Origin of the sequence: Streptococcus moroccensis, assembly GCF_030812835.1 — a bacterium.
Lineage (GTDB): Bacteria > Bacillota > Bacilli > Lactobacillales > Streptococcaceae > Streptococcus > Streptococcus moroccensis.
Genome location: NZ_JAUSTM010000004.1, coordinates 55,788 through 143,513 on the forward strand (window position 1 = coordinate 55,788; position 87,726 = coordinate 143,513).

Below are 87,726 nucleotides of genomic sequence, written 5' to 3' on the forward strand. Positions count from 1 at the left end.
CCCTACTATTTTAGCATTTTATCTGACGCTTGACAAGCTATTGGAACAGACTCTTCACGGTTTCCCATAAATTTTGCGCTTTTTCAGGGATATTAGCCTCCTCTATCGCTTTTTGTGCTTGATCTAAAATCTGTCCTGCTTGTTCTCTAACCGTATCTAATATCTCACCAGCAGGATTTGAGGTCTGGCCTGTTTCATTAACTGGCGCAATACCATTTTCAGCATAGGTATTTTCCTGTGTAAAGGCAGTACCCGCTGTATAAGGTAGTATGCTGTTGGCAACTGTTTGGAAAATCGCTGATGCTTGGTTAGAAGATGTCCCTTCCAGATAATGGGTTTCATCGGTTTTGGAAAAGCCTAACCAGTGACTAATAACAACATCTGGCGTGTAGCCAATCACCCATTGATCACTAGCTACATTAGGATCAAAACTGGTTTCTGTTGTCCCTGTTTTTCCTGCCATATCATAACCATAAGGTGCCGCATAGACCCCTGTTCCATTCGAAAACGTTCCTAGCATCATACTAGTCATTTTATTGGCTACAGTGCTATCCATAACCCTTGTTTTCTTTGACTGATGGGTTTTTAAAACCTTACCATTAGCTGTTTCGATGCGTGTGATCAAATGAGCGTCCGGCATGACCCCACCATTGGCGAAGGCCGAATAGGCTTGTGCCATTTGGAGTGGATTAGTGACGACACCCCCTCCAAGAGCAACTCCTAATTCTTGGGGAACCTTAGTCATGTTAAGGCCAAATTTTTTCCCATAGCTAAAGGCTGTCTCAATGCCTAACTCATTAACTGTTGCGACAGCTGGTAGATTGAGGGACTGAGCCAGGGCTTGATACATGGGAACTGTACCCGTTTCTGTTCTGGACCCCATGTAATTGTCCAAGGTATAGGTGCCATAGGTGGTTGTGGTGTTGTCCAACTCCCGGTCTGTTTCCCAGCCTGCAGCAATAGCTGGCGTATAGGCAACTAAGGGTTTGATGGTTGATCCTGGGCTTCGTTCCGATTGAGTGGCATAGTTAAAACTACGGTAGCTATAATTCTCACTGGAATTAACGCGACCGACAAGGGCACGCACCCCTCCTGTTGAGGGGTCCAAGGCAACTGAAGCAGACTGAGCCATCTCACCGTCACTATAGGCAACCGGAAAGAGACTATCTTCATTATAGACCGCTTGAACATTGGCCTGATAATTTTGGTCTAGCTCCGTGTAGATGCGAAGCCCATTGTTAACAATCTCATTTTCAGACAAGCCGTATTTGCTAATGGCTTCTTCAATGACGGCGTCAAAGTAAGACGGATACGCATACTTACTGCTCCGGCCCGTATAGGTATCAGAAAGTTGGGCTGCCATATCCACGGCAGAAGACTCATCGGCTGTGGTTTGATCAATGTAGCCCGCGTCCACCATCACTTGGATAACCGTATTGCGGCGGTTGGTTGCATTTTCGAGCGAATAATAGGGATTATAAATCTCAGGACCCTTTAACATTCCAGCCAAGGTCGCTGCTTGTGAGAGACTCAGTTGACTGGCCCAAATTCCAAAGTACTTTTGACTAGCATCCTCTACCCCCCAGACCCCGTTGCCAAAATAAGCATTGTTGAGGTACATGGCTAAGATCTCTTCTTTTTCGTAAGTCTTGGTTAATTCTAAAGCTAAAAAGAACTCCTTCGCCTTTCGGGTTACGGTTTGTTCTTGGGTCAAATAAGCATTTTTAGCCAACTGCTGGGTAATGGTCGAGCCACCTCCAGAACGCCCAAGGGTTAGTATTGCTAAGGCAAAGCGTCCATAGTTAATCCCTGAATTTTCATAAAAGGTACGGTCCTCTGTTGCAACAACTGCCTGCTCCATATAATCTGAAATGACATCCAGCTGAACATAGGTCCCTTTCTGACCAGAAAGGCTACCCGCTTCAACAGCATCCTTATCGTAGATAATGGTCTCTGCTTGGAGAGCAGCTTGCAAATCTTCGACATTAGCTGTTTTGGCTAAAAAGAAGAGCCAACCACCGACAGCTACCCCAGCAGTTGCCATCAGGATTAAGAGAATTTTGGTGAGATGGTATCTTCTCCAGAAACGTCGAAAAGTCGATTGCCCTTTTTTAGAGCCTGAGGCTTGACCAGAATGCCGTCTTCGACGCTGATGGTCAGTTGTTTCCACAGCATCCGCGTCTTGAGCTAATGACGACTCCTCAGTGACTTGGTCTTGGTCTAGTGATTGGCCTCTTTCTGACTCGTTTATCTCGTCTGATAAGAAATATTTTTTCATAACGTCTTCAAAAAATTGTTTAGGTTTCATCACTGTCTCCTTTCTTGAAAACTGCTTCTATTATACTACATCGCGACCTATTCGTCTCAATTGGGCCGTTCCGCCAGCTTCTAGACCTGTCTTATCAAGCTTTTTATGATAGAATAAAAAGAGATTGTCATTATTAGAAAAGGAACAACCATGTCAGAAATTTATGATATCACCATTATTGGAGGCGGTCCCGTTGGGCTATTTGCCGCCTTCTATGCTCATTTACGCCATGCCAAAGTCAAGCTCATTGACTCTCTCCCTCAACTCGGTGGCCAGCCAGCTATTCTCTACCCTGAAAAAACGATTTTAGATGTCGCTGGCTTTCCGAACATCACTGGTGAGGGCCTGACCGACAGTCTCCTCAAACAATTAGCGCTCTTTGATACGACCATTTGCCTCAATGAGACTGTTCTGGACATCGAAAAAACTGAAGACATCTTTACCCTTAGGACTAATCAAGCAGAGCACCTGACGAAAGCAGTTCTCATTGCCATGGGTGGTGGTGCCTTTAAACCACGTGGCTTAGAGTTAGAAGGGGCTGATGATTTTGATAATATCCACTACCATGTAGCTAACATTAACCAATACAAAGGACAAAACGTGACTGTTTTAGGTGGTGGCGACTCCGCTGTTGACTGGTCTCTAGCCTTTGAAAAAGTTGGCGCCAAAACGACCATTATCCACCGCAGAGACAATTTCCGTGCCTTGGAACACAGTGTTGAGGACCTGAAAAACTCGAGTGTGACCATCAAGACTCCTTATGTTCCAACTGGTCTCATTACAAAAGATGGCAAAGTGGAGTCGCTTGAAATCACCAAGGTCAAATCAGACGAAATGGAAGTCTTGCCTCTTGACCACCTCTTCGTCAATTATGGCTTTAAGTCTTCTGTCGGTAATCTCAAAAAGTGGGGACTGGAACTTAATCGCCACAAAATCATGGTTGATAGCAAGCAAGCCACCTCTATCCCAGGTATATACGCGGCGGGTGATTGTTGCTATTACGATGGAAAAATCGATCTGATCGCCACTGGTTTTGGTGAAGCTCCAACAGCTATCAATAATGCTATCAACTACATCAATCCGGCTGAAAAAGTACAGCCCAAGCATTCAACCAGCCTTTAAAGGAAGAAAGGATTTTTATGAAAACAAGACACGAACTTAAAGACCGCGCTCTCGAGCTTTTAGCAGAACGCGGCGTGACCATGGATGATTTGGCCGAGTTGGTCATGTATCTCCAAAACAAATACATTCCTGACCTCAGTAAAGAAGTGTGTTTGGAGCACATCACATCTGTCTTAGAAAAAAGAGAAGTTCACAATACGATTATCACTGGTATCGAAATTGACAAGTTGGCTGAAGAGGGCAAACTGTCACAACCCCTTAGCGACATTTTGATGAGCGACGAAGGGCTTTACGGTATCGATGAAATCATGGCACTCTCCATCGTCAATGTATACGGTTCTATTGGGTTTACCAACTATGGCTATATTGACAAGGTCAAGCCTGGCATTATTCAGAAACTAGACACCAAAGAAGGCGGCAAATGCCATACCTTCTTAGATGATATTGTTGGGGCGATTGCAGCAGCTGCAGCCAGCCGATTAGCACACTCAGACCCAAGTAAGAGTGCCATCACCAATAAAAACTAACTGCTTTTTAAAGCCAGACCCGTCAATCACTTTTGCTTGGTCTGGCTTTTATCTTGTGTTACAATAATCAGTATGGATAAAATCATCAAAACCATATCTAGCAATGGTGCTTTTCGCGCTTATGTGCTAGATAGTACAGAAACCGTTAAGCAGGCTCAAGCTTTTCATAAAACCCAAAGTTCATCAACTGTTGCCCTCGGACGAACCTTGATTGCCAACCAGATTTTAGCAGGCAATGAAAAAGGGGATACTAAGGTCACTGTCAAAGTGCTTGGAAACAGTTCTCTTGGCGCTATTATCTCGGTCGCAGACACCTCTGGTAAGGTTAAAGGCTATGTTCAAAACACTGGCGTAGACATCAAAAAGACCGCAACGGGGGAAGTTGTTGTTGGTCCCTTCGTCGGACAAGGCCAATTTTTGGTCATCGTTGACTACGGTACAGGGCAACCTTACACTTCTATGACACCTATCGTGACCGGGGAAATCGGGGAAGACCTTGCTTATTTCTTAACCGATAGCCAACAAACACCGTCTGCTGTCGGGCTCAATGTCCTTTTAGATAATGAGGATCAGGTACAGGTCGCAGGCGGCTTTTTGGTGCAGGTCTTGCCAGATGCTAAGGAAGCTGATATTGCCCGCTTTGAAAAACGCCTCCAAAATATGCCTGCTATCTCGACCCTACTGGCCTCTGAAGACCATATCGAAGCGCTCCTCTCTGCTATTTATGGCGAAGACGACTACAAGCGTCTGGAAGAGAGCCCCCTCAGCTTTAGTTGTGATTGCAGTCGCGAGCGGTTCTTAGGAGCCTTGGCAAGCCTGCCTAAAGCAGACCTTGAAAGCATGCGAGACGAGGATCAGGGTGCCGAAATCATTTGCCAATTCTGCCAGACGGCTTACCAGTTTAATTCAGAAGATTTGGAGGGACTCATCCTTGAAAAACCTTAATACGCCTTTTATGATTGGCGATGTTGAAATCCCCAATCGTACTGTCCTAGCTCCCATGGCTGGGGTCACTAATTCTGCCTTTCGAACCATCGCTAAGGAGATGGGAGCTGGTCTTGTGGTCATGGAAATGATCTCAGAAAAAGGGATTCTTTACAACAATGAAAAGACTCTTCACATGCTCCATATCGACGAAAACGAAGCCCCTATGTCGATCCAACTGTTTGGAGGCGACGCTGATTCGCTCGCACGCGCAGCGGTCTTCATCCAGGAAAATACCCGCGCTAATATCCTTGATATCAATATGGGTTGTCCTGTCAACAAGGTCGTTAAAAACGAAGCTGGTGCCAAATGGCTCCGCGATCCAGATAAAATCTACCACATTGTAAAAACGGTCACGTCTCACCTCGACATTCCCCTAACCGTTAAAATGCGGACCGGTTGGTCAGATAGCAACCTAGCTGTCGAAAACGCCCTAGCCGCTGAATCAGCAGGCGTCTCAGCGCTTGCCATGCACGGGCGGACCCGTGAGCAGATGTATACGGGGCACTGTGACCACGAAACAATTGCTCGCGTTGCCAAAGCTATCACTAAGATTCCTTTCATCGGAAACGGTGATATCAAAACCGTCCAAGATGCCCGTTCCATGATCGAAGAACTCGGTACAGATGCGGTGATGATTGGACGGACTGCCATGGCTAATCCTTATATCTTTACGCAGATTAACCATTACCTAGAAACTGGGGAAGAGTTACCTGATTTGGCCTTTGAAGATAAGATGAAGATTGCTTATGAGCATTTAAACCGTCTTATCGCCCTCAAGGGCGAACATGTAGCGGTGCGGGAATTCCGTGGCCTTGCCCCTCATTATCTTCGTGGCACATCTGGCGCCGCCAAGCTCCGCGGTAAAATAGCCAAAGCAGAAACCTTGGCAGAAGTTGATGACATTCTCGGGTACACTCCCAAAACAATCGAATTTTCTTAATCTCAACTTTTCTTAACTTTTTTAAGGAAACTTTAAGCAAGCTCCGTTATACTTTATGTATCCTAAAATTTTTCATATTCTCCCTAATACAAGAGCTGATTTGTTTCAGCTACCTATTAACCACAAAACCCTCGGAACTACTTCCGAGGGTTTTGTGGTTCTTTTAGATTTAGACAAAGAGCAACAAGCTAATCGCCATCACTCCCATACCAGCAATGAGGCCATAGATAGCCAAATGGTGCTCACCGTACTTTTCAGCTGCCGGTAAGAGCTCGTCGAGCGAAATGAAAACCATAATCCCAGCAATTCCCGCAAATACAACACCATAAACAACTGGAGTCATAAAGGGCATCAGAATTAACCAACCGACCAAAGCACCTACCGGCTCTGCTAAACCAGATAAAAAGGAATAGGCAAATGCTTTTTTTCGAGATCCAGTGGCCTGATATATAGGGACAGAAACAGCGATTCCCTCTGGGATATTGTGAATCGCAATGGCAACGACGATTGGGATAGCAACCTCCGGAGATTGCAGAGCTGACACAAAGGTGGCTAAACCCTCTGGAAAATTATGGAGGGCTAAGGCTAAGGCTGTCATCAACCCCATACGCATCAAATCTCCTTTTTTAGCAACCGGTGCCGCCTCTGCTTCAACCCGTCTGACTTCATGCGGGTTTTCGGTTGACGGAATCAAACGATCGATAATCGCAATCAAACCTATTCCACCAAAAAAAGCCAGAACGGTCACCCAAGTACCAGAGCGTTCTCCCAGTTCCTCTCCTAAAAACTCCAATCCTTTAGGTAAAATTTCCATAAAGGACACATAAATCATGACGCCTGCTGAAAAACCAAGACTAACCGCTAAGAACCTTGTATTCGTCGCCTTAGCCACAAAGGCAATCAAACTTCCTATTCCCGTACTAAGTCCAGCTATTAAGGTCATTAAAAAAGCTATTACTATGTTATTCATGATTCTATTTTACCATGTTTATCAAAAGTTAGAAATATTTTTGATAGTCTTTGCATGCTTTTAGTAGAATATGATATAATAACTTGAAAGGAGACGTTCTCATGTCACAACAGCGTGTGCTACCCTATATTATTTTGGGAATGTTGGCCAATGAAGATAACCTGACAGGCCGACAAATCACTGAGTTATTTGAAACAGAAATCGGCAATTTTTGGAAAGCTGCTCACAGTCAAGTCTACCCGGAGCTTAAGCGAATGGTCAAAGAACAGTGGGTTACTGTCCACGATCGTCCTACCAATGCCAAAGAGCGCTACTACAAAATCACGTCTCTAGGCCAAGATCACTTAAATCAGTGGATCAGTGAACCCAATGACACCCCCCAACAAAAGGATCTCTTCTCTCTGAAAATGTTCTTTATCAAAGACAGTCGTGATCCTAGGATCCCACTCCTTATTGAAGCCCAAATCGACATCTTAAAAGAACAATTAGCTGGCTTTTTGGCCCGCAAAAGTCTGCTCTTTGATGACCGAGAAAAAATTCAAGAAAACTACGGGCATTATTTAATTTTAACCAGAGCTATTGCCCGCTGTCAGGGGCAAATACAGTGGTTAGAACAATCTCTTATCTATATAGAACACTAGAAGGAAGCGTATTCTTTCAGATTTCCCTAGCATTTTTATCAGATTGTGCTATAATCATCTATGTATTCTAAACAAGGAGAAAATCATGCCAAGCATACACGCTCATTCCCATTCAACCACCAACTCTGAATTGATTAGCAATCTCGCGAAATCCATTGAAAAAAAAGAAGACCTATCGCGACACAGTTTTGCTAAATATGCTGTCCGCTCAATGCTAGCGACACTTTTCTTAACATTAGGAAGCGGGATTGCTTTTTACATTTCAAGTCACGCTGACAGTATTGTTCCTCATTCCGGAAAATTCTTTTATGCCTTTATGTTTAGTTGGTCCTTGGTCATGATTGTCTATATGAACGCTGAACTTGGAACCTCTAACATGATGTACATGACCAGTGCCGTGTACAGTAAGAAGCTACGCGTCATGACAGCCCTTAAAATTCTAGGAACCTGTATCCTCTTTAACTTTATCGGCGCCATTATCTTCTCTTACTTACTCTCTTTGACAACTCCCTTTAGCCATCTGGAGCCTGACAACTATCTCTTTGAAGCTGTTTCTCTCAAGTTAGCTAAGTCACCAATGACTCAATTTATCGAAGGGATTTTTGCCAACATTGTTGTTAACACCGCCGTCTTTGTCACTTTACGTATGAAAGATGATTCAGCCAAAGTATGGGCCATGATTTTTATCATCTATATTTTCGCCTTTCTCGGATTCGAACACGTTATCGCTAACTTCGTCTCCTTCCCACTAGCCTTTTTTGCTAACGGTGGGCCTGTTGAAAACATGACAATCCTAAGTGTCTTATCCAACTTCTTCTTTGCAGCCTTAGGGAACTATGTTGGAGGCGGTCTCCTAATCGGTCTGACCTACTCTTGGCTCAATAAAAAATCTGACGTCTACGTCGACTAATCGTAAAAATCCTCTGAAAATCTTCAGAGGATTTTTGGTTACACATAAATAATTTCCAGACTGCTAAAGACCAAATCACCAGTCACTTGTAAGTTTTTTTCAGGCTGAATATCACTCGGTTGATTGTTGACCGTGCTAAAGACCCTATCTCCCGTTAAAACAACGCGCCAAGTCGATGGGACGTAGAGTTTTACACTGGAGAAAACCGTATCCCCTGCATAGATGGCTTGATCCCCTTTCATTGTCGCCTGATCAAAAAAGAGGGTTGCACTGGAGAAGACCACGTCGCCTTTTATGGACACAAAGTCTGTATCATGGATATAGCGTATCGCTGAACTAAACACAGTGTCTTTGTCACCATGCGAGTTGCCTTTTTCCCAGTGCGACCCCTTTGCATGGTCAATAATGTCTCCATTAATGATTTTAAAAGATGACGATTGGCGATTGACCAGTATCCTTAACCCCAAGTATGCCATAAGCCCGGCAATGAGCAACAAACCTGTGCCAACCTTAAGCCAAGTATAATGCCCATTTAAAATAAGAAAGATAATAAAACTACCTATGAAAAAAGATTTAAAATCCTTGCGAAACACGTTTTGCAGGGCATCAATACCTAGAAAGGTAACAATCACCAGCTTCCACATGGGTATATCCAATTGGGGAATAGTGAGCGCATCCTTGAACACAAGGACAATCGCTAGAACAATCAATCCAATGCCTAATAGTTTTTGTTTCATCAATCTTACCTCAATTCGCGTAATGTTTCTTTTAAGAGTTGGTAATAGTGCCGTGACACATGTACCTGCTTGTGGGTTTTGTAAAAACGGATGGTGCTGGTGCCTGAAAATGATCGATCCAGCGAATAAATACTTTTCACATTGACTATGGTTGATTTGGCCACGCGGCTAAAATAGCCAGGCAAATAGTCTTCCAATTCATAGAGCTTGAGCCTGACCTCATAGGCATTGTCTCGACTATGGGCAAAAATCTTAGATCCTTCCGTTTCGAAAAAAAGTATCTCTGCGACATTTAAGAAAAACTTACTCGTTCCTTTGTAGAAGACCAAAGGAGGCTTAGTAAGTTGCGAAAGTGCCCGTTGAATGTCTTCTACCTGATCAGATAGCTCTGGTGTTCGTATCACAATTTCGATCTCATCGCATTGACTGTCTAGTTCAATCTTAACCTTCATCAGCGCCTCCTTTCTTTGTTATTTATTGTATCAGACTTTTCCAAAGATACAAGGCCTTTTCAGTAAGTGGTTGAAAAACAGAACTAAGTGGTTGTTTGGGGATATCAAAAAACGCTAGTCTATAAGCTAGCGTTTTAGTTTACCCAAATACTTTTTTCAGGACTTCTCCCAGGGTCATGACCCCGACTACTTCAATCCCTTTTGGAACTTTGAGGCCTGTCAGAGAGTTTTTCGGGGCATAGATCTTAGTAAAGCCCAGTTTTGCGGCTTCGTTAATCCGTTGCTCGATGCGGTTGACCCGGCGGATTTCACCGGTCAGGCCGATTTCACCGACAAAACAATCTTGCGGATTAGTCGGCTTGTCCTTGTAGCTGGACGCAATGGCTACCGCAACAGCCAAGTCAATGGCGGGCTCATCCAGCTTGACCCCGCCAGCTGACTTGAGGTAGGCGTCTTGATTCTGCAGGAGTAGGCCCGCCCGTTTTTCCAAGACCGCCATAATCAGGCTGGCCCGGTTAAAATCAAGACCGGTTGTGGTCCGTTTGGCATTGCCAAAGACGGTCGGTGTCACTAAAGCCTGGACTTCCGCCAGAATCGGCCTGGTCCCTTCCATGGTCACCACGATGGCAGAGCCTGTCGCCCCGTCTAAACGCCCCTCCAAGAAGACTTGACTCGGGTTGAGTACTTCGACTAGTCCTTGGGACTGCATTTCAAAAATCCCGATTTCATTGGTCGAGCCAAAGCGGTTCTTGACCGCCCGCAAGATACGGAAAGTATGCTGGCGCTCTCCCTCAAAGTAGAGCACCGTGTCCACCATGTGTTCCAGCATGCGAGGGCCAGCCAGGGTACCTTCCTTGGTCACATGGCCAACGATAAAGGTAGCCATGTTGTTGGTCTTAGCTAGCTGCATGAGCTCGCCCGTCACCTCGCGGACCTGGCTGACAGAGCCTTGAACACTGGTGATATCTGGCGACATAACGGTCTGAATGGAGTCGACAATCAGGAAATCCGGCTGTAATTTTTCAATCTCTGCCCGAATCCGCTGCATGTTGGTCTCGGCAAAGAGGTAAAATTCATTGTTGATGTCACCCAGGCGTTCTGCCCGTAGCTTGATTTGCTCGGCAGATTCCTCCCCGCTGACATAAAGGACCGTACCGATATTGGCCAGTTGGGTCGACACCTGAAGGAGCAAGGTCGATTTCCCAATCCCTGGGTCTCCCCCGATGAGGATCAGGCTACCTGGCACCACACCTCCACCAAGCACACGGTTGAACTCGTCCATATCGGTCTGGGTTCTTGCCACAGAGCTGGATTGGACTTCGTTGAGTTTGACGGGTTTGGCCTGCTCGCCTGTTAGGCTGACGCGGGCATTTTTGATTTCTGCCACTTCGACTTCTTCGACAAAGGAAGACCAGGCCCCACAGTTGGGACAGCGTCCCAAATATTTGGGCGAATGGTAGTCGCAATTTTGGCAGACAAAGGTTGTTTTTTTCTTAGCGATAGCTCTCGTCCTCGATTTCTATGGTTTCTAGGTCAATGCTATAGGGAATCATTTGGCAATAATCGATGGTTTCCATTGGGACAAACTGGCGAATCAACATGCCGTGGGCCACGATGGCGACCTTGTCATAGGCCTTGTATTTTTGCAGAGCCTTTAGAGTACGGGTCTTGATTGCCTGACCTGTTTCGTATCGGACAGGGCTATTTTCGACCAAAGCGCCGTCATTTTCCATAAACAGCCGATAGGCTAATCCTAGCTCAACTTCCGTGTAATTGAGTCCATCTAGGTCTGGGCGCCATTCATGAAAGAAGGGCTCTACCAAGAGGTCCAGCTGTCGATTGCAAATCAGATAGGTCGCTGTCTGAAGAGCCCGCGTAATGGAAGACGAAATCACGGTATCGACATCATCTAGCAAGGGGCTTTGGGCCGCCTGCTGTGCCAAGGTGCGGCCTCTTGCCGTTAAAGGGACTAAATCCCGTCCAAAACCAGTGTAGGCTTCCGGATGAGTCGCCTTGTCCAACATGCTGTAATCTGGCTCGCTGTGGCGGATAAATAAAATCTCCATGAGAGTGTTAATCCCCAGTGCTACCAAAGCCACCGGTCCGCTCACCAGTCGCATCATCGCCATCGACCACTAAAAAGGGCATAAAGACGCCTTGGACAATGCGCTCGCCTGCTTCAACTGTCACGGTCTCGTCCGAAATGTTTTTCATCTGGGCAAAGATATGGCCTTCATTGTTGGGATTATTGTAGTAATCCCCGTCAATGACGCCTACTGAGTTAATCAGGACCAAACCTTTTTTACGAGGGTTGGACGAGCGATCAAAAAGGTAGAGCACCTCGCGGTCTTGCATGTAGGCTTTGACCCCTGTTGGTACAAGCTTGATTTCTCCAGGCGCTAAAACAGTAGTCTCTGCAGCGCTCAAATCGTAACCTGCCGCATGGGCAGTTTCCCGTTTTGGCAATAGGTTTTCGTCGGTATAGGTCGATACGAGTTCAAATCCTCTGATTTTCATGATGGCTCTCCTTGATTTTTTCTTGTTCTATTATACTATATTATTCGGAAATATCGGCTAATCATCGAAGCTAAATGTGATTGATGAGATAGATTTTTCCATCCATTTGGCATAATCCCGAAACCGTCGCCTAATGGTCGCTTGATGCTTCTGGGATATCTTTTGCTTGCCTTGGACCTTAAAGGCAATAGTGTTTCCTCTCATTTGAAACGTCCATGTCGCTCTAAGGCGGCCTTTGATGAGAATCAGTGCTGAAATCTGCCCAGCCTTTTTCCAGATACTCGAGTAATCTACGGGGTCAATCAACAAATCCTTATGTTTATAGGAAACTAAGAGGGGGTCAAATTTTCCTAAGGCCAAAACGTCAGGAATGGTAACATCTTCTTTCCATGTTTTAAAATAGTAGCACCGTCCTTCAAAAGTTAGCCGGTTCAGGTGAGATAAATCAGTTTCAGCAATTTTAGACTGTTTAACCCCAAAGAAATGAGCAGCATCTGCCAAAGTCGCAGGACCATAGAAGGAAAAATAAGCCGTTACCAGCTCTCTAGAAACCAATTGGGAGGTAGGAAGACCATTGTCCTCCCAAATCACGAGACGGTCATCTGTCAACCACCTCTGGTAGAGACGCCCTCGTTTGGAATTGTAGATAAAAAGAGCAGACCAACGAAATAAGTCTGACCAAGCATCCCCATAAGAATCTGGGAGTTGCTTACGTGAAGGATTTTCAGCAATCAGCTGGCATAACCGCTGACTTTCCTTTTCTCCATCAATTCCTTTCTCAGCAAAGTAAGCATCCGGCCACCGAGGAGTGTCCGCAAGATAAGCTGTCATGGTAAACCAAGCATCGTGGTCATAAAAATGGTAGGTCTGCCGTTGTCCCCACGCTAAAATAGCATCGTCCATAGTCTCTACTACCGGCTTTTCAACTGCCAACCGTGTCAAAATATTAAAGAGACCATGATTCACATATTGGGACTGAATACCCAAGGAATCCCTGAGAAGTTGGTTGATATCCCTATAAGGTTCAATAAGGCCCTGGTTCCAAAATCGCTGGGCTAAGAGTTGTTCTTTACTAATCATACCTTCATTATACCATAGTCCTTGGGACAAGAAGCCTTAATCAAAGCATGCAAAAACCACCCGAAGGTGGTTGGAAACTTCAATAGACTTGATATGATTTAGCTCTATTTCGCAATCTTAGCTGAAGCAGTTATCCGCTTTACATTTGGATAAATACTTCGGAATTGGTCATAAGCTTGTTGGTAAATAGAGACATTTTCATCGACGGGAAATACAACATCTGTATATGCAACAAAGGTGTCCGCACATTCTTGAATGGTCTTAAACCAACCTGATCCTAAAGCAGCTAACATGGCTGCACCTAACCCTGGCCCCTGTTCTGCCGTAAGAGAGACAATCTCAACATTAAAGATGTCCGCTTGCATTTGGAGCCAGTCTTTATTTTTGGCACCACCACCAACAGAGACAATCCGCTTAAAGGACTTCCCAGCAACGTCAGTCATTAACTGTTGGGAATCTTTTAAGGAAAAAGTGATCCCCTCTAGTACTGCTCTCGTAAAATGTGCTAAGGTATGATTGGTATCAATGCCGATAAAGCTCCCGCGAATTTGACTATCAACGTGTGGGGTGCGTTCTCCCACGATGTAAGGGGTAAAGAGCAAACCATCACTCCCCGGAGCAATTTCTGAAATAGGAGCTAATAAGTCATTAAAGGACATTTCTTTAGCAAAGGTATCTCGGAACCAGTTTAAACTATGACCAGCTGCTAGGGTAACTCCCATCGAATAGTAATCCCCTGCAAGAGCATGGTTAAAGAAGTGGAGCTTGCCTTGATAATCTGGCGTTTCCTGACCTTCATAAGACAAGAAGACACCAGAAGTTCCAATACTTGCCATGCCAATATCGTGACTTAAAATCCCAGCTCCAACTGCAGCACAGGCATTATCGGCACCACCAGCAAAAACTGTAACCGTTTTTTCAAAACCATACTGGTTAGCGATGTCTTTACGCAGTGTCCCTATACAATCAGATGAAGCCACAACTCCTGGCAAATAGGCTAATGGAATATCAAATGCTTCTGCAATTTCGACAGACCAGTCCCCTTTTTCAATATCCAACAATAAGGTCCCAGCCGCATCCGAAAAATCTGTAAAGTAATTTCCTGTTAAATAGTACCCCAGATAATCCTTTGGCATCATGAGTTGACGAACGTCACGCCAAATATCAGGCTCATGCTCTTGGACCCACAAAATTTTCGGTAAGGTAAATCCTTCTAAAGCTAAATTGCGTGTAATGCCTAACAGTTTATCTCCAAGAACCTCTTCAATACGACGACACTGGGCAGTTGTCCGTGTATCATTCCACAAAATTGCTGGTCGTAAAACATGACTGTTCTCATCTAATAAGACTAAACTATGCATCTGTCCTGAAAAGCTGATGCCTTCTAGTTCTTTGGTAAAATCAGAGACGTCCTTCCTTAGTGCATTGAACACCTTATCACAGGCATTCAACCATTCCTGAGGGTCCTGTTCGCTATAGCCCGGCTTTTCGTGGATTAAACCGTAATCTGCTGAAGCTTGGGCAACCACTTGGCCTGCTTGGTCCACTAACAAACCTTTAAGAGAACTCGTCCCCAAATCAATTCCTAATACATATGCCATTTCTTTCCTCCATAACTAAAGACGTGCAGCACCTCTACACGTCTTTGTTTGTGATTAAACGAGGTAATCATTCAATTTTGATTTGACTAATTCGATATGACTTGATTCCAATTGTGGATTATCATTTTTAAGCGCATACTCTGTCAAACTTTCAAAGTCCTCTTTATCTGCGATAATATTTGCACCGATGCCTTCTTTGTAGCTTGCATAGCGTTTTTCTTTAAGATCTTCAAAGAATCGGTCCTCTCTTAATTTAGCCGCCGCTTTAAGGCCACGCGCAAAAGTATCCATACCGGCAATATGAGCAAGCAAGAGGTCCTCCATTGCGAATGATGAACGGCGAACCTTGGCATCAAAGTTAATACCACCTGGTGCCAAACCATCATTAGCTAAGATTTCAAGCATAGTAAAGGTTGTGTCATAGATGTTTGTAGGAAACTCATCCGTATCCCAGCCTAACAACATATCCCCTTGGTTGGCATCAATAGATCCGAGAGAATCAAAATTACGGGCAACGTTCAATTCATGTTCAAAGGTATGGCCCGCAAGAGTTGCGTGGTTTGCTTCCAAGTTCAACTTGAAGTCCCCTTCAAGACCGTGTTTCAAAATGAAGGACATTGTGGTTGCTGCATCAAAATCATATTGGTGTTTTGAAGGTTCTTTTGGTTTTGGTTCAATTAGAAATTGAGGTTTGTGGCCAATTTTTTCACCGTAAGCAATAGCCATTTTAAAGAGACGAGCGATGTTATCTTGCTCAAATTTCATATCCGTATTGAGCAATGTTTCATAACCTTCACGTCCTCCCCAAAAAACATAGTTTTCACCACCAAGTTTTTTAGAAAGATCCAAGCCTTTTTTAACCTGAGCTGCTGCATAAGCGAAAACCTCAGCATTATTGGATGACGCGGCACCATTGTTAAATCGAGGATGAGAGAACATATTAGCTGTGTTCCAAAGGAGTTTTTTACCTGTTTCATCCATTTTTTCTTTAATATGGTCTGTGATTTCATCTAAGTTAGCAAAGAATTCTTCTAATGACTCTCCAGCTGGAGCGATGTCCACATCATGGAAACAGAAATAATCCACATCTAATTTTTCAAGGATTTCAAAGAAAGCATCGACGCGGTTATGTGCCGTTTCCATCTCTGTTTCACCAAACCAAGACCGCTGGTTAACTGGAGCTCCAAATGGATCTGAGCCGTCTTGGGTCATGGTGTGCCAATAAGCAAGCGCAAAGCGAAAGTGCTCCCGCATCGTTTTGCCTTCAACGACTTCTTCAGGATTATAGTGACGGAAGGCAAAGTCATTCGTCGTATCTTTTCCTTCAAATTTGATTTTAGTGACATTTGGAAAGTAAGTCATGGTTTTCTCCTTTAAAATAATTGATTTTAGTTTGTTAGTGTGTTAAACTAACTTACATAGATAGTATAAATCTATCTTAATATTTTGTCAAGCGTTTTCACGAATAAATTTTTGATTTTTTGTAAATTTAAGGTAAACTAGAACTAAGATATGTTGGGAGGCACAAATGATAACAGATAAATACCTGATTCGAGAACAAAATGAATCCCTTGTTTTAAAAACCATTATTGAAAACCAACCTATTTCACGAGCAGACATTTCGACATGTTCACACCTCAACAAGGCCACCGTTTCATCCATCACCACAAGTCTTATGGATCAAGAATTGGTGATTGAATCTGGTATTGGACCCTCAGGAGCCACTGGTGGTCGTAAGCCTATTTTTCTGACCTTTAATGCTCAAGCCGGATTAGCCATAGCTATTGATATTGGATATAATTACATTAGTTCCATGTTATCTTATCTGGATGGAACGTCTATTTACTCACAAAAAAAGCGATTATCCATTTCTTCCGAAAACTTGCTGGATGAAATTATAGAAAGTGCCAAAAGTATTCAACGGGATTTGCCCCATACACCACATGGTATCGTTGGGATGAGTGTCGCCATCCACGGAATTGTTGTTGATAATAATATTCGCTTTTCTCCTTTCTATGATGTTACTGGAACGAGCATACATGATGCCTTGACTAGAGCCTTCTCGTTTCCGATACTTATCGAAAACGAAGCCAATCTGACTGCATTAGGGGAGTACACATTTGCTTTTGACCAAAAAAATCTCATTAGTGTTAGTATCCATAGTGGCATTGGTGTAGGTATTATCCAAGATAATAAATTACAAACTGGTGCTCATGGTCATTCTGGCGAGATAGGTCATACTATTCTCTATAAAAATGGATTAGCTTGTGCTTGTGGCAATCGCGGATGTCTCGAAAAATATGCTTCTAATAAAGCGATTTATGAAAAATATAGTGAGCATTATTCTGTCACATCTGTTAACTCTGATACTATCACTAAAGCTTTGCAAGAAAAAGACTCTTTTACAGAGGAACTTTTGGACGAAAAAATAGCTGAGTTAGCAATCGGTATCAATTCACTTGTTATGCTCTATGATCCTGAAATTATCATCATCAATAGCTCTCTATATAATAAGAATCCTAAATATATTGGAGAGATAAAAAAACAGCTAAATAGTGTCTTTGCTAGAAACGTTACTCTTTCTGCCAGCTCTTTAGATGAAGAAGCGACTCTATATGGGGGTATTTCTGCCGTAGTAACTCAATTTTTAAAAATACCATTTTTAAAATTCAAAGCCTAATATCTTAACAAAAAATCACATTATCATTTCCTACCATGAGCAATTTCAGGTAAGAATCATAATGTGACTTTTTTTAAAACTTTCTTATTCAAAGACAAATTGGTTGTGGTAGAGTTCGGCATAAAAGCCATTTTGTCTGAGGAGCTCATGATGATCTCCCTTCTCCAAGACCTTCCCATCTTTGAGGACAATGATTTCGTCCGCATTCAAAATCGTTTTGAGGCGGTGAGCAATAACAAAGCTGGTGCGACCCGCTACGATAGCTTCCATGGCTTTTTGAATCTTGCTCTCAGTGACTGTATCCACGTTTGACGTCGCTTCATCCAGAATGAGGACTTGAGGGTCTGTTAAAAGCGTTCTAGCGATTGAGATAAGTTGTTTTTGTCCTGTTGAAAAGACATTCTCATCATCCGTTACGTAAGTCTCATAGCCTTCTGGTAAACTCATGATAAAGTCATGAATATGAGTGGCACGCGCTGCAGTTTCAATCATGTGCTGATCGACATTTTCAAGGCCAAAACGAATATTTTCCGCAATAGTTCCTGAAAAGAGAACCGATTCCTGCAAAACAATTCCGACTCCTTGGCGCAAACTATCTAAATCATACTCTCGGATATCTCTCCCATCAAAGGTAATAGACCCTGCATCCACATCGTAAAAGCGATTAATCAGGTTCATGATGGTGGTTTTCCCTGAGCCCGTTGGGCCAACTACAGCAATCATTTTGCCTTTAGGGGCTGAAATGCTGACATTATCTAAAACCTTCTGACCAGGCAAATAGCCAAAGTCGATATTCTTGATGTCAACACCTTCTTTTAGTTCGGTAAAGAGTGTTGCATTGGCAGGCCGTACCTCTTCGGGTTCATCAAACATTTCTTGAATCCGATGAGCACCAGTAAAGGCTAATTGCAACTCTGCCCAGCTGGAGGCTATGTTCATCAAGGGTTGGTAATACTGCTGAGAATACTGCACAAAGGTTACAACGAGACCCAGAGCTACCGCTGTCGGCATGGTCGTATCATTGAGAAGAATAGTGGAGCCAATAAAAATCACAATAGCGGTGTTGAGCAAGCTCATCCCATTCATGACTGGAAAAAGGAGGCCCCCAAAGAGTCGTCCCTTAAAAGTCGCAATCCGGACTTCCTCATTAAGAGATAAGAAGCCATCGATTGTTTCTTCTTGAATCCCTTGGACAATGATGGCCTTTTGACCAGATATTTTTTCATCCATATAGGCGTTCAAGCGGCCGACAGCGGCCTGTTGGAGGTTGCTGTATTTACGCGCCAAGCGCACGATCACCACCAAAAAGATTAGGGCAACTGGTGTCGAAGCTATAGTCAACCAAGCAAGACGGGTATCCTGACGAAACATCATCCAAATCATCCCGATATAAAGGGCTATATTAGAAACCACCTGGGTCAAGGATTGGTTAAAAGCATTTTGAATATTATCCAGGTCACTGGTAAAGCGAGAGAGAATATCCCCGTCTTTGTGACGATCAAAAAAGCTAACTGTTAACCGCTCAAGCTTTCCAAAGAGGCCTTTACGCATCCGGTTTGTTGAGTGCCCAACGATTCGTGTAAAGAGTAAACTGTAAATCAGATTGGACACGACTGTACAAAGATAGGCCATAAAGAGCTTGAACATGACAGCGTTAAACGCAGACAAATCTGGCTTGGGATTGTTATCTCCTGCTTGCATGGCCATCATGATTTGTTGGCCCACCTTCCCCATTTCTGTCAGGGACTGACCGATTAGGACTGGCGTCTTAACTTGAAGATAGGTCGCTGCTACAACGGCAATAAAGATAACAACAAAGGATAACTTGTACCGTTTAAAATAAAACCAAAAGAAACGTGCTGTCTTCATCCTAATCCTCCTTCCCTTTTTGGGTTTCATAAATTTCGCGGTAAACCGCATTATTGGCGACCAGTTCCTCATGGGTTCCTTCACCAATTAAACGCCCTTGGTCCAACACTAAAATCTTATCAGCCTTGACAACAGATGAAATTTTTTGAGCAATAATAACTGTTGTCGTCCCTTTCAGGTCATGGTTAAGAGCTTCTTGCACTAACTTTTCAGATTTGGCATCGAGGGCTGACGTTGAGTCATCCAAAACCAAGACTTTGGGGTTGCCAATCACCCCGCGCGCAATAGACATCCGTTGTTTCTGACCACCAGAGAAGTTATTCCCCCGCTCTTCGACTTCACTCTCATAGGTTTTCTCCATACGGTCAATAAATTCCTTGGCTTGGGCAATACCTGCTGCGCGCTCTAAGGTTTCCAGACTAGCATCCGACTGCCCTTGGCGCAGATTGTCTGCAATGGTTCCGGAAAAGAGAATAGCCTTTTGGAGCACGATGGACACTGTCCGACGTAATGTTTTTTGATTGATTGTTTTTAAGTCACGTCCACCAATTGAAATGGTCCCTTCTTGAGGATCAAAGAGCCTTGGAATCAACTGAGCCAAGGTTGACTTCCCTGAACCAGTTGCTCCTACCACACCGACCATTTGTCCTGGAGCAACTGCAAAGGAAATCTCCTTGAGCGTCGGTTCAGTATCATTAGGATAAGTGAAGCTGACCTTGTCAAAAACGATGCTGGCTGAAAGTTCCTCATCCGGCACATCAGCAAAAACCATTGCAGGCTCTGTGTCCAGAATTTCCTGAATCCGTTTCAAAGAAACAGCTGCACGAGTTGCCTGCATGGCCATGAAACTGACCATGATGATGGAAAACATAATCTGCATGAGATAACTCATGAAAGAAGCAATGCCACCGACGACTTCTGGATTGGTTTTCACCATGGTTGAAGCTAGATAAATCGAAGCAAACACCGCCATAAAAGAGATAAACATCAAGACAGGTTGCATAATTGAAAACCCATAACCAACAAAGAGGTTGAGGTTTAAGAAGTCATTGGATGCTTCCTTAAATTTAAGGTATTGGTTCTTCTCCTGAACAAAGGATTTGACCACACGAACACCTCGTAAATTTTCCTTAGCAATCCCATTAATCTTATCCATCAAGATCTGAAACTTGCCAAAACGAGGTCCCATTTTACTCATGACAACCGCCATGATACTAGCGACAACAATGACCATGGCAATAATAATCCACCAGAGTTGTGGGAGGGTTTTAATGGCCATGAAAAAAGCTCCGATAAAAAGAAGCGGCACGCGCATCAAGACTGTGAAACTCATCATCACTAAGTTTTGAATTTGAGTGATATCATTGGTCATTCTAACCACGAGATTTCCAGCATTAAATTGTTCAATATTGGCATAGGAAAAACTTTGAATCTTTCGAAATGTTTTTTCCCGAATATCTGCCGATACTCCTTGAGCAATCTTTGAGGCCAGAGCAGTGTTAATCGCACCTGCTATCATCCCCACTGTTGCTATCACTAAGAGCCAGACACCTACATCTGAAATGGCCTCCTTGTCATTCGTCATGACAGCTTGTAGGACTTCTTGCAGATAACTCGGTTGCAATAGGCTACTAATCACAACGGTAGATACCATTAGAATCGATCCTAAGGCATACCATTTATAGCGTAAAATCGCTTGTTTAAGCATGTTCCCCTCCTGTATAGTTTGTAATATTTTCTTGTAGGCGTTTGACTACCTGATGGACCAGCTTCATATCATCCCAAGAAATCCCTTGAAAAAGTTGCTCAACAACTTCTTCATGAAATTCTTTTAACAGCTGGATTTTAGCAGTTCCTTTAGTCGTTAAAACAACTTGTTTACACCGTTTATCAACTTCAGAAGGAATAATGGTGATAAAGTCATTCTTCACCATGCGCTTAACCAAATTGCTGGCAACTGATTTGGAAATCTTTAGTTCTTGCTCTATATCTTTGACAAAAATAGCTTCCTCCTTGTGATGACTCAGATAAATTAAGACCCGACCTTGAGGTCCTGACAGGTGTTGTACATCTTTTTTTATAGCCAGTTCCTCACAAATACTTTCTAACTGTGTTAAAATGGCTCGCATATCTGACAAAGGATTGTCCATGATTTTACCTCTCCACAAATTCTATACGTTTACACTTACTATCTATTTTAGTTCTTATGAGAACCACTGTCAAGAGACAACACCACTTTATTTGTCTTTTTTAGAAAAATCACACAATGCAAAAAAGAATACGATAGGTCCAAAAAAGGAAAAAAAGAGGGCTTATGATATAATAGAAAAAATAGCTTTTAAGGAGTTAACATGGAAAAACAAAGGATTGCCATTTTGGGCCCAGGTTCTTGGGGAACGGCCCTTTCGCAGGTCCTCAATGATAATGGTCACGAGGTCTGTCTTTGGGGAAATATTCCTGAGCAGATCGAGGAAATCAACCATCGCCATACCAATACCCGTTATTTCAAGGATATTGTTTTAGATGATGCGATCAAGGCCACAACTGATTTAGAAGAAGCCCTCGATGGTGTTGATGCGGTCCTCTTTGTTGTCCCAACTAAGGTAACACGCTTAGTGGCAAAACAGGTCGCTCAAACCCTGAAACACAAGGTCATTGTCATGCATGCTTCAAAAGGACTAGAGCCTGGCACACATGAACGCCTCTCGACCATTCTTGAAGAGGAAATCCCAGAAAACCTCAGAAGTGAGATTGTCGTTGTTTCTGGACCTAGTCACGCAGAGGAAACGATTGTTCGAGATTTGACCCTCATCACTGCCGCTTCTAAAGACGAAGCTGCCGCTAAATACGTTCAAGGGCTTTTCAGTAACCGCTACTTCCGTCTTTATACCAATACGGATGTAATTGGAGTGGAGACAGCTGGTGCCCTTAAAAACATTATTGCGGTTGGAGCTGGTGCCCTTCATGGCATGGGCTATGGCGATAACGCTAAGGCTGCTATCATTGCCCGTGGGTTAGCAGAAATTACTCGGTTGGGTGTTAAGATGGGCGCAAATCCCTTAACCTACAGTGGCCTGTCAGGAGTCGGTGACCTGATTGTAACAGGAACATCGGTTCACTCCCGTAACTGGCGGGCTGGTGATGCGCTTGGACGCGGTGAAAAGTTAGAAGATATCGAAGCGAATATGGGCATGGTCATTGAAGGGATTTCAACAACCAAGGTTGCCTACGAACTAGCCCAGGAATTAGACGTCTACATGCCGATCACTCAAGCTATCTACAGCGTCATTTATGAAGGCAAAGACACCAAAGAAGCCATTCTCTCTACCATGACTGGAGAGCTTCGTCACGAGAATGAATGGGAAAAGGATTAGATAGATATGGAAAAGAAAGTTAGAAAAGCCGTTATTCCTGCAGCTGGCCTAGGAACCCGTTTCCTTCCTGCCACTAAGGCACTGGCTAAGGAAATGTTGCCTATCGTTGATAAACCAACGATTCAATTTATCGTCGAAGAAGCCCTGAAATCTGGAATTGAAGATATTTTAGTTGTCACTGGTAAATCCAAACGCTCTATCGAGGACCATTTTGACTCCAATTTTGAATTAGAATACAATTTGGAACAAAAGGGGAAAACGGAACTGCTCAAACTCGTTGATGAGACCACTGCCATTAATCTCCACTTTATCCGGCAAAGCCATCCGCGTGGATTAGGAGATGCAGTGCTTCAGGCTAAAGCCTTTGTTGGGAATGAGCCCTTTGTCGTCATGCTAGGTGATGATTTAATGAATATCAATGGTGAAGGGGAACTCTTAACCAAGCAGTTGATCGAAGATTTTGAGGCCACTCATGCTTCAACCATTGCTGTCATGGAAGTTCCTCATGAGGAAGTATCTGCCTACGGTGTCATCGCTCCAATCGGTGAAGGGCATAACGGCCTTTATTCTGTGGAAACATTTGTCGAAAAACCCGCTCCAGAAAAGGCACCTTCTGATTTGGCTATCATTGGCCGTTACCTCTTAACCCCTGAAATTTTTACTATTTTAGAAACTCAAGAACCCGGAGCTGGCAATGAAATCCAATTAACAGATGCCATTGACACCCTTAACAAGACACAACGTGTGTTTGCCCGTGAGTTCAAAGGAAATCGCTATGACGTTGGTGACAAATATGGTTACATGAAAACCTCCATCGAATATGGACTTAACCATCCCCAAGTCAAAGATGACCTCCGTGATTACATTATTCAGCTAGGGAAGGCCTTAGAAAACAGCTCAGGTGATCATCTAGCTGAAGATTAAGACGACTTATAGCTTTGAAAAAAACCTAGACATGCTTAAACGTGATTTGATAGTCATCCGTTCTATCTGAGTCGCCTCGTCTCAATTTCATTTTTCATAAAGTTACATTTACTGTATCTAAAAACCTCTTAGAAATGGTCTCACCTTTAGACCTTTCTAAGAGGTTTTGTTTTCGTCAAATTATAGTAAAGAAACTAACCGATTAGCTTTTTCTTTAGATTGTCCCGTTCTCCTTACAGGATTCTGATGGCAACCATCCCAATAACCAGAATCACATAGGTTACTAAGGCTAGATGGCGCTTTCCTGAGGAGAAAATTCCTTCTTCCCCCCTAATCGGAATAAACACAGCGCAAAGAGCTCCACCAATTGCTCCACCAATGTGGCCGGCATTTCCGACACCAGGCGTTAACAAACCAAAAACAAGGTTGATAAGGAGGAGCCCCATATAATTTTGACCTAGAACTCTAATATAGGGACTACGAGCTACATAGCGGAGCATGGCAAGCGAAGCAAAAAGGCCGAATATAGAGGTAGACGCTCCTGCTGAGACCGTATCAGGTGTCAGGAATAGACCTAAAGCATTGCCCATAATACCAGACAAGAGGTAAAATAGAGAAAACTTGAGAGACCCAAATAACCCTTCTAACTGTTGCCCTAAAAAATAAATAGACAGGCTGTTAAGGAGGATATGCTGCCACCCGATATGGACAAAAATAGGTGTTATCAAGCGCCATAGTTGACTAGGGTCTTGCTCGATCGCCCGTCCGTACATGCCACCAAATTCAAAAATCGTTTGGGCAGTCGTAGCCGACCCGAATCGTAACAGTTGCATGGTCAGAAAAATAATCCAAGTTAGCCCCAATATCGCTGTCGTCACCGGGTACCGTTTAGCAAATGTCCAATTCATAAATAACCTCCTGTACTGGCAGGTCGTGGGACTCTGCCTCAAATGCCTGTAATTGAAAGGCATAGCATAGACTGACTGTTTGCCCTTTAAAATCAGCTAGATAACGGTCATAATAGCCTCCCCCAAAACCAATCCGATAGCCTTCCTCATTCCAAACAAGACCAGGCACTAGAATCAAATCAATGGCATGCTTTGGAAATGCTGTCTCACTCAGTGGCTCGCGCACCCCAAAAGAGGAGAGGGTTAGCTGATTAGGATTGTAAACCACAAAAATCATTTTTCCCTGGCCAAAGGTTTTAGGCACTAGCACTTGTTTCCCATCTTTTAGGGCTTGCTCGATGATTTTATCCGTATCAATCTCAAAAGGCATGGCTAAAAAGAGAGCCAGATTTTGGCTCTGTTGATAGACTGAACTAGCCAAAAAAGCTTTTGCTAGTTGTTGATCCTTAATCACTTTTTCGTCAGGGGATAAGGCTTTTAGTTTGGTTAAAGCTTCCTGACGGAGTCGACTTTTCATGCATACTCCTTAATTCAGACGGCTGTTTAAGAACTGGCTAACCTTCTCAACTCCAAAGGGAATTGCTTCCTCTTTGGGACTCATCATAGGATGGTGAAGGGGGTAAGGCGTATCAACACCTAGCCAGAACATCACACCAGGAACTTTACTCAGTAAGTAACCGAAATCTTCCCCAGTCATGGCTGGAGCGATGTCAATTAGATTAACCTCCTTGTCAGCTTCATAGAAAGCCATCAAATTGGTAGCTAAGTCTGGCTGGTTTTCCACCGGTAAATAACCAGCTTCAATTAACTCAACATTAACAGACATGTCAAAACTTGCTGCGACGCCTTCAGCCACTGCCCGCACTCGCTCCTGGACATGGCGACTCATGTCTAAGGTCAAACTTCGAATGGTGCCATGGAGGTGTGCTGTTTCAGCAATAACATTGTTGGTCGTTCCAGCATGAAAGCTGCCAAAGGTCACAACAGCCCCTTCGATAGGATCAACGCTGCGACTGACGACCGATTGCACTTGAGTAATAAAATAACTCGCTGCCACTAAGGCGTCCTTAGCTGTATGTGGAAAGGCTGCATGTCCTCCCTGGCCTGTGAAGGTCATTTTGACTTCACAGGTTCCTGCAAACAAGGTACTGGTGTTGGTTGCGATATCCCCCACCTTCAAATCTGGTCTGACATGCAGAGCGTAGAACTCGTCAGGCATGCAATCATCAAGAGCTCCTGCTTCAAACATCAGCTTGCCACCTGCTAAATTTTCTTCAGCAGGTTGAAAGAGAACGACAAGGTTATGTTTTGGCTGTCGCTTGATTATTTCATGAATCAATCCCAGAGCAATGGTCATGTGAACATCGTGGCCACAGGCATGCATCCGTCCTTGATGTTGACTCGGAAAATCGAGGCCTGTCGCTTCATTAACAGGAAGACCATCAATATCGGTTCGCCAGCCAATTGTTTTTTCCGGAGCATAGCCAGCTAAATGGACGATAATACCCGTCTGCCAAGTTGTTACCGTCGAAAAGTCGCACCCAGCCAAAAGGTCTTCCAGTTTAGCCAGAAGATAGGCCTGCGTCTTATATTCTTCAAGGCCTATTTCAGGAATTTGGTGCAGGTCGCGTCGGGTTTGAATGAGATTAAATACCATATTAGAGATTCCGAAGCGCTTCTTCTAACGCTGTTTTTTGTTGGGTTTGAGCATCGATTTCTTTAATCACTCGCGCAGGAACACCGGCTACTACTACATTTTCAGGAACATCCTGTGTGACAATAGCTCCTGCTGCAACAACAGAGCCATTCCCGATTTGGACACCTTCGATCACCACCGCATTAGCACCGACAAGAACATTGTCTCCGACACGAACAGGCTGAGCTGAAGCAGGTTCGATAACACCTGCCAAGACTGCCCCAGCACCGATATGACTATTCTGACCCACAGTGGCACGTCCACCTAAGATAGCCCCCATATCAATCATGGTCCCTGCTCCGATCTCTGCACCGATATTAATAACAGCACCCATCATAATCACAGCATTGTCCCCGATAGCCACCTGATCACGGATAATGGCACCAGGTTCGATTCGAGCATTAATTTCCCGTTTATCTAACAGCGGTACAGCAGAGTTGCGACCATCTTGTTCAACGATATAATCCACATTTTCTGTCATTGTTGATAATAAAGGCGCGATAGCACTCCAATCTCCAAATAGGACATTTCCAAGTTTTACCACATTATCTGGCACCTGCCCAGAAAGGTCTCCTTCAAAAGTAACTTTAACAGTGGTTTTTTTTACGGCATTACCAATAAATGCGATAATTTCTTGCGCTGACATTTTCGTTGCTGACATAGGATAAGATTCCCCTTAATTTTCTAAATTTTCATATCATTATATCAGAAAATTGCCTATCTTTCAAAAAAGACAGCATGTTATATAGGTAAGTGATGGTCCAGATAACCAGATAAGAGAAAAATAGTCAAGAAGTCGTCATGCACCTGTCCTTTTGGTAGCGTTGGAGCTAAAACTATCCTAATTACTTCGAATTTAACCATCGAGGAATAGCCTTTTGAGCATACAAAAAACGAGAACCAAAAGCGTCTCCTTTGGAGCGATTCGTTCTCGTCCTTTTTAATGAACTGACTTCTACTATCCTGCTTCAGGTCCGTCATGAAGCTTATCCCAGATAACAACTGTCCCACTTGCTAGGCTTTTAGGAACATCAATAATGCGTTGATTAGAGGAGCCCCGAAATTGGAGCATGAGGTTTTTCTTAGTCCGGTCAAAGCGACCATCAACAAGAATGTCAATCAGCCCCAGCAATTCCAACTTGTCCTCTGTTTCCAGCATCAGCTCTTCCCAGGTATAGCCTGTCCAAGACCAGATGTCCTTGTCTGGCAATTCTCTTCGAATCCGTTTAACCAAGGGTAGCAAAATCCCTGTGTTCAAAAAGGGTTCTCCCCCCAAGAGAGTTAAGCCTTGGACATAGGGCTGAGCCAAGTCAGCCATGATTTGCTCCTCCAGCTCTGCTGTGTAAGGGATACCTGCCTTGAAGCTCCAAGTCGCCACATTGTAGCAACCCTCGCAGTGAAAGAGACAACCGCTGACATAGAGGCTGCAACGGACACCCTCACCATCCACAAAGTTAAAGGCCTTGTAATCGATAATCCTTCCCTGACTGAGTTCCTCAGCCTTCCATTCCTGAGGTTCTGGATTGTTCATACAAGCCTCCTTTTCATTATATCGTCGCTAGGTCTATCCAATAAAACTCATAGGGACCTTGCGTTTTCTCGTACTGACCACCATTAGCAATAATGGTCCGTCTGCTGGCTTCATTCTCTTTGAGACATGTCATTAAGACACGCTCAAAACCTTCTTCTTTGGCTTTTAAAAGTCCTAAATAGAGTTGTTTCTTAGCCAAGCCCTGACGGCGCTTAGCTGGTCGGATAGAGTAGCCAATATGCCCATGCTCTGTTAGTACAGCTTCCGTTTCTGTTGTTCTAAGTGCTAAAATACCGATTAACTCTTGCTTTTCCCAGGAGAAAAAAACCTTAAAGGGACCCATGCCACATTGGATGGCATCTTCAGATTCCTGACTGTTAAGTAAAGCGATAAACTGGTCATAGTTGTTTTCTGCCGCTCCCCAAATCGTTGAGGCTCCGCTGATCCGGGTCCCATCAGCCTGAAACTTCAAGAGCATTCCCAAAAAAGCTGACTTGTCTTCTAGTCTTGGCTGACGTAATTCCATGTTAATCCTCCAAAAGCTCAGTGCTTACCCAATACCGCTCTGTTCCTTCTCGGACATCTTCTAGCACACCGCCGTTGGCCACTATGGTGGCCCGGCTGGCTGGATTGGTCTCCGAGCAGGTAATCAGGGCTTTTTGAATATTCTTCTTGGGGCATTCTAAGAGCCCTAAGCGCAGCTGTTCCTTAGCGTATCCCTTGCCCCGCTCGCTCGGTCTGATGGAATAGCCGATATGCCCACCTTTTTGGAGCAGAGAGTCATTGAGCCGCAGGCGGAGGTGAAGAAAGCCTAGAGCCCGTCCAGAATCCTCAAAGGAGACAAATTGGATTGCAGGCACAAACGTCTCAGGAACATTAATGCCCATTTCCGCGTCCGCATTATGTTGGAGCCAGTCATCGTAGTGAAAGTTCTCAGGATTCCAGAAACCACCGTCCGCGGCAGAGCCTGTCTCGATAAATTCAGCCATCATCTCCTCGATAGCGGCTTGGTCTTCTTTTCCTGGTCGACGTAATTGCATCGCATTCTCCTTACTACGGTAGGGTGACATCGAGCGTTCCACTTGTCGTTTCGGAACAGTTGATTTGGTCACAAATCCAGTGGCTCAAAAGACTTGAGGTTGGCGAGACAGGATTGTCACCTGTTTTGATAGCTGCCAAAAAGGCGTCGACAATGCCTTCAAAGCCACGTTTTTCAAGAGTTCTTGCCCATGAGCCAAATCCTTTGAGGAATTGGTCACTTTCTTGATGAACCGTTAAATCTGTCAGGTCTTGAAGGTGGTAGCTCCCTTCTGGAGACTGCACTTCCATGACTTCCTTGCGCGAGCCCGATTGTAGGTTCATTCCAACCATGACCGTCGTTGAAGCGCTATGAAGCACGATGCTGATTTGACTCAGAAAATCCCCATCCTTGTGGTAATGAAACTGTCCAGAGACCGGTTCATCATCTAAAAGATAAAGTGCCGTATCCAGCGGATGGATAAAGAAATCAAAGAGCTTAAACTGCAGATCGCCTGGGCGGTTAACATCGTTTTTCTCGACAAAAATCTTGGTCTTGTTTGAAACAGTTTTGAGCTCCGTCACTCTAGGCGCAAAGCGACGGTTAAAGCCTGTCATCAAGAAGGTTTCGTGTTCCTCCGCCAAGTCATAGAGATGCTTAGCATCTGCATAACTCTCAGCCAAGGGTTTATCCATATAGACAGGGATGCCAGCCGTCAAAAATTGGCTGGCAATTTCCACATGGATGTGAGTCGCAGCATGGATCATGACCCCATCAAGATCAGCTGCTACAAGATCTTTGATGGTAGCATAGGATTTAACCTGAGCAAACAGACTGACCACCTGATCTTTAATCTCTGCATTTCGCGTACAGATATGCCACTCGACGTCAGTGAGCTGACGGAGGTAGGGCAAATATGCTTTTTGGGCAATACTGCCCAGACCGACTAATCCTATTTTGAGCATAGAGGCCTCATTTCTTCTTGGCTAATTTTTGAGCGAACTGAGCCTTGAGGTCTTGGGCTTTTGAAGCCTCTCCCTTAACACCTTTTGAGTGTTTCTCGTGGAAACGCTCGACCTGTTTCATGCCTTTATAATCTAATTGGTATTTTCCCATGTTATCTATCCTTTTGAGCCTTTATGCTCCCTTTCATGCTGTTTTAAGGCTCTATTTTACCATATTAGTACCCTGGTGTCTTAATGGTTGAGCCGTTCATGTGTTTGACACGCGCTGAAATCTCTTTGTGTCGGCCATTGACCATCGGTCTGGCCTGCGGGTTGCCTAAATAGCCACAAGTTCGTTTGACAACATCAACTGTTCTAGGGTCGTGATTGCCACAGTTAGGGCAGGTAAAGCCTCGCTCGGTTGGTGTAAAGTCACCCTCAAACTGACACGCGTAGCATTTGTCAATCGGGGTATTGGTCCCTAGATAGCCTACCCGATCGTAAGCATAATCCCAAACTGCCTCAAGGGCTTTAGGGTTCTGCTGAAGAACAGGGTACTCGCAGTAGTGGATAAAGCCTCCACTAGCGCCGACTTCTGGGTAAATCTTTTCGAAATCCAATTTTTCAAAAGGTGTCGGGTTCTTGCGCACATCGTAATGGAAGGAATTGGTGTAGTATTCCTTGTCCGTGATGTTTTCGACAATGCCAAATTTTTCCGTGTCGAGACGGCAAAAACGGTCGGTCAAACTTTCAGACGGTGTCGAATAAACCGAGAAATGATAGCCATAGCGATCTGACCACTCTTCTGCCAGACGCTTCATTTCACGGATAATATCAATGGTAAATTCTTTCGCTTCCGGATTGGTTTCCCAGTCGCCACCATAAAAGACGGAAGCAACTTCATAGAGGCCGATATAGCCCATTGAAACAGTAGCTCGGCGGTTTTTAAAGACCTCATCCACAGCCTCATCCTTATTGAGGCGTTGACCAAAGGCGCCATACTGATAAAGGATAGGTGCATTAGCAGGCGTCGCTTCCTTAACGCGCTCAACGCGATAAACCAAAGCATCATGAAGGATATCCATCCGCTCTGCAAAGAGTTGCCAAAATTTATCTTTGTCCCCAGTAGACTCCATAGCAATCCGTGGTAGGTTAACCGTCACCACACCGAGGTTCATCCGACCTGAATTGACCTCCACACCATTCTCATCCTTCCAACCCTGCAAGAAGGACCGACACCCCATTGGTACCTTGAAAGAACCTGTTAATTCCACAATCTTATCATAGCTGAGCATGTCAGGGTACATGCGCTTGGTTGCACAGGCAATGGCTAGCTGTTTGATGTCATAGTTAGGGGAATCAGGCTCCAAATTGAGTCCGCGCTTAACGGTAAAGATTAGCTTCGGAAAAATAGCTGTCCGCTCTTCCGCACCAAGTCCCTTGATGCGAATGTTGAGGATGGCTTTTTGGATTTCTCTGGCCAACCAAGATTCCCCTAGACCAAAGCCCAGAGACGTAAAGGGGGTTTGTCCATTAGAAGTAAAAAGGGTATTGATTTCATACTCCAAGGACTGCATGGCATCATAGATATCCTTAATGGTTTTTTCCTTGGCATAGGCTTCTCGCTTGTCAGGTAGAACCCAGTTCTCCGCATCCTTGAGGTACTTTTCATAGTTTTTTGCCGCGTAAGGTGCTAGTGTTTCATCAATACGGTCTGCCGAACAACCTCCGTACTGGCTAGAGGCCACATTGGCAATGATTTGAGAAATCTGAGCTGTCGCTGTTTGAATGGATTTAGGGGATTCTACATCCGCATTGCCAATCTTGAAGCCATCTCTCAGCATGCCTTCAAAGTCAATCAAACAGCAGTTGGTCATCGGGGTATAGGGGCTATAATCCAAATCATGGTAGTGAATATCCCCTTTTTGGTGGGCATTGGCCACATGCTGAGGTAGCATCTTGAGACCGATGGATTTGCCAACAATCCCTGCGGTTAAATCCCGCTGGGTATTAAAGACGTTACTGTCCTTGTTGGCATTTTCATTGACGACCGATTGGTCTTTTTGAATGAGCTTGTCAATGGAAAAATTAATGTCTGTTGCCTGAGCGCGCGCAAAATCACGTTCTTTACGATAAGTAATATAGGCATCGGCTAATTGATATGCCTTGTTTTCCAAGAGCTCATGTTCTACAATAGCCTGAATCTCATAAATCTTAACATCTGTCTGAAAACGACTAAAAATCTCTGCCACTACTTGATCTGTAATTTGGCCGATTTCTTGCTCCAAAAGAGGGCTCATCTCACCAATAGCCAAAGCAGCTTTAACGAGCGCCTGATAAATCTTATCTTTGTCAAAAGGAACCCTTCTACCGTCCCGTTTCAAAACAAAAAGACTTCTTACTTCACTCATTTTACGTGCCTCTTTCCTACCCTTTTTAGTCCTGAAAAAAATTAGATGTGTTTCTTCCATGTTCAAAAAGGTTTTGATAATATCTGCCATCTATTGTAGCACTAAACCAACAAAAAAACAATATCTTGTGTAAAGAAAAAAATTTTTTTCTAATAAAACACAAGATATTGATATTTTTATTTTAGCTGATAAAGCTTGAAATGATCCAGATTTAAGTCAATCTCTTCGTAAGAAGCAGCCAAGTGTGAAGCAAAGGAATCTAGCATGGGCTGGTTTTGATTAATAACAACAAAGTGCGCCTTATCGTAACCAAGGGCGAGATTAAGATCAGCCCATTTATCCTCATTCACCAAATAAGTATCTGGTGTAATGTAACTTGCGGATGACCAGCGATCACTCTCCACATAAACCATGGCGCTATTATCCCAGGCATAAATACTATCAGTCACTTCGCTTTCTTGAGAAATGTATTCTGCTACAACAGTTCGCTCTGCTTGGATACTTTCTTGACTAAACCACATCCAAATGGGATAAGCTATGATATAAGCAACTGCTATTATAGGAAGAAAGCCATTTAAGACAAGGTAAGATTTAGGTTCTGTTACGGCTAACGGTTCACCATCATCCGAAAGCTGTGTCTGAATGGTTTCCGCCATATATAGTCCTGTTAGCAATACCCCAAAAGGCACCAAAGGGATCAAATTCGATACCGAAAAAGGAGACTCTAAAATAGCTATTGCCAATGTTGCAAGAAATGAACTATACAACAGCAATGGTAATTCCTTTTTACGAGAACTGATACAAGCCATTAGGCCATAGACCAAACTGGTGAGAAGGCCTGTCACCAAAAGCAGGCCTGCTCCTATCATCAATGGCATCGTGTTCGTGCCCAGGCTCAGTCCCAAAGTTGTCAATGGGTAAAGAAAGGTCTGCTCTATGGCTGCTCCAACATTTTGATACAAAATCGTGTAATAACCAATCGTATAGACAATGAGAAGAAAGCCAAGGATCGTTGCAAGGAATTGGTATACCCCTCTGGCTTTTCGGTTCCAACGCCAATTAACAATCGTTAAAAAGACGAGACTGACTAACCAAAAGAGGCTGCTCTTAGGGTCGATTAAGAACACAAGTGCTCCATTAATGCCGTACAGAATGAAGCCTTCATCACGTGTGTCATCAGCTAGGTATCGTAAGACAAAGAACAGGCCATTTAAAAGAAATGGGAGGGCAAACAAGGAAGCATAGATTCCTCCCCAACCGAGGCAGGCCACGCCTAAATAAAAGGCTAAGAGCAACTGACGACTAATCTTCTCATGATAGGTTACTTGCCAAATGATACGGTAAAAAGTGGCCCCTGACCAAACTGTTAGGCCGAATTGAATGGCCATTAAGATCCACGGTGTCCCTAATAAGCTTCCAGCCATTGCTAACAGATAATAAACAAGACCACTTGTCCCATAAAAATCCATATATGGAACATGGCCTGCCATCATAGCAGAACCGATATATAAGGTTTGAGATTGCAAGCTATCTGCAAAGCGCATAAGGAGAGGATTGGCAACACTAAAAACAGCCAACAAGCCACTCAACCCTATAATCAATCCCCAAGGAAGGTGCGCCCGTCTTTCTCTTAAGGATAAACGAGGTGCTGACGTGTCATGCTCTTGCCATTCTCCTTGGCTGCCCCCACTTCTAATCCGACTTCTCTTAGTATGTTTTCCTCTCGGGTAGAGGTTTTCCATACGACTATACTCACTCATAGTTAACTCCTTTTCAGAACCTAACTCATAGTATATCAGAAAGTCTGTTTACTGTCATGCACTTCCTGACCTTGAAATAGATCTGTCAGAGATAGTGATTTAGCATATTGCTCTATCTCTCGAAAGCTATGAAAGCTTCCTTTCCAAAACTCCTGATCATACTTTTTCTCTTCCATCATCTCTCTTTTTTAATCTCTCTCACTGATGACCCTCAACGGCTTTATAGATTTCTGACTATGAGCCATGTTATACGGGTATACGACTGTTGACATCCCTTCATACTCTATATTGAAATTGAACAAGCCATAAAGATTGAAAAAGAGCGAAACTACTGGACGCTTCAGACGAGTCGTCTCTTTTATCCTGTTTCAGCATTTTTGACGGGACTTGGCTTCCTATTTATCTATTCGTAAAGGCTTTTAAATCTTATTAAATTCTGCTATAATCATGCTATGGAAAAACTCTATACATTTTTATCGCGTTTTGGTTTTTATTTATTTTGTGCCTTGGCCATTATTATTGAAATCTTGGCTCTCATTTTATTCTTTGTCTTTCTAGCAGACAAGGCGCCTTTCTTATGGATTCTTCTCATGCTAGTCTACCTAGGCTCTATCTTATCGATTATCAATCGAAAAACGGCGCCTGAAAATAAGGTGGCTTGGTTGATTATTGTCTTTATGTTGCCCGGTGTAGGCAGCATCTTCTATGTCATGTTCTTTGAGCGCCGCATCTCAAAAGTGGAGCGCAAGCATTACCAAAAAATTGAAAAACGGGCCCTCAGGCACGTCCTCCTCCCAGGAGAACACCCTCTGATGCAAAACATGCACCTCTCAGATCCGACCACCTATAATCATTTGCATGGCTTGATGATGGTTGATCCTACTGCCCAGCCCTATACGGATACTCAGTCTCGCTACTATGCTCTAGGGGAAGAGATGTGGGTTGATATGCTTGATGATTTGCGTCAAGCCAAGCATTTTATCTTTATGGAGTATTATATCGTTGAACTTGGGGAAATGTGGGACAGTATTCTTGACATCCTAGTTCAAAAAGCCAAAGAGGGCGTTGAGGTTCGCTTCATGTATGACGACATTGGCTGTATGGTTACCCTTCCTAATGACTACGACATACAGTTAAAAGAGCTTGGGATTAATGCAACGCCTTTTAACCGTCTAACACCTAAGGCTTCCGTGGTTTATAATAACCGCAGCCACCGTAAAATCACAGTCATCGATGGCCAAATTGGCTATACTGGTGGTATCAATCTGGCTGATGAGTATGTCAATATTAAGGAACGCTTTGGCCACTGGAAAGATGGGGGCATGCGGCTTGAAGGCATGGCTGTTCAAGCCTTAACCAAACTCTTCCTGCTCAATTGGGATATCAATAGCATTGAAGTGTCAGATTTTAACCACTATCAGAGCTTTACCCAGCCCGTGGTGGCTGACGGTGGCCTCTATGTGCCATACGGGTCTGGACCTAAGCCTATTTATCAGCGCTATGTTGGTAAGATTGTCTACTTAAATCTTCTCAAGCAAGCCCAACATTATGTCTACATCACCACCCCTTACTTGATTATCGATTACGATTTGACAGAGGATTTGAAAAATGCTGCGCTCCGTGGGGTAGAAGTCATTATTCTCATGCCTTTCATCGCAGATAAGGCACTGATTCAAATCATCAACCGCTCTGCTTATCAGGAACTACGCGATGCTGGTGTTCGTATTTTTGAATACACGCCCGGTTTTATCCACAGCAAGAACTTTGTCGTTGACGACATCTATGCCGTTATCGGCACCATTAACTTGGATTACCGTAGTCTGGTTCATCACTATGAAAATGCTGTGTTTATCCATAATTCTCCGATTATTGCGGATAGCAAACAGGACTTCCTTGAAAGCCTCGCTTTGTCACAAGAAATTCACGATGACACCCTGAAAATTAGCCTAAGACACAAGCTCATTAAAGCCCTGGTCGAAGTCTTTGCCCCAATGCTCTAAAACACAATCACTCCTAAAAATGTCATAAAAAAACAGTAGCTAAATCTCTACAGAGAAAAAGTTTAGCTACTGTTTTGCCTTCAAAACTTGTTTTTTTTCTTTAATTCGTGTATGATAGGAATAGATTTTGCGGAGGTGGTGGAACGGCAGACACGCATGCTTCAGGCGCATGTGCCCGCACGGGTGTGAGGGTTCAAATCCCTTCCTCCGCATTTAAAAAAACTCGCCCTTAGCCGAGCTGACACAAAGCAGTTTAGTTATTAGGGGTTAATAGTAGCGAGTCAGTCCGCCTGACTCGCTTTTTCAATGTTTAGTTTTCCAATGAAATTGTAATAAATGTCTATCTGAATAATTCGGTTGCGTTTCGTGCCAGTTGGCTTGTGAATTACAATCTTGTCAATCAGTTCATTTACCATTTCAACGGTTAACTCTGGAAGTTCTGTATATTTTGAAATTCTTGCCATAAACTTGGAGATGTTAAGGCTGTCTTCTTGTTGTTTGGCAAGTTTTTCGGTTAAGTTAGAAATGGAAGTTTGAAGTTGCTTCTGTTCCTCTTCATAAGTCTGGCTTAACTTCACAAAGCGTTCATCTGAAATTTTTCCAAGTAGATTGTCTTCGTAGAGTTTCTGAATAATTCGGTCAATTTCTACTGAACGGTGCTCTTCTTTTTGGAGTTGTTGGTGCTGGCGTTTGTTATCTTTTGAAAATTGCGCGTGGCTTTGCTTTTCTAGACTCTTTAGAAAATCTTCCTTATTCAAGTTAATCTCTCGAATAGTTTGGCGCAATTTATCACTTACAATCTCAATCAAGGCAGATTTTTGAATATAATGGGGATTCTCACACCCATCAATCGGCTTGCGGTAGCCAGAACATTTGTAATGGTCGTGATTTAATCCATTTTTCTCTTGCGGACAAAAGTAGTGTTTCCGCCCACAAGTTCCACAAAAGACCAGTCCCGCAAATAGATTTTCATGACCAACTCGATTTTTATACCGCTGGTTCGAACGCTTGTGGCTTCGCATTTTCTGGACAATATCGAAAGTTTCTTGGTCTATAATCGCTTCATGCGTATTCTCGAAAATCAACCAGTTTTCTTTTGGATTTTCCAACTTGCGCTTGTCTTTATAAGACTTTGAGCGTTTCCGAAGATTGACCGTATGTCCGAGATATTCTTCGCGTCCTAATAGCCTTGTGATTGTTTCACGACTCCAGTAATAAGGCGAATAGTTAGAATTTTTCACTCCAGAAAGTGGCTTCCTGCCATTCTTGATTCTATAAACATCTGGTTTTTCGATATGTTCAGTTTCAAGCAACTTACCAATTTCATTGGCTGATTTACCGCTTTTCGCCTCTTGAAAAATCCGTTTCACAACTTCGCTGGCGACTGGGTCAATTATCCAGTTTTTTGGGTTGTCTGGGTCTTTCAAGTAACCGTAAGGCGGATTAACCGTTACACGTTCGCCAGCTCGTGCTTTAGCTTGAATAACCGCTCGAATTTTCTTGCTAGTGTCCGCTGCATACATCTCGTCCATGAGGCTCTTGATTGGCAAGAAAATGGAGTTGGTTTCATTTGGCTTGTTTGAATCTATGCCGTCATTAAGGGCGATAAAGCGGACATCAAAACTTGGAAAAGTAATTTCCGTTAGTTGCCCAACCTTGATATAAGACCGCCCTAAACGGCTTAAATCCTTAACAATGAAGTTTGAAACTTGTCCATTTTCTACAAGCCGTAACGCTTCTGAAATAGCTGGTCGGTCAAAATTCGTTCCGCTAAAACCATCATCAACGAAAAGGACGGGATTTGGCAGTTTTTCTCTGATTACCACTTCAAAAAGAATATTCTTCTGATTGATAATAGAATTACTGTCTCCGTCCAGTCCGTCATCTTGACTCAAACGACAATAAACAACCGTAATATCCGACAGTTTGGAAGTATCTACTTGTTGGTAATATGGAATTGTCAAAGTTCTATTCATGTGTTTTTTCTCCTTTTGGAGTTCACACACCTTATACTTCTATTATACCATTTTTACTACTGTTAAAGTAGTGATTTATCGCTTAAAATCAGCCTTTCTAAGACATTTTCAAGCGGACGATTTCCAGTAAAATAGTGGCAGATAAAGTAAGTAGTTCGACCGATTTGCTTCTTTTCGTACTTGGTGTGCGAGCTGGTTATGGAGTCTTTATCTTGATTTTTCAAGTTCATCAATCCCTCCTTTGATATAGTTTTGGTAGTCATCCAGAGTAATCACGGTGAACAACTCCCAAAAGTTATAAAGCTCTTTTTGAATAGCTTTAGAAATAGCTAATTTGCGTTTGTCATCTGGCACAATCCAAAGCACGTAAGGAAAGACTTCTTTTTGGCGTTGCTCAATTCCAGAGCGGTAATATTCGATATACTTTTTACAAGTGTTCACGATTCGAGACAGGCTTTCCGTGCTACGGTCTATTTCTAAAAAATAGTGGTCTTCGTATTCGTGGTTAATGAGTTCTAGATAAGCATCTGGCTTTAGAGTCATACCTACACCAGAAAGTTTTTGGTAGCTTCGCCATGAATTGGGTTCAAAGGAAAAGGTTTCGAGTGTTAATTTGTTAGAACTGCGGACAGTTTCCAGCGTTTCCACGAAAATCTCCGTAATCGCCAAGGTATGTTCGACATGACCTTGACTTGGCTCATATTGGTTTTTATAGCGCAAACTAATACTGTCATCTTGGCTTTTTAACAGTTTCAAACCTTGAAAGGTAATTTGCCAAACATAGGAAGCTGAGCCTTTACGCACACCCCCGATTCGACGTTTGAGGTGCGAAACCAGACCAGCCTTTAATAGTCTTTGTGTTGTAAAGTTGGCACGGCGAACGGCTGTTTCTGGTTTGTCACTATCTGAGTAAAAGAGTCTGGCGAGTTGGCTGGTGGTGGCATATCTAGCTTGATTGAGAAAGTATAGGATTTGAATATCTTTATCTGTGAATTGATTCCATTTCATCTGTTTCGTTCTCCTTGAATAGTTAGTGGTGGTTTGTCTTGTAATATGGGGTTAGTTACGGAGTAAGTCATGTGACGGTTAACCCCTAAAAACGTTATTTACCAGTGTTAGGTAGATTTTCTTCATCTCCCCGACTAGAAGACCGATTGGAACGCTTTTTTCGTCCCAAATCTTCTAAATTGAGACTGTCTTGACTCGTTTCAAGTGTTGGTTTCTCGTAGGTATAGCTTTGAAAGTCTGCTTCAATATCTGCTATATTCTGCCCATATCTGGTAAGGCTAGAAAGATACGGCGCACGACTATCTCGCAATTTTGGACTAGGCGGATAGGTCTTGCTGATAATCCAGCGGTAGGTGTTGGGTGAAATCTCTGTGCGGATATATGCCCAAAATGGAGGTAGACTGTAAAAATCTTCTTTACTAACTTCTAGTGTGTATTTTGCCATGCTTCTTGCTTCATCTAAGTTCAAGCCAAAGACAATTTTGTTGGCAACGTTGGATTCAATACCTGCTTTTAGACTTGGCGACATCTGGGCTAAATGTTGGAAACCTATATTCCAGCCGACATTAAACTGGCGAGATTGTGACAGTGCTTCGTCCAAGTTGGCGTTAGGGATTCCAAGAAAACTTGGTGTTTCATCTATGTAGACGAAAGCAGACTGTCTTTTACTAGGTTCAACTGAGGATTGGCGCAAAATTAACATCCACAACATAGAAGTAATAAGACTACCGATGAGTTTAGCGGATTCTGAACCAATAACAGCCTTGTTTAATGGCACTAGCACAATTTTTCGGCTTTGAAAGATTTCTGCTAAGCTAAAACTAGGGGTAGTCCGCCCAAGCATTGAGCGAAGTTGTGGGCGAAGCAAGAGCTGGCGAAACTTGTTCAAGATGGGGTTTAAGATCTGGTGGCGTTGGGCTTCGCTTAACAGTTCAAACCAATTCCAGAAGCTTTCCAGACCGATTGGGTCTTTGAGATTCTTTAAGAGCTTGTTCCTAAACTGCTTATTGGTTAATAAATGCGGAAGCATAACCAAAGAGGTATGGGGAATCCGTGCTAAGGTCAAGAAAGCGTGTGATAGAATATCTAGTGAATAAATCCCGAAATGGTCTGGATACAAGCCTTTAAAGAGTTCCAGTAGATAATCTGCAATAACTTCTGGCTCAACGCCATGTTTTGTTAGCTCAAAAGGATTGATTCCAACAATTCTCTTAGCAGTCGGCGAAATAACTACGATGTCATCATCGTGTTCTTTTGGTGTCCGTTCCAAAATCTCATGAGTTAATTGACCTTTAGCGTCAATCACCACCACGCTATGATTTCTTGACTTAATATCTGACAAAATCAAGTGACTCATAGCGGTAGTTTTACCTGTGCCTGTGCTTCCGAGAAAGAAGACGTGTTTCTTGGCGGATTGGCTCGAAATCTGAATCGGTCTAGCTTCACTCTCAATAGTTGAAGCAAAACTTCTTGCCTTGTTGTGATGTAGATTATAACCAAGTGGTGGTGCGATAAGTTTTGGGTGAACATTTGGCACGCCGTCTATATTTTCTTCACCGCTAGGCAGAAGTAGAAAACACGCAAGGTCTGACGTAGCTAGACTATATGGGTAGGACCAAGACGGTATCGCTGAATTGAACTTGTGGGCAGACATTGGCTTGAAGTTAATCGTGGCACTGGTTTCGAGTAGTCTAAAACTACTAAGCAGACTTGAGAAAAACTCCTTTGTCCGCAAGATACTGCGAGAATGAACCCCAACACGAATCTCACACTTAAACGTTGATTGATTCAATTTTTGGCGCATCAGCTTCTTGGAATTTTCCGAGAGTTCAGGAATATTATTGGTAATCACTTGATACCAGCGAGCAGATAGATTGGGTAACTCTTTGGGTTGGGGTCTCGGTGGTGAACCTGCGCCGACAATCACTTGAATCGCTATTTCTTCATCTGGTTGAAGCACTTTAGAGATTGCCAGACTAGAACGAAGCATAGTTTCTAAGGAATCTGTTTTAAGGGCATAGTGGGATTGCTTGATTTGAACTAAGCGAGCAACTGCCAACTTATTCCGTTTAGGAGCTTTGGAAAACTGAATCTGTCTATGCGATTGAATTAACTGGTGAATGTGGCGTTTGTCTTGGTCTTCTGTCCCTAAGAGATACCGCACTTGATTTCTTTTCATTCGCACTTCAAAGACTAGGCTTTTTCTACGAGTCAAGCCAACTAGCTGACCAAGCAAACCCTTAACATCATCTTCAGAGAATGGGCGTTGCCAAGTCCATTCATTCCAGGATAATTCTTCGAATGAACGTTTCATCTTTACCTCCAATCTTTACGGTTAATAACTTGAAAGGCTAACCAGCCGATAAAGAGTAGTCCTCCACCTAGCGCTAGAATATGCCAGACTTCCATGATGAGCTTGACCGCTTGATTCACTGCCCAAGCACAAACTAGAAAGCCTAGAATATATGGAATGAGTTTCTTCATCTGGCTGGTCTCCTTTCTGATTTCAGTTATACAAGAAAGACGGCGAAAAGTTAAATTTCGTCTATATCAACTTTTAGAGCGATTGGAATAGATTTGAAGCAGATTAACAGTAGTTTATTTCATCATATTTTGTCCTTTTGTCTAGTCCAAGTGAGCTGTTATCTTCTTAAATGTTGTAACAATTCCTTATGGACTTGTAGGTAAAGGTCATTGATAGCTTGCTTCTTTTCCAGAAATTCTGCCAGAGCGATTTCTTCATCGGTATAGCCTGACGCTTGCTCTTTCTCTGTTTTATTGGTCTTTTTAAGTAGATAATGAATACACCAGGCAATTCCAAAGATACTGAAAAGCAATAGCAATCCGCTCATTTCTTGATTATCCATAACCTACCTCCTAGCGTAAGTGTTCGGAAGCATAGTGAGTAAAGGCACGCAAGATATAGTCTGTATAAACTTGAGCTTCAGGATTGTTTTTCAAGATTTCTTCTTGAATAAGCGACAGATTGCCCACTTTATACATCAAGTCTGTCGCCAGAAGTTCGCGAGCTTGGTTAGTAGACATCGCTTTGGCGAGTTCACGCGCCACTCGCAACTGATGAGGGCTTGCGATTTGCGCTAAAGTGGTATTGGTGTTGAGTTGTGGCAGTTGAGTCATGAGGATTCTCCTTTGTTTTTGGTATAATTGAGGTATAAGGTAGCTAACTTATGGCTCTATTATAGAAAATCAATAAAGCCAAAAGTTGCCAAAACCAGTGCCAAAATCTTGCCAGTTCGAAAGGTGTTCCTATGTTTACCATTCCAACCTTATTCTCTATCGTCCTGAAGCATTCCAATAAAGCCGTCTGGTCTGACCGCAAGAAAGCTAGTGTAGGCTTGACAAGTATCCTTAATGAAGACGCTCGAGCCTACATATCCGAAACGGATTTTAATAAATACTTTAGCGGACAAAATAAAGGACGAACACTTTATGCGGTCGTCCAAGATGAGATAACAGAAAAAGGCTTTTCAAGATATATTTTTGAAGCTGAAAAGCGCCTTATAAATACCAATTATAGAGAAAATAAGTTTTGTCTGGCTGGAACGCTGGAAGATTTTTTCGAAGCCCTCGAAGAATCTCAGAACATACCCAAGACAGTCTTACTTGGCTTGAAGCGGTCTTTTCAGCTCAATCATGCAGATAGACCGTATCTGTTTTTAGCCGAGTGCTTATATTATGCTTTAGCTTGCCAGCATAACAAAGACCAAGATTATATTTTTCCAGATTTCAGTCAAGAAACAGATATTCTTTCTTCTCCGCTAGAAGAGTTGATTTCGAAAGCTGATGGTTATTCGAAGCGGGTTAAGCAAAATCTCAATCGATTATCTAAAGATGAAATTAAACTGTTTCAGAAAGTTGCGCCGTTTCTGTTTTATGATGAATCCTATGATGAATTATCTGGGGGTTATGTTTTAGATTATTACTTGATTTCTCACGCCGATTTTGTGGATTTGTTCGAAAAATATGGCGTTTCTGGAATGGATATTTCAAGATTGAAAGAATATGGCTTAATTGATGGCGGTGGCAGACATGAGATAGTTGTCAAAAAAGGCGTATTGTCTGGCTTTCAGAATGACAATCTTGTTCTGACTTTCACAACTGAATTGGACAAACGAATAACTTTCGAATATAGCGCTTTTCATTTTACAGAAACCGCCAAGGCTCTGATTGAGATATTGGAGATTGAAACAAACGACGAATTCTTCCAGCATTTAGCAGAATATTTCAAGCAAGAACTGGATGGGTCTGGGGTTATAGCTGGTGTTTATGTAATGGAAGAGTTAGAATAGATTTTGGCTATTTCAGTTAAATATGGTTATGTGGTATAATTGTAAATAGAATAACCATAGTATTAACATTTTCAATTTTTTCAATATCTAGTTCTATGCAACCCTTAATACGTTTGATGATATGTGTAAAACTATGAGTTGTAAAAGAAAAAATTACTTGATAAAACCATGCAAAAATGTTATAGTACTAAGTAGAAATTTAAAAAAAGATAGGAGATGATAGAATGGGACTGTTTGGTTTATTTGGAGGCAAGAAAACGATTGAGTTAGATAAAGCAAAAAGCGATGAAAACAAAAATCGCATGAGAGAAATTTTTGATAATAAAGTAGATAATGGTTCGGAATATAAAATAGTTTACGCTTATTCAGAAGATATAGGCGGAGCAAATTTTGCAGTACTTCGTACTGTTTCCTATAAGTACAGAAGTTTTATACTGGGCTATAAGGAAAATGATTTAAGTTTAGTCTTTCTTGAAGTGAGCCCTGATTTAAATCAGGTTGGAGAAGCACTTTTGTATAAACCACAAGATGTAAAGAAAACCAATTTTACAAAGATGGTAGGTGCATATTATCTACAGTATGGAAGTTCATTCAAGAAAGAATTTTTCAACTTTTTTGTTCCTGAGACTATTGAGGATATAGTTAACCATGATTGGTATGACGAAGATACTTTTACCTACATTGACCAAAGAGAAGTACATGGTAGCTGGGTGGATTTTTGGAATAAATTTTGTAAATAAACGGTAATTTATTATGAATATGTTACCAAATTATATTTTGGCTTTTATACTTACAGTATTCCTAATATATAGTTTTATAAATATAAAAGTTAAGAAAGCTAAGGTTAGCAACGGCTGTCTTTATGGCATAGGTGTTTTTATTGCAATATTATTACTTGGAATGTCTATTTATGGAATAATATTTAATATTCCATTAGGACAAGTGCAACTAATGATAGAAAATAGCTTCAAATAAGGAAATATAGATTTGAGAAACAGTAGATCGAAAGGTTTACTGTTTTTTTGTTGCTTAGAATTTGAAAGGGAGGAAAACAGAAAATGAAAAATATAGATGAAAAAATTTTAATGGCAGAAGAAGAAATTAAGCAGTTACAAAACAAAAGAAAAAAAGCTCATCAGTCAGCAGAAACAGGAAGAACGAAAGAAAAGAGATAGACGGCTTTATGAAAAAGGAGCAGTCTTTGAAAGTATCTTTACCGAAAGCAAAGACTTTCCATTTATATCTGAATCGTTTATTTTAGTATCAGCAGTTTCGTTTTTTATCTATATAGTTAGAGTTATTATAAAAATTGTTATGTCTAACCATCATATAGCAGCAGAATATAGACAAAAAGCAGCCTTAACTCGCTTCTATCAAGCTTTAACCTATTCTGAGGATAGTATTGATAAGGAAGAGCGTCTAATTATTATAAATGCCTTATTCGGTAGAGTTGAGACAGGGTTAGTTAAAACAGACACATCTAATGATTCTGACGCTATAAAAGCCCTACTATCTAAGAGTATAAAATAAAAGGATAGTCATTCAACAACTATCCTTTTTATGTGTTTGAATAAGGTGTATGAACTCAGATTTTTTAGACTGCTGAGTGTCATACTTCCTTTAACGGTGAGTTTTTTGTGTTTCACGTAGAATAGTATCTCGCTCCAAACCTTACAAGCTAGTTGGTAAAAGATGAGCATAGTGTACTTCTTTGATGCCCTTAGATAATAAGATGTCTCAACTTTTGATAATCGTCGCATCTTTGAACAATGGGACTTGATCCAGAGGATATAAGTCCCCCACAAAGGCGTGTCCACTATCTAAGACCAAGGAGATACTGTCTTTTGTATGACCAGGTGTCCAGAGAATCTCTCCATCTATCCCTAAACCAGCCAAAAAGTCTCTACTATTTCTGATCGAAATAACTAAGGTAAGCTCATCAACAATGGGCTTAAAAGTCTGATTCTTCTCTTTTTCAAAGATAGCGTCAGATTGATGCAAATAATCCTTTTGTTTATCTAGCACTACTAGCCTAATCCCCAGGTCAACTAAATCTTGAGCAATCCCCATGTGGTCAGGATGATAGTGGCTAATGATAAGATGGGAAATATCAGAAACTGTCACACCCAAAGCTTTTATACCTTTGAAAAAGGCTGGCAAAGTGCCTGCCCAATCGGTATCAAAAAGCAGATACTTCGCTTTTCCTTTGATGAGTTAGGTTCTCGTATTGCCATAAAGCAACTCTTGGTAGTCCATTTTTTAGAGCCCTGCTTCCTGAAGTGCATCTGCTAGCCGGGCAAAATCTTCAAGACCGAGCGCTTCGCCTCGAACAGACGGTGCTAGGCCTGCCTGACTTAAGGCTTTTTCCAACTGGCTTTTAATCTCTTCTGATTTACCAAAATGATTGGTCAAGTTATTCCACAGGGTCTTTCTGCGGTGGACAAAACTGGCCTTGGATACGCGGAACAAAAAATCCTCATCTTTGACCTCAACCAAGGGTTGTTCCCGACGAACCATCTTCAAAATAGCCGAGTCCACATTGGGAGCAGGCACAAAAACGGTCCGTGGCACGATAAAGGCCACCTTGGCCGTCATGTAGTACTGGACTGCGATGGACAAGGAACCATAGGCCTTGGTGTTTGGCTCAGCTGAAATCCGGTCTGCCACCTCTTTTTGCATCATGACCACAAATTCTGAAAAAGGAATCTTGCTCTCAATCAGGTGCATAAGGATCGGCGTGGTAATGTAGTAGGGCAGGTTAGCCACAATCTTGATGGGCAAGTCTGGATTCTTAAAAGCCTTGATTTGGGTCTGCAAATCCGCCTTCAAAATATCCTGATTGACCACTTGGACATTGTCAAAATCGCGCAAGGTATCCGCCAAAATCGGAATCAAGCGGTCATCAATCTCAAAGGCCATGACCTCGGCTGCATTTTCAGCCAAAAATTCTGTCAAAGCCCCAATACCAGGGCCAATCTCAATGACGTTGACCGACTTGTCAATCTCAGCCGTATCCACGATTTTTTGTAAAATATTGGTATCGGTCAAAAAGTTCTGACCGAAGGATTTCTTAAAGGTGAAGCCGTGACGGTCCAAAACCGCCTTGGTCACACTGTAATCTGCAATTCTCATCTGTTTTCTTTCTATTTCGATATCTTAAAATATCATATCACATTATGTCAATAAGAACTATCCTCATACTTTCTCATCGCTTGCTCAATGTCTTCCAAGGTCAGCCCAAAGAGTTCCAAGCGTTTGAGGAGTTGTTTGCCGTTGGTATAACCTATTCGGAGCTGTTCTCCAAGGAATTCCCGGCGTTTGCGGCTATCGCTCCCCATGAGAAAACCTAATGCTATTAGATCGGAGGTCGCGATATCAAAATGATTCTCATCATCATAAGAGCCCAGTACACGAGACAGGGCTTTTTCTAAATCCTCAAAACAAGCATGCTCAACTCCTAGTGAGCGCCCCTTAGACTTGGAACCCGGTGCAGCTTCTTCACGATTTAAAAAAGCATGTTTTGCCGTTGGAGCTGCCTCCATGATTAATTTTCGGATACGTTCGCCATTGAAGTCTGGATCTGTAAAGACGATCACGCCACGCAACTCATTTAAACGGTCAATTCGCTCCAAATCCTCATCGGTGATCGCAGATCCTCTAGTTTCATAGGTGTCTACATCATAGAATCTTTTCAAGTTAGCAGTATCATCTTTTCCTTCGACCACAATCACTTCTTGGATGATCTTTTTCTCAGTCAAGTTTGAAAAACCTCTTTGCATTTTCTGTTGTGGCTTTAGCGACTTCTTCAACAGATAGACCTTTTAGGTCTGCAATTTTCTCAACCACATAGCGGGTATAGGCCGTCTTGTTTTCCCTGCCACGTTTTGGTACTGGAGCTAAGTAGGGAGCGTCTGTCTCCACCAAGAGTTTATCCAGTGGGATTTTTGTCGCGACTTCATGCAAGTCCTCAGACTTCTTAAAGGTCACCACACCAGATAGAGAAATCATCATGCCCAAGTCCATAAATCGCTCTGCCATTCCCCAAGAGCCCGAGTAAGAGTGCATAATCCCACCACGGGGCCCAACGCCCTCACTGGCAATCACGGCATAAGTATCGTCTAAAGCATCTCTTGTGTGGACCACAAAGGGCAAGTCCAGCTCTTTGGACAGCTGGATTTGACGGCGAAATACGGCTTCCTGCACATCCTGTGGATCCTCCATCCAGTAATAATCTAGACCGATTTCTCCAAGTGCAAGGACTTTTTGGTGTTGAAGTTTCTTGCGTAGATAGATCTCCGTCTCTTTTGTATAACTTCCGGCCTCCGTTGGATGCCAACCGATGGTAGCATAAACCTGTGGAAACCGCTCAGCTAGCTCAATCGCCTTCTCGATGGTTGTGTGGTCAAATCCAACCACATTGTGAAGCATCACGCCCATTTCTTGGGCTAAAGCCAACTCGTCTGCTTCTCGGCCACAAAATGTTTCTATATTTAAATGTGTGTGCGTATCAAAAATTTCCATGGTTCTATTGTAACACAAAAAAGAGAGCCGAAGCTCTCTCATTTGTTATTATTTAGCAATTTTTGCGAAGTACTCAAGCGTACGAACCAATTGCGCAGTGTATGACATTTCGTTGTCATACCAAGATACAGTTTTAACCAATTGTTTACCGTCTACAGTCAACACTTTAGTTTGAGTAGCATCAAACAATGAACCAAATGAGCTACCTACGATATCTGAAGAAACGATTTCGTCTTCAGTGTAACCGTATGAATCGTTAGCTGCTTCTTTCATCACTTTGTTGATTTCATCAACAGTAACATCTTTGTCCAAAACAGTTACCAATTCAGTTACAGAACCTGTTGGAACTGGAACACGTTGAGCAGCACCGTCAAGTTTACCGTTCAAGTCAGGAATAACAAGACCGATTGCTTTAGCAGCACCAGTTGAGTTAGGAACGATGTTAGCTGCAGCAGCACGTGCACGACGGAAGTCGCCTTTACGGTGTGGAGCATCCAAAGTCATTTGGTCACCAGTGTAACCGTGGATAGTTGTCATCAAACCTTGTTGGATACCAAATGCATCGTGAAGAGCTTTAGCCATTGGTGCCAAACAGTTAGTTGTACATGATGCACCAGAGATAACTGTTTCAGAACCATCGAGGATATCATGGTTAGTGTTAAATACAACAGTCTTAACATCGTTACCACCAGGTGCTGTGATAACAACTTTTTTAGCACCATTTTCGTGCAAGTGTTTTTCAGCGCCTTCTTTAGAAGCAAAGAAACCAGTTGCTTCCAATACGATATCTACTTCTTGAGAAGCCCAGTCAATTTTTGTTGGGTCTGGTTCAGCTGAAACAGCGATGAAGTCACCATTCACATTGAAACCACCGTCAACAACTTCAACAGTACCGTCGAAACGACCTTGAGTTGTATCATATTTCAAAAGATGTGCAAGCATTGCTGGGTCAGTCAAGTCGTTAATACGAACAACTTCAACACCTTCAACATTTTGGATACGACGGAGAGCAAGACGACCGATACGTCCGAAACCGTTAATACCAACTTTAACTACCATGTGTGATTCCCTCCTTATGAAAATCAAAAATATTTGTTCAGAGGCAAGCCTCTACGTTATTGTGAAATAAGTCACTTAGAAGTATTCCAGTAAACCTTTCAACATTTCTATTATATAACTTTTCAAGACCTTTTGCAAGATTTTTTCATATACTAGCCAATTGTTTATCACGACATAATGTTTTACGATCAGTCATCGGACTAAAAAAAGGAGACCTTACGGTCCCCCTAACAAAGCTCTTATGCTTCGCCTTTGTTTTTCTTGATAATGTCTTCTTGAACAGACTTAGGCACATCTTCGTAGTGGTCAAAGACCATCATGAAGGTACCACGACCTTGAGTCGCTGAACGAAGAACTGTTGCGTAACCAAACATTTCAGCAAGTGGTACATAGGCACGAACGACTTGAGTGTTACCACGTGCTTCCATACCATCCACACGACCACGACGAGCAGTCACGTGACCCATAACGTCACCAAGGTTATCTTCTGGTGCAGTGATGGTTACGAGCATCATTGGTTCAAGGATAGATGGTTGTGCAGTTTTCGCAGCTTCTTTAAGGGCAAGTGATGCCGCAACCTTAAAGGCAGTCTCAGATGAATCGACATCATGGTATGAACCATCGTAAAGTTTCGCTTTCACGTCAACCATTGGGTAACCAGCAAGGACACCGTTTGCCATAGATTCAATCAACCCTTTTTCAACGGCTGGTACGAATTCACGAGGAACCACACCACCGACAATAGCGTTCTCGAATTCAAATCCTTTACCTTCTTCGTTTGGAGTGAACTCAATCCAAACATCACCGAATTGACCTTTACCACCAGATTGGCGTTTGAAGAATCCACGGGCTTGCGTAGAAGCACGGAAGGTTTCACGGTAAGATACTTGAGGCGCACCAACGTTTGCTTCAACCTTGAATTCACGTTTCATACGGTCAACAAGGACATCCAAGTGCAACTCACCCATACCAGAGATAACTGTTTCACCAGTTTCTGGGTTAGTTTCAACACGGAAAGTTGGATCTTCTTCAGCCAATTTTTGAAGGGCAACACCCATCTTATCTTGGTCTGCTTTAGACTTAGGCTCAACCATCAATTGGATAACCGGTTCTGGAACATCGATTGACTCAAGGATGATTTTTGCTTTTTCATCAGTCAATGAATCACCAGTAGTGGTATCTTTCAAACCAACAGCAGCAGCAATATCACCAGCGTATACCACTTCAATTTCTTGACGGCTGTTCGCGTGCATTTGAAGGATACGTCCGATACGCTCACGTTTGCCTTTAGAAGTGTTCAAGACATATGAACCTGAGTTAAGGACACCTGAGTAGACACGGAAGAACGTCAGACGACCTACGAATGGGTCAGTCATGATCTTGAAGGCAAGGGCCGCAAATGGCTCTTCATCAGATGCAGGACGAGTTTCTTCAGCTTCTGTATCTGGGTTGATACCTTTGATTGCTGGGATATCAAGTGGGCTCGGCAAGTAGTCAATAACCGCATCAAGCATCAATTGAACACCCTTGTTTTTGAAGGCAGAACCACAAAGTACTGGGAAGAATTCAACGTTGATTGTCGCTTTACGGATACCAGCTTTCAATTCTTCGTTAGTGATTTCTTCACCTTCGAGGTATTTCATCATCAAGTCTTCATCTGTTTCAGCAACAGCTTCAACCAATTTTTCACGGTATTCTTCAGCCATTTCAAGCATATCAGCTGGAATATCTTCTTCAAGAATATCTGTACCAAGGTCGTTCGTATAGATTTCAGCTTTCATCTTGATCAAGTCGATGATACCACGGAAATCATCCTCAGAACCGATTGGCAATTGAATTGGATGAGCATTCGCTTGAAGACGGTCATGAAGGGTAGATACTGAGTAAAGGAAGTCAGCACCGATTTTGTCCATTTTGTTGGCAAATACGATACGTGGTACTTTATACTCAGTTGCTTGGCGCCAAACAGTTTCTGTTTGAGGCTCAACACCTGATTGTGAGTCAAGAACGGTCACAGCACCATCCAATACACGGAGAGAACGTTGTACTTCGATTGTGAAGTCCACGTGTCCTGGGGTATCGATGATGTTTACGCGGTGGCCATCCCATTGCGCTGTTGTCGCAGCGGATGTGATTGTAATCCCACGCTCTTGTTCTTGTTCCATCCAGTCCATTTGTGACGCACCTTCGTGTGTTTCACCGATTTTGTGGATTTTACCTGTGTAGTACAAGATACGCTCAGTAGTGGTTGTTTTACCGGCATCGACGTGGGCCATGATACCGATGTTACGAGTTTTTGCAAGTGAAAATTCGCGTGCCATGAGGTTTGTTTCTCCTATATTTTTTGTTTACAGTGTTAGTATACCATAATTGGTATAAAAACGGATAGGCAGGACCTACCCGTTCTTAAAAGATTATGGTTTTAATTGAACTCGAGCTACAAGTCACTAATAAAAAGATAAAATCTCCTAGAAGCTTATGCTTAGTCGTCGCTTTTCCTATTTTGCCTAGAACTTGTTTAACGCTCTCGTATCTTAGAATTGAGCTAGGGCTATACGCTGTGTGAAAATGATGAAGTTCCTTGTGTCTTTCAGACACTGTGTCACTTCCCTATTTTCACTTGGCGTTTTTAACACCCTCATCTTAATCTTACCAACGGAAGTGTGCGAAGGCACGGTTGGCTTCTGCCATACGGTGGGTGTCTTCACGTTTCTTAACTGCTGCACCTGTGTTATTAGATGCGTCAAGAATTTCTTTCGCCAAACGCTCAACCATAGTGTGCTCACCACGGTTACGAGCGATCGTTACCAACCAACGAAGACCTAAAGTTGTACGACGCTCTGGACGAACTTCAACCGGTACTTGGTAGTTAGAACCACCGACACGGCGGGCACGGACTTCCAAGAGTGGCATGATGTTTTCCATAGCTGTTTCAAAAACTTCAAGTGGCTCGTTGCCAGTTGCTTCTTTGATGTAGTCAAAGGCACCGTAAACGATGCTTGCTGCCGTACCACGTTTACCATCAAGCATAAGACGGTTGATCAAACGGGTAACAATTTGTGAATGATACAATGGATCTGCCAATACTTCACGTTTTGGCGCTCTATTTTTACGACTCATTAGTTACTCTCCCTTCTTAGCCTTTTGGACGTTTAGTACCGTATTTAGAACGGCCTTGTTTACGATCGTTTACACCTGCAGTATCAAGTGCACCACGAACGATATGGTAACGTACCCCTGGAAGGTCTTTTACACGTCCACCACGGATAAGAACAACACTGTGCTCTTGCAAGTTGTGGCCGATACCTGGGATGTAAGCTGTTACTTCGATCAAGTTGCTCAAACGGACACGGGCAAATTTACGAAGGGCTGAGTTAGGTTTTTTAGGTGTCATTGTCCCAACACGTGTTGCTACACCACGTTTTTGTGGTGATGAAACATTTGTTGTCACTTTGCGGTGGCTGTTATAGCCAACGTTCAAAGCTGGTGATTTAGATTTTTCTACTTTTGATTTACGCGGTTTGCGAACCAATTGGTTAATTGTAGGCATCTACATACTCCTGTGTTTTTTTAATTTTGGTTGATAGAGCGCTTGGTGACAGCCTCTATCGCGGTGTACTTTTGCAACATTTGTCAGCACGTCTCTGTACACTTTTGAGAGACCAAAAGTAAAAAGTACCGTCTTATATAGTACCACAATAGGAGATGACTGTCAAACACTTCTGCTCTCTTTTTGAGAAACTGTCATTGATTTGTTATCTGGGTTCCTCATCTTTGAAAAGGGCACTTTTTAAAATTTATGTCAGGGACAAAACAGTGGATCAGGTTACTTATTCTGAAAAATGATAGCGCGGCAATAGTTGTTACTAACGGTCTGATTAGTTCCTTCATTCAATGACCGTTAGCAGAAGATCCCCTGCCCTGACATCGCCTTCTATAGTTGGAAGAACATCAAAGTAATCGTTGGCATTGGTTACAATGATAGCGGTTGTTAAATCATAGCCTTGGACCTGGATGCGCTCACGGTCAAAATGGATAAGAGGCTGTCCAACCTCTACTTCATCACCGACAGCTACTAATCGTTCAAATCCTTCCCCATTAAGCTGAACCGTGTCAGTACCTAAATGGATGAGTAGCTCAAGACCCTTATCAGATAGAAGGGACAAGGCATGATTGGTTGGAAATATTGAGGTGACTTTCCCTTTGACAGGAGAACTCACGAAATCGTTAGTGGGCTGAATAGCTATTCCTTGCCCCATGGCACCACTAGCAAAGACTGGATCTGCAATCTCCTCGAGAAGCACAACATCACCGTCTACTGGACTTTTGAGGAGGTATTGCCCTTTTGTAACTTCATTTTTCTCAGAAGTCTTTGTCTCAAAGTCCGCAGCCAGAGTTACTGTTTCAGGAAATTTGAGTAGGGAAGTCAAGAGGAAACCTGAGACCGTTGCTAATAGAAGAGCTGTGACCGCTTTAAGCAGATTGGCCACACCTGACCCATCGGGCACGACAAATGTGGTCAAGGCAAATAGTCCTAAGCCCCCCATCTGATAAGTATGGGCTCCCGCCCAACCAATAAATGCTCCTTGGATGGCGCCACCCAAGCTGCTTAAGACGAACGGCCAGCGCATAGGGAGACTAATCCCATATATAGCAGGCTCGGTGATTCCAAAGAAAGCCGATACAGCAGACGGTAGAACCAAGCGTTTCGTTTTGGCCTCCTTGCTTTTCAAATAAATCGACAAGATAGACCCTAGTTGCGAAAAATTCACAAAGGCAACCATAGCTAGGATGGTCGAAAACCCATTGGTTTGAAGCTGAATGGTCATCAGTGGAATCAAGCCCCAATGCAATCCTAAAATAACCAAAAATTGCCATAATCCGCCTAAAACAAAGCCCATTAAGGTAGGACTAAAATCGTAAATCCATTGAAACACCTGCCCAATCATTTGAGAAAGAGTCACCATGGAGGGCCCTACAAGAAGGATGGTCAACGGAGCAACAACCAATAAGGTCACAAAAGGGACCATGAAATATTTGACAACATCTGGAATCCTTGGCTTTAGCCATTTCTCAACCTGCGCCGCTAAAGATACAGCAACAATAATAGGCAAGACGGTCTGGTAGTACCCTCCCATAGGGACAGATAAGGAAAGACCTATGGCACTTGGTAGAGCGCGGCCAGTGTTCAATGACGGGTACAAAAGGGCTGCCGCTAGCGCAAGACCTGTAAACTGGTTAAGATTGAAGTATTTTGATGCATTAACGGCCAGTATCATGGGTAAGAACTGGAAAAAACCGTCACCAGTAGCTTCTAAAAGAAGGTAAAGCCCACTATTTTCAGCATTAAAACCATAAAAAGCCATCATAGCCACGATTCCCTTAAGCATCCCAGTCGCCGCTAATACGCCCATGGTTGGCTGAAAAATGCCAGATACCATATTGATGAAGCGATCCAATACCTTAGTTGACTCTTCCCCTCCCGTACGATTTTGAAGATCTGAGATCCTAAGTAAGGTATCGTAGACATCGGCCACATGGTTACCGATAACAATCTGATACTGACCACCCGCCTCAACAATTGCCATGACATCTGGATGATTTTGAAGGCTTTCGGTGTTGACTAATGCGCGGTCTTTAAGAGTGAAGCGCAGGCGCGTCAAACAATGGGTCACACCTTTGACATTCGTTTCTCCACCGACATCATTTAATAATTGGCGTGCTAAACTTTCATAGTTTTTCATAAGAATTCCTTACTTTAAAAATTCCCCAGTCAGCTCAGCTGAAACTAGGGAATGTAGATATAATGTTTTGGTTAATCCATCTTAGTCGTTGTCCGCTGGATATGGATGGTCAGGTAGACCAATTCTTCCTGGGAGATATCAAAATGGTATTGTTTAGAAACATAGGCTCCAATCAGCTCAGCACAAGCAAACGCCTTGGGATAGTTTTGTTTCACTTGATCATAAAGGAGACTATCTCCCTCAGCATAGGCTTGACCGTCTAAAACACGCTGGGCAAAGTACTGCAGATGGGTGACAAAACGGGCGTATGAAACACTTTCCTCATCAAACTCAACGCGATAATAGCGACGGACAAGGTTGATAAGTTCCTGAATCAACTTCGTCACTTTAACCGTCTGATCCATTTCGTGGTCATTTTTCTTGGCATTAACAAAATGCAAAGCGATAGAGGCTGCTTCATCATCAGGAATCTCCAGATTGAAACTTTCATTGAGCAGTTTGACTGCCTCTAGTCCAACTTGGTATTCTTCTTGATAGAATTTTTTGATTTCAAAAGAAAGAGGATTTTTAATGAACAGTCCCTGCTGCGCTCGGTCAATGACAAAATGCAAGTGATCCGCCAAAGCTAAATAAAGGCTCTCATTGTACTGCGTCTTTAAAACTTTAGCAGCCTTAGAAATAATGGCTTGGAAGATATCAACTTCCTTGGGGGTGAGTTGCACGTAAAGCTCAGAAACAGCCTGACTAAATTGTTGATCAGATAGTTTAAAGACCTTTTCAACCAATTCTTGGTCCAGTTGATCACCAGTCTTCTTTTGAAAGCCTAGGCCACGTCCCATGACAATAGCTTCTTGGCCATCCGCATCTTGGATCATCACCACATTGTTGTTAAAAACTTTGATGACTTCCATGCTAGACCTCCCTTATTTCTCAGTTAGACTGCCTATGTGCTATCAACAACTTGGCTTTTTGTCTGTTATTACTCTTTTTATGATAGCACTTCCAGCGTAAAAATGCAATAAGCTTTCTCCTGCTATCAAAAAGGCTGGATAGCGACCCAACCTTTTCTCAGATTTCCTTTAAACCTACGATTCCGTGATTTTTCTACGGTTAATTGTAATTGTTAGTGACCGATTAAATCACTCTTCAAAGATATTGCCCAACTGCACAGCAATAGAAGCATCCTTTATATTGATATTGGTCACTGTCAGGAGTGACTTATAGCTCATTTCATCACGAACTCCTTGGACATTGTCTGCAAAGACAGCTACCCCTGCCAGGGTACTATCAAATTCCGTCAAAAGGCTAACCATCCCATTGATTGTTCCGCCGCCCTTCAAGAAGTCATCCACAATAAGGACACGGCTACCTGGTTTAAGGCTACGTTTGGAAAGAAACATTTTCTCAATACGGCCACTTGATCCTGATGCATAATTGACTGATACAGTAGATCCTTCGGTGATCTTGAGGTCACGGCGCACAATGACAAAGGGAACATTTAAGACATCGGCGACAGCATTTGCCAAAGGAACCCCTTTTGTAGCAACGGTCATAACGGCGTCAATCCGCTGTCCCTTAAAAGCTTTGGTTATAATACGGCCTATTTGTTTCAAAATTTTAGGCGTGGACAATAAATCCGATAAATAAATATAGCCTCCAGGCAAAATCCGATCGCTCTCAGACAAACGCCCACAGAGGTCCATGGCAACCTTTCGAGCTTCCTGATCTGAAATTGAAGGGGTGAAGATGACCCCACCGCTAGCTCCAGTAATCGTCTCGATATCCCCAATTTCACTGGTTTCAAAGGCGCGTTTAATGATGGAAATATCCTCAGAAATCGACGATTTGGCAGATTCATAACGTTCTGCAAAAGTGCTCAAGCTGGTCAATTCATAAGGATGGTTAATCAAGTAATTTGAAATCAGCACCATCCGTTCACTACGTCTAATCTTCATCTGTTTTCCTCGTTTTTGGTTCTTTTTTCTATTATACCACAAGAGGCAAAAAAACGAACGTTTTTTTTATTTAAAAGTTCGTTTTTCGTTTTTTAGAGATTTGGTTTATAGAAGGAACGATTATCCATAGCAAAAAGACGGTTGGTCATTTCACCTGGAGCCACTTTGTCCAAAGCTGTAATCATCATCATCATTTCAGCATCGATGTTGTCAATCATATGAAGGATTTCAGCTTCCATGATCTGCGGGCGCACGGGACTTCCATATTCTAGAAGACCATGATGGCTAAGGATGACGTGACGCAAGACCGTCACTTCTTCCTTGGTGTCATCAATGCCTAATTCGATCAAGACCTTAGTGATTTCCTCATCAATGAGTGAAATGTGACCAATCAGATTGCCCCGAACGGTATAGCTCGTATCGTCTGGCCCAGAAAGTTCAATGACCTTGGCCAGGTCATGGAGCATGATTCCCGCAAAGAGCAAACTTTTGTTGAGTTGGGGGTAAATGTCGCCAATGGCATCCGCAAGGCGGACCATGGTTGCCGTATGGTAGGACAAGCCAGCATAAAAGGCGTGATGATTGGTCTTAGCAGCCGGATAGCTGTAAAACTCTTTTTCATACTTGCCATAAAGCGCCCTAACGATACGCTGCCAGGTAGCATTCTCAATCCGGAAAATCATCTGCTGCAGGTAGTCCTTTGTATCAGAGATGTCCACTGGTGGCTTTTCCTGAAAATCTGCAGGGTTGCTTGGCTCATCGAGCTTTGGTAAGCGCAGGCTGATTTGATTGACCTGGGGTGTGTTATTATAGACCTCACGCATGCCGCGCATAAAGACAACCTTGCCAGAGGTAAATTCAGCGACATTGTAGGGCTGAGCATCCCAGAGTTTTCCTTCAATGGTACCCGTATCGTCCTGGAAGGTAAAGGCCATGTAGTCTTTCCCAGCTCTGGTCTGACGGACCTCTGCCGACTTAATCAAGTAGAAACCTTCAAAGGGCTCGTCTTTTTTCATTTGATTGATTTTCATAGTGTCCTCATTTTTTCTAATCTGACAAGGGATCGATGCGTTTAAACTCCATCTGTGCTGTCAGCGTGCTCATCTATCTCGTTTAAGGCTTCCTGATCAAAGGATAACAAGCCTGGCAGGTCACCTTCTCCACCATATTCTTCAATGGTGCGGAGAGCTCGCTCAATCGCCTGGGTTCTGGTGGTCAAAAGGCTATCGATGTTCTTAGACGCTCGGTCCAACTGTACTTGAGTCTTTTGCAATAGGCCACCAAATTTCCCGAACTCGGTCTTGACATTGCCTAAAATCTTGCTGATATCATCGGCTGACTGCTGGATGTTTAAGGTTCTAAAGCCAACTGAGAGGGAATTGAGTAGCGCAGACAGGGTCGATGGGCCAGCGATGACCACATTTTCTGTCCGTCTCAAGTCATCAAAAAAGGCCGGTTGTCTGACAATCTCCGCATAGAGCCCTTCTGTCGGCAAGAAGAGAATGCCAAACTGGGTGGTCTCCGGGGGATTGATGTACTTTTTATTGATGTCTTTGGCAAAGCCTTTAACGCTTGCTAATAAGGCTTTTCTAGCCGCCTCAACCTGAGCCTTGTCGCCAGCCTCGTAGGCATCTTCCAGACGGTAATAGGCCTCTAACGGAAACTTGGCATCAATGGGCAGATAGACTTGCTCGTCCTTGGCTTGGCCAGGGAGTTTGATAGCAAATTCCACACGGTCCGTAGACCCTGATAAGGTTGGGATTTCTCGCTCATACTGACTCGGGCTCATGATGTCCTCGATAATCTGGGCCAGTTGAATCTCGCCTAGAATTCCCCGTGTCTTAGTTCCAGACAGGACCTTGCTGAGGCTTCCGACATCCCGTGCCACTGTCTGCATCTCTCCAAGCCCCTTATTCACGGATTCCAACTGCTTGGAAACTGTCTCAAAGGAACTTTGTAACCGTGTTTGAAGGGTGCGTTCCAGCTTTTCCTCAACTGTCTGCCGCATGGCTTCCAGTTTAGTCTCGTTTGAGGCCTGCATCTGCTGAAGGCCCTGACTGAGCACCGTGCGGTTTTGGTCCAAGTTTTGGGTGATGTCTTGCCGCATCTCGGTTAGGTTTTGGTAAAGGTCCTTGCGGACATCTGTCAAGCGGTCAGAGGTTTGACTGGTCGCCTGGTGCAGGTCTCTTAGTTGGTCCTGGCCTGCGCGCTCTAATAAATAACTCATCTGGTCAGCCATACGGTCCGACTGGCTATCCAGCATATCCTCGACATCATCAAGAAGATGACCCTGGCGTTGCCAAAGCAGAAACACAGCTACCAATACCACGATGAGGAGGATAAGTATAACGATTTCCATGCTTAATCCTTACTGTAAATGACGACCAGATAACCATCAGGCACAGTGACCTGAATGGGCTGATCTCTAAATTCGTTACTGCCATAAACCTTACGGCTAAAGTAGGTCGATGGCCCCATCTCATACTTAGCACCTGCTATCGTCAGTTGCCCTTGGCCTTCTAACATAAAGGCCACATAATCATAGCCAGACAGAGGAAGAATGGTTTGCTCTCCTTGCGGGTAGTAGGTGATGGCGTTTTGGCTATCAACGACCTGAATCTGCCGCAAATAAGCCGTCAGGTCAGGGTGCGATGGGAGAAAAACGCTGGACAGGCTATGATCCAGTCGCCCTCCAAGGGCGCCGTATACGGTGACGTGGGCTTCTGGGTCCTGGTCAAAGATGGCTTTTAAGCCCATTTCCAGGTCGGTGTCGTCTTTTTCAGCCGAGGCTGCCACCACGCGCTTGGCCTGGTCTTTGACCTGGGCCAGCTGGTTATCCTCAATGGAATCAAAATCTCCAATAGCTAAGTCCAAAGTGACCCCTTGCTCCAATAGCTTAACTGCTCCGCCATCGACGCCTGCATAGGCGTCAAACATGAGCGGAAACTCCGAAGAGGGGCCACCAGCTAAGAGTCCCCATCTAGCCATTGAGGGCCTCCTTGAGGGTTGTCACGCGCTCCGTCACATCGCCCTTAAAGACATAGGAGCCCGCCACAAAGACGTTGGCACCTGCATCACGGGTCAGGGCGATGGTCTTATCATCAATGCCCCCGTCCACTTCGATGTCAAAGGTCAAACCTTTCTCCTCACGAAGGCGAACGATTTCTGCAATCTTGTCTTGCATCTCAGGGATAAAAGCTTGGCCACCAAATCCAGGATTAACGGTCATGACGAGGACTTGGTCCACCAGGTTTAGGACATGGGCAATGCTGGCAACTGGTGTCCCAGGGTTCAGAACAACTCCAGCCTTCATGCCTGCTGCCTTGATCTTTTGAAGGGCGCCGTGAATGTGAGGTGTTGCCTCAACGTGAATGGTCATGATATCTGCACCTGCTCGGGCAAAGCTCTCGATATGGGCTTCAGGATTGGAAACCATGAGGTGGCAATCAAAAACGAGCTTGCTGTGCGGGCGCATGCTAGCGACCACATCTGCACCGAAACTGATATTTGGCACAAAATGACCATCCATGATATCAATGTGAACATACTCGCTGCCTGAGGCTTCGATGCGCTTGAGTTCCGATTCAAAATTGGCATAGTCTGCTGCCAGAATAGATGGGGCGATTTTATAAGATGTCATAATAGCCTCTTTCTTTTTCATTCGTGTTTTTGGACTTATTTTGGTCCTTTTTTAGCAACTTTTTTGTAAGTTTCGCGACGATTTTCAATTTCACTCAAGAAGAGCAGGTAATTGTCATAGCGACTTTGAGCCAAGTCACTGGACGCTACTGCCGGCTTGACGGCACAGCCTGGTTCATGGGTATGGGTACAGGTCCTAAATTTACAGTCTTGGGACAGCTGTTTGATGTCAGGGAAGCAGGCATTGAGGGTCTCACTATCAGACACTTCGTAATCGAGCGACGAGAAGCCTGGTGTGTCAGCAATTTTTCCCCCATAAAGGTTGTAAAAACTGACGGCACGTGTGGTATGGCGGCCGCGGCCCAAGCTGTCTGAAATCGCCCCTGTTTCTAGCCCAAGTTCTGGCGCGATTTTATTGAGCAAGGTGGACTTGCCAACCCCTGTCTGTCCCATAAAAACGGTGATTTTCTGATCCAGCAGTTCTGGGAGCTCTGCCATGTCCCAAATAAAGTCATAACCAATCGCCTCATAAAGGTGCTTGATCTGATCAAACCCAGCCAGCTCATCAGGCCTTAACAGGTCGCGCTTGGTCAAATAGACAATGGGGTGGATTTGCTTATGTTCAAGGAGGATCAAGAAACGATCAAGGAGGTTGAGACTAAAATCAGGCTCTTTGGCTGACATAACAATGACTGCCTGATCGATATTGACAATAGGGGGACGGACGAGACTGTTTTTTCGGTCATGAATGCTGAGAATATAGCCTTCTGAATTTTCTTCAGCTGAAAAGTCGACCCAATCACCAACATAGGGGGTCTGGCCTTTCTTGCGAAAATTTCCTCTAGCCCGGGTCTGGTAGACCCGACCTTCTGATTCGACGTAATAAAAGCCCGCCAAAGCTTTAACAATAATCCCTTGCAATGAAAACTCCTTGAAATGTAGTGTCTTTATTATACCAAAAATCGCGCGCTTCTGCTCAGATAGCCTGCCAATAGATCCTATTCATTCAAATAGTTTGTTTAAGCCAAAACTCTTCTTCTCTTCTCTTTTCCTCAAAATCAAAATAGTCTTCTAATCTATAGTTATAATCCTCTAATCGAAAATAATACTGCAACACAAAAAGAAAAATCAGGCAAAAACCTGACTCTTCTCGGAGATATGAAAAAGAAAAAATTTAGGAGATCCAGTCGTTTCTTACTGGATTGTTAGTAGTTTAACGCCCGAGCCTTAAATAAAACTCAATTTTTTCTTAAGGAAATCTAAAATCACAGACCAATACGTTCAAATACTTCATCCACACGTTTGGCATAATAACTTGGGTCAAAGAGTTCGTCGATTTCTGCTTGGCTTAACTTGGCAGTGACTTTTTCATCAGCTTCCAAAAGCGGTTTGAAGTCCACTTGGTTGTCCCAAGAATGAGCCGTCTTTGGCTGCACCAAGTCATAGGCTTCCTCCCGGGTCATGCCTTTTTCAATCAACTTGAGCATAACGCGTTGGCTGTAAATGAGGCCAAAGGTCGAGTTCATGTTGCGGATCATGTTTTCTGGGAAGACCGTCAAGTTCTTGACGATATTGCCAAAGCGGTTGAGCATGTAGTTGATGAGGATGGTCGTGTCTGGCGTAATGATGCGCTCCGCGGATGAGTGGGAAATGTCCCGCTCATGCCAAAGAGGCACATTTTCATAAGCGGTCACCATGTGACCACGGATGACACGAGCCAGTCCTGTCATGTTTTCAGAGCCAATCGGGTTGCGTTTATGGGGCATGGCAGAGCTGCCCTTTTGGCCCTTGGCAAAGAATTCTTCAACTTCGCGTTGCTCTGATTTTTGCAGGCCACGGATCTCGGTCGCCATGCGCTCAATGGATGTCGCGATGCTGGCTAGTACCGCAAAGTATTCTGCGTGGAGATCACGTGGGAGGACCTGGGTCGAAATTTCTTGCGGACGAATGCCCAGTTTGTCACAGACATACTCCTCGACGAATGGAGGAATATTGGCAAAGTTCCCAACGGCTCCAGAAATTTTTCCAGCCTCAACCCCAGCAGCTGCACGCTCGAAGCGCTCTTGATTGCGCTTCATCTCGCTGTACCAGGTTGCCAGCTTGAGACCAAAGGTCGTAGGCTCCGCATGCACCCCGTGGGTCCGGCCCATCATGATAGTGTACTTATGCTCACGCGCCTTGTCGGCCACAATCTGCGTAAAATTAGACAAATCCTTGCGGATAATGTCGTTGGCCTGCTTGTAGAGGTAGCCATAAGCCGTGTCGACCACGTCGGTCGAGGTCAGGCCATAGTGGACCCACTTGCGCTCTTCGCCCAGGGTCTCAGACACCGCGCGGGTGAAGGCCACCACATCGTGACGGGTCTCCTCTTCAATCTCTAAAATCCGGTCAATGTCAAAGCCAGCCTTCTCACGAATGAGGGCCACATCTTCCTTGGGGATTTCCCCCAGCTCAGCCCAGGCCTCGTCAGCGAGGATTTCTACCTCTAGCCAAGCCTTGTACTTATTTTCTTCACTCCAAATGGCCGCCATCTCAGGGCGGGAATAACGTTGTAACATGGGTTCTCCTTATTTAATTTTCTATAAATTGCAACTATCCGGTTTATCTGTCAACACCGTCACATGTCCCATCTTGCGGTTGTCCTTTGCTTCTAGTTTACCATAAAGGTGGAGGTGGGCGCTAGGGTTTTGGGTACAAAAAGCTTGCGCTGCTGCCATGTCTTGTCCGAGAACATTGAGCATAACGGCTGGGCGAAGGAGTTCAATCTCAGGAAGGGGTGCTCCGAGCACTCCCAGGATATGGGTGTCAAACTGGGAGAAATTGCAGGCTTCAATGGAATAATGGCCTGAGTTATGGGGGCGAGGGGCGATTTCATTGACCAAGATCTCGTCACCTGCCACGAAGAGTTCCACACAGAGCGTCCCAGCTAAGTGCAACTGCTGGGCAATTTTTTGTGCCATTTCTTGGGCTTTTTGAGCCAAGGCATCTGAGATCCGAGCTGGAACAATGGTTTTCGAGAGGATGTTGTTCCGGTGCTGGTTTTCTTGGACAGGAAAAACAGTGAACTCCTGGCCATTACCTGAAATCAAGACAGAAATCTCCAAATCAAAGGCGACAAATTCTTCTAGAACACAGTTTGTGGTTTCTGCTAAGGCTTTGGCTTCTGCGAGATCCTCTGGGCCTTTAATGACAACCTGACCGTGGCCATCGTAGCCTCCGGTTGCTGTCTTTAGCACGTATTTTTTGCTAAAATCCAGACCGTCTAGGTCCTGAGCAGACGCAATCACCCGATAGGGAGCTACTGTGACCCCTGCTTCATTAGCGAGGAAGTCTTTTTCAAAAATACGGTTTTGTGAGATACGCAGGAGATCAGTCCCTTGCGGGAGTTGGCCCTCTGAGACAACTGCATCCAGACCATCCGCATCCACATTTTCAAATTCATAAGTGAGAACGTCGCAGCGTTCCGCTAGCTGGCTAAGGGCATCCACATCATCATAGGGAGCCTCAATCATCTCTGCCACGCGGGAAGCTGGGCAGTCTGCAGCTGGGTCTAGGGCAATGACCTTGTGGCCCATGTAGATGGCTGAAATAGCCATCATCTGGCCAAGTTGGCCACCGCCGATGATTCCGATGGTTTTGCTTGGGTTAGTTGAGGTCATCTGTCATGGCCTCCGCAATTTTTCCTTGCTGAACAGCAAACTCTGCCAACTGCTGGGCAATCTGCGCGTCTTCAATCGAGAGAATCCGAAGGGCAGTCAGAGCTGCATTGGTCCCTCCTGCTTCTCCAATCGCCATGGTCGCCACAGGCACGCCACCTGGCATCTGAACGATGGAGTAGAGCGAGTCTAGACCAGAAAGGGCGCGGGATTTGACGGGGACACCTATGACCGGAAGCGTCGTCTTAGCCGCCACCATACCTGGCAAGTGGGCCGCTCCGCCTGCACCTGCGATGATGACCTTGATGCCACGACCGCGAGCCTCCTCGGCATGCTGAAACATGAGGTCTGGAGTACGGTGGGCAGAGACAACTTTCTTTTCATAAGGGACACCGAAGTCATCGAGGACTTGGGCTGCTTTTTGCATGGTGGACCAGTCGGAGCTGGAGCCCATGATAATGGAAATGATTGGGTTCATAGAAATTTTCCTTTTCTTTTACCACTTTTCTTAGGTGCTTGGGACGCAAGCAACTCCCTTCGGGATTTCATTGCTAGGTTTCGAGCCTAAGGTCTCTCAACCTCCGCCCATGCGGGTATACTTCTCGCATGGTTTCACTGCGGCGAGGATTAGCGAACTACCGAGGCTACGCCTCGGTTGCTGTCGCTACTATGACTTAACCGCCTTACTGCCAATATCCTTTCGATAGAAGAGGCCTTGGGTATCTTGCTTGGCGAGTTCGGTATAGATGTTGTCCTGCGCAGCTGAGACGGTATCGGCTGTGGTGACCAACATATAGACGCGTCCACCATTTGAGAGCAGAGCTTTGCCATTTTCATCAAACTTAGCCCCTGCATAATAGGTGGTAATAGCGCCGTCTGTCTTAGCTGGCAAGGCCACACCCTTGTCGTAATCGAGGGGATAGCCGTTTGACGCCACAACCACTCCGAGGGTGACACCGTCCTCCTGCCACTGGATGTCTGGGGTCTGTTTGTTTAAGATATCAGTGATGTTTTGGGCAAAATCCGACCTTAGGCGAGGCAGGATAATCTGGGTTTCAGGGTCGCCAAAGCGGGCGTTGAACTCGATGACCTTAGGGCCTTCAGCTGTCACAATCAGACCACAGTAGAGAATGCCCAGATACGGACGCCCTTCTGCGATCATGCCTTTGAGAACAGGCTCAACAATGGTCGCAACAGCTTTATCCACAAGGCTTTGTGGCAGATGAGGAACCGGAGCGTAGGCACCCATACCACCTGTATTAGGTCCCTTGTCTCCATCATAGGCACGCTTGTGGTCCTGAGCCGTCGGCATGATATAGTATTGATCGCCATTGGCAAAGGCAAAGAGGGAGAACTCCTCCCCTTCTAGGAACTCTTCGATAACCACACGGGCACCTGCATCCCCAAAGCGGTTGTCTAGGAGCATCTCACGCGCCGCCTCGACGGCTTCTTCGACCGTTTCAGCAACCACCACGCCCTTACCAAGGGCTAGACCGTCTGCCTTGACGACAATGGGAGCCCCTTGTTCTTCGATGTAGGCTTTAGCCTCCTCAAAGTCGGCAAAAGTGCCAAAGGCTGCTGTCGGAATGCCGTATTTGACCATGATTTGCTTGGCGAAATCCTTGGACCACTCTAGCTCCGCGGCCAATTTACTTGGCCCAAAAGCCTTGAGACCAGCTTGGTTAAACTCATCAACGATGCCAGCTGCTAGGGCGTCATCTGGTCCCACAAAGGTCCATGCAATCTGATGTTCTTTTGCAAAATCAATTAAGGAAGAATGCTCGGAAATACCAATATTTACTAAAAACAAGCCATCCAAGGTCATGCCGTCATTTCCTGGTGCTACAAAGACCTGTTCCACATTTGGAGATTCCAATAACTTTTTAGCAATCGCATGTTCACGACCACCCGAACCAACAACCAAGAGTTTCATGTTCAATACCTCATTAAGCAATCAAATCAAGAACCATACTATGTTCTTTTTGCGAATTATACAAAGCTATTATATCATAAATGTTCGACTTTACAGGTCGATTTATGGAAAAGAAGACGAATGTTCGGAAAAATAACTGAATTTCATAGCACTGGATAAAGCCGAGCACCTTATCTTTAGTTATCATGACCTATGACTTCAAACAAAGCAAAAAGGATTTAATCCTATCAATAGCGAATTAAATCCTTTTCAGTAATCGTCCGACTTCTAATGGTATTGGGCTTAGGGGTTAAATGACACATGAACGTGATCATAATGATTTTCCGTCACACTGCCACGATCTGGCATGAGATTCCAAGTATAGGCTGGACCGTAGATGCTATCGTATGGCGAGTAGAAGCGTTGCTTCCAGATGATGTAAGAGATATTCTTAGCAGCCATGTTGTTAGCAGCATACTCTGCAACTTGATCACCTAGAGCTGAACTAACAGGTACCATGAAATCAACCGCTAAACCTTTCCCATGATCACCTGAATCCCCAGCACGGTAGGTGCTAAATTCTGTAATCCCGAACAGAGTTGCTACTTCCTGTTGAAAGGCTGCTGCTTGAGGTTGAAGACCAGTACTATCAACGCTAGCCACCGTTTGGCTCGTTGCTTCACTTGTCGTAGGTTGGTCAACCTGAGTTGTCGCTTCTTCCATTACCGTTGGAACTTCTGGACTAGCTTCAACGACTGGTGTTTCTGCTACTGGAGTTACTGGAACTTCAGCAGGTGTTTCAGTAACAGGGGCTTCAACGGGGGCTGGACTTGTTTTAGCAACTGTAACAGGAGCCTCAGCAGAATCTGGAAGGGTTGCAGCAACTGTAACAGGGGCTTCAGGCTCTGGAATATCAGCTCCAGTCGTCGGTTCTGTTGACACTGTAGAATCGGTCGTTGTCGCTTCAACCTCATCTAACTTCACAGTCTCATCTGCAATAACAACTTCTTGAGCCTCGAGATCTATCTTGGCTTCGATTGTTTCACCTGTTTGATCGGCTACAGGAGCTTCAATAACAACTTCTGTTGCCTGATCTTTTTTATCATAGGTTGTTGTAATACTTGTTTCTGGGAAGATAAGGTTAAGGTCCGTAATTTGATTGACCTTAGCTAATACGTCCATGTCAACTGACATCGCTTCAGCAATCGTAGACAAGGTGTCCCCATATTTGACAACGTAGGACTGACTATTTCCTTGAGCAACCAAATCAGCTTTGATGCTATCTACTGACCGTGCCACCCAAGTCTCAGCTTGCGCTTCTTTAGCGGTAAAGAGGGAAAGTAATATAGTTGATGTTAACGCAATTTTTTTATGTAATGACATATCCATACCTTTCTTTTTTCAAGATAGTCCTTATCCTACCCCAGTTCAAGCCGATAAGCAAGGATTTGGGTAGGTTTTTAAGACTTCTTAAAGAAACAAAGATGGGATTGTAACGGTCTGACTTATTTGTCATCTAACTCTAACCTAAGTCATCTAACCTTAGAATAATGGTGTTCATTGACCGATTATGATTGACAGTCCTCCCATTGGTAAAATTAGTCCAGAGACTCCTAAAAGGTAAGCGAAAAAACTAAGTTAGCGGCTCCTTTGTTTGCCTTCTGTAAAGCTAGAAGGCTCTTATTTGGGATAAATGTATTGAACTGGACCAGGTACATAACCTGAACCATTCCAGACTAAGATCGGGTTAAACCACCCACGGAAATTACTAATATACATATTTCCGGCATAATTAGATTCCAAGATTTGGATCCGTGTTGCACTTTCAACATGAGTGACCACACCGACATGGCCGTAACCACCACCATCGGTTGGCCAGACAGCTACTGCCCCGACTTTTGGAGTTGTACCAACCGTAAAACCGAGGTTACGAGCTGTAGTTGCCCAGTCTTTAGCATTTCCCCACCATTCACCAACCCAGGGAGCGACTTGTTTAGCACCCCAAGTGCATTGGCCCACTGGGTAGCTGGTGGCTTGATACGTTGTTGGAATGGTCGGTCTAGCAGAAGAACTGGTTGTTGATGGAAGGTGATTGCTAGCTACCATAAAATCACTAGCTAGAATTCCTTTTAACCCACTGCTTTCTTGCTTGTAAACGTGAAGATGGTATTTGCCGCTATCCTTATGCTTACTCAAATCCAACCGATGCGTATAGGTTCCGTTTGCCCCAGCCTTAGCAGTGTACCACAGGAGATCATCCTGACCGTTTTTATCTGACCAAACAGCAAACAAATAGGTCCCCGGAGTTGCATTATATAAGGTTAAGTCGTAACTACCAGTTTCAACAAATTTGGCCGATGTAGAGACAGAAACTTTTGAAGCAACTGCTGTCGCTCGTTTCTCTAAGGAAATCGTTGGTCCGACATAACCGGTACGACTGCCGTCAGAATAATTGATGTAAACATGGTTTTGATAATCCCCAGCCAGACCCTGATGATTTTGATTAGAGACATTGAGAGTATATGTGTTCTTTGTATTCCCAGACAAGCTGTACCATTTGATGTTGCTCTGATTTGTCGTACTCCAAACAGCAATATCGATGGAGCGAACAGCTTTTTCAGCCTGTATGTTGAGGTTGTAGGTCCCTTTTGCCTTATCCACTTGAGAACTTGTGATGTCCACCTTTGACGTTTTGACAACAGGAGTGGTCGACTCAGCTTTGCCTACCTGAACAGTCGTTGTCCCAGCACCTTCTAGAGCTGTTCCAGCTTTCGTTCGAAGGTACAAATGGACATGGTAAATTCCCGTGTCATTGTTATGATTTTTAGGGTCTACTTGCAGACGATAATCACCATTTGTTAATCGAGTCGCCTGGTACCAAACAATATCATCTTGCCCATTCTTATCGGACCAAGTTGGCAAGAGTACTTCTGCTGGTTGGCCGCTGATTCCTGTTACAGTTACCTCAATCTTCCCTGCTTGAGTATAATGAGCCTTTAAGCTGATTTGGGTTTTGTCTGCCGCTGCTGATGCTAGACTGTTAGTGGATGCGACCGATGGCTCGGTCAGTGTTCTTTGCGAAACAGCTCTTTCAGTCGTTGATTGCGTGGAACTAGATAGGGTCGTCTTCGCACTATTAGCCACTGCTGATGATAGTGTAGTTTGATCGCTTACAGATGTGGTTATGGTTTCAGTATTGCTAGCCTGTGGTTGTGGCGTTTCTGCAGAATCGGGTTTTGCCTGACTTGATGTCACTGAAGGGTTCACATCTGTTTTTTCGTCAGTTTCTAGTGACTGGTCTTCCTCTAAAATCTCAGATGCTTTTGGGTCCTGTAAAGTTGCGCCATCGTCCTCTCCGTGAAAAGTCATTGCTTTGAGTAAGATTTTCTGGTCCCCCTTTAGCTGGTAGACTTCCAAATGGAAAATGCCTTGACCTGGATGATTGTTAAGATTGATTTTTGTCTGAGGTCCCTGATAATCATAAAAAACAAGGTCGTCCTTCCCATTTTCCTCAGACCAAACCGCATATTGCAATCTTCCTTCCTGAGGCAGATCCCCATCGTAAATCAAGGTAGCACGGTTAGCATCTATCTGAATCTCACCAAAATGCTCATTGGCCAGCACAGCCTCCGTTCCGGCAAAAGCTAAATTTCCTAAAACTAAACTTGATAATAATAATTTTTTAAGCGTCATATTATCTCCTTTCAATCACTCTATTCGTTGAAAATCAGAAATAATGGCTAAAAAAAGAAAAAACTCAGCTAACGATTTTAAAATCCGAAGATTAAAACCATCTGCTGAGATAATAGTATTAGAAATAAATGCTTAAAATATCAGTATTAGTGACGGAAATGTCTCACACCGGTGAAGACCATGGTGATCCCGTGCTTGTTAGCCGCATCAATCGAGTCTTGGTCACGGACAGAGCCACCAGGCTGAATAATGGCCTTGATGCCTGCTGCTGCGATTTCTTCAATGTTATCCGCAAATGGGAAGAAGGCATCAGACGCAAGAACTGCACCGTCCAGACGGTCTTTGGCTTGCTCGACGGCAATACGAACAGAAGCAACACGGTTGGTCTGACCAGGACCGACACCAAGGGTTTGGTGGTCGTTGGAAATCAAGATGCCGTTTGACTTGACGTACTTGATGGCTTTCCAGGCAAACTCAAGAGCAACGCGTTCTTGCTCATCCGGCTGACGCTCTGTTACCACCTGCCAGTCCGCTGGGACTTCTTTGACCACGTCTTGGTTTTGCACCAACATTCCACCGACGACACCTGTATACTCGGCTTCTTTCTCGCTGGCGTCTTGGGCATCAAATGGCAATTCTAAGAGGCGCAAGTTTTTCTTTTTATTGGTCAAAATGGCTAGCGCTTCTTCTGAATAAGACGGGGCAATGATGATTTCAAGGAAAATCGGGTGCATCTTTTCAGCCGTCGCAGCATCCACCTCACGGTTTAAGACAACAATCCCACCGAAAATGGAAACCGGATCAGCATCATAGGCATAGTCCCAAGCTTGCTCAATGGTGTCTGCTTGACCGATTCCGCATGGGTTCATGTGCTTGAGGGCCACCACTGTCGGACGGTCCTTGAAGTCACGGATAATGCGGATCGCCGCATCTGCGTCACGGATATTGTTGAAAGACAATTCCTTACCGTTTAATTGCTTTGCAGAGGCAATCGAGTAATCCGTCGGAATGGCATTTTGGTAAAAATCCGCATCCTGTTGAGGGTTTTCACCGTAACGCATGGACTGATTCAAATCATAGGTCAAGGTCAATTTCTCTGGCTTGGCTTCACCGACCTGCTCTGTAAAGTAGGCAGCAATCAAGGCATCGTAGGCTGCGGTATGGCGGAATACTTTGGCTGCCAAACGTTGACGAGTCTCATAAGCCGTCTCGCCAGTTGCTTTTAGCTCATCCAGCACCACCGCATAGTCAGCTGGATCAACCACTACTGTGACACTGGCGTGGTTTTTAGCCGCAGAGCGAAGCATGGACGGTCCACCGATGTCAATGTTTTCCACCGCCAAATCATAGGTCACATCTGGACGCAAAATGGTTTCCTTAAAAGGATAAAGGTTGACCACCACCAGGTCAATCAAGCCAATCTCATGGCCTTTGGCTGCATCCAAATGGCTATCCAAGTCCCGACGAGCCAAAAGGCCACCGTGGATTTTAGGATGAAGGGTCTTGACACGGCCATCCATCATTTCTGGAAAGCCAGTCACATCATCGATAGCGATTGTCGTAACCCCTGCATTATCCAGGGCTATCTTGGTTCCACCGGTCGAGATAATCTCCCAACCCAGTTGTGTCAATTCTTGGGCAAGTTCTACAATCCCTGCCTTGTCTGATACGCTGATCAGTGCGCGTTTTGTCATGGTTTCTATTTCCTATCTATATCGTTTATCAGTGCTGTTACAATACTGTTAGCCACAAGTGCTGCAATCACTACCTGCCAAAAGCTCAGTTCCTTAAAAATGAGGAACACAATCCAAAAGACAACTATGAAAACAATGATTGCCAGTAACGGACTTATTAACTGCTTTTCATTTTGTTCTCTAAATTAATTGTTTTCATCCTAAAGTCACTCGCTAAAAACGTTTCACTAATTCTGCAATCACTTCTGGATACAGTTGATACTCCGCCTGGTGAATGCGTTCTTCAAAGGTTTCAAGCGTATCTTCTGGCAAACGTGGGACACGGACTTGTTTGATGATTTGACCCGTATCCACTCCGGAATCCACCCAATGAACAGTAACTCCAGACTCTTTAACACCGGCCTTCCAGGCGTCTTCAATGCCATGGGCACCTGGAAACTCTGGAAGATAAGCCGGGTGAATGTTGATGATTTTGCCTTCATAGGCAGCTAACAAGGTCGGACCAATAATCTTCATGTAGCCCGCCAAAATGACCAAATCAATCTGGTGTTGGTCCAGCAATTGGACCAGGGCTTCTTCATAAGTCTCTTTGTTGGCAAAATCCTTGAGCTCAAAGCTATAATGCGTTACACCCAGATTCTTGGCACGCTCGAGCACATAGGCTTCTGGTTTATCGGAGAAGAGAAATGCTACTGGAAATTGTTCAGCGATGACTTGAAAATTCGAGCCAGATCCACTGGCAAAAACAGCAAGTTTGGTCATCGAATCACCACACTAGCCTCTTCTTTAGCAATGATACGGCCAATTTCATACACCTCTTCATCCACCAAGTCTTTAACAGCTGCGACCTTATCTGGATGGACCGCCAAGACCAAGCCGATCCCCATGTTGAAGATTTCAAACATTTCGTCGTGCTTGATCTTGCCGTATGTTTCAAGGGCTTTGAAGATTGGCAGGACTGGAATCTGTTTTTCATCGATTTCAGCAGCCAACTCCTCACCAAACATCCGCGGCACATTTTCAATAAAGCCACCACCTGTAATATGGGCAATCCCATTGACCAGCCCTGCTTTTACGAGCGGAAGGACCTGTTTGACATAGATACGGGTTGGCTCCAAGAGAACATCTTTGAGGGCTCTGCCTTCTAGCTCTGGTAACAGAGCGTCGCCATCCATGTCCGCAAAGACCTTACGCACCAAGGAATAGCCGTTGGAGTGGACGCCGCTGGAAGCTAGACCGAGCAAGACATCGCCTTCTGCAACCTTGCTGCCATCGATGAGTTGGGATTTTTCAGCGATGCCGACCGCAAATCCTGCCAAATCATAATCGTCTTCACCGTACATGCCCGGCATCTCAGCTGTTTCACCGCCGATGAGGCCACAGCCTGCCTGCACACAGCCTTCTGCCACGCCAGCGACGACTTGCTCGAGCTTGGCCGGTTCATTTTTTCCGGTGGCGATATAATCGAGGAAGTAAAGGGGCTCAGCACCTGCAGCGATGATGTCGTTGACACACATGGCCACACAATCCTGGCCGATAGTATCGTGTTTGTCATACTGAATCGCCAACATGAGCTTGGTGCCGACACCATCCGTCCCTGAAACCAGGACAGGCTCTTTGACATCCAGCTGGGTCAAATCAAACATGCCACCAAAGCCACCGAGTGCCCCCATGACACCCAATCGTTCTGTTCGGGCAACGTGTTTTTTAATCCGTTCAACGACTTCATAACCCGCTTCAACATCCACACCCGATTGGGCATAGGCATTTTTCTTTTCAGACATAAGGTTTCCTTTCTTTGAAACACCACAAGATAGAGATACAATTATTTGACATTTTGAATGTAAAAACTGGTTTTTTCATTTAAACTACGGAGGTATTCTTCTTCGTAATCATAGAGTGGGGTTGGATAGTTGCCATCAAAATAAGCGACACACAAGCCCCCATTTGGTGCATCTGTTTCTAAGCCGATGGCCTCAATCATCCCATCCAAAGACAGGTAGGTCAGGCTGTCTGCACCAATAATCTCGCAGACCTCCTCTACGCTATGGTTAGCTGAAATCAACTCGCGACGGGTTTGAATATCAATCCCGTAGAAGCAAGGGTACTTGAGCTCTGGGCTCCCAATCGCCACATGGACCTCAGCCGCACCCGCTTCGCGCAACAACTGAACAATCCGACGTGAGGTTGTCCCACGGACAATCGAGTCATCAATCATGACCACGCGCTTGCCTTTCACGACACCTGATACAGCAGACAGTTTCATACGGACCCCTTGCTCGCGCAATTCTTGGGTTGGTTGAATAAAGGTCCGTTGGGTATACTGGTTTTTAACCAGACCCATTTCATTTGGCAAGCCCGATTCTTCGGCGAAGCCCATGGCTGCGCTAAGAGAGGAATTTGGCACACCGACCACAATATCGGCTTCATGTTGAAATTCCTGCGCCAGCTTTTTCCCCATATTCTTCCGAGCTGTATGGACATTGACCCCAGCAATGGTCGAATCCGGACGGGCAAAATACACATATTCCATGGAACAAATCGCCAACTGAGTATCGGTCGTGTAGGTGTCTTCTTGAATCCCCGCATCATCGATGATCAGGACTTCCCCAGGGCGAATATCTCGTATCCACTCCGCACCAATCACCTCAAAGGCACAGGTTTCAGAAGCTACTACAATAGCACCATTCTTCATCTTCCCGAGCGACAGTGGTCGGAAACCATTGGGGTCAAGAGCCGCAATCAATTTGTCTTCCACCATCAAGAGATAGGCAAAGCCCCCCTTCACCGTTGAGAGGGCTTCCTTAACCTTTCCCATAAAGCTTGGGTTGTGGCTCCGGCGAATCAAATGCATCAAAATTTCTGTGTCTGATGAGGCGTTAAAAATGGCACCTTGTTTTTCCAACTCATTACGCAAAGAGATAGCATTGGTCAGATTCCCATTGTGGCAAAGACCAAACTGCCCATCATTAAATTTATAGAGGAAGGGCTGGATATTGCGAATATCCGAAGATCCTGCGGTCGCATAGCGGACATGGCCAATAGCTGCCGAACCCGTCAATTTTTCCAAATCCTTAGGGTTTTTAAAGACCTCAGAGAGCAAGCCCATATCACGGTGTCCCTTGAGGGTTCCTTGGTCGTTAGAGACGATGCCTGCCCCTTCTTGGCCTCGGTGTTGCAAACTATGGAGCCCAAAATAAGTCAGTTGAGCAGCCTGGGGATGTCCCCAAACGCCAAAGACACCACACTCTTCATTTAGCGATTTTACTTCGTACATTGTTATTACCTTTAGTTTTGATAACTTCCTTATCAGATGGGGAAAAGGAGGGACACCATCTGGCCCACCTTAATCCCTATTTATTTCCCTGTAAAATAACGGACCGCACTGTCAAACAAAGCTTGGTCTTTTAGACCAGGGACATTTTGGAAGAGCCCCTCTTCCCAGCGTTCGCTGTGACCCATTTTCCCGATGATTTGACCGTTTCGGCTAGTAATCCCTTCAATGGCATAGAAAGAACCATTTGGATTGTAACGGCTATCCATACTTGGATTCCCTTCAAAGTCGACATACTGACTCCAAATTTGTCCATGGTCACGCAGCTCTGCAAATTCGTCTGCAGTCACCACAAACTTCCCTTCCCCGTGAGAAACTGGAATCGTATGGACATCGCCTACAGTGACACCAGCTAACCATGGTGAATTGGTATTGGCAATACGGGTCTCAACCATCTTGGCAACGTGCTGGTTGGCATCATTGTAAAAGAGGGTTGGACTGGTTTCAGATGCTGTCTCAAAGTTACCATACGGCAAGAGACCAGATTTGACAAGGGCCTGGAAACCATTACAGATACCAATAATGAGGCCACCACGCGCGATAAAGGCATCGATAGCCTTACGCACGTGCTCATTCAATAAGATATTGACGATAAATTTAGCAGAACCATCTGGCTCATCTGCCGCAGAGAAGCCACCTGCAAAGAAGAGGATTTGACTCTCACCGATTTTGGCGACCATTTCCTCAATCGACTGTTGAATAGCTTTGGCATCCAAAGTTCGAAACGGTAGCAAGTCTACACGAGCGCCAGCCTGTTCAAAAGCCTTCGCAGAATCGTACTCAGAGTTGGTTCCAGGAAAGACCGGAATATATACTAGCGGCTGGTCGATCGTTTCTTTGGCTATCTTCACCACATCCGTCACCACTTGAGGAACAGCGGCCAGAGTTGTTTCCTGGTCAAAGGTCGTTGGATAAACCGTTTCTAAAGTCCCTTCGTAGGCAGACAAAAGCTGGTCACCAGCAAGGCTCACACCGTTAACGGATAGCGTAAATGCTTCGACTGTTTGACCGATGCTTTCAACACCATCAATAGTATCTGGTGACGTGAAGACAAAGCCACCCAACTGCCCCGTCAAACTAGACGACAAATCAGCAAGCGACACCTCAGCCCCGATGCGGTTTCCAAATGTGGCCAAGGCAAGGCTTTCTAGGACACCACCATATTTCACAGCAGAAGCAGACGTCACTCTATACTTGTCTTGAATGGCCGCAAATTGCTCAAAGTTGGCTTTGATGCCATCAAAAGCAATATTTTCTGATAAAGCATAGCCTGGGATGTAGTAAATCGTTTCACCAGCAGCTTTAAATTCAGGCGAGAGAACCTTGTCAACAGATGCTGTGGTCACCCCAAAAGCCACAAGGGTTGGCGGAACCGTTAACTCTTCAAATGTCCCTGACATGGAGTCCTTCCCACCGATAGATGGCAAGCCCAACTGGATTTGCGCTTCAACAGAACCCAGCAAGGCCGCCACAGGCTGACCAAAACGCTCTGCCTGCTTGTCCATACGTTGGAAGTATTCTTGATAAGAAAAACGGGCTTGTTTCCACTGGCTCCCTACGGCTACCAAACGGCTCGTCGCTTCAATCACCGCATAGGCTGCCCCGTGATATGGAGACCATTCCGCCAAATACGGATGGTAGCCTTGGGCAATAGCTGACGCTGTTTGGGTTGTCCCGTGCTGAACTGGTAATTTTTGAACAGATGCTTCTGTTGGAGTCACTTGGTAACGGCCACCCAATGGGTGATTGACTGTGGAACGACCGACAGAGGAATCAAAAATCGTCTGCAAGCCTTTTTGACTGGTATGGTTGAGGTCTGAAAGAACAGCGAGTGTATCAGATTCAAGAGTTTCTGCCGTAGTCACGCGTGCCTCAGGAATCTCACCCTCGTGGTCCACTACCTTGGCATCTACGACCACGCGCACGCCATTGGTGTCCAAAAAGGCCCGTTCAATGTCAACGATCGTCCGACCTTTCCAGGTCATGACCAAACGTGGGTCCTCCGTAACGGTCGCCACTTCAACCGCTTGGATATTTTCCTTGGCTGCCGCTGCAATAAAGGCTGCTGCATCTTCCGGACGGACCACAACAGCCATCCGTTCCTGGCTTTCTGAAATAGCAATTTCTGTTCCATTTAAGCCTTGGTATTTGAGAGGGACCTTATCCAAGTCAATGGTCAACCCATCAGCTAACTCACCGATGGCCACACAGACCCCACCTGCACCAAAGTCATTGGATTTCTTGATCAGACGGGTCACCTCACCATCTCTAAAGAGGCGCTGAATCTTCCGCTCTTCAATGGCATTCCCTTTTTGGACCTCAGCACCAGCTGTCTCAACTGATTCAGCCGTCTGGACCTTAGACGATCCCGTTGCCCCGCCAATACCGTCACGACCGGTTTTCCCACCAAGGAGAATGACCAAATCCCCCGTTGATGGCTGTTCACGAACCACATTTTCTTTTGGAGCAGCACCGACAACGGCTCCTAACTCCATGCGTTTAGCGACAAAGCCAGGGTGGAAGTATTCTTTGACATAGGTTGTCGCAAGACCGATTTGGTTCCCATATGAAGAGTAACCATGAGCGGCTGTCTTGGAAATCACCTGCTGTGGCAATTTACCTGCACGCGTTTCTGAAATAGGCTGGGTAATGTCACCCGCTCCTGAAATCCGCATGGCTTGGTAGACATAGGAACGCCCTGATAAAGGATCCCGAATGGCTCCACCGATACAGGTTGCCGCGCCACCAAACGGTTCGATTTCAGTTGGGTGATTGTGGGTCTCGTTCTTAAACATGAGGAGCCACGGTTCTTTGACGCCATCAACATCGACTTCAATTTCCACTGAGCAGGCATTGATCTCATCCGATACTTCCAAGTCGTCCAAACGCCCATTAGCCCGCTCAAATCGTCCAAAGATTGTCGCCATATCCATGAGGGTTTGAGGTTTCTCACTACGTCCCAATTCCTCCCGCATGGCCAAGTACTTGTCATAAGTCGCCTGCAGTTGCGCCTCAAATTTAGAGGCTGAAAAATCAATCTGACGCAGCTCTGTTTCAAAGGTCGTGTGACGGCAGTGATCCGACCAGTAAGTGTCCAACACCTTTAATTCGGTCTCTGTTGGAAAGCGCCCAATCGATTGGAAATAGTCCTTGATAAAGAGCAAATCGGCCACTTCCATGGCCAAGCCATGCTTGGCCTTGTAGTCAGCAAACTCCACTTCTCCAAAATGGCCAAAAATATCCAGAACAGGAATATCTTCAGAAGACTGACTAAACTGTTCTTCCTGTAAACCCTTTTCAATAGCCTTAAAGCGAGAATCTACCGGATTGAGCAAGTACTTTTTAATAGCTTCCAATTCCGCTTGGTCAAGGTCTTTATTTAAAAGGTAAAGTTGGGCTGCTCTGACAGTCACATCTGGGTTAGCTCCTAATAGGAACAAGGCTTCTTGCGCAGATGCCGCTCGTTGGTCAAATTGACCTGGCAAGGCCTCAATCGCAAAATAAGCATGGTCAGACAAGGCAACGTCTTTTTCCGTCAAGACGGTATCTGTCACTGGCTCTGAAAAGATGTGTTTTTCAGCAGCCGCAAACAAGGCTTCTTCCAATCCAAAGACATCATAGACCTGGACCAAGCGTAAACTCTCTAAACTAGTCAACTGCAAGTTTTCACGCAATTCCTTGACCAAAGCCTCTGACTTGACCTGAAACGCCTCTTTTTTCTCAACAAAAATCCGTTTGTTCATTCCTTAGATACCTTAGCGATCAAACAAGAAAAGGTTTTATCCCTTGAATGTCTAATCGCCAGTTATTCCTTTCTTTAACCCAAAGCCTTTAATTTATCTAAAACCACTTGATAAACATCTGTCACCGACCCTAAATTACGGCGGAAAACATCCTTATCCATGTGATTCCCTTCAGCATCCCAAAGTCGACAAGTATCTGGAGACACTTCATCGGCCAAAATAATCTCTCCTGATGATGTTCGACCAAATTCTAATTTATAATCAATCAAGGTTAAGCCTATTTTAGAAAATAGATCCTTTAACACCTCATTGATGTGGCGTGCTTCAGCCTTGAGATGAGCCAATTCCTCCTCTGATGCAATCCCTAAAAACAGGATATGTTCATCATTAATAAAAGGATCATCCAAGTCATCATTCTTGTAATAAAATTCAACGATTGGCTGAGGCAAGAGCTGCCCCTCCTCAATCCCAAATCGCTTAGAGAAAGATCCAGCTGTAAAATTGCGAAGCACAACTTCCAAAGGAATAATATCGACCTTAACGTTACTCTGTTCTGTTTCAGATAATTCTTCAATAAAATGCGTCTTAATGCCTGCCGCCATTAAATGCCGAAAAATAAGAGACGAAATCTGATTATTAAGTTTCCCTTTCCCTTGAATTTCTTCTTTACGGGCACCGTTGAGCATAGTCGCTTGGTCCTTGTATTGGGCAATAATCACATTTTCGTCTGCTGTGCTGTATAAATCTTTAGCCTTCCCCGAATAAATCAATTGTTTAGACATTCTATCGTTCGCCTTTCTCTGTTTGAAACCAATTTTAGCATAGTCATCTCTAAAATTCAAGGATAATCCTGAATTTTTGGAGATATAGAAAAACAAACGTTCGCATTCCGAACGTTTGTTTTTCATCTCATTATCAAGCATCTACTCAAGAAAATTCTCTTCCTAAATGCACCTGCTAAGCAAGTCTTAAGACTCTTTCTTAAGTAAAATATAATCGACCACATCTTTTAACTGAGTAAAATGATCAGCATCTGTATCATTGATTTCTATATCAAAAGCATCTTCTAAACTAATGATGAATTCCATAAGCTGGACCGAGTCGACAAAACCATCTTGGATCGATGTGTTCTCAGTAAGAGCTATATCATCCCCCATATATTCCTTGGCAACTGCAACGACCTTATCAAAAATATCTGTTCTTGTCATAGTTTTTATTCCTCAATCCTTGAAAATTCTTGAACCGATTGGCCTACCACATCTGTTTCTAACATGGTCCTAATCTGACGAATGGTACTAACAATACTCTTGGCATCACTAGATCCATGGGCTTTAACAACAGGCGCTTTAAGGCCAAAAAGCACAGCACCGCCCGCATCTGAATAATCCAATGTCTGCTTGAGAGTCATCAGACTCGGCTTCAACAATAAAGCCCCAAGTTTAGCACGCAAACCACCAGCATTGATAGACGATTTTAACTGCCCCATAATGGAGAGGGCTGTCCCTTCAACTGTTTTCAAGACCGCATTCCCCGTAAAGCCATCAGTAACGACTACATCGGCAACTCCATTTAATAACTCACGTGCCTCAATATTACCAATAAAGTTAAGAGTTGAATCTTCTGATAAAAGCTGGTACGTTTCTTTCCGAAGCGGATCTCCTTTACTAGCCTCGGTACCATTGTTTAAGAGACCGATGCGAGGATTCGCCACACCACGGACATTTTTAGCATAGAAGGACCCAAGAATAGCATATTGATGAAGGTATTTTGCCGTACTTTCAGCATTTGCTCCTAAATCAAGCATATCAAATCCCTGACCACCCATAGAAGGTAGGGTCGACAACAAACCCGGCCGATCGATTCCCTTGATACGACCAACAACAAAGAGACCAGCAGCTAGAAGCGCCCCTGTGTTCCCAGCAGATAAAACCGCATCTGCCTCCCCATCTTTAACCGCCTTAGCGGCTAAAACCATGGAAGCTTGTTTTTTCTGACGAATAGCCTTAGCCGGTTCATCATCAGAATTGATTTTTTCATCCGTATGAACGATACTGACACGCTCAGTAGCGGTCAAATGCTCCCGAATCTTCGTTTCATCTCCATACAAAATGATCTCAATATCATTATAGCTTGCAAGGGCTTGATTGACACCTTCTACAACAGCCTTGGGCGCATGGTCCCCACCCATAGCATCAATAGCAATTCTCTTCATGTCTGTCTCCTTCATTTCTGTAGTAGTCTTATTTTACCATAATTTCAGTCAATCTCGGTGCATTAACTGTCCCCAATCTGCCATATCATCGATAAACTTCTTTGCCTTAAGGTGAATACCAACATACTCTTCATAGAGCTGATCGATAAAAGCACGGAGTTTAACCTTCATCTCAGGACCGACAGATATGGTCCTCAACTCTTCAAAACTCACCCCTTGAAACCGTGATAAAAGGTAAATGACATTAGGATCCACCTGAGCTCTATGAGCATCTTGGTGCACATGGTCTGGACACAGACAGCCAGCATACTGATAGGAAAAATCCAGCGGCATGCCAACACGGTGACAAACAACACATTCGGAAAAATTCAGACTCACCCCGAAACGACTAAGCACCTGAATCTCAAAGATGTTGGTCAACACCTCCTCATCTAAGCCTTCCTCCATCAACTCTAAGGTTTTGGTCAAAAAGGCAAACAGGCTAGGATCAGCTATATTATCCTGGATAGCAGCATCAGCTAAAGCCACAACATAAGTAGCAAAAGCTAATTTAAAGATATCCTCGTTGATCGCAACAAAGGTCTTACTATCTCGGTAATCCTCTATGAAACCTAGGCCTTCCTGGCCCAGTTTTAAGATAAAGTCTGATGTCGTTAAGGGTTGGATAACAGGAGTTAACTTCGAATCCCTGGCATGCTTGACAAAGAACATCCGCTTCCCTTCTGTCTCCGTGAATAGTTTGACCAACATATCACTTTCACGGTAAGGACGATTGTAGAGGACGATTCCCTTAGTCTCAACGCGATTCATCTGATTCCATGAAGCGTGCCAAGCGTTTCATGGCCTCCTCAATCTTTTCCATACTAGCAGCATAAGAAATGCGGACGTACCCTTCCCCAAATTGCCCAAAGGCTGCACCAGGAATAAAGGCAACTGCCTCTTTACGTGCAAAGCTTTGCAAAAACTCAAAGGAATTTTGATTGTAGCCATCAGGAATCTTAGCAAAGATATAAAAGGCACCATCCGGTCGAATAATCTCAAATCCTAAAGCAGTCATCTTCTCCAGGATAAAGTCACGGCGCTTGATATAGGCCTCTTTCATCGGAAGCGCATCGTCTTTACCGTTCTTGAAAGCTTCTAATGCCCCGTACTGGGCCATTGTAGCTGCTGCTGTCACAAGGTATTGATGGCTTTTAATAAGCTGCGCTGTTATAGCCGCAGGAGCCATAATCAGGCCGATCCGCCAGCCAGTCATAGCATGGCTTTTCGAAAGCCCCGTTACTAAAATCGTCTGCTCAGGAAGATACTCTGCAATCGAAACATGAGGCTCATCTGTATAGGTCAATTCTGCATAGACCTCATCTGAAATCACAAAGACTTCATATTTCTTCATTACCTCAGCCAAAGCCTTAATTTGCTCACGCGAATAAGTCACTCCAGTCGGATTAGCCGGATAGTTTAAGATAACGGCCTTCAACTTATCACCTTGAGCCACTATCGCTTCTTCCAGCATTTCCGGCGTCAACACAAAACTGTTTGACGTTGTGTCAATTTCAACGACAGAGCATCCTACCATATCCACGATAGGCTCATAACCTGGGTAGGCAGGAGCAGGTAGCAAGACCGTGTCTCCTGCTTCAAGGATAGCTACCAAACTGGCAGACAAGGCCTCTGTGGCACCAATGGTCACCAAAATTTCATTGTCAGGATTATAGGTTAACTGATATTTATTATTGACAAATGCTGCAGCTGCCTGACGAAGCTCTAACAAACCACTCATACCAGTATAGTAGGATTGATTGGCATCAATTGCTGCCTTAGCTGCTTCTTTAACATGCTCAGGTGTTGTAAAATCAGGCTCTCCTAAGGTTAATTTTAAAACTCCTGGAATGTCTGAAATCGATTGGTCAAATTGACGAATCATCGATACCTGAATTTTGTCTAAATTTTTATTAAAGCGTTTCGTTAAATCCATGCCCTTACCTCACAATCTGTAATACCTTATTATACCTTAAAAGAGCTCATTTTCAAAAAAAACATTGACTCTCTTTTAGATAACAGGGTAAAACCGGATTCTTACAATGGAAAAATCTATGGATTCATAAAAAAAGCTCGACTAAATAGCCGAACTTTCTTCTCTTTATTTACTTTCAAACAAGGGTGATAACGGGCGTTTTTCGTGAATGCGTACAATAGCATCCGCCAATAAATCCGCAATCGAGATTTGTTCAATCTTATCAATGAGGCGATCTTCGGGTGTGTAAATCGTATCTAAAACAATTAATTTCTTAATCGCAGACTTTTGAATATTATCCATAGCAGGTCCTGATAAAACAGGATGGGTACAACTCGCATAAACGTCAACTGCGCCAGCAGCTTCTAGAGCATCTGCAGCATGGCAAATAGTTCCGGCGGTATCAATCATGTCATCAATCAAAATACAGGTTTTACCATCAACTTTACCAATGATGTTCATAACTTCTGACGTATTCATCTTATCCACACTACGTCGCTTATCAATAATGGCAATAGGAGTTTTCAGAAACTCTGCTAATTTACGAGCCCTGGTCACACCACCATGGTCAGGTGAAACAACAACGTAATCAGAACCAGTCATCCCACGACGTTCAAAATAGTCTGCAATCAGAGGAGCTCCCAATAAGTGGTCTACTGGAATATCAAAGAAGCCCTGTATCTGAGAAGCATGTAAGTCAATGGTCAACAATCGATCGACACCGGCAACTTCAAGCATATTAGCTACCAATTTAGACGTAATAGGCTCACGAGCACGAGCTTTCCGGTCTTGACGGGCATAGCCATAGTATGGCATCACGATATTAACAGACTCCGCACTAGCACGTTTGAGGGCATCCACCATAATCAGGATTTCCATTAAGTTATCATTGACTGGTGAAGACGTTGATTGAAGAATATAGACTTCCATCCCCCGAACAGATTCTTCAATGTTAACTTGGATTTCTCCATCTGAAAAATGACGCACCGTCGACTTACCTAATGAAATTCCCATCGTATCTGCTACTTTTCTCGCTAACTCCTCATTTGAAGATAAGGAAAAAAGCATTAAATTCACGTATGACATATTGCCCTCCATTTTAATTTTACGTAACTACCACTAAAATTATTTTAACGCTTTTTGTTCTATTTTTCAAATCATATTTTGAGAAATAGAACATTTTAATCGATGTGATTTAGGGTTGCTATTTTTTGACATTCGCTACACATTTCTTATTGAAACCCGCAAAAAAAGAGAACGAGTCCGCTCTCTTTAAAGGACATTGTTTTATAACTAACAACTAACAAGTGTTTCTTTTATGGGTAAATGTACAAGACAGTACCGCCACCCCATGTGCTAGCAGTTGGATTAAACCAGCCACGATAATTACCAATTGACATGCTACCAGCATAATTTGATTCAGACACTTGAATATTAGTTGCAGACTGTACAGCTGTTACGACAGCAACGTGTCCATATCCACCACCATCATAAGGCCAAACTGCTACTGCTCCAACAACTGGTGTTGAACCAACAGAGTAACCTGCTGCCTGAGCCGAAGCTGGCCACTGATTCGCATTACCCCAGTAATTTCCAACCCAAGGAGCTAACGCCTTAGCACCCCAAGTACATTGTCCTACAGGATAAGTATTTGCTGAAGAATATGATACCTTTGCAGTTGTTGCAACAGTTTCAGTTGTTGCAACAGTATTTGCTGGCGCAACTGTTGATTCTGATACAGTCGTTGCTGAGGCACCTGAAGTATCCCCTGAATTCGTCTGAGTAGTAACATTAGAAAGCACTGTAGGAGTCGCAGTTACAGCAGCTGCAGCTAAAGCTTTAGCTTGAGCTTCTTGAGCTGCACGATACGCTGCTTCTTCAGCAGCTGCCTTTGCAGCAGCAGCTTCTGCAGCTGCTTTTTGTTCTAAGAGTGATTGTTTTTCATTTTCAGCAGTTGATAATTCCGCCGCCAAATTAAGTTTAGCAACTTCTAACTCAGCTTGTTGAGTTTTTAATGTTTGTTCATCATCTGACAACTGTTGCTGGTTTGCAGCAATCGTATTGATGGCTTCTTGGTTTGCTTTTTGCTTTTCTTCAATCGCTACCTTATCAGCTTCTTGCTGACGAATCATGTCATTATTAGCTGACACAAGTTCTGTCATTGCCGTCACACGAGAGACCGCATCTGAAATAGAGTTGGAATCAAGAACAGTCGCAATGTAATTGAGGGCTGTTCCTTCAGTCTGAGCTGATCTCGCTTGAGCTGACAAGACTTCGTTACGTGCCACGATATTTTCTGAAAGAACTGTAATCTCTGCAAAGAGGGCATCAGATTCAGCCTGAAGTTTTTCATTTTCAGCTGCTAATTTAGATTGCTGGTCTTTGATTTGATTAACATTTGCTTGGATAGAATCAACCTGAGCTTGTGCTGCCGCTTGTTGTGAATTTAAACTTGAAATTTTGTTCTCAACAGCTGAAATCTTTGAATCTGTATCTTGCGCCGATACTGATGTCATTGGAGCCAGTTGAGTTAGGGCAATTGTACTTAAAAGCACCGTTGCTAAAATTTGTTTTTTCATAATACTGGAAAAAGTCTCCTCATATAATAAGTCCAATTTATATTATAACAGAAAAAGTCCAGGCTAATGTTACGCCTTCTTTACAATTAAGTGTCTATCCTTCTTAAACATTCTGGAATAAATCACATAAACCACAAAAGATAGACCATAATTGACCACTATGGTTGGAAAAAAGTGAGTAATCATAGTGAACCATATATAATCTCGAGCCCCCTCTAAAAAAAATGATGCGGTCAAAAGTAATCCTTCAAAGAAAAAGATAAGGACTAACGACACAAGACCAAATGATAACATATTAAAACTAAAAGTATTTAAATAATAAAACGCTAAAAGTAGTAATATAGGTAAGATAAAAACAGTGACACCAGCTATTTGGAGGTAAATAAGGTCAAATAAAAAGCCAAAAAGGATAGACCAAAGCAGCACTTTTTGAATAGATGACTCTCGCAATAACATCATTCCCCACAAAAGCCAAATAAACGTTGTAAAGCTATAAGGAGTCGGTAAAAGATAACCCGAAAATAGACTCAACTGCCCATCTAGAAAAAGAAAGAAAACAGATAGGCAATAAGCAAAAATGGTTTTTAATTCTTTCATAGATCCTGCCCTACTAAGACGACGCTATAAATCCGAGAAAAATCAGCACTAGGCTCAACGAAGACCTCAAGGCCAAGCTCATCATCATCTTTGAGCACTTTTACGACTTTTCCAATAGCAATATTTGGCGCATAAGACTCAGATAAATCGCTTGTAACAACAGTTTGACCAATTTCTACACCACTATTCTGGTTTAACTGGGAGACTTTAAAAACATGATTTTTTGCATCATATTCAGATAAGATACCATAAACAGAATTAACCCCTTCAAATGTAACAGGAAGGGAAGGTTTTGAAAAATCATCAGAAAGTAATTGTACTGTAGAACTGTTATCATCAACTGAAGCAACTATCCCTACAACACCATTATTGGCCAATACTAGCATTTTTTCAACAACCCCATCTTGTTCACCTTTTGATACCACTATTTTAGATGTCCAAGAAGGAGAAAGCCTTGAGATAACTTCAGCAGTCATGTATGTTTTATCTTGATATTGATCAATTAATTTAGCTGATTCACGTAAGGAAGCATTTTCTGATTTTAAACTATTATTTTCACTGAGAAGTGTTTGATAATTCGAAAGCTCACTCTTTAAAACTTGATTTTCTTCAAAGGTAGAAAATAAAGCCCTACTATCTGTAACGATATCAGAGACAAAGTGAAAGGGTTTTGAAAAAAAACGATTCGTTACACCAGCACTTGGTCGTATAAATGTCACAATGGAATCTCTATTATTATAGGTAATCAATAATAAAAATGGAAGCACAATGAAAGATAAAAAGAGCAAAACTAAATACTTTGGTTTAAATTTCAAAACAAGACCTCTAAAATAAAAAAATAACGAGATATCAAAAAGATAGTCTCGTCAGAACGGAGAATGGGGGATTCGAACCCCCGCGCCAGTTACCCGACCTAACGATTTAGCAAACCGTCCTCTTCAGCCTCTTGAGTAATTCTCCAATATTATAAAAGAATGGGCACGAATGGAATCGAACCATCGACCTCACGCTTATCAGGCGTGCGCTCTAACCATCTGAGCTACGCGCCCAATATCATTTTTAAATGAGAAATGGCGCGAGACGGAATCGAACCGCCGACACATGGAGCTTCAATCCATTGCTCTACCAACTGAGCTACCGAGCCAACATTGCGGGAGCAGGATTTGAACCTACGACCTTCGGGTTATGAGCCCGACGAGCTACCTAACTGCTCCATCCCGCGTTAATAGTCATTAATGAATCACTAATAACAATACAATGCGTTTTAAAATCATGTTACAAGGAGGATGTGGGATTCGAACCCACGCACGCTTTTACACGCCTGACGGTTTTCAAGACCGTTCCCTTCAGCCGGACTTGGGTAATCCTCCAACAATAATGGACCTTGTAGGACTCGAACCTACGACCGCTCGGTTATGAGCCGAGTGCTCTAACCAGTTGAGCTAAAGGTCCAAACTACAAGATTATAGAAAAAAATAGCGGCGAAGGGGATCGAACCCCCGACCTCCCGGGTATGAACCGGACGCTCTAGCCAGCTGAGCTACACCGCCAAAAATCGGGAAGACAGGATTCGAACCTGCGACCCCTTGGTCCCAAACCAAGTACTCTACCAAGCTGAGCTACTTCCCGATACATAAAACTCTCGTCCTATATGCACCCTAGAGGAGTCGAACCTCTAACCGCCTGATTCGTAGTCAGGTACTCTATCCAGTTGAGCTAAGGGTGCGCTCTTTTTATTTCTCATGCCGAGGACCGGAATCGAACCGGTACGATGTTGCCATCGCAGGATTTTAAGTCCTGTGCGTCTGCCAGTTCCGCCACCCCGGCGAGGCAAAGCGAACGACGGGATTCGAACCCGCGACCCCCACCTTGGCAAGGTGATGTTCTACCACTGAACTACGTTCGCATCGCTTTTCTTTCCTTAATGCCGGCTACATGACTTGAACACGCGACCCTCTGATTACAAATCAGATGCTCTACCAACTGAGCTAAGCCGGCCTATTTGAATGCGGATGAAGGGACTTGAACCCCCACGCCTCGCGGCGCCAGATCCTAAATCTGGTGCGTCTGCCAATTCCGCCACATCCGCTTTATGACCCGTACTGGACTCGAACCAGTGACCCACTGATTAAAAGTCAGTTGCTCTACCAACTGAGCTAACGAGTCATCATCT

General features: G+C 43.9%; 78 protein-coding genes, 15 tRNA genes and 1 pseudogene. 14 read left to right on the plus strand and 80 right to left on the minus strand.

The window, feature by feature from the left end; genetic code table 11:
* Positions 1-37: 37 nt before the first annotated feature.
* Positions 38-2,308, minus strand: a complete 2,271-nt coding sequence (gene pbp2a, locus J2S23_RS02800; RefSeq protein ID WP_307121253.1) for a penicillin-binding protein PBP2A — start codon at positions 2,306-2,308, stop codon at positions 38-40.
* Positions 2,309-2,458: 150 nt separating this feature from the next.
* On the opposite strand from pbp2a, the gene J2S23_RS02805 reads away from it, so the two are divergent.
* The 4 genes from J2S23_RS02805 (at position 2,459) to dusB (ending at position 5,884) form a co-directional block, all read left to right on the plus strand.
* Positions 2,459-3,430, plus strand: a complete 972-nt coding sequence (locus J2S23_RS02805; protein WP_307121254.1) for an NAD(P)/FAD-dependent oxidoreductase — start codon at positions 2,459-2,461, stop codon at positions 3,428-3,430.
* Between the two features lie 17 nt (positions 3,431-3,447).
* Complete coding sequence (locus J2S23_RS02810) at positions 3,448-3,957, plus strand: phosphatidylglycerophosphatase A family protein (protein WP_307121255.1); 510 nt, start codon at positions 3,448-3,450, stop codon at positions 3,955-3,957.
* Positions 3,958-4,029: 72 nt separating this feature from the next.
* Positions 4,030-4,902 carry an Hsp33 family molecular chaperone HslO gene (gene hslO / locus J2S23_RS02815; RefSeq protein ID WP_307121256.1) on the plus strand — a complete coding sequence of 291 codons (873 nt, stop codon included), beginning with the start codon at positions 4,030-4,032 and terminating at the stop codon, positions 4,900-4,902.
* A 10-nt stretch (positions 4,903-4,912) separates the two neighbouring features.
* Positions 4,913-5,884: a tRNA dihydrouridine synthase DusB gene (gene dusB / locus J2S23_RS02820; RefSeq protein ID WP_370868689.1), complete on the plus strand. Its 972-nt coding sequence runs from the start codon at positions 4,913-4,915 to the stop codon at positions 5,882-5,884.
* A 169-nt stretch (positions 5,885-6,053) separates the two neighbouring features.
* On the opposite strand, the gene zupT is transcribed toward dusB, so the two are convergent.
* Positions 6,054-6,857 carry a zinc transporter ZupT gene (gene zupT, locus J2S23_RS02825; protein ID WP_307121329.1) on the minus strand — a complete coding sequence of 268 codons (804 nt, stop codon included), beginning with the start codon at positions 6,855-6,857 and terminating at the stop codon, positions 6,054-6,056.
* 98 nt (positions 6,858-6,955) lie between these two features.
* On the opposite strand from zupT, the gene J2S23_RS02830 reads away from it, so the two are divergent.
* Both J2S23_RS02830 and J2S23_RS02835 read left to right on the plus strand, forming a co-directional pair.
* Positions 6,956-7,495, plus strand: a complete 540-nt coding sequence (locus J2S23_RS02830) for a PadR family transcriptional regulator (protein ID WP_307121258.1) — start codon at positions 6,956-6,958, stop codon at positions 7,493-7,495.
* An 85-nt stretch (positions 7,496-7,580) separates the two neighbouring features.
* Positions 7,581-8,405, plus strand: coding sequence for a formate/nitrite transporter family protein (locus J2S23_RS02835; protein ID WP_307121259.1), 825 nt, complete (start codon positions 7,581-7,583; stop codon positions 8,403-8,405).
* 38 nt (positions 8,406-8,443) lie between these two features.
* Here J2S23_RS02835 and J2S23_RS02840 read toward each other — a convergent pair whose 3' ends face one another.
* From J2S23_RS02840 to xylA, 8 genes are all read right to left on the minus strand, one after another.
* Positions 8,444-9,142, minus strand: a complete 699-nt coding sequence (locus J2S23_RS02840) for a hypothetical protein (RefSeq protein ID WP_307121260.1) — start codon at positions 9,140-9,142, stop codon at positions 8,444-8,446.
* A gap of 5 nt (positions 9,143-9,147) precedes the next feature.
* Positions 9,148-9,594 carry a LytTR family DNA-binding domain-containing protein gene (locus J2S23_RS02845; RefSeq protein WP_307121261.1) on the minus strand — a complete coding sequence of 149 codons (447 nt, stop codon included), beginning with the start codon at positions 9,592-9,594 and terminating at the stop codon, positions 9,148-9,150.
* A 139-nt stretch (positions 9,595-9,733) separates the two neighbouring features.
* Positions 9,734-11,095, minus strand: a complete 1,362-nt coding sequence (gene radA, locus J2S23_RS02850; RefSeq protein ID WP_307121330.1) for a DNA repair protein RadA — start codon at positions 11,093-11,095, stop codon at positions 9,734-9,736.
* Complete coding sequence (locus J2S23_RS02855; protein WP_307121262.1) at positions 11,088-11,660, minus strand: histidine phosphatase family protein; 573 nt, start codon at positions 11,658-11,660, stop codon at positions 11,088-11,090. Before J2S23_RS02855 ends, radA begins: the two co-directional genes overlap by 8 nt.
* Before the next feature lie 7 nt (positions 11,661-11,667).
* Positions 11,668-12,111, minus strand: coding sequence for a dUTP diphosphatase (locus J2S23_RS02860; RefSeq protein WP_307121263.1), 444 nt, complete (start codon positions 12,109-12,111; stop codon positions 11,668-11,670).
* A gap of 57 nt (positions 12,112-12,168) precedes the next feature.
* The gene (locus J2S23_RS02865) at positions 12,169-13,191 is read right to left on the minus strand and encodes a DNA glycosylase AlkZ-like family protein (RefSeq protein ID WP_307121264.1); all 1,023 of its coding nucleotides are present in this window, start codon (positions 13,189-13,191) and stop codon (positions 12,169-12,171) included.
* 104 nt (positions 13,192-13,295) lie between these two features.
* On the minus strand, positions 13,296-14,792 hold the full coding sequence (gene xylB / locus J2S23_RS02870) for a xylulokinase (RefSeq protein ID WP_307121265.1): 1,497 nt from the start codon (positions 14,790-14,792) through the stop codon (positions 13,296-13,298).
* Positions 14,793-14,846: 54 nt separating this feature from the next.
* Positions 14,847-16,154, minus strand: a complete 1,308-nt coding sequence (gene xylA / locus J2S23_RS02875) for a xylose isomerase (RefSeq protein ID WP_307121266.1) — start codon at positions 16,152-16,154, stop codon at positions 14,847-14,849.
* Between the two features lie 166 nt (positions 16,155-16,320).
* On the opposite strand from xylA, the gene J2S23_RS02880 reads away from it, so the two are divergent.
* Complete coding sequence (locus tag J2S23_RS02880) at positions 16,321-17,472, plus strand: ROK family protein (RefSeq protein ID WP_307121267.1); 1,152 nt, start codon at positions 16,321-16,323, stop codon at positions 17,470-17,472.
* 84 nt (positions 17,473-17,556) lie between these two features.
* Here the strand turns inward: J2S23_RS02880 and J2S23_RS02885 are convergent, their stop codons facing one another.
* From J2S23_RS02885 to J2S23_RS02895, 3 genes are read right to left on the minus strand one after another with little or no spacing between them, the layout of a single operon-like run.
* Entirely contained in the window at positions 17,557-19,341 is a 1,785-nt protein-coding gene (locus tag J2S23_RS02885) for an ABC transporter ATP-binding protein (RefSeq protein ID WP_307121268.1), read from the minus strand.
* A gap of 1 nt (position 19,342) precedes the next feature.
* Positions 19,343-21,049 carry an ABC transporter ATP-binding protein gene (locus tag J2S23_RS02890; RefSeq protein ID WP_307121269.1) on the minus strand — a complete coding sequence of 569 codons (1,707 nt, stop codon included), beginning with the start codon at positions 21,047-21,049 and terminating at the stop codon, positions 19,343-19,345.
* Entirely contained in the window at positions 21,042-21,491 is a 450-nt protein-coding gene (locus J2S23_RS02895; RefSeq protein ID WP_307121270.1) for a MarR family winged helix-turn-helix transcriptional regulator, read from the minus strand. The genes J2S23_RS02890 and J2S23_RS02895 overlap by 8 nt, the downstream gene beginning before the upstream one ends.
* Before the next feature lie 201 nt (positions 21,492-21,692).
* Between J2S23_RS02895 and J2S23_RS02900 the strand changes: the two genes are divergently transcribed.
* Together J2S23_RS02900 and galU are read left to right on the plus strand one after the other, a co-directional pair.
* Positions 21,693-22,715, plus strand: coding sequence for an NAD(P)H-dependent glycerol-3-phosphate dehydrogenase (locus J2S23_RS02900; RefSeq protein ID WP_307121271.1), 1,023 nt, complete (start codon positions 21,693-21,695; stop codon positions 22,713-22,715).
* Between the two features lie 6 nt (positions 22,716-22,721).
* A complete protein-coding gene (gene galU / locus J2S23_RS02905; protein ID WP_307121272.1) occupies positions 22,722-23,639 on the plus strand; it encodes a UTP--glucose-1-phosphate uridylyltransferase GalU in 918 nt (305 codons plus the stop codon).
* Between the two features lie 233 nt (positions 23,640-23,872).
* Here galU and J2S23_RS02910 read toward each other — a convergent pair whose 3' ends face one another.
* The 11 genes from J2S23_RS02910 to J2S23_RS02960 all read right to left on the minus strand — a co-directional run bounded on the left by J2S23_RS02910 (position 23,873) and on the right by J2S23_RS02960 (position 33,907).
* Positions 23,873-24,547 carry a rhomboid family intramembrane serine protease gene (locus tag J2S23_RS02910; protein ID WP_307121273.1) on the minus strand — a complete coding sequence of 225 codons (675 nt, stop codon included), beginning with the start codon at positions 24,545-24,547 and terminating at the stop codon, positions 23,873-23,875.
* Complete coding sequence (locus J2S23_RS02915; protein ID WP_307121274.1) at positions 24,528-25,064, minus strand: 5-formyltetrahydrofolate cyclo-ligase; 537 nt, start codon at positions 25,062-25,064, stop codon at positions 24,528-24,530. The genes J2S23_RS02910 and J2S23_RS02915 overlap by 20 nt, the downstream gene beginning before the upstream one ends.
* Positions 25,065-25,073: 9 nt before the next feature.
* Complete coding sequence (locus J2S23_RS02920) at positions 25,074-26,204, minus strand: N-acetyldiaminopimelate deacetylase (RefSeq protein ID WP_307121275.1); 1,131 nt, start codon at positions 26,202-26,204, stop codon at positions 25,074-25,076.
* Between the two features lies 1 nt (position 26,205).
* Positions 26,206-26,904, minus strand: a complete 699-nt coding sequence (gene dapD, locus J2S23_RS02925) for a 2,3,4,5-tetrahydropyridine-2,6-dicarboxylate N-acetyltransferase (protein WP_307121276.1) — start codon at positions 26,902-26,904, stop codon at positions 26,206-26,208.
* A gap of 297 nt (positions 26,905-27,201) precedes the next feature.
* Positions 27,202-27,774, minus strand: a complete 573-nt coding sequence (gene nrdG, locus J2S23_RS02930) for an anaerobic ribonucleoside-triphosphate reductase activating protein (protein WP_307121277.1) — start codon at positions 27,772-27,774, stop codon at positions 27,202-27,204.
* 16 nt (positions 27,775-27,790) lie between these two features.
* Entirely contained in the window at positions 27,791-28,300 is a 510-nt protein-coding gene (locus J2S23_RS02935) for a GNAT family N-acetyltransferase (protein WP_307121278.1), read from the minus strand.
* Position 28,301: 1 nt separating this feature from the next.
* Complete coding sequence (locus J2S23_RS02940) at positions 28,302-28,814, minus strand: GNAT family N-acetyltransferase (RefSeq protein ID WP_307121279.1); 513 nt, start codon at positions 28,812-28,814, stop codon at positions 28,302-28,304.
* Between the two features lie 13 nt (positions 28,815-28,827).
* Positions 28,828-29,757: a Gfo/Idh/MocA family protein gene (locus J2S23_RS02945; protein ID WP_307121280.1), complete on the minus strand. Its 930-nt coding sequence runs from the start codon at positions 29,755-29,757 to the stop codon at positions 28,828-28,830.
* 7 nt (positions 29,758-29,764) lie between these two features.
* Positions 29,765-29,908: a hypothetical protein gene (locus J2S23_RS02950; protein ID WP_307121281.1), complete on the minus strand. Its 144-nt coding sequence runs from the start codon at positions 29,906-29,908 to the stop codon at positions 29,765-29,767.
* Between the two features lie 64 nt (positions 29,909-29,972).
* On the minus strand, positions 29,973-32,147 hold the full coding sequence (nrdD, locus tag J2S23_RS02955; RefSeq protein ID WP_307121282.1) for an anaerobic ribonucleoside-triphosphate reductase: 2,175 nt from the start codon (positions 32,145-32,147) through the stop codon (positions 29,973-29,975).
* Between the two features lie 176 nt (positions 32,148-32,323).
* Positions 32,324-33,907, minus strand: a complete 1,584-nt coding sequence (locus J2S23_RS02960; RefSeq protein ID WP_307121283.1) for a hypothetical protein — start codon at positions 33,905-33,907, stop codon at positions 32,324-32,326.
* A 452-nt stretch (positions 33,908-34,359) separates the two neighbouring features.
* Between J2S23_RS02960 and cls the strand changes: the two genes are divergently transcribed.
* A complete protein-coding gene (gene cls / locus J2S23_RS02965) occupies positions 34,360-35,907 on the plus strand; it encodes a cardiolipin synthase (protein ID WP_307121284.1) in 1,548 nt (515 codons plus the stop codon).
* A 129-nt stretch (positions 35,908-36,036) separates the two neighbouring features.
* A tRNA-Leu gene (locus tag J2S23_RS02970) sits at positions 36,037-36,119 on the plus strand.
* Between the two features lie 69 nt (positions 36,120-36,188).
* Here J2S23_RS02970 and J2S23_RS02975 read toward each other — a convergent pair.
* From J2S23_RS02975 to J2S23_RS03000, 6 genes are all read right to left on the minus strand, one after another.
* Positions 36,189-37,883 (minus strand): recombinase family protein, encoded by a 1,695-nt coding sequence (locus tag J2S23_RS02975; RefSeq protein WP_307121285.1) that lies wholly within the window; start codon positions 37,881-37,883, stop codon positions 36,189-36,191.
* 207 nt (positions 37,884-38,090) lie between these two features.
* Positions 38,091-38,891 (minus strand): replication-relaxation family protein, encoded by an 801-nt coding sequence (locus J2S23_RS02980; protein WP_307121286.1) that lies wholly within the window; start codon positions 38,889-38,891, stop codon positions 38,091-38,093.
* A gap of 94 nt (positions 38,892-38,985) precedes the next feature.
* Positions 38,986-41,205: a type IV secretory system conjugative DNA transfer family protein gene (locus J2S23_RS02985; RefSeq protein ID WP_307121287.1), complete on the minus strand. Its 2,220-nt coding sequence runs from the start codon at positions 41,203-41,205 to the stop codon at positions 38,986-38,988.
* A 2-nt stretch (positions 41,206-41,207) separates the two neighbouring features.
* Complete coding sequence (locus J2S23_RS02990; RefSeq protein ID WP_307121288.1) at positions 41,208-41,375, minus strand: hypothetical protein; 168 nt, start codon at positions 41,373-41,375, stop codon at positions 41,208-41,210.
* A gap of 158 nt (positions 41,376-41,533) precedes the next feature.
* Positions 41,534-41,758 (minus strand): hypothetical protein, encoded by a 225-nt coding sequence (locus J2S23_RS02995; protein WP_307121289.1) that lies wholly within the window; start codon positions 41,756-41,758, stop codon positions 41,534-41,536.
* 10 nt (positions 41,759-41,768) lie between these two features.
* Positions 41,769-42,029: a hypothetical protein gene (locus J2S23_RS03000; RefSeq protein ID WP_307121290.1), complete on the minus strand. Its 261-nt coding sequence runs from the start codon at positions 42,027-42,029 to the stop codon at positions 41,769-41,771.
* A gap of 131 nt (positions 42,030-42,160) precedes the next feature.
* Here J2S23_RS03000 and J2S23_RS03005 point away from each other — a divergent pair, with 131 nt between their 5' ends.
* From J2S23_RS03005 to J2S23_RS11295, 3 genes and pseudogenes are all read left to right on the plus strand, one after another.
* Positions 42,161-43,201: a hypothetical protein gene (locus J2S23_RS03005; protein ID WP_307121291.1), complete on the plus strand. Its 1,041-nt coding sequence runs from the start codon at positions 42,161-42,163 to the stop codon at positions 43,199-43,201.
* Positions 43,202-43,425: 224 nt separating this feature from the next.
* Positions 43,426-43,941 carry a hypothetical protein gene (locus J2S23_RS03010; RefSeq protein ID WP_307121292.1) on the plus strand — a complete coding sequence of 172 codons (516 nt, stop codon included), beginning with the start codon at positions 43,426-43,428 and terminating at the stop codon, positions 43,939-43,941.
* Positions 43,942-44,259: 318 nt separating this feature from the next.
* Positions 44,260-44,731, plus strand: a pseudogene (locus tag J2S23_RS11295) (DUF6161 domain-containing protein).
* Positions 44,732-44,938: 207 nt separating this feature from the next.
* Here the strand turns inward: J2S23_RS11295 and J2S23_RS03025 are convergent.
* From J2S23_RS03025 to J2S23_RS03270, 50 genes are all read right to left on the minus strand, one after another.
* Positions 44,939-45,412 carry an MBL fold metallo-hydrolase gene (locus J2S23_RS03025; protein WP_307121331.1) on the minus strand — a complete coding sequence of 158 codons (474 nt, stop codon included), beginning with the start codon at positions 45,410-45,412 and terminating at the stop codon, positions 44,939-44,941.
* A gap of 48 nt (positions 45,413-45,460) precedes the next feature.
* Positions 45,461-46,333: a 16S rRNA (adenine(1518)-N(6)/adenine(1519)-N(6))-dimethyltransferase RsmA gene (gene rsmA, locus J2S23_RS03030; RefSeq protein ID WP_307121293.1), complete on the minus strand. Its 873-nt coding sequence runs from the start codon at positions 46,331-46,333 to the stop codon at positions 45,461-45,463.
* Between the two features lie 47 nt (positions 46,334-46,380).
* Positions 46,381-46,980: a ribonuclease M5 gene (rnmV, locus tag J2S23_RS03035; RefSeq protein WP_307121294.1), complete on the minus strand. Its 600-nt coding sequence runs from the start codon at positions 46,978-46,980 to the stop codon at positions 46,381-46,383.
* Positions 46,952-47,722, minus strand: coding sequence for a TatD family hydrolase (locus J2S23_RS03040; protein WP_307121295.1), 771 nt, complete (start codon positions 47,720-47,722; stop codon positions 46,952-46,954). The genes rnmV and J2S23_RS03040 overlap by 29 nt, the downstream gene beginning before the upstream one ends.
* A gap of 48 nt (positions 47,723-47,770) precedes the next feature.
* Positions 47,771-48,781, minus strand: coding sequence for a type I glyceraldehyde-3-phosphate dehydrogenase (gene gap, locus J2S23_RS03045; protein ID WP_307121296.1), 1,011 nt, complete (start codon positions 48,779-48,781; stop codon positions 47,771-47,773).
* Between the two features lie 239 nt (positions 48,782-49,020).
* Entirely contained in the window at positions 49,021-51,102 is a 2,082-nt protein-coding gene (gene fusA / locus J2S23_RS03050) for an elongation factor G (RefSeq protein ID WP_307121297.1), read from the minus strand.
* A 328-nt stretch (positions 51,103-51,430) separates the two neighbouring features.
* Positions 51,431-51,901 (minus strand): 30S ribosomal protein S7, encoded by a 471-nt coding sequence (rpsG, locus tag J2S23_RS03055; protein WP_307121298.1) that lies wholly within the window; start codon positions 51,899-51,901, stop codon positions 51,431-51,433.
* A 16-nt stretch (positions 51,902-51,917) separates the two neighbouring features.
* On the minus strand, positions 51,918-52,331 hold the full coding sequence (gene rpsL / locus J2S23_RS03060) for a 30S ribosomal protein S12 (RefSeq protein ID WP_307121299.1): 414 nt from the start codon (positions 52,329-52,331) through the stop codon (positions 51,918-51,920).
* A gap of 337 nt (positions 52,332-52,668) precedes the next feature.
* The gene (locus tag J2S23_RS03065; RefSeq protein ID WP_307121300.1) at positions 52,669-54,525 is read right to left on the minus strand and encodes a beta-glucoside-specific PTS transporter subunit IIABC; all 1,857 of its coding nucleotides are present in this window, start codon (positions 54,523-54,525) and stop codon (positions 52,669-52,671) included.
* Positions 54,526-54,596: 71 nt separating this feature from the next.
* The gene (gene licT / locus J2S23_RS03070; protein WP_307121301.1) at positions 54,597-55,436 is read right to left on the minus strand and encodes a BglG family transcription antiterminator LicT; all 840 of its coding nucleotides are present in this window, start codon (positions 55,434-55,436) and stop codon (positions 54,597-54,599) included.
* A 228-nt stretch (positions 55,437-55,664) separates the two neighbouring features.
* Positions 55,665-56,480, minus strand: a complete 816-nt coding sequence (purR, locus tag J2S23_RS03075) for a pur operon repressor (protein WP_307121302.1) — start codon at positions 56,478-56,480, stop codon at positions 55,665-55,667.
* A gap of 92 nt (positions 56,481-56,572) precedes the next feature.
* A complete protein-coding gene (locus J2S23_RS03080; protein WP_307121303.1) occupies positions 56,573-57,511 on the minus strand; it encodes a 3'-5' exoribonuclease YhaM family protein in 939 nt (312 codons plus the stop codon).
* A 41-nt stretch (positions 57,512-57,552) separates the two neighbouring features.
* Complete coding sequence (locus tag J2S23_RS03085; RefSeq protein ID WP_307121304.1) at positions 57,553-58,839, minus strand: DNA recombination protein RmuC; 1,287 nt, start codon at positions 58,837-58,839, stop codon at positions 57,553-57,555.
* A 2-nt stretch (positions 58,840-58,841) separates the two neighbouring features.
* Positions 58,842-59,468, minus strand: coding sequence for a thiamine diphosphokinase (locus J2S23_RS03090; RefSeq protein ID WP_307121305.1), 627 nt, complete (start codon positions 59,466-59,468; stop codon positions 58,842-58,844).
* Complete coding sequence (gene rpe / locus J2S23_RS03095; protein WP_307121306.1) at positions 59,461-60,120, minus strand: ribulose-phosphate 3-epimerase; 660 nt, start codon at positions 60,118-60,120, stop codon at positions 59,461-59,463. Before rpe ends, J2S23_RS03090 begins: the two co-directional genes overlap by 8 nt.
* 35 nt (positions 60,121-60,155) lie before the next feature.
* On the minus strand, positions 60,156-61,040 hold the full coding sequence (gene rsgA, locus J2S23_RS03100) for a ribosome small subunit-dependent GTPase A (RefSeq protein ID WP_307121307.1): 885 nt from the start codon (positions 61,038-61,040) through the stop codon (positions 60,156-60,158).
* 344 nt (positions 61,041-61,384) lie between these two features.
* Positions 61,385-62,677, minus strand: a complete 1,293-nt coding sequence (gene purB, locus J2S23_RS03105) for an adenylosuccinate lyase (RefSeq protein ID WP_307121308.1) — start codon at positions 62,675-62,677, stop codon at positions 61,385-61,387.
* A gap of 21 nt (positions 62,678-62,698) precedes the next feature.
* A complete protein-coding gene (gene purK, locus J2S23_RS03110) occupies positions 62,699-63,778 on the minus strand; it encodes a 5-(carboxyamino)imidazole ribonucleotide synthase (RefSeq protein ID WP_307121309.1) in 1,080 nt (359 codons plus the stop codon).
* Complete coding sequence (gene purE / locus J2S23_RS03115) at positions 63,765-64,253, minus strand: 5-(carboxyamino)imidazole ribonucleotide mutase (protein ID WP_307121310.1); 489 nt, start codon at positions 64,251-64,253, stop codon at positions 63,765-63,767. Before purE ends, purK begins: the two co-directional genes overlap by 14 nt.
* Positions 64,254-64,442: 189 nt before the next feature.
* Complete coding sequence (purD, locus tag J2S23_RS03120; RefSeq protein WP_307121311.1) at positions 64,443-65,708, minus strand: phosphoribosylamine--glycine ligase; 1,266 nt, start codon at positions 65,706-65,708, stop codon at positions 64,443-64,445.
* Between the two features lie 282 nt (positions 65,709-65,990).
* A complete protein-coding gene (locus J2S23_RS03125) occupies positions 65,991-67,070 on the minus strand; it encodes a LysM peptidoglycan-binding domain-containing protein (protein ID WP_386703256.1) in 1,080 nt (359 codons plus the stop codon).
* Between the two features lie 297 nt (positions 67,071-67,367).
* Complete coding sequence (locus tag J2S23_RS03130; protein ID WP_307121313.1) at positions 67,368-69,380, minus strand: GBS Bsp-like repeat-containing protein; 2,013 nt, start codon at positions 69,378-69,380, stop codon at positions 67,368-67,370.
* Positions 69,381-69,526: 146 nt separating this feature from the next.
* Positions 69,527-71,074, minus strand: coding sequence for a bifunctional phosphoribosylaminoimidazolecarboxamide formyltransferase/IMP cyclohydrolase (purH, locus tag J2S23_RS03135; RefSeq protein ID WP_307121314.1), 1,548 nt, complete (start codon positions 71,072-71,074; stop codon positions 69,527-69,529).
* A 213-nt stretch (positions 71,075-71,287) separates the two neighbouring features.
* Complete coding sequence (gene purN / locus J2S23_RS03140) at positions 71,288-71,836, minus strand: phosphoribosylglycinamide formyltransferase (protein WP_307121315.1); 549 nt, start codon at positions 71,834-71,836, stop codon at positions 71,288-71,290.
* Positions 71,833-72,858, minus strand: a complete 1,026-nt coding sequence (gene purM / locus J2S23_RS03145; RefSeq protein ID WP_307121316.1) for a phosphoribosylformylglycinamidine cyclo-ligase — start codon at positions 72,856-72,858, stop codon at positions 71,833-71,835. The genes purN and purM overlap by 4 nt, the downstream gene beginning before the upstream one ends.
* 41 nt (positions 72,859-72,899) lie before the next feature.
* The gene (purF, locus tag J2S23_RS03150; protein WP_307121317.1) at positions 72,900-74,351 is read right to left on the minus strand and encodes an amidophosphoribosyltransferase; all 1,452 of its coding nucleotides are present in this window, start codon (positions 74,349-74,351) and stop codon (positions 72,900-72,902) included.
* A gap of 80 nt (positions 74,352-74,431) precedes the next feature.
* Entirely contained in the window at positions 74,432-78,151 is a 3,720-nt protein-coding gene (locus J2S23_RS03155; RefSeq protein ID WP_307121318.1) for a phosphoribosylformylglycinamidine synthase, read from the minus strand.
* Positions 78,152-78,225: 74 nt separating this feature from the next.
* Positions 78,226-78,933, minus strand: coding sequence for a phosphoribosylaminoimidazolesuccinocarboxamide synthase (purC, locus tag J2S23_RS03160; protein ID WP_307121319.1), 708 nt, complete (start codon positions 78,931-78,933; stop codon positions 78,226-78,228).
* A 186-nt stretch (positions 78,934-79,119) separates the two neighbouring features.
* Entirely contained in the window at positions 79,120-79,359 is a 240-nt protein-coding gene (locus J2S23_RS03165) for a phosphopantetheine-binding protein (RefSeq protein ID WP_307121320.1), read from the minus strand.
* A 5-nt stretch (positions 79,360-79,364) separates the two neighbouring features.
* The gene (plsX, locus tag J2S23_RS03170; RefSeq protein ID WP_307121321.1) at positions 79,365-80,363 is read right to left on the minus strand and encodes a phosphate acyltransferase PlsX; all 999 of its coding nucleotides are present in this window, start codon (positions 80,361-80,363) and stop codon (positions 79,365-79,367) included.
* 48 nt (positions 80,364-80,411) lie between these two features.
* Positions 80,412-81,173 carry a DNA repair protein RecO gene (gene recO, locus J2S23_RS03175; protein WP_307121322.1) on the minus strand — a complete coding sequence of 254 codons (762 nt, stop codon included), beginning with the start codon at positions 81,171-81,173 and terminating at the stop codon, positions 80,412-80,414.
* The gene (locus J2S23_RS03180; protein WP_307121323.1) at positions 81,160-82,338 is read right to left on the minus strand and encodes a pyridoxal phosphate-dependent aminotransferase; all 1,179 of its coding nucleotides are present in this window, start codon (positions 82,336-82,338) and stop codon (positions 81,160-81,162) included. Before J2S23_RS03180 ends, recO begins: the two co-directional genes overlap by 14 nt.
* A gap of 165 nt (positions 82,339-82,503) precedes the next feature.
* Positions 82,504-83,463, minus strand: a complete 960-nt coding sequence (locus J2S23_RS03185) for a ribose-phosphate diphosphokinase (RefSeq protein ID WP_307121324.1) — start codon at positions 83,461-83,463, stop codon at positions 82,504-82,506.
* 230 nt (positions 83,464-83,693) lie between these two features.
* Entirely contained in the window at positions 83,694-84,956 is a 1,263-nt protein-coding gene (pcsB, locus tag J2S23_RS03190; RefSeq protein ID WP_307121325.1) for a peptidoglycan hydrolase PcsB, read from the minus strand.
* Between the two features lie 69 nt (positions 84,957-85,025).
* The gene (locus J2S23_RS03195; RefSeq protein ID WP_307121326.1) at positions 85,026-85,553 is read right to left on the minus strand and encodes a hypothetical protein; all 528 of its coding nucleotides are present in this window, start codon (positions 85,551-85,553) and stop codon (positions 85,026-85,028) included.
* On the minus strand, positions 85,550-86,368 hold the full coding sequence (gene mreC / locus J2S23_RS03200; RefSeq protein ID WP_307121327.1) for a rod shape-determining protein MreC: 819 nt from the start codon (positions 86,366-86,368) through the stop codon (positions 85,550-85,552). Before mreC ends, J2S23_RS03195 begins: the two co-directional genes overlap by 4 nt.
* Before the next feature lie 57 nt (positions 86,369-86,425).
* Positions 86,426-86,513, minus strand: a tRNA-Ser gene (locus J2S23_RS03205).
* 15 nt (positions 86,514-86,528) lie between these two features.
* Positions 86,529-86,602, minus strand: a tRNA-Ile gene (locus tag J2S23_RS03210).
* Between the two features lie 22 nt (positions 86,603-86,624).
* A tRNA-Phe gene (locus J2S23_RS03215) sits at positions 86,625-86,697 on the minus strand.
* Between the two features lie 4 nt (positions 86,698-86,701).
* A tRNA-Met gene (locus J2S23_RS03220) sits at positions 86,702-86,775 on the minus strand.
* Positions 86,776-86,833: 58 nt separating this feature from the next.
* A tRNA-Ser gene (locus tag J2S23_RS03225) sits at positions 86,834-86,923 on the minus strand.
* An 8-nt stretch (positions 86,924-86,931) separates the two neighbouring features.
* A tRNA-Ile gene (locus J2S23_RS03230) sits at positions 86,932-87,005 on the minus strand.
* A gap of 24 nt (positions 87,006-87,029) precedes the next feature.
* Positions 87,030-87,103 (minus strand) — tRNA-Met (locus J2S23_RS03235).
* 5 nt (positions 87,104-87,108) lie between these two features.
* Positions 87,109-87,182 (minus strand) — tRNA-Pro (locus J2S23_RS03240).
* Between the two features lie 23 nt (positions 87,183-87,205).
* Positions 87,206-87,279, minus strand: a tRNA-Arg gene (locus J2S23_RS03245).
* A 17-nt stretch (positions 87,280-87,296) separates the two neighbouring features.
* Positions 87,297-87,380, minus strand: a tRNA-Leu gene (locus tag J2S23_RS03250).
* Between the two features lie 7 nt (positions 87,381-87,387).
* A tRNA-Gly gene (locus J2S23_RS03255) sits at positions 87,388-87,459 on the minus strand.
* Positions 87,460-87,478: 19 nt separating this feature from the next.
* Positions 87,479-87,551, minus strand: a tRNA-Thr gene (locus J2S23_RS03260).
* Positions 87,552-87,560: 9 nt separating this feature from the next.
* Positions 87,561-87,642, minus strand: a tRNA-Leu gene (locus J2S23_RS03265).
* A 4-nt stretch (positions 87,643-87,646) separates the two neighbouring features.
* Positions 87,647-87,719 (minus strand) — tRNA-Lys (locus J2S23_RS03270).
* Positions 87,720-87,726 lie beyond the last annotated feature (7 nt).

Bases quoted from the DNA above. Each gene is read 5' to 3' on its own strand.
- pbp2a (WP_307121253.1), bottom strand. From the start codon at position 2,308: ATGAAACCTAAACAATTTTTTGAAGACGTTATGAAAAAATATTTCTTA.
- J2S23_RS02805 (WP_307121254.1), top strand. From the start codon at position 2,459: ATGTCAGAAATTTATGATATCACCATTATTGGAGGCGGTCCCGTTGGG.
- J2S23_RS02810 (WP_307121255.1), top strand. From the start codon at position 3,448: ATGAAAACAAGACACGAACTTAAAGACCGCGCTCTCGAGCTTTTAGCA.
- hslO (WP_307121256.1), top strand. From the start codon at position 4,030: ATGGATAAAATCATCAAAACCATATCTAGCAATGGTGCTTTTCGCGCT.
- dusB (WP_370868689.1), top strand. From the start codon at position 4,913: ATGATTGGCGATGTTGAAATCCCCAATCGTACTGTCCTAGCTCCCATG.
- J2S23_RS02830 (WP_307121258.1), top strand. From the start codon at position 6,956: ATGTCACAACAGCGTGTGCTACCCTATATTATTTTGGGAATGTTGGCC.
- J2S23_RS02835 (WP_307121259.1), top strand. From the start codon at position 7,581: ATGCCAAGCATACACGCTCATTCCCATTCAACCACCAACTCTGAATTG.
- J2S23_RS02840 (WP_307121260.1), bottom strand. From the start codon at position 9,142: ATGAAACAAAAACTATTAGGCATTGGATTGATTGTTCTAGCGATTGTC.
- J2S23_RS02845 (WP_307121261.1), bottom strand. From the start codon at position 9,594: ATGAAGGTTAAGATTGAACTAGACAGTCAATGCGATGAGATCGAAATT.
- J2S23_RS02855 (WP_307121262.1), bottom strand. From the start codon at position 11,660: ATGGAGATTTTATTTATCCGCCACAGCGAGCCAGATTACAGCATGTTG.
- J2S23_RS02860 (WP_307121263.1), bottom strand. From the start codon at position 12,111: ATGAAAATCAGAGGATTTGAACTCGTATCGACCTATACCGACGAAAAC.
- J2S23_RS02865 (WP_307121264.1), bottom strand. From the start codon at position 13,191: ATGATTAGTAAAGAACAACTCTTAGCCCAGCGATTTTGGAACCAGGGC.
- xylB (WP_307121265.1), bottom strand. From the start codon at position 14,792: ATGGCATATGTATTAGGAATTGATTTGGGGACGAGTTCTCTTAAAGGT.
- xylA (WP_307121266.1), bottom strand. From the start codon at position 16,154: ATGACTTACTTTCCAAATGTCACTAAAATCAAATTTGAAGGAAAAGAT.
- J2S23_RS02880 (WP_307121267.1), top strand. From the start codon at position 16,321: ATGATAACAGATAAATACCTGATTCGAGAACAAAATGAATCCCTTGTT.
- J2S23_RS02885 (WP_307121268.1), bottom strand. From the start codon at position 19,341: ATGAAGACAGCACGTTTCTTTTGGTTTTATTTTAAACGGTACAAGTTA.
- J2S23_RS02890 (WP_307121269.1), bottom strand. From the start codon at position 21,049: ATGCTTAAACAAGCGATTTTACGCTATAAATGGTATGCCTTAGGATCG.
- J2S23_RS02895 (WP_307121270.1), bottom strand. From the start codon at position 21,491: ATGGACAATCCTTTGTCAGATATGCGAGCCATTTTAACACAGTTAGAA.
- J2S23_RS02900 (WP_307121271.1), top strand. From the start codon at position 21,693: ATGGAAAAACAAAGGATTGCCATTTTGGGCCCAGGTTCTTGGGGAACG.
- galU (WP_307121272.1), top strand. From the start codon at position 22,722: ATGGAAAAGAAAGTTAGAAAAGCCGTTATTCCTGCAGCTGGCCTAGGA.
- J2S23_RS02910 (WP_307121273.1), bottom strand. From the start codon at position 24,547: ATGAATTGGACATTTGCTAAACGGTACCCGGTGACGACAGCGATATTG.
- J2S23_RS02915 (WP_307121274.1), bottom strand. From the start codon at position 25,064: ATGAAAAGTCGACTCCGTCAGGAAGCTTTAACCAAACTAAAAGCCTTA.
- J2S23_RS02920 (WP_307121275.1), bottom strand. From the start codon at position 26,204: ATGGTATTTAATCTCATTCAAACCCGACGCGACCTGCACCAAATTCCT.
- dapD (WP_307121276.1), bottom strand. From the start codon at position 26,904: ATGTCAGCAACGAAAATGTCAGCGCAAGAAATTATCGCATTTATTGGT.
- nrdG (WP_307121277.1), bottom strand. From the start codon at position 27,774: ATGAACAATCCAGAACCTCAGGAATGGAAGGCTGAGGAACTCAGTCAG.
- J2S23_RS02935 (WP_307121278.1), bottom strand. From the start codon at position 28,300: ATGGAATTACGTCAGCCAAGACTAGAAGACAAGTCAGCTTTTTTGGGA.
- J2S23_RS02940 (WP_307121279.1), bottom strand. From the start codon at position 28,814: ATGCAATTACGTCGACCAGGAAAAGAAGACCAAGCCGCTATCGAGGAG.
- J2S23_RS02945 (WP_307121280.1), bottom strand. From the start codon at position 29,757: ATGCTCAAAATAGGATTAGTCGGTCTGGGCAGTATTGCCCAAAAAGCA.
- J2S23_RS02950 (WP_307121281.1), bottom strand. From the start codon at position 29,908: ATGGGAAAATACCAATTAGATTATAAAGGCATGAAACAGGTCGAGCGT.
- nrdD (WP_307121282.1), bottom strand. From the start codon at position 32,147: ATGAGTGAAGTAAGAAGTCTTTTTGTTTTGAAACGGGACGGTAGAAGG.
- J2S23_RS02960 (WP_307121283.1), bottom strand. From the start codon at position 33,907: ATGAGTGAGTATAGTCGTATGGAAAACCTCTACCCGAGAGGAAAACAT.
- cls (WP_307121284.1), top strand. From the start codon at position 34,360: ATGGAAAAACTCTATACATTTTTATCGCGTTTTGGTTTTTATTTATTT.
- J2S23_RS02975 (WP_307121285.1), bottom strand. From the start codon at position 37,883: ATGAATAGAACTTTGACAATTCCATATTACCAACAAGTAGATACTTCC.
- J2S23_RS02980 (WP_307121286.1), bottom strand. From the start codon at position 38,891: ATGAAATGGAATCAATTCACAGATAAAGATATTCAAATCCTATACTTT.
- J2S23_RS02985 (WP_307121287.1), bottom strand. From the start codon at position 41,205: ATGAAACGTTCATTCGAAGAATTATCCTGGAATGAATGGACTTGGCAA.
- J2S23_RS02990 (WP_307121288.1), bottom strand. From the start codon at position 41,375: ATGAAGAAACTCATTCCATATATTCTAGGCTTTCTAGTTTGTGCTTGG.
- J2S23_RS02995 (WP_307121289.1), bottom strand. From the start codon at position 41,758: ATGGATAATCAAGAAATGAGCGGATTGCTATTGCTTTTCAGTATCTTT.
- J2S23_RS03000 (WP_307121290.1), bottom strand. From the start codon at position 42,029: ATGACTCAACTGCCACAACTCAACACCAATACCACTTTAGCGCAAATC.
- J2S23_RS03005 (WP_307121291.1), top strand. From the start codon at position 42,161: ATGTTTACCATTCCAACCTTATTCTCTATCGTCCTGAAGCATTCCAAT.
- J2S23_RS03010 (WP_307121292.1), top strand. From the start codon at position 43,426: ATGGGACTGTTTGGTTTATTTGGAGGCAAGAAAACGATTGAGTTAGAT.
- rsmA (WP_307121293.1), bottom strand. From the start codon at position 46,333: ATGAGAATTGCAGATTACAGTGTGACCAAGGCGGTTTTGGACCGTCAC.
- rnmV (WP_307121294.1), bottom strand. From the start codon at position 46,980: ATGCAAAGAGGTTTTTCAAACTTGACTGAGAAAAAGATCATCCAAGAA.
- J2S23_RS03040 (WP_307121295.1), bottom strand. From the start codon at position 47,722: ATGGAAATTTTTGATACGCACACACATTTAAATATAGAAACATTTTGT.
- gap (WP_307121296.1), bottom strand. From the start codon at position 48,781: ATGGTAGTTAAAGTTGGTATTAACGGTTTCGGACGTATCGGTCGTCTT.
- fusA (WP_307121297.1), bottom strand. From the start codon at position 51,102: ATGGCACGCGAATTTTCACTTGCAAAAACTCGTAACATCGGTATCATG.
- rpsG (WP_307121298.1), bottom strand. From the start codon at position 51,901: ATGAGTCGTAAAAATAGAGCGCCAAAACGTGAAGTATTGGCAGATCCA.
- rpsL (WP_307121299.1), bottom strand. From the start codon at position 52,331: ATGCCTACAATTAACCAATTGGTTCGCAAACCGCGTAAATCAAAAGTA.
- J2S23_RS03065 (WP_307121300.1), bottom strand. From the start codon at position 54,525: ATGAAAAACTATGAAAGTTTAGCACGCCAATTATTAAATGATGTCGGT.
- licT (WP_307121301.1), bottom strand. From the start codon at position 55,436: ATGGAAGTCATCAAAGTTTTTAACAACAATGTGGTGATGATCCAAGAT.
- purR (WP_307121302.1), bottom strand. From the start codon at position 56,480: ATGAAGATTAGACGTAGTGAACGGATGGTGCTGATTTCAAATTACTTG.
- J2S23_RS03080 (WP_307121303.1), bottom strand. From the start codon at position 57,511: ATGAAAATCAATCAAATGAAAAAAGACGAGCCCTTTGAAGGTTTCTAC.
- J2S23_RS03085 (WP_307121304.1), bottom strand. From the start codon at position 58,839: ATGGAAATCGTTATACTTATCCTCCTCATCGTGGTATTGGTAGCTGTG.
- J2S23_RS03090 (WP_307121305.1), bottom strand. From the start codon at position 59,468: ATGGCTAGATGGGGACTCTTAGCTGGTGGCCCCTCTTCGGAGTTTCCG.
- rpe (WP_307121306.1), bottom strand. From the start codon at position 60,120: ATGACATCTTATAAAATCGCCCCATCTATTCTGGCAGCAGACTATGCC.
- purB (WP_307121308.1), bottom strand. From the start codon at position 62,677: ATGTTACAACGTTATTCCCGCCCTGAGATGGCGGCCATTTGGAGTGAA.
- purK (WP_307121309.1), bottom strand. From the start codon at position 63,778: ATGACCTCAACTAACCCAAGCAAAACCATCGGAATCATCGGCGGTGGC.
- purE (WP_307121310.1), bottom strand. From the start codon at position 64,253: ATGAACCCAATCATTTCCATTATCATGGGCTCCAGCTCCGACTGGTCC.
- purD (WP_307121311.1), bottom strand. From the start codon at position 65,708: ATGAAACTCTTGGTTGTTGGTTCGGGTGGTCGTGAACATGCGATTGCT.
- J2S23_RS03125 (WP_386703256.1), bottom strand. From the start codon at position 67,070: ATGTCATTACATAAAAAAATTGCGTTAACATCAACTATATTACTTTCC.
- J2S23_RS03130 (WP_307121313.1), bottom strand. From the start codon at position 69,380: ATGACGCTTAAAAAATTATTATTATCAAGTTTAGTTTTAGGAAATTTA.
- purH (WP_307121314.1), bottom strand. From the start codon at position 71,074: ATGACAAAACGCGCACTGATCAGCGTATCAGACAAGGCAGGGATTGTA.
- purN (WP_307121315.1), bottom strand. From the start codon at position 71,836: ATGACCAAACTTGCTGTTTTTGCCAGTGGATCTGGCTCGAATTTTCAA.
- purM (WP_307121316.1), bottom strand. From the start codon at position 72,858: ATGTCTGAAAAGAAAAATGCCTATGCCCAATCGGGTGTGGATGTTGAA.
- purF (WP_307121317.1), bottom strand. From the start codon at position 74,351: ATGTACGAAGTAAAATCGCTAAATGAAGAGTGTGGTGTCTTTGGCGTT.
- J2S23_RS03155 (WP_307121318.1), bottom strand. From the start codon at position 78,151: ATGAACAAACGGATTTTTGTTGAGAAAAAAGAGGCGTTTCAGGTCAAG.
- purC (WP_307121319.1), bottom strand. From the start codon at position 78,933: ATGTCTAAACAATTGATTTATTCGGGGAAGGCTAAAGATTTATACAGC.
- J2S23_RS03165 (WP_307121320.1), bottom strand. From the start codon at position 79,359: ATGACAAGAACAGATATTTTTGATAAGGTCGTTGCAGTTGCCAAGGAA.
- plsX (WP_307121321.1), bottom strand. From the start codon at position 80,363: ATGAAGAGAATTGCTATTGATGCTATGGGTGGGGACCATGCGCCCAAG.
- recO (WP_307121322.1), bottom strand. From the start codon at position 81,173: ATGAATCGCGTTGAGACTAAGGGAATCGTCCTCTACAATCGTCCTTAC.
- J2S23_RS03180 (WP_307121323.1), bottom strand. From the start codon at position 82,338: ATGGATTTAACGAAACGCTTTAATAAAAATTTAGACAAAATTCAGGTA.
- J2S23_RS03185 (WP_307121324.1), bottom strand. From the start codon at position 83,463: ATGTCATACGTGAATTTAATGCTTTTTTCCTTATCTTCAAATGAGGAG.
- pcsB (WP_307121325.1), bottom strand. From the start codon at position 84,956: ATGAAAAAACAAATTTTAGCAACGGTGCTTTTAAGTACAATTGCCCTA.
- J2S23_RS03195 (WP_307121326.1), bottom strand. From the start codon at position 85,553: ATGAAAGAATTAAAAACCATTTTTGCTTATTGCCTATCTGTTTTCTTT.